The organism is Caballeronia sp. Lep1P3, from assembly GCF_022879595.1.
GTDB lineage: Bacteria > Pseudomonadota > Gammaproteobacteria > Burkholderiales > Burkholderiaceae > Caballeronia.
On sequence record NZ_CP084265.1, the window covers coordinates 3,008,720 to 3,096,937 of the forward strand.

83 protein-coding genes and 1 tRNA gene (1 of these 84 running past the window's edge) are annotated in these 88,218 nt (G+C 60.6%); 45 read left to right on the forward strand and 39 right to left on the reverse strand.

The window, feature by feature from the left end:
- A protein-coding gene (gene mrdA, locus LDZ27_RS14140; RefSeq protein WP_244814682.1) for a penicillin-binding protein 2 crosses the window boundary here: on the forward strand, nt 1-1,464 show its 3' portion. It extends 804 nt beyond the left edge of the window; 1,464 of the gene's 2,268 nt are visible here — the last part of the coding sequence; its start codon lies beyond the left edge, outside the window; the stop codon is at nt 1,462-1,464.
- A gap of 21 nt (nt 1,465-1,485) precedes the next feature.
- Nucleotides 1,486-2,634: a rod shape-determining protein RodA gene (gene rodA, locus LDZ27_RS14145; RefSeq protein WP_244816156.1), complete on the forward strand. Its 1,149-nt coding sequence runs from the start codon at nt 1,486-1,488 to the stop codon at nt 2,632-2,634.
- On the opposite strand, the gene LDZ27_RS14150 is transcribed toward rodA, so the two are convergent.
- The 5 genes from LDZ27_RS14150 to queC (LDZ27_RS14170) form a co-directional block, all read right to left on the reverse strand.
- Complete coding sequence (locus LDZ27_RS14150; protein ID WP_244814683.1) at nt 2,635-3,333, reverse strand: tetratricopeptide repeat protein; 699 nt, start codon at nt 3,331-3,333, stop codon at nt 2,635-2,637.
- Entirely contained in the window at nt 3,330-4,112 is a 783-nt protein-coding gene (locus LDZ27_RS14155) for an HpcH/HpaI aldolase/citrate lyase family protein (protein ID WP_244814684.1), read from the reverse strand. Before LDZ27_RS14155 ends, LDZ27_RS14150 begins: the two co-directional genes overlap by 4 nt.
- Nucleotides 4,113-4,282: 170 nt before the next feature.
- Entirely contained in the window at nt 4,283-4,729 is a 447-nt protein-coding gene (gene queD, locus LDZ27_RS14160) for a 6-carboxytetrahydropterin synthase QueD (protein WP_244814685.1), read from the reverse strand.
- 16 nt (nt 4,730-4,745) lie between these two features.
- Entirely contained in the window at nt 4,746-5,378 is a 633-nt protein-coding gene (gene queE, locus LDZ27_RS14165) for a 7-carboxy-7-deazaguanine synthase (RefSeq protein ID WP_244814686.1), read from the reverse strand.
- A gap of 31 nt (nt 5,379-5,409) precedes the next feature.
- The gene (queC, locus tag LDZ27_RS14170) at nt 5,410-6,144 is read right to left on the reverse strand and encodes a 7-cyano-7-deazaguanine synthase QueC (protein WP_244814687.1); all 735 of its coding nucleotides are present in this window, start codon (nt 6,142-6,144) and stop codon (nt 5,410-5,412) included.
- A 1,029-nt stretch (nt 6,145-7,173) separates the two neighbouring features.
- On the opposite strand from queC (LDZ27_RS14170), the gene LDZ27_RS14175 reads away from it, so the two are divergent.
- On the forward strand, nt 7,174-8,268 hold the full coding sequence (locus LDZ27_RS14175; protein ID WP_244814688.1) for a glycosyl hydrolase: 1,095 nt from the start codon (nt 7,174-7,176) through the stop codon (nt 8,266-8,268).
- A 142-nt stretch (nt 8,269-8,410) separates the two neighbouring features.
- On the opposite strand, the gene LDZ27_RS14180 is transcribed toward LDZ27_RS14175, so the two are convergent.
- Nucleotides 8,411-8,692, reverse strand: a complete 282-nt coding sequence (locus tag LDZ27_RS14180; protein WP_370653325.1) for a hypothetical protein — start codon at nt 8,690-8,692, stop codon at nt 8,411-8,413.
- A 378-nt stretch (nt 8,693-9,070) separates the two neighbouring features.
- Between LDZ27_RS14180 and LDZ27_RS14185 the strand changes: the two genes are divergently transcribed.
- Nucleotides 9,071-9,847: a phytanoyl-CoA dioxygenase family protein gene (locus LDZ27_RS14185; RefSeq protein ID WP_244814690.1), complete on the forward strand. Its 777-nt coding sequence runs from the start codon at nt 9,071-9,073 to the stop codon at nt 9,845-9,847.
- A gap of 18 nt (nt 9,848-9,865) precedes the next feature.
- Here the strand turns inward: LDZ27_RS14185 and LDZ27_RS14190 are convergent, their stop codons facing one another.
- Both LDZ27_RS14190 and LDZ27_RS14195 read right to left on the reverse strand, forming a co-directional pair.
- Complete coding sequence (locus LDZ27_RS14190; RefSeq protein WP_244814691.1) at nt 9,866-10,069, reverse strand: DUF3185 family protein; 204 nt, start codon at nt 10,067-10,069, stop codon at nt 9,866-9,868.
- A 68-nt stretch (nt 10,070-10,137) separates the two neighbouring features.
- Nucleotides 10,138-10,932 (reverse strand): mechanosensitive ion channel family protein, encoded by a 795-nt coding sequence (locus LDZ27_RS14195; protein WP_244814692.1) that lies wholly within the window; start codon nt 10,930-10,932, stop codon nt 10,138-10,140.
- Nucleotides 10,933-11,137: 205 nt separating this feature from the next.
- Between LDZ27_RS14195 and mgrA the strand changes: the two genes are divergently transcribed.
- From mgrA to LDZ27_RS14260, 13 genes are all read left to right on the forward strand, one after another.
- Nucleotides 11,138-12,181, forward strand: a complete 1,044-nt coding sequence (gene mgrA, locus LDZ27_RS14200; protein WP_244814693.1) for an L-glyceraldehyde 3-phosphate reductase — start codon at nt 11,138-11,140, stop codon at nt 12,179-12,181.
- A 424-nt stretch (nt 12,182-12,605) separates the two neighbouring features.
- On the forward strand, nt 12,606-13,376 hold the full coding sequence (locus LDZ27_RS14205; RefSeq protein WP_244814694.1) for a ferredoxin--NADP reductase: 771 nt from the start codon (nt 12,606-12,608) through the stop codon (nt 13,374-13,376).
- 320 nt (nt 13,377-13,696) lie between these two features.
- The gene (locus LDZ27_RS14210; RefSeq protein ID WP_244814695.1) at nt 13,697-14,542 is read left to right on the forward strand and encodes a sensor histidine kinase; all 846 of its coding nucleotides are present in this window, start codon (nt 13,697-13,699) and stop codon (nt 14,540-14,542) included.
- An 8-nt stretch (nt 14,543-14,550) separates the two neighbouring features.
- Complete coding sequence (locus LDZ27_RS14215) at nt 14,551-15,207, forward strand: response regulator transcription factor (protein WP_244814696.1); 657 nt, start codon at nt 14,551-14,553, stop codon at nt 15,205-15,207.
- A 139-nt stretch (nt 15,208-15,346) separates the two neighbouring features.
- Complete coding sequence (locus LDZ27_RS14220; protein WP_244814697.1) at nt 15,347-16,789, forward strand: amino acid permease; 1,443 nt, start codon at nt 15,347-15,349, stop codon at nt 16,787-16,789.
- 225 nt (nt 16,790-17,014) lie between these two features.
- Nucleotides 17,015-17,491, forward strand: coding sequence for a (2Fe-2S)-binding protein (locus LDZ27_RS14225; protein ID WP_244814698.1), 477 nt, complete (start codon nt 17,015-17,017; stop codon nt 17,489-17,491).
- 49 nt (nt 17,492-17,540) lie between these two features.
- Entirely contained in the window at nt 17,541-19,928 is a 2,388-nt protein-coding gene (locus tag LDZ27_RS14230; RefSeq protein ID WP_244814699.1) for a xanthine dehydrogenase family protein molybdopterin-binding subunit, read from the forward strand.
- A 13-nt stretch (nt 19,929-19,941) separates the two neighbouring features.
- Nucleotides 19,942-20,748, forward strand: coding sequence for a xanthine dehydrogenase family protein subunit M (locus LDZ27_RS14235; protein WP_244814700.1), 807 nt, complete (start codon nt 19,942-19,944; stop codon nt 20,746-20,748).
- Nucleotides 20,748-21,647, forward strand: coding sequence for a MoxR family ATPase (locus LDZ27_RS14240; RefSeq protein WP_244814701.1), 900 nt, complete (start codon nt 20,748-20,750; stop codon nt 21,645-21,647). Before LDZ27_RS14235 ends, LDZ27_RS14240 begins: the two co-directional genes overlap by 1 nt.
- A 2-nt stretch (nt 21,648-21,649) precedes the next feature.
- Entirely contained in the window at nt 21,650-22,846 is a 1,197-nt protein-coding gene (locus LDZ27_RS14245) for a VWA domain-containing protein (protein WP_244814702.1), read from the forward strand.
- Nucleotides 22,837-23,388, forward strand: a complete 552-nt coding sequence (locus tag LDZ27_RS14250) for a CoxG family protein (protein WP_244814703.1) — start codon at nt 22,837-22,839, stop codon at nt 23,386-23,388. Before LDZ27_RS14245 ends, LDZ27_RS14250 begins: the two co-directional genes overlap by 10 nt.
- Nucleotides 23,361-24,380, forward strand: a complete 1,020-nt coding sequence (locus LDZ27_RS14255) for an XdhC family protein (RefSeq protein WP_244814704.1) — start codon at nt 23,361-23,363, stop codon at nt 24,378-24,380. The genes LDZ27_RS14250 and LDZ27_RS14255 overlap by 28 nt, the downstream gene beginning before the upstream one ends.
- A 111-nt stretch (nt 24,381-24,491) precedes the next feature.
- The gene (locus LDZ27_RS14260) at nt 24,492-25,694 is read left to right on the forward strand and encodes a PepSY domain-containing protein (protein ID WP_244814705.1); all 1,203 of its coding nucleotides are present in this window, start codon (nt 24,492-24,494) and stop codon (nt 25,692-25,694) included.
- Between the two features lie 19 nt (nt 25,695-25,713).
- Here LDZ27_RS14260 and LDZ27_RS14265 read toward each other — a convergent pair whose 3' ends face one another.
- From LDZ27_RS14265 to LDZ27_RS14275, 3 genes are all read right to left on the reverse strand, one after another.
- Nucleotides 25,714-26,436, reverse strand: a complete 723-nt coding sequence (locus LDZ27_RS14265; RefSeq protein WP_244814706.1) for a PepSY-associated TM helix domain-containing protein — start codon at nt 26,434-26,436, stop codon at nt 25,714-25,716.
- Between the two features lie 168 nt (nt 26,437-26,604).
- A complete protein-coding gene (locus LDZ27_RS14270; RefSeq protein ID WP_244814707.1) occupies nt 26,605-27,645 on the reverse strand; it encodes a serine/threonine protein kinase in 1,041 nt (346 codons plus the stop codon).
- Between the two features lie 40 nt (nt 27,646-27,685).
- Entirely contained in the window at nt 27,686-27,898 is a 213-nt protein-coding gene (locus LDZ27_RS14275; protein ID WP_244814708.1) for a hypothetical protein, read from the reverse strand.
- Nucleotides 27,899-28,222: 324 nt separating this feature from the next.
- Here LDZ27_RS14275 and LDZ27_RS14280 point away from each other — a divergent pair, with 324 nt between their 5' ends.
- Nucleotides 28,223-29,503 carry an MFS transporter gene (locus tag LDZ27_RS14280; RefSeq protein ID WP_244814709.1) on the forward strand — a complete coding sequence of 427 codons (1,281 nt, stop codon included), beginning with the start codon at nt 28,223-28,225 and terminating at the stop codon, nt 29,501-29,503.
- A 210-nt stretch (nt 29,504-29,713) separates the two neighbouring features.
- The gene (locus LDZ27_RS14285; protein ID WP_244814710.1) at nt 29,714-29,896 is read left to right on the forward strand and encodes a hypothetical protein; all 183 of its coding nucleotides are present in this window, start codon (nt 29,714-29,716) and stop codon (nt 29,894-29,896) included.
- A 42-nt stretch (nt 29,897-29,938) separates the two neighbouring features.
- Here LDZ27_RS14285 and LDZ27_RS14290 read toward each other — a convergent pair whose 3' ends face one another.
- Nucleotides 29,939-30,643, reverse strand: coding sequence for a dienelactone hydrolase family protein (locus LDZ27_RS14290; RefSeq protein ID WP_244814711.1), 705 nt, complete (start codon nt 30,641-30,643; stop codon nt 29,939-29,941).
- Nucleotides 30,644-31,223: 580 nt separating this feature from the next.
- Between LDZ27_RS14290 and LDZ27_RS14295 the strand changes: the two genes are divergently transcribed.
- Nucleotides 31,224-32,369 (forward strand): branched-chain amino acid ABC transporter substrate-binding protein, encoded by a 1,146-nt coding sequence (locus LDZ27_RS14295; protein ID WP_244814712.1) that lies wholly within the window; start codon nt 31,224-31,226, stop codon nt 32,367-32,369.
- Nucleotides 32,370-32,417: 48 nt separating this feature from the next.
- Here LDZ27_RS14295 and LDZ27_RS14300 read toward each other — a convergent pair whose 3' ends face one another.
- Nucleotides 32,418-33,641, reverse strand: a complete 1,224-nt coding sequence (locus LDZ27_RS14300; RefSeq protein ID WP_370653326.1) for an MFS transporter — start codon at nt 33,639-33,641, stop codon at nt 32,418-32,420.
- Nucleotides 33,642-34,281: 640 nt separating this feature from the next.
- On the opposite strand from LDZ27_RS14300, the gene LDZ27_RS14305 reads away from it, so the two are divergent.
- Complete coding sequence (locus LDZ27_RS14305; protein ID WP_244814713.1) at nt 34,282-34,584, forward strand: H-NS family nucleoid-associated regulatory protein; 303 nt, start codon at nt 34,282-34,284, stop codon at nt 34,582-34,584.
- Nucleotides 34,585-34,803: 219 nt separating this feature from the next.
- Nucleotides 34,804-35,979, forward strand: coding sequence for a cation diffusion facilitator family transporter (locus LDZ27_RS14310; RefSeq protein ID WP_244814714.1), 1,176 nt, complete (start codon nt 34,804-34,806; stop codon nt 35,977-35,979).
- A gap of 12 nt (nt 35,980-35,991) precedes the next feature.
- Here the strand turns inward: LDZ27_RS14310 and LDZ27_RS14315 are convergent, their stop codons facing one another.
- The 3 genes from LDZ27_RS14315 to LDZ27_RS14325 form a co-directional block, all read right to left on the reverse strand.
- The gene (locus LDZ27_RS14315; protein ID WP_016346759.1) at nt 35,992-36,462 is read right to left on the reverse strand and encodes an Lrp/AsnC family transcriptional regulator; all 471 of its coding nucleotides are present in this window, start codon (nt 36,460-36,462) and stop codon (nt 35,992-35,994) included.
- 83 nt (nt 36,463-36,545) lie between these two features.
- A complete protein-coding gene (locus LDZ27_RS14320; RefSeq protein WP_244814715.1) occupies nt 36,546-37,169 on the reverse strand; it encodes an exonuclease in 624 nt (207 codons plus the stop codon).
- Nucleotides 37,166-37,810: an MBL fold metallo-hydrolase gene (locus tag LDZ27_RS14325; protein ID WP_244814716.1), complete on the reverse strand. Its 645-nt coding sequence runs from the start codon at nt 37,808-37,810 to the stop codon at nt 37,166-37,168. The genes LDZ27_RS14320 and LDZ27_RS14325 overlap by 4 nt, the downstream gene beginning before the upstream one ends.
- A 669-nt stretch (nt 37,811-38,479) precedes the next feature.
- Between LDZ27_RS14325 and LDZ27_RS14330 the strand changes: the two genes are divergently transcribed.
- On the forward strand, nt 38,480-39,082 hold the full coding sequence (locus tag LDZ27_RS14330) for a septal ring lytic transglycosylase RlpA family protein (protein ID WP_244814717.1): 603 nt from the start codon (nt 38,480-38,482) through the stop codon (nt 39,080-39,082).
- Nucleotides 39,083-39,134: 52 nt separating this feature from the next.
- On the opposite strand, the gene rsmI is transcribed toward LDZ27_RS14330, so the two are convergent.
- Entirely contained in the window at nt 39,135-40,019 is an 885-nt protein-coding gene (gene rsmI / locus LDZ27_RS14335) for a 16S rRNA (cytidine(1402)-2'-O)-methyltransferase (protein WP_244814718.1), read from the reverse strand.
- Between the two features lie 25 nt (nt 40,020-40,044).
- Between rsmI and LDZ27_RS14340 the strand changes: the two genes are divergently transcribed.
- The 11 genes from LDZ27_RS14340 to LDZ27_RS14390 all read left to right on the forward strand — a co-directional run bounded on the left by LDZ27_RS14340 (nt 40,045) and on the right by LDZ27_RS14390 (nt 47,935).
- On the forward strand, nt 40,045-40,455 hold the full coding sequence (locus LDZ27_RS14340) for a YraN family protein (RefSeq protein WP_244814719.1): 411 nt from the start codon (nt 40,045-40,047) through the stop codon (nt 40,453-40,455).
- A gap of 131 nt (nt 40,456-40,586) precedes the next feature.
- Entirely contained in the window at nt 40,587-41,174 is a 588-nt protein-coding gene (locus tag LDZ27_RS14345) for a phosphoheptose isomerase (protein ID WP_244814720.1), read from the forward strand.
- Nucleotides 41,175-41,198: 24 nt separating this feature from the next.
- Nucleotides 41,199-42,017 carry a BON domain-containing protein gene (locus LDZ27_RS14350; RefSeq protein WP_244814721.1) on the forward strand — a complete coding sequence of 273 codons (819 nt, stop codon included), beginning with the start codon at nt 41,199-41,201 and terminating at the stop codon, nt 42,015-42,017.
- A 14-nt stretch (nt 42,018-42,031) separates the two neighbouring features.
- Nucleotides 42,032-42,388 (forward strand): c-type cytochrome, encoded by a 357-nt coding sequence (locus tag LDZ27_RS14355; RefSeq protein ID WP_244814722.1) that lies wholly within the window; start codon nt 42,032-42,034, stop codon nt 42,386-42,388.
- Nucleotides 42,389-42,443: 55 nt separating this feature from the next.
- Nucleotides 42,444-42,519: transfer RNA gene (locus tag LDZ27_RS14360), tRNA-Ala, on the forward strand.
- Between the two features lie 174 nt (nt 42,520-42,693).
- Nucleotides 42,694-43,908, forward strand: a complete 1,215-nt coding sequence (locus LDZ27_RS14365) for an integrase arm-type DNA-binding domain-containing protein (protein WP_244814723.1) — start codon at nt 42,694-42,696, stop codon at nt 43,906-43,908.
- Nucleotides 43,909-44,050: 142 nt separating this feature from the next.
- Nucleotides 44,051-45,073: a hypothetical protein gene (locus LDZ27_RS14370; RefSeq protein WP_244814724.1), complete on the forward strand. Its 1,023-nt coding sequence runs from the start codon at nt 44,051-44,053 to the stop codon at nt 45,071-45,073.
- Between the two features lie 199 nt (nt 45,074-45,272).
- Entirely contained in the window at nt 45,273-45,563 is a 291-nt protein-coding gene (locus LDZ27_RS14375) for an AlpA family transcriptional regulator (RefSeq protein WP_244814725.1), read from the forward strand.
- A gap of 79 nt (nt 45,564-45,642) precedes the next feature.
- Nucleotides 45,643-45,837: a hypothetical protein gene (locus LDZ27_RS14380; protein ID WP_244814726.1), complete on the forward strand. Its 195-nt coding sequence runs from the start codon at nt 45,643-45,645 to the stop codon at nt 45,835-45,837.
- 53 nt (nt 45,838-45,890) lie between these two features.
- Nucleotides 45,891-46,247, forward strand: a complete 357-nt coding sequence (locus LDZ27_RS14385; protein WP_244814727.1) for a hypothetical protein — start codon at nt 45,891-45,893, stop codon at nt 46,245-46,247.
- A 239-nt stretch (nt 46,248-46,486) separates the two neighbouring features.
- A complete protein-coding gene (locus LDZ27_RS14390; RefSeq protein ID WP_244814728.1) occupies nt 46,487-47,935 on the forward strand; it encodes a YfjI family protein in 1,449 nt (482 codons plus the stop codon).
- A gap of 748 nt (nt 47,936-48,683) precedes the next feature.
- Here the strand turns inward: LDZ27_RS14390 and LDZ27_RS14395 are convergent.
- A complete protein-coding gene (locus LDZ27_RS14395) occupies nt 48,684-49,406 on the reverse strand; it encodes a MobA/MobL family protein (protein ID WP_244814729.1) in 723 nt (240 codons plus the stop codon).
- 627 nt (nt 49,407-50,033) lie between these two features.
- On the opposite strand from LDZ27_RS14395, the gene LDZ27_RS14400 reads away from it, so the two are divergent.
- Nucleotides 50,034-50,237, forward strand: coding sequence for a hypothetical protein (locus LDZ27_RS14400; RefSeq protein WP_244814730.1), 204 nt, complete (start codon nt 50,034-50,036; stop codon nt 50,235-50,237).
- Nucleotides 50,238-50,747: 510 nt separating this feature from the next.
- On the opposite strand, the gene LDZ27_RS14405 is transcribed toward LDZ27_RS14400, so the two are convergent.
- The 4 genes from LDZ27_RS14405 to LDZ27_RS14420 form a co-directional block, all read right to left on the reverse strand.
- The gene (locus tag LDZ27_RS14405) at nt 50,748-51,704 is read right to left on the reverse strand and encodes a phage capsid protein (protein ID WP_244814731.1); all 957 of its coding nucleotides are present in this window, start codon (nt 51,702-51,704) and stop codon (nt 50,748-50,750) included.
- A gap of 44 nt (nt 51,705-51,748) precedes the next feature.
- Nucleotides 51,749-52,747 (reverse strand): YqaJ viral recombinase family protein, encoded by a 999-nt coding sequence (locus LDZ27_RS14410; RefSeq protein WP_244814732.1) that lies wholly within the window; start codon nt 52,745-52,747, stop codon nt 51,749-51,751.
- Between the two features lie 115 nt (nt 52,748-52,862).
- Nucleotides 52,863-53,837: a DUF932 domain-containing protein gene (locus tag LDZ27_RS14415; protein WP_244814733.1), complete on the reverse strand. Its 975-nt coding sequence runs from the start codon at nt 53,835-53,837 to the stop codon at nt 52,863-52,865.
- A gap of 169 nt (nt 53,838-54,006) precedes the next feature.
- Nucleotides 54,007-54,366, reverse strand: a complete 360-nt coding sequence (locus LDZ27_RS14420) for a hypothetical protein (RefSeq protein ID WP_244814734.1) — start codon at nt 54,364-54,366, stop codon at nt 54,007-54,009.
- A gap of 987 nt (nt 54,367-55,353) precedes the next feature.
- Between LDZ27_RS14420 and LDZ27_RS14425 the strand changes: the two genes are divergently transcribed.
- From LDZ27_RS14425 to LDZ27_RS14450, 6 genes are read left to right on the forward strand one after another with little or no spacing between them, the layout of a single operon-like run.
- Nucleotides 55,354-56,118: a hypothetical protein gene (locus LDZ27_RS14425; protein ID WP_244814735.1), complete on the forward strand. Its 765-nt coding sequence runs from the start codon at nt 55,354-55,356 to the stop codon at nt 56,116-56,118.
- Between the two features lie 7 nt (nt 56,119-56,125).
- Nucleotides 56,126-57,247 carry a DGQHR domain-containing protein DpdB gene (gene dbpB / locus LDZ27_RS14430; RefSeq protein WP_244814736.1) on the forward strand — a complete coding sequence of 374 codons (1,122 nt, stop codon included), beginning with the start codon at nt 56,126-56,128 and terminating at the stop codon, nt 57,245-57,247.
- Nucleotides 57,244-58,539, forward strand: a complete 1,296-nt coding sequence (dpdA, locus tag LDZ27_RS14435; RefSeq protein ID WP_244814737.1) for a tRNA-guanine transglycosylase DpdA — start codon at nt 57,244-57,246, stop codon at nt 58,537-58,539. Before dbpB (LDZ27_RS14430) ends, dpdA begins: the two co-directional genes overlap by 4 nt.
- Nucleotides 58,536-59,612 (forward strand): DGQHR domain-containing protein DpdB, encoded by a 1,077-nt coding sequence (dbpB, locus tag LDZ27_RS14440; protein WP_244814738.1) that lies wholly within the window; start codon nt 58,536-58,538, stop codon nt 59,610-59,612. The genes dpdA and dbpB (LDZ27_RS14440) overlap by 4 nt, the downstream gene beginning before the upstream one ends.
- A gap of 17 nt (nt 59,613-59,629) precedes the next feature.
- Entirely contained in the window at nt 59,630-60,331 is a 702-nt protein-coding gene (gene queC, locus LDZ27_RS14445; RefSeq protein WP_244814739.1) for a 7-cyano-7-deazaguanine synthase QueC, read from the forward strand.
- 23 nt (nt 60,332-60,354) lie between these two features.
- On the forward strand, nt 60,355-60,717 hold the full coding sequence (locus LDZ27_RS14450; protein WP_244814740.1) for a 6-carboxytetrahydropterin synthase: 363 nt from the start codon (nt 60,355-60,357) through the stop codon (nt 60,715-60,717).
- 260 nt (nt 60,718-60,977) lie between these two features.
- Here LDZ27_RS14450 and dpdD read toward each other — a convergent pair whose 3' ends face one another.
- The 11 genes from dpdD to sap1 form a co-directional block, all read right to left on the reverse strand.
- Nucleotides 60,978-63,224, reverse strand: coding sequence for a protein DpdD (gene dpdD, locus LDZ27_RS14455; RefSeq protein ID WP_244814741.1), 2,247 nt, complete (start codon nt 63,222-63,224; stop codon nt 60,978-60,980).
- The gene (gene dpdK, locus LDZ27_RS14460) at nt 63,224-63,757 is read right to left on the reverse strand and encodes a phospholipase D-like domain-containing protein DpdK (RefSeq protein WP_244814742.1); all 534 of its coding nucleotides are present in this window, start codon (nt 63,755-63,757) and stop codon (nt 63,224-63,226) included. Before dpdK ends, dpdD begins: the two co-directional genes overlap by 1 nt.
- Complete coding sequence (gene dpdJ / locus LDZ27_RS14465; protein WP_244814743.1) at nt 63,754-68,316, reverse strand: protein DpdJ; 4,563 nt, start codon at nt 68,314-68,316, stop codon at nt 63,754-63,756. Before dpdJ ends, dpdK begins: the two co-directional genes overlap by 4 nt.
- Nucleotides 68,317-68,326: 10 nt before the next feature.
- Nucleotides 68,327-69,046 carry a hypothetical protein gene (locus LDZ27_RS14470; protein ID WP_244814744.1) on the reverse strand — a complete coding sequence of 240 codons (720 nt, stop codon included), beginning with the start codon at nt 69,044-69,046 and terminating at the stop codon, nt 68,327-68,329.
- Nucleotides 69,037-72,138: a protein DpdH gene (gene dpdH, locus LDZ27_RS14475; protein ID WP_244814745.1), complete on the reverse strand. Its 3,102-nt coding sequence runs from the start codon at nt 72,136-72,138 to the stop codon at nt 69,037-69,039. Before dpdH ends, LDZ27_RS14470 begins: the two co-directional genes overlap by 10 nt.
- On the reverse strand, nt 72,135-73,052 hold the full coding sequence (dpdG, locus tag LDZ27_RS14480; RefSeq protein ID WP_244814746.1) for a protein DpdG: 918 nt from the start codon (nt 73,050-73,052) through the stop codon (nt 72,135-72,137). The genes dpdH and dpdG overlap by 4 nt, the downstream gene beginning before the upstream one ends.
- On the reverse strand, nt 73,049-75,613 hold the full coding sequence (dpdF, locus tag LDZ27_RS14485; protein ID WP_244814747.1) for a protein DpdF: 2,565 nt from the start codon (nt 75,611-75,613) through the stop codon (nt 73,049-73,051). Before dpdF ends, dpdG begins: the two co-directional genes overlap by 4 nt.
- A complete protein-coding gene (gene dpdE, locus LDZ27_RS14490) occupies nt 75,610-78,813 on the reverse strand; it encodes a protein DpdE (RefSeq protein WP_244814748.1) in 3,204 nt (1,067 codons plus the stop codon). Before dpdE ends, dpdF begins: the two co-directional genes overlap by 4 nt.
- Before the next feature lie 605 nt (nt 78,814-79,418).
- The gene (locus LDZ27_RS14495; protein WP_244814749.1) at nt 79,419-79,592 is read right to left on the reverse strand and encodes a hypothetical protein; all 174 of its coding nucleotides are present in this window, start codon (nt 79,590-79,592) and stop codon (nt 79,419-79,421) included.
- 51 nt (nt 79,593-79,643) lie between these two features.
- The gene (locus LDZ27_RS14500) at nt 79,644-80,195 is read right to left on the reverse strand and encodes a YaeQ family protein (RefSeq protein WP_244814750.1); all 552 of its coding nucleotides are present in this window, start codon (nt 80,193-80,195) and stop codon (nt 79,644-79,646) included.
- A 228-nt stretch (nt 80,196-80,423) separates the two neighbouring features.
- Nucleotides 80,424-80,768 carry a surface attachment protein Sap1 gene (sap1, locus tag LDZ27_RS14505; protein ID WP_244814751.1) on the reverse strand — a complete coding sequence of 115 codons (345 nt, stop codon included), beginning with the start codon at nt 80,766-80,768 and terminating at the stop codon, nt 80,424-80,426.
- A 397-nt stretch (nt 80,769-81,165) separates the two neighbouring features.
- On the opposite strand from sap1, the gene LDZ27_RS14510 reads away from it, so the two are divergent.
- Together LDZ27_RS14510 and LDZ27_RS14515 are read left to right on the forward strand one after the other, a co-directional pair.
- Nucleotides 81,166-81,792: a LysE family translocator gene (locus LDZ27_RS14510; protein WP_244814752.1), complete on the forward strand. Its 627-nt coding sequence runs from the start codon at nt 81,166-81,168 to the stop codon at nt 81,790-81,792.
- Nucleotides 81,789-82,259, forward strand: a complete 471-nt coding sequence (locus LDZ27_RS14515; RefSeq protein WP_244814753.1) for an SgcJ/EcaC family oxidoreductase — start codon at nt 81,789-81,791, stop codon at nt 82,257-82,259. The genes LDZ27_RS14510 and LDZ27_RS14515 overlap by 4 nt, the downstream gene beginning before the upstream one ends.
- Nucleotides 82,260-82,262: 3 nt before the next feature.
- Here LDZ27_RS14515 and mnmE read toward each other — a convergent pair whose 3' ends face one another.
- Nucleotides 82,263-83,657: a tRNA uridine-5-carboxymethylaminomethyl(34) synthesis GTPase MnmE gene (gene mnmE, locus LDZ27_RS14520; RefSeq protein WP_244816158.1), complete on the reverse strand. Its 1,395-nt coding sequence runs from the start codon at nt 83,655-83,657 to the stop codon at nt 82,263-82,265.
- Between the two features lie 271 nt (nt 83,658-83,928).
- On the opposite strand from mnmE, the gene LDZ27_RS14525 reads away from it, so the two are divergent.
- Nucleotides 83,929-84,345 (forward strand): transcriptional regulator, encoded by a 417-nt coding sequence (locus tag LDZ27_RS14525; RefSeq protein WP_244814754.1) that lies wholly within the window; start codon nt 83,929-83,931, stop codon nt 84,343-84,345.
- A gap of 129 nt (nt 84,346-84,474) precedes the next feature.
- On the opposite strand, the gene LDZ27_RS14530 is transcribed toward LDZ27_RS14525, so the two are convergent.
- Nucleotides 84,475-84,663: a hypothetical protein gene (locus LDZ27_RS14530; protein ID WP_244814755.1), complete on the reverse strand. Its 189-nt coding sequence runs from the start codon at nt 84,661-84,663 to the stop codon at nt 84,475-84,477.
- A gap of 9 nt (nt 84,664-84,672) precedes the next feature.
- Between LDZ27_RS14530 and LDZ27_RS14535 the strand changes: the two genes are divergently transcribed.
- On the forward strand, nt 84,673-84,978 hold the full coding sequence (locus LDZ27_RS14535) for a hypothetical protein (protein WP_244814756.1): 306 nt from the start codon (nt 84,673-84,675) through the stop codon (nt 84,976-84,978).
- Nucleotides 84,979-85,077: 99 nt separating this feature from the next.
- Here LDZ27_RS14535 and yidC read toward each other — a convergent pair whose 3' ends face one another.
- The 4 genes from yidC to rpmH are packed head-to-tail and all read right to left on the reverse strand — an operon-like array spanning nt 85,078 to nt 87,803.
- Complete coding sequence (gene yidC / locus LDZ27_RS14540; RefSeq protein WP_244814757.1) at nt 85,078-86,745, reverse strand: membrane protein insertase YidC; 1,668 nt, start codon at nt 86,743-86,745, stop codon at nt 85,078-85,080.
- Nucleotides 86,746-86,753: 8 nt separating this feature from the next.
- Nucleotides 86,754-87,101 carry a membrane protein insertion efficiency factor YidD gene (gene yidD / locus LDZ27_RS14545; RefSeq protein WP_244816159.1) on the reverse strand — a complete coding sequence of 116 codons (348 nt, stop codon included), beginning with the start codon at nt 87,099-87,101 and terminating at the stop codon, nt 86,754-86,756.
- A 58-nt stretch (nt 87,102-87,159) separates the two neighbouring features.
- Complete coding sequence (rnpA, locus tag LDZ27_RS14550; protein WP_244814758.1) at nt 87,160-87,636, reverse strand: ribonuclease P protein component; 477 nt, start codon at nt 87,634-87,636, stop codon at nt 87,160-87,162.
- A 32-nt stretch (nt 87,637-87,668) separates the two neighbouring features.
- Nucleotides 87,669-87,803, reverse strand: a complete 135-nt coding sequence (gene rpmH, locus LDZ27_RS14555) for a 50S ribosomal protein L34 (RefSeq protein WP_004198824.1) — start codon at nt 87,801-87,803, stop codon at nt 87,669-87,671.
- Nucleotides 87,804-88,218: the final 415 nt, after the last annotated feature.

The window sequence follows — 88,218 nt, forward strand, 5'->3', positions numbered from 1 at the left end:
GGCTTGCAGCAGGTCGCGGAGCAGGCGTTCGCGGGCAAGCGCGGCGCGCTCGTCGCGATCGAGCCTTCCACCGGCGACGTCCTCGCGTTCGTCTCGGCGCCGAGCTTCGATCCGAATTCCTTCGTCGATGGCATCGACCAGCCGACGTGGGACGCGCTCAACACGTCGCCCGATCATCCGCTTCTGAACCGGCCGCTGCACGGCACGTATCCGCCCGGCTCCACGTACAAGCCGTTCATGGCGCTCGCCGCGCTCACGCTGCACAAGCGCACGCCCGGCTGGGGCTTTCAGGACCCGGGCTACTTCACGTTCGGCGGCCACACGTTCCGCAACGACGTGCGCTCGGGCCAGGGCTGGGTGGACATGAACCGCGCGATCGTCGTCTCGAACGACACGTACTTCTACATGCTCGCGCGCGACCTCGGCGTGAATGCGATGGCGGGCTTCATGAAACCGTGGGGCTTCGGGCAGATCACCGGCATCGACATCGCGGGCGAGGCGCGCGGCATTCTTCCGTCGACGGAATGGAAGCGCAAGGCGTATCGCAAGCCGGAGCAGCAGCGCTGGTACGAAGGCGAAACCATCAGCCTCGGCATCGGCCAGGGCTATAACTCGTTCACGATCCTGCAACTCGCGCACGCCACGGCGACGCTCGCGAACAACGGCATCGTGATGAAGCCGCACCTCGTGCGCGATATCGAAAATCCGATCAGCAAGGCGGTTCGCCCTGTCGTGCGCGATCCGAGCGACAAGATTCCGGTGCGCCAGCAGGACATCGACGTCATCAAGCGCGCGATGGAAGGCGTCGTGACGAACGGCACGGCGGCGAAGGTGTTCGCGGGCGCGCAATATCTGGCGGCGGGCAAGACCGGCACCGCACAGGTTTATTCGCTGCAGGGCGCGAACTACCACGGCCACGCGACGGCGGAACACTTGCGCGACCACGCGCTTTTCATCGCGTTCGCGCCGGCCGAGCAGCCGAAGATCGCGCTTGCGCTGATCGTCGAAAACGGCGGCTGGGGCGCGGAATCCGCCGGCCCGATCGCGCGCAAAGTGCTCGACTATTACCTGATCGACCGCATGAAGCCCGGCGCCGAAGCCGCTGCGGTCGCCGCCGCCGCATCCGCGACGGAAGACGCCGGACTTCCGGTGATCGGCGGCACGCAACCGCCGGCTGCGGTGGCGCTGCCCGCGTCGGTGATAAATCAGTCGCCGGCGTTCTCGCCCTCGGCTGCGTCGAATCGGGACGTCGCGAAGGCGGCGTCGGCGCCTGCGGTGTCGGCATCGGCGGCGCGTGCCGGATCGGCTCCGGCTGCGGCGCTGCCGGCGTCGTCGGCGGCGCCTGCGGCCGGACGCAAGCGCGGCAAGAAGAACGCGCCGACGGAGCCGACGCCCACGATGGTGCGCGGCAATTCCGACGACGGCGTACGAACCTTCGCGCCGACCGGCGGCATCGACGAATAAGGAACCGGCATGCAAGTGCATTTGCAATTCGACAAGCGCGAGTGGATCGACCGCGCCAAGCGGATGTTCGCGGGCTTCGACCGTCCGCTCGCACTCATCGTTTTTCTGCTTCTGTGCGTGGGCATCGTGACGCTCTACAGCGCGAGCCTCGACATGCCGGGCCGCGTGGAAGACCAGTTGCGCAACATCATGCTGACGTTCGCCCTGATGTGGGTGCTCGCCAACATCCCGCCGCAAACCTTGATGCGCTTCGCGGTGCCGCTTTATACCGTGGGCGTCGCGCTGCTCGTCGCGGTCGCGGCGTTCGGCCTCACGCGCAAGGGCGCGAAGCGCTGGCTCAATGTCGGCGTGGTCATTCAGCCGTCCGAGATCATGAAGATCGCGATGCCGCTGATGCTCGCGTGGTACTACCAGAAGCGCGAGAGCAACATTCGCTGGTGGGATTACATCGTCGGCTTCGTGATTCTGATATTCCCCGTCGCCCTCATCGCGAAGCAGCCGGACTTGGGCACGGCGGTGCTCGTCTTCGGCGCGGGCGTGTTCGTCATTTATTTCGCGGGACTGAGCTTCAGGCTGATCGTGCCGGTGCTCGTGGCGGGCGTGATCGTCATTGCGAGCGTGGCCGTGTTTCAGGACCGCATTTGCCAGCCGCAAGTGAACTGGCCGCTGATGCACGATTATCAAAAGCACCGCATCTGCACGCTGCTCGACCCGACTTCCGATCCGCTCGGCAAGGGCTTTCACACGATTCAGGCGGTCATCGCCATCGGCTCGGGCGGCACGCTGGGCAAAGGCTGGCTGAAGGGCACGCAGGCGCACCTCGAATTCATCCCCGAAAAGCACACGGACTTCATCTTCGCCGTGTTCTCAGAGGAATTCGGGCTCGTCGGCGGGCTCGTGCTGCTCTTTCTCTACATGGCGCTGATCGCGCGCGGACTCTATATCGCGGCGAACGGCGCAACCTTCTTCGGGCGATTATTGGCGGGATCGCTCACGCTCGCGTTCTTTACTTACGCGTTCGTCAACATCGGCATGGTGAGCGGGATTCTGCCGGTCGTCGGCGTGCCGTTGCCGTTCATGAGTTACGGCGGCACCGCGCTCACGACGCTCGGCGTCGCGGTCGGGCTCATCATGAGCGTCGCGCGGCAAAAGCGCTTGATGCAGAGCTAGTTACTGCGGCTTCTGCGGATTCTGCTGCTCCAGTTCCGTGCTGAGTTGCAGGTACTTGAGCTTGGCAGCCGGATCGCCCTGCGCGGCGGCCGCCGCGTAATAGGCGCGCGCCACATTGAGATTGCGTTCGACGCCGTCGCCGCCGCGCTCATAGAACGATCCCGCGACGTACTGCGCCGTCATGTCGCCGCCTTGCGCGGCTTTCTTGTACCAGGTGAACGCCTGCATGTTGTCGCGCGCGGTGCCGCGACCATCGAGAAACTGATTCGCAAGGGCAAGTTCCGCCTGAACGTGGCCCTGATTCGCCGCGAGCAGAAACCATCGATGCGCCTCGGCCGGGTCTTTCTCGACGAACTCGCCGTCGTCGTACATCTTGCCGTAGACGTACTGCGCGTGCGTCATGTTCGCGTCGGCGGCGCGGCGCAGCCATTTCTTTCCCTCGGGCACGTCGGCGGCGCCGCCTTCGCCGTTGAGCAGCATCATCGCGTAGTTGAATTCGGCGAGACGGCTGCCCTTTTGCGCGGCGCGACGAAACTCGGAGCGCGCGGCGACGAGATTGCCCGCGTTGTAATCGGCGACGGCGTTCTGCGTCGCGAGGTCGGGCGGCTTCGGCATGGCCTGCGCGTGCGCGCCGCCCGCCGCGAAGAGACCCAGCGCAGCCGATGCCGCCGCCACGCCGCCACGCCATGCGCGTTTCATGCTCGTGCCTCCTGCAACGCCTGCCGCGTCGCCTTCAACAGCCACATCACGTCAGCCGCGATCGACACGAGCTTGATGCCCGCGTCCGCATATTGCCGCGCGCTCGCGACATCCAGCGCAAAGATGCCGCTCGCCTTGCCCGCGCGCTTCGCCGCGTCCGCGATCTTCGCGACGGCGGCATGCACGTCGGGATGCTTCGCGTCGCCGAGATGCCCGAGGCTCGCGGCGAGATCCGCCGGGCCGATGAAGAGACAATCGACGCCCGGCGTCGCGGCGATGTCGTCGACGGCTTCGAGTGCCGCGACGGATTCGATCTGCACGATCGTCGCGACCTGCGCGTTCGCGCCCGACACGTAATCGCGCCGCATGCCGTATGCCGCCGCGCGCACCGCGCCGGCGACGCCGCGCAGGCCGTCGAGTTGCGCTTCGGTGGGATATTGCGTGAGCCGGACGACGCGCGCCGCATCGTCCGCCGACTGCACGTTGGGAAACATCAGCGTGCGCGCGCCGGCATCGAGCACGCGCTTGACGAGCCAGCCCTCGGAAAACGGCACGCGCACGATCGGCTCGGTCGGCAGATGCGCGGCTGCGATCGCGCGAAGCTGTTCGACGACATCGCGGCTATCGTTCGGCGAGTGCTCCATGTCGATGCACAGCCAATCGAAGCCCGCGTGCGCGAGCGCTTCGGCGGCATCGGCGCTGCACAGCGAAAGCCACATGCCGAAGAGCGGGCCCGGTTCCGTGAGACGCTGCTTGAGGGGATTGGTGAAGGTGCTCATCGCGCGGCTCCGTGAGAGCTTGATTCGCGCGACGTTTCGGGAGAAAACGACCGGGTGAATGACGGCATGCTCGCGCTCCGTTTCTCGTCACCCGACTTGGGCGACGCTTCGAGCGATCATACCGTGACGCGCGCGCGGACGTTCGCCGCGCCTCGATGCGTGATTGCTTGTTACGCGTGCTCGACGTCCGCCCAGCAATTCGGCGTTTCGTACAGCCGCACGCGCTGGAGCCTGAGATTGACGCCGTAGTGCGCGTCGTACACGTCCGCGAGAATGCGGAACGCCACCGCCGCCATGTTTTCGACGGTCGGAATGCGGTCGAAGACGACGGTCTTGTGATCCGCCATGGACTGAAGGAATTCGCGCACTTTGACGTCGCCTTCGTAGACGATGAACGCGTGATCCCACTTGTTGACCAGATGCTCCATCGCGAGCGACTTCACGTCGGCGAAGTCCATCACCATGCCGCGATCCGGCGCGCCTTCGGTATCGACGAGATCGCCTTGCAGCGTGATTTCCAGTACGTAGCGATGCCCGTGCAAATTGCGGCACTGGCTGCGGTGATCGGGAATGCGGTGGCCCGCATCGAATTCGAGTTTTCGGGTAATCGTCTGCACGTCGGCTCGACCGTCTTCAGGGAATATTCAGGTATTTGTGCGTCTGCATCGACAGCCGCCACTTGGGATGCCGCTTGCACCAGTCGATCGCGAGCTTCGTGTTGATGTCGCGCGAGGGACCGTCCATCGGCTGGACGAGGAAATACTCGAAGTCGAGCTTTTCGTATTCGGCAAGACGCTGATTGTCTTGCGGCACCACCACTTTCAGCTCGTTGCCCTTGGTGACGACGAGCGGCGCGTCGGCCTTCGGGCTCACGCAGATCCAGTCGATGCTGTCGAGCACGGACATCGATCCATTCGTTTCGATCGCCATTTCGAAGCCGGCTGCGTGCAGCGCGTCGACGAAAGGCTGGTCGATCTGCAGCATCGGCTCGCCGCCGGTGCAGACGACGAACTTGCTCGCCTCGCCATCCGGCCACAGCGACGCGATTTTCGCGACGAGTTCGGCGGGCGTCTTGAATTTGCCGCCATTCTCGCCGTTGGTGCCGACGAAATCGGTGTCGCAGAAACGGCAGATGGCGTCCGCGCGATCTTCCTCGCGGCCCGACCACAGATTGCAGCCGGCAAAACGGCAGAAGACGGCGGGACGCCCGGCGTTCGCGCCTTCGCCCTGCAACGTGTAGAAAATTTCCTTTACCGCATACGTCATGACTGCTCTGTGACTCAGTAGTGTTTCCGATTCAGACCGGTTCGACGGTGACTTGCTCGCCCGCGCGATACGCTTCGTAGCCGCGTTTGCGCAGCTTGCACGCGGGGCACTGGCCGCAGCCGAAGCCCCATTCGTGCAGTTCGGCGCGCTCGCCGACGTAGCACGTATGCGTCTCGATGCGGATCAGATCGACGAGCGTCTCGCCGCCGAGCGTTTCCGCGAGCCGCCAGGTGTCGGCCTTGTCGAGCCACATCAGCGGCGTTTCGAGCGCGTAGCGAGTTTCCATGCCGAGGTTCAACGCGACTTGCAACGCTTTCATGGTGTCGTCGCGGCAATCGGGGTAGCCGGAGAAGTCCGTCTCGCACATGCCGCCGACGAGCACCTTCAGTCCCCGGCGATACGCGAGCGCCGCAGCGACGGTCATGAACAGGAGGTTGCGCCCCGGGACGAACGTGTTCGGCAGGCCATTCGCGGTCGACTGAATCTCGATTTCGCGGGTCATCGCGGTGTCGCTGATCGCGCCGAGCACGGACAGATCGATCATGTGGTCTTCGCCGAGCCGCGCGGCCCATTGCGGAAACTTCTGCGCGATCGCCGCGCGAAAACTGTCGCGGCATTCAAGTTCGACGCGATGCCGCTGGCCGTAGTCGAAGCCGAGCGTCTCGACGGTTTCGTACCGTTCGAGCGCCCATGCAAGGCACGTAGCCGAGTCCTGTCCGCCGGAAAACAGCACGAGGGCGCTGTCCTTCGCGTCTATCCGAGTCACCGTGAAAACTCCGTGTATGAGATTGGCGTCGCGCGCCTGCCCGAACGACCGTCGCGCATAGCGGCGCGATGGCGGCGAAGCGCGAATCCAGTATAGGCCGCCGACTCTTTCACTGACGCGCGCCCTTCTTATGCCTGCGATAGCACGCCCGACGACGACGGGCCTATCGCTTCGATGCGCCACTCGCTGCGTTTGACGCACGAGTTGCCGCGATCGAAATAAAAAAGACTTGCCGGTCCGCGGACGAGGCAAGTCCTTAATTCGATGCGAATTTTAGCATGCTGCACGATTGTTCGCCGAAGGCGCGACGGCGGCGGAAGCGGTTCCGGCTGAGCCGATTTAACCCTCAATCCGGTGTGGCTTTTCCACGCGACAAACCGCCCGCTTTTCAAGGAAGTGCCTTTTCTCGTGATCGACGTACTAACCGGGTGGTTAGGCCTTCGCGTCAGATAGTTACGGGCAGCAATTGAAGTAGTACTGCCGAATTTACCGACGCAGGCTCGAAGACCAAAGTACCGATTTTCAGTAATCCTTGCCGCTCTTACCGCTTCTGAAACACTTGTTACATATGAATTTTTACCTTCTCATCTTACGTATAGTATTCTTGCCTCCGTTGTCGCTGACTTACGGCAAGTATTTCTGAAACAAAGCGACCGCCGCAGCAAAATCAGGAAAATCTGCCGTTTTCAGCGGCGTGTTTCTAGCGCGAAGCAGGTCGCTCGCCCACGGGAGCGGCGGCAATATCGGCAAGTTCTCCCGGTCGATGAAGTTCCCGAGATCGAGGCGAAGATGGGCCGCCGACAGCTCGTCATGACGTCGAGCATTCGCGCAAGCCGTTAGTGTTTATCCGTTCGCATGCCTAACGAATCCCCGACTGAGACTCGGGGACCGCAAAGAATACGCGTTCGCCATTGATACGCCTCGACATGTTCGCGGCGCTCTAACCGGCGCATGCGTTCGCCGACGATTCAACCCATTCTTGAGTACCGCTAAATAATTAATATGAAGAATCCTAGCCAAACTTCTGCCATGATTTCTCGCGCTTTCGCCGCGAAAGCGGGCCTCGCCGCCGCCGCAGTAACCGCCAGCCTGTTGCTCGCCGCCTGTGGCGGCGGCAGCGACACCTTCGACACGGCGTCCGCCGCCGACGCCGCCAGTCGCGATACGACGCCCCAGGCAAGCGACAAGGCCGCGACGACGGCCACGAAGATTTTCTATGGCGCGAACGGCCACAACAACGAAGGCGGCGCCTACGACCTCTCCAGCCCGGCGCTCCAGCTTTCGCAGCTTCAAAGTCTCGGCGTCAAGCTGTATCGCAACGAGGTTTATAGCCAGGCATCGGTGAACAAGCTCGCCGGCATCGCGAAGACGATGGCCGCGGGCGGCGTGACGATCTTCCCCGTCCTGCTCGTCGGATCGAACGGCTTCAACAACGAGTCGGACGCGTACAACGCCGGCTATACGCTCGGCAAGCAAACGGCGACTTCCTATCATTATCCGTACTACGAAGTGTCGAACGAGCTGGGCGCGTCGATGCTCACCGGCAACGTCGACGGCGTCTATCCGCAGCACTTCGACAACGCAAAGTTCCAGAAGGCGCGCGGCGTGATTCGCGGCATGATCGCCGGCATCAAGTCGGTGGATACCACGGGCAAGATCGTCATCGGCGGCGATACGTGGCTGCACTACGCCTTCGACCAGATGCTCTGGAACGGCACGCAGCCCGATGGCTCGACGGGTCATCCGAAGGTGACGTGGGACATCACGGCGTGGCATTGGTATTCGGAGCAAGGCGACATCACGCACGCATGCGGCGGCACCGGTTGCCACGACGTGCTCGGCACGTTGCAGGCATTCGGCAAGCCGATCTGGTTAACGGAATTCGGCGTGCGTCCGTCCTACGGCTCGGACGCGCAGATCGCGTCGTACATGGTCGGCAACAAGATGATGGCGCAGTTCGTCTCGGTGGCCGCGAAGTACAACCTTCAGGCCATCCAGGTCTATCAGCTGTATGACGATCCCGCCGGCGGCGAAGGCAACTACGGCCTCATCAAGAACGATGGCAAGACGCAGAAGGCGGTGTTCACGTCATTCAAGAACTTCGTGGCCGCGAACCCCAAGTAAGCGGCGGATGTCGGGCGGCGCGAGACGAGCGCCGTCCCGAACGCGACACGAGCAAAAGCGGGCAAGTGTGCCGGAAGCGATTCCGGCGACTTGCCCGCTTTTTCTTTGGACGCGAGAACGAAGCTGCGCGCGCGATGCAGCGTCAGCGCACCGCGAATGCGTACCAGCCGGCGCTGCTTGCCGACACGCGACGCGGACGACGGCTCGTCAGCGCAGCCGCCTTCGGCTTGGGCGATGGCGCGCGCAACTGCATCGGACGCCGCAAGAGCGCCTGCAGCGACACATTGCGCGAAATGGCGCGCGCACGCAGATTGAAGACGAAGCCGCGAAACCACGCCCGGATGCCATCCACCGGATGCACTTCTCTGACTTGCTCGGCGAGCGCCTGCGAGCGCGCGGAATGGTGACGCAACGCGCGGATCATGCCGCGCCGGGCGGGCCGCGCGGCGCGCGATGCAGCGCGTCGGAGGCCTGAAGCGATTCGGTGGTTCATGTCGGCGATAAAAGATGTTCGCGTCGGGCGAACTCGGAGGAAGCTCGTCACGGCGCAGTTCAAGCCTTCGATCCGACCTCGGATTCGAAGTTGCACCACATTGTTACATTCAATGTACAGGACCTTCATTACTGCCGTAAGTCCGCGTTTTCCCTGTCGGTTTATACAGTGAACGCTTCATTGGATGCGCGAATCGCCCATGTGCAAATGCCCTTGCTACACGACGGACATACAATGTCCGTATTCGCCCCAATTTCGGGTTATGCGCTGGCTGTATGGCGGATGAAGCGGCGCAAAGGCTCAATGAACATGTCTGAACAAACGTCGCTGAAATCGAAGAAAGATCAGGTGCAGGAACTGCGCGAAACGGGCTTCGTCATCGCGAACGGACTCGTTTCCGACGCACGCTGTGACGCGTTGCGCGAAATCGCCGCGCTTCAACTGGCCGAAGCCGCGCCGCCGGTCGAGTTCGAAGCCGATCTGCAATACCCCGGCGCGCCCGAATCGCGTCACGCGCCGGGCGGACAAACGGTGCGCCGCCTGCTCGACGCCTACGCGCGCCATCCGCTCTTCGCGGAATTCGCGACATCGCCGGAAGTGCGCGGCTGGATGGAACTGTATTTCGGCGAAACGCCGTATCTGTCGCGCGCGCATCACAACTGCGTGATGACGAAGCATCCGGCATACGGCAGCCTGACCGGGTGGCATCGCGACGTACGCTATTGGGCGTTCGAGCGCGACGACCTCGTTTCCGCGTGGGTCGCGCTCGGCGACGAGACCGTGGACAACGGTGCGCTGTGGTTCGTGCCGCGCTCGCACAGACTGGCGTTCACATCGGACCGGTTCGACGCCGCCAAATTCTTCCGCGCCGATTTGCCGGAGAACGCCGCGCTCATCCGCACGGCCGTGTCGCCCGCACTGAAGAAGGGCGATGTCGTGTTCTTTCACTGCAACACGCTGCATTCGGCGGGCAAGAACCTGACCGACCGCGTGAAGTTCTCGCTCGTTTATACATATCGCGGCGCGAGCAATGCCGCGCTGCCGGGCACGCGCTCGGCGTCGAAGCCGGAAATCGCGCTCGTCTGAGCGCCTGGCGCCGAGCATTCAGCGTCTGGACGGCAACGCAAGCCCGATCAGCCCCGCCAGCGACGCGACGATGCCGCCGGCGATCAGCCAGATGGTCTTGTTCGTCGGCGAGCCGGTGAAGAATCGCGATACGTCGTTGCTCAGCGAGTGAAACGACTGTCCGCCGAAGTAAAGCAGCACGACGCCGCCGACAAGCAACGCCACGGAAATCGCTCGGGTCATGAAGGGTCTCGCTCGTTCAGGATACGGCGCGCCAGCTTACAAGGCGCGCCGGGGCGCGTCCAGTCGGCTCACGCCTCGACGGGCACGCGCGTCAGCGGCTGAATCTTGCGCAGCAAATCGGCCTGCACCTGCGCGTGATCGCCCGCGCTCGTCCACACGCCGACGTTGAATTTCACGCCCGTATCGGTGTAATCGGTCACGGCGATCCACGGCGCCGACGCGCCGTCCTGCACGATGCGCGCGTCGCCGGTGACGAGCGCGCGCAGTTCGGCCAGCACGCGCTCCACGTCCTGACCATGCTGCACGAGAAAGTTCAGCACCACGCGACGGCGCTCGTTCGCGCTGTAATTCGTCACCGGATTCGCCCAGATGATGCTGTTTGGCACGAACATGACGATGCCGTCCGCTTTCGTGAGCCGCGTCGTGAAAAGTCCGATCTCGTTGACGGTGCCCGCCGTCACGCCGATGCCCTCGATGTAATCGCCGACGCGAAACGGCCGCAGCAGCAGAAGCATCAGGCCCGCGGCGATGTTCTGCAGCGTGCCTTGCAGCGCGAGCCCGATGGCAAGACCCGCCGCGCCGAGCACGGTCAGGATGCTGGCCGCCGCGATGCCGAACTTGCCGAGCGCCGCGACGATCGCGATCACGCGGATCGCCCACATCGCGAGGCTCGCGAGCACGGGCGTGAGCGTGGCATCGACGTTGGTGCGCGCAAGCGTGCGGCGCAGCGCGTTCGCGACGGCGTTCGAAATCCACCAGCCGACAGCGACGATGAGGATGGCCAGCAAAACGTTGACGCCGTATGTCAGCCCGAGCGTGAGCATGAAATCGTAAGCGGGGCGCAGTTTGTCGATCGAATTCATCCGATGCTCCTTTCTTGAAGATTGTGCGGCGCGCGGGATGCTCCCGCATACCGGGACGGCGCGTGCGCGGCGCTCGTGCCGCCGCCGATTGCTCTACCATTGACGGCTTCGAGCGGACCCGCGAGCGTATCGCAGCGCGCGCGTCCGTCGGCCGTCACGCTTGTCAAAGTTAGTTCAATTCCGCAACCCGCAAAGGAAATCCGTCATGGCTTACGAAGCAGCTTCCGAGCGCTACACGCAGATGCAATACCGCACATGCGGCAAGAGCGGACTCCAATTGCCGGCGTTGTCGCTTGGGCTCTGGCACAACTTCGGCGACACCACGCCCATTTCGACGCAACGTGAAATTCTGCGCACCGCGTTCGATCTCGGCGTCACGCATTTCGATCTCGCGAATAACTACGGGCCGCCGTATGGCAGCGCGGAAACCAACTTCGGCCGTCTTTTCAAGGACGATTTCCGTCCGTATCGCGACGAACTGCTGATCTCCTCGAAAGCCGGCTGGGACATGTGGCCCGGCCCTTACGGCCAGGGCGGCGGATCGCGCAAGTATGTGCTCGCGAGCCTCGACCAGAGCCTGAAGCGCATGGGCCTCGATTACGTCGATATCTTCTACTCGCATCGTTTCGATGCCGACACGCCGCTCGAGGAAACCGCAGGCGCGCTCGCGACCGCCGTGCATTCGGGCAAGGCGCTGTACGTCGGCATTTCGTCGTATTCGGCGGCCAAGACGCGCGAAATGGCGAAGCTGCTGGCCGAGCACAAGGTGCCGCTTTTGATTCATCAGCCGTCGTACAACATGCTCAACCGCTGGATCGAGCACGAACTGCTCGATACGCTCGACGACGTCGGCGCGGGAAGCATCGCCTTCACGCCGCTCGCGCAAGGGCTGCTGACCAGCAAGTACCTGAACGGCGTGCCGCAGGATGCGCGCGTCAACAAGCCGGGCGGCGGATCGCTCAAGCAGGAGCACTTGAACGAGGAAAACCTCGCGCATGTGCGCAAGCTCAACGAACTCGCCGAGCGGCGCGGCCAAAGTCTCGCGCAGATGGCGCTTTCTTGGGCGCTGCGCGGCGGGCGCGTGACGTCGGTGCTGATCGGCGCGAGCCGCGCCGAGCAAGTCGTCGAGAACGTCGGCGCGCTGAAGAACCTCGATTTCACCGCAGAGGAACTCGCGGAAATCGACCAGTACGCGCAGGAAGGCGGCATCAATCTGTGGGAGAAGCCGTCGACGGATCAGCGCATCTGACGGCGGCGGCGGCGCGCCGTTTTTCGCGCGAGTTCGCTCGCGAGAATGGCGCGCGCCTGCCGCCAGAAGGGTATTTCGGGATACGCGCGGCGTCTGTTGTTATCATGCCGAGTCGCGGTTTGCTCGTTGCCGCTCCGCAGCGATCAGCGATCCACGCCGACGCGCGGCGCATTGCCGCCCCGAAACGCCCCTAAACGCTCCGATCGTCCGGGGACGTCCGAGGACGCCGGCTGGCTATCGCGTTAGAATAGCCGATTGCGCTGCGGGCCCGAAAAGCCGGCGCCTGGCGCGCGGGGAGCGCGCTTTCATCGAACGAAATCGCGGACGTCGAGCCAGTCCACGCGTCCTTTCGCGTCGCGCCGAGCGCAGCGCCTCTCCGACGTCAGCCCGTGAGCGTCACCGTTTTCGCCTAGTTCAAGAAGCCATGAGCAACCTCAATTCTCAAACCGTTCTGAGCGTCCATCACTGGACCGACACGCTCTTCAGTTTCACCTGCACGCGCGACGCCTCGTTCCGCTTCGAAAACGGCCAGTTCACGATGGTCGGCCTCGAAGTCGACGGCAAGCCGCTCCTGCGCGCCTACAGTCTCGCGAGCGCGAACTACGAAGAACATCTCGAATTTCTGAGCATCAAGGTGCCGGACGGCCCGCTGACCTCGCGCCTGCAACACCTGAAGGTGGGCGATTCCGTGCTGATCGGCAAGAAGCCGACGGGCACGCTCGTCGCCGACAATCTGCTGCCGGGCAAGACGCTGTGGCTCCTCTCGACTGGCACGGGCCTCGCTCCGTTCATGTCGATCATCAAAGATCCGGACGTCTACGACCGCTACGAGAAGATCGTGCTGACGCATACGTGCCGTTTCGTCGACGAACTCGCGTACAAGGACTTCATCACCGAGCATTTGCCGGCGCACGAGCATATCGGCGAGATCGTGTCGGAGAAGCTGCTCTATTACCCGACTGTGACGCGCGAGGAATTCGCGAATCGCGGGCGCATCACCGATCTCATCGAAACGAAGAAGCTGTTCGCGGATCTCGGCGTCGAGCCTTTCTCGAAGGAAACGGATCGCGTCATGCTCTGCGGCAGCCCGCACATGCTGCGCGACACACGCCAGTTGCTCGACGACATGGGCTTCGACGAAGGCAGCAACAACCATCCGGGGCACTACGTCGTGGAAAAGGCGTTCGTCGGCTGATCGCTGCGCGTTTCGCATCGTCGAAAGCCGGAGCCTCGCGCTCCGGTTTTTTTTCGTCTCGCGCAGCCGCTTTGTTACATGTTCTGTAGGTCTTCTTCCTACGCATTCCCTGCGCCGATGTTCTCAACGGGCATGAACTTCGCGCCCGAAACCGTTGTCGTGCATGGATTCGAAATAATTTTGAGATATGATGCGCTCACGTTGAGACGAAGCGCGATGCGCGTTTCGTCCGCCTTCGATGTTACAGAGTGTAAATTTAGTTACGCCCACTCGTGAGGCTCCGAGGACGTATCTCAAGTTGCGCTCAAAGCGAGGAAAGAATGAACACGTCGGACGTGGTCACGCTCGATGAGCGCGCAACGCCCCGCGCCATGCTGCGCGGCTTCTCTCCTGCGGCGCCGGAAAGCGCTGTGTCGCCGTATTCCGCTCTGATCGACGCCAAACTCGAAGGCGATCGCGAAATTCAACGTCTGCGCGCGCGCGTCCGCGATCTCGCGATGCAGCTTTCCCGCGCCGACGAACGCGCGCGCCGCAGCTTGGCGGACGATCTCCACGACGAAACCGGCGCGATTCTCACCGTCGCGAGCCTCGCGATAGGCCGCGCCGAATTCTCCCTTCCCGCCGATGCGCCCGCCGCTTGCGCCGAAGCGCTTCGCCAGGCGCGCGAATGCCTCGCGGATGTGGCCGAGACGAGCCATCGCCTCGTCGAAGGTTTGCATGCACCGGCGCTCGATTCGGGCCTGAACGCCGCGCTGGAGCATTTCGTCGCGAGCTTTGCGGCGCGATCGGGAATCCGCGTCGATTTATCTTGTTCAGTTGAAAACGCGCTTGACGGCCTTTCCCGTGAAATGGCGCTCGCGCTTTTGCGCGTGACGCAGGAAGCGCTCGGCAACGTCGCGCGCCACGCGCACGCCACGCACGCGACGGTCAACATCACCGCCGATGCCCACGCGCTGACGCTCGTCATCGACGACGACGGCATCGGCATGACGCCTGCCGCGCGGCGCAAGAGCGGGCGCTTCGGGCTGGCCGGCATGCGCGCGCGCTGCGAAGCCTTCGGCGGCACGTTGCGCGTGGCATCGTCGAGGAGCGGCGGGACGTCCGTGCGCGCGCGGCTGCCGTGGAACGCTGCATCGCGCCCCGCGCTGCGCGCCGTCAACGGCTGACTCCGTCCATGACGCTCAAAGTCCTTCTCGCCGACGACCACGCCATCGTGCGCCGTGGCGTCGCGCAATTGCTGCTGGAGCGCGGCGCGGCATCGGAAGTCGATGAAGCCGGAACCGGCGCGCAGGCGCTCACGCTCGCGAGCCAGCGCACGTTCGACGTCGTCCTGCTCGACATTTCCCTGCCGGACACGAACGGCCTCGACGTGCTGAAGCGCCTGAAACGCGATGTGCCGGACCTGCCCGTGCTGATGTTCTCGATGTACCGCGAAGATCAATACGCGGTGCGCGCACTCAAGGCCGGCGCCGCGGGCTATCTATCGAAGACCGCGGACCCCGCGCTGATGATCCGCGCGATCCAGCAGGTCGCGTCGCGCCGCAAGTTCGTCAGCCCCGAGATGGCCGAAGCGCTCGCCACTTACGTCTCGCTCGACGCCGACCACATGCCGCACGAGAAGCTATCCGACCGCGAATTCCAAACGCTTTGCATGCTCGCGTCCGGCAAGCGGCTGACCGATATCGCGCACGCGCTATCGCTGTCGGTCAAGACGGTGAGCGTGTATCGCGCGCGGTTGCTCGACAAAATGAAGCTCGCGAACAACGCCGAACTCACGTTCTATGTGATGAGCAACCGGCTCGTCGATATGAACCCGGCCATCGCCGGTTAGCACGCCATTTATCCTGCCCAAGATAAATCGCGTGCGGCAACGCGTTCGCTGCCCAAATCGTGGGCATTTCCCTCGTCTCCGATAAAATGGCGGGTTTTCCCGCCGCAGGGCGCACGCGCGCCGAAGGAGACTTACCGCAATGTCGTTGTTCCGCAAGAAAAACATCGAGCACATGCTGGCCGGCGCGCACAGCACGTCACTTAAAAAAACGCTGGGCGCGCTCGATCTCACGTTCCTCGGTATTGGCGCAATCATCGGCACGGGGATTTTCGTGCTGACGGGCACGGGCGCGGTTCAGGCCGGCCCCGCGCTCATGATTTCGTTTCTCGTCGCGGCCGTTGCGTGCTGCTTCGCGGCGCTCGCTTACGCTGAATTCTCGTCGACGATTCCGGTCGCCGGCTCCATCTACACCTATTCCTACGCGACGCTCGGCGAACTGGCGGCGTGGATCATCGGCTGGGACCTGATGCTCGAATACGGGCTCGCGACTTCGGCCGTCTCTGTCGGATGGTCGGGCTATCTGCAATCGCTGCTGTCGGGCTTCGGCATCAGCCTGCCGACCGTGCTGAGCGCCGCACCCGGCGCGCTGCCGGGCCACGTCACGTACTTCAACCTGCCCGCTTTCCTCGTGATGATGGTCATTACGTGGCTGCTGTCGATGGGCGTGAAGGAATCCACGCGCATCAACAACATCATGGTGGCGATCAAGGTCACGGTCGTGCTGCTGGTGATCGCGGTCGGCGTGTTCCACGTCAAGCCGGCGAACTGGCATCCGTTCATGCCACGCGGCTGGTCGGGCGTATTCGGCGCGGCAGCCGTGATGTTCTTCGCGTTCATCGGCTTCGATTCGGTCTCGTCCGCCGCCGAGGAAGTGAAGAACCCGAAGCGCGATCTTCCCATTGGCATCATCGCGTCGCTCGCGGTGTGCGCGGTACTGTACGTGGCGGTCGCGGCCGTGGTGACGGGCATCGTGCCGGCGGCGCAGTTCGCGAGCATCTCGCATCCGGTCTCGTATGCGCTGCAAGTGGCGGGACAGAACTGGGTGGCCGGTTTCATCGATCTGGGCGCGGTGCTCGGCATGCTCACCGTGATTCTCGTCATGAGCTACGGCCAGACGCGCATCATCTACGCGATGTCGCGCGACGGTCTGCTCCCCGCGCGGCTCTCGAAGGTGCATCCGCGCTACTCGACGCCGTTCCTCACCACATGGCTCGTCGGCCTCTTCTTCGGGCTGATAGGCGCGCTCGTGCCGCTCAACGTGCTTGCCGAACTCATCAACATCGGCACGCTCGCCGCGTTCTCGATGGTCTCCATCGCCGTGCTGATCCTGCGCCGCACGCATCCGCACCTGCCGCGCGCGTTCCGCTGCCCCGGCGTGCCGGTCGTGCCGGTTCTCGCGGTGGCGTCGTGCCTGTTCCTGATGGTCAATCTTCAGGCGATGACGTGGGTCGCTTTCGTCGTGTGGCTCGTGATCGGCCTCGCGATCTACTTCGTCTACTCGCGCCATCATGCGGTGCTCGGCCGCCCGAGCGTCGCGGCGCAGGGTGCGAAAGCCGCCGAGCGCGAACGCGTGACGCACTGATCGCCAGCCGTCGCACGCGCGAAGCGCCGCCCTCCGGGGCGGCGTTTTTTTTGCCCGATGCGGCGACGGCACGGGCGTGCGCCTAATGGCGACGCCCGCCGATTTGTGCTTTACTCGCCGTACACATAACACCTATTCCCAGCCGGACGCGAAGCGCAGGCAGGTGCAAGACGTGGTGACATGCGTGGCGCGAGGCGGAGGCTGGTTCATCCTTTGGAGACAGTAATGACGCTCAGCATCAGCCTGACGGTCAACGGGAAACCGGTGACCGCGAACGTCGAACCGCATCTTCTGCTCGTCCAGTTTCTCCGCGAACAACTCAGGCTCACCGGTACGCACATCGGCTGCGACACCGCGCAATGCGGCGCCTGCACCGTTCATCTCGACGGCCGCGCGATCAAGTCGTGCAACATCCTCGCCGCGCAGGTCGACGGCATGGAGGTGACGACCATCGAAGGCCTGTCGAAAGACGGCCAGCTTCATCCGATGCAGGCGGCGTTCCGCGAATGCCACGGCCTGCAATGCGGCTTCTGCACGCCCGGCATGGTGATGAGCGCGACCGCGCTCGCAGCCGAATCGCCCGATCTCACCGAAGAAGAAGTGCGCGATCAGCTCGACGGCAATCTGTGCCGCTGCACCGGCTATCACAACATCGTCAAGGCGGTTCTCGAAGGCGCGCAGAACATGAAGGCCGGCGCCTGACGCAATTTCCACTCGGACACGATCTGTCGCGCCTATTACGGAGACCGCGATGAATGCTCCTGAGCAACAGAAACTGATCGGCGCTGGCGTGAAGCGCAAGGAAGACTATCGCTTCCTGACGGGCGCGGGCCAGTACACCGATGACGTCGTTCTTCCGCAGCAAAGCTACGGCGTGTTCCTGCGCTCGCCGCACGCGCACGCGCGCATCCGCGGCATCGACATCGAAGCGGCGAAGGCGTCGCCGGGCGTGATCGCCGTCTTTACCGGCAAGGATCTCGCGAGCGAAAACGTCGGCGGATTGCCGTGCGGCTGGCTCATCCACAGCACGGACGGCTCGCCGATGCACGAGCCGCCGCATCCGGTCATCGCGCACGACAAGGCGCTGCACGTGGGCGATCAGGTCGCGCTCGTCGTTGCGGAATCGCTGAAGGAAGCGAAGGATGCGGTGGAACTCATCGACGTCGATTACGACGTGCTGCCCGCCGTCGTCGATACGGCGAGCGCGGCGTCCGAAGGCCAGCCGCTCGTTCACGACAGCGTGCCGGGCAACGTCTGCTACAACTGGGGCCACGGCGACAAGGCGCGCACCGACGCCGCGTTCGCGCAGGCCGCGCATGTCACGACGCTCGACATCGTGAACCAGCGCCTGATTCCGAACGCCATCGAGCCGCGCGCGGTCAACGCGAGCTATTCGAGGCACGACGACAGCTACACGGTGTACGTCGCGAATCAGAACCCGCACGTCGAGCGTCTGCTGATGGCCGCGTTCGTGCTGTCGCTGCCGGAGTCGAAGCTGCGCGTGATCGCGCCGGATGTCGGCGGCGGCTTCGGCTCGAAGATTTTCCTGTACGCGGAAGACGTGGCGCTCACGTGGGCGTCGAAGAAAGTCGGGCGGCCGATAAAATGGGCGGCCGAGCGTTCCGAAGCGTTCGTCTCCGACGCGCACGGCCGCGACCACGTGACGAAAGCCGAGCTCGCGCTCGACAACGACGGCAAGTTCCTCGCGATGCGCGTCCACACGACGGCCAACATGGGCGCGTATCTGTCGACGTTCGCGTCGTCGGTGCCGACCGTGCTGTACGCGACGCTGCTCGCCGGCCAGTACGCCACGCCCGCGATCTACGCCGAAGTGAAAGCGGTCTTCACGAACACCGTTCCCGTCGATGCCTACCGCGGCGCGGGCCGCCCCGAAGCGACCTACGTGGTCGAACGCCTCGTCGAAACGGCGGCGCGCGAGCTGAACATCGATCCGGTCGAATTGCGCCGCCGCAACTTTATCCGCGAGTTTCCGTATGCGACGCCCGTCGGCCTCACCTACGACACCGGCGACTACGACGCCTGCCTGAACCGCGCGCTCGAACTCGCGGATGTCGCCGGTTTCGCGCAGCGCCGCGCGCAGTCGGAAAAGGAAGGCAAGCTGCGCGGCATCGGCTATTCGTGCTACATCGAGGCGTGCGGGCTCGCGCCGTCGAATGTGGCGGGGGCGCTCGGCGCGCGCGCCGGCCTCTTCGAAGCGGGCGAAGTGCGCGTGCATCCGACCGGCTCGGTCACGGTGTTCACCGGCTCGCACAGCCACGGCCAGGGGCACGAGACGACGTTCGCGCAGGTCGTCGCGGACAGGCTCGGCGTCGCGATCGAGAACGTCGACGTTATTCACGGCGACACCGGACGCATTCCGTTCGGCATGGGCACGTATGGATCGCGCTCGATCTCGGTCGGCGGCTCGGCGATCATGAAGGCGCTCGACAAGGTCGAAGCGAAGGCCAAGAAAATCGCCGCGCATTTGCTGGAGGCATCGGCGGAAGACATCGAGTTCGAGAACGGCGTGTTCCGCGTGGCGGGCACGGACCGCACGAAGAGCTTCGCGGAGGTCTCGCTCGCCGCCTACGTGCCGCACAACTTCCCGCTCGAAACGATGGAACCGGGTCTCAACGAGAACGCGTTCTACGACCCGACCAACTTCACGTATCCGTCGGGCGCGTATGTGTGCGAAGTCGAAGTGGACCGTGACACCGGCGAAACGCGCATCCAGAAGTTCACCGCGGTGGACGACTTCGGCAACGTCATCAATCCGATGATCGTCGAAGGGCAAGTGCACGGCGGCCTCGGGCAAGGCATCGGCCAGGCGATGCTCGAACGCTGCGTGTACGACAAGGAAAACGGCCAGTTGCTCTCCGGCTCGTTCATGGACTACGCGATGCCGCACGCGATCGATCTGCCAAGCTTCACCGTCGAAACCGCGAAAGGCACGCCGTGCACGCACAACCCGCTCGGTGTGAAAGGCTGCGGCGAAGCGGGCGCCATCGGCTCGCCGCCCGCCGTCATCAACGCGATTCTCGACGCGCTCGCGCCGCTCGGCGTCAAGGACTTGCAGATGCCCGCCACGCCGCATCGCGTGTGGACCGCGATGCACGCCGCCGCCCATCCGAACGCCTGACGGAGAACCAGACATGTACTCATTCGACTATCAACGTCCGGAAGACGCGCAGGCGGCGGTCGCGTCCTTGAGCGGCAATGGCGACGCCAAATTTCTCGCGGGCGGCCAGAGCCTTCTGCCGACCATGCGCCTGCGGCTCGCGCAGCCGTCCGCGCTGATCGACGTGACGCGCATCGCGTCGATGAAAACGGTCGCGCTCGATGCGGGCAAGCTGGCCATCGGCGGCGGCATGTGCCACGCGCAGGTCGGCGCGAACGCGGACGTGAAGCGCGCGCTGCCGGGACTCGCGGACCTCGCGAGCCGCATCGGGGACCGGCAGGTGCGCGAGCGCGGCACCATCGGCGGATCGCTCGCCAACGACGATCCCGCCGCGTGCTATCCGTCCGCCGTGCTCGCGCTGAACGCGACCATCGTGACGGACCGCCGCCGCATCGCCGCCGACGACTTTTTCATCGGCATGTACGAGACCGCGCTCGAACCCGACGAACTGATCACGGCCGTCGAGTTTCCGCTCGCCGAGCGCGCGGGCTACGAGAAGTTTCGCAATCCCGCGTCGCATTTCGCGCTCGTCGGCGTGTTCGTCGCGAAGCATGCGGACGGCGTGCGCGTCGGCGTGACGGGCGCGGCGCCTTCCGTTTTCCGGCCGAAGGAATTGGAGGCGGCGTTGTCGAGGGATTTCTCGGTGGCGTCGGCGCGCAGCGTGACGATCTCGCCAGACGGCCTCAACGACGACATGCACGCGAGCGCCGACTATCGCGCGCATCTGATTCCGGTGCTCGCGGGCCGCGCGATCGAACGCGCGCTGTCCTTCGCCGCGTGATGATCGACGAACCCGCTTCCATCGACGAGACGCTCGCGCGCCTGCGCGAGCAGCACTACTTCGCGAGCCGGGAACTGGCGACGGCGCTTTTTCTCGCGCTGAAAATGCAGCGCCCGCTCTTTCTCGAAGGCGAGCCGGGCGTCGGCAAGACCGAGCTTGCGAAGGCGGCGGCGGGGCTGTGCGGGACGACGCTTTTGCGTCTGCAATGCTACGAAGGGCTGGACACCGCGAGCGCGCTGTACGAATGGGACTATCCGCGCCAGATCATGGCGCTGCGGCTCGCGGAAGCATCGGGCGAAACGCCGTCGAACGATTCGCTGTATCGCGGCGAGTTCTTGCTCAAGCGCCCGCTCTTGCAGGCGCTCTTGCCCGATCCCGCGAATGCACACGCGCGCCGCGTGCTTCTGATCGATGAAATCGACCGTGCCGACGAGCCGTTCGAAGCGTTTCTGCTGGAACTGCTGTCGGATTTTCAGGTGTCGATTCCCGAGTACGGCACCGTGCGCGCCGCCCGGGCGCCGCTCGTCGTGATGACGTCGAACCGCACGCGCGAAGTCCACGATGCGTTGAAGCGCCGGTGCCTGTATCAGTGGATCGGCTATCCCGAGCGCGACGTGGAACTGGAGATCGTCGCGGCGCGCGCGCCCGAGACGGGCCGCGCGTTGCAGGCGCGCGCGGTCGCGTTCGTCCACCAGTTGCGCACGATGGACTTGTTCAAGGCGCCGGGCGTGGCGGAAACGATCGACTGGTGCCGCGCGCTCGCGGCGCTGTCGGTGTCGGAACTCGATCCGCAATCGGTGCAGAACACGCTCGGCGTCCTGCTCAAGTACCAGGACGATCTCGCGCGCATGGACGCATCGACGCTCGCGCACTGTCTGTCCGCAGCGGCCGCGACGTGACGATGGAACCGCTCGCGCGCAACGTCGTCCATTTCGTGCGCCTGCTGCGAGGCGCGGGGCTCGGCATGTCGCCGGCGCAAGCGGTCGATGCGCTCGATGCGCTGCGCTTCATCGACATCGCCCGCCGCGACGACGTGCGCGCCGCGCTCGCGTGCCTGCTCGTGCACGCAAGCGACGAGCGCGACATCTTCGATTCCGCGTTCGACCTCTTCTGGCGCGATCCCGACTGGGAAGGCAAGCTGCGCGCGCTTTTGCTGCCGAAGATCAAGAGCGGGGCGCCGCCGCCCAAGCGCAACAACCGTCTCGCCGATGCCCTCGCGACGCGCGCCGCGAGTGAAGAGAAGCCGCATCGCGAGGAAAAGGCCGAGGAAGCGCACGCGCGCATGTCGTTCAGCGCGCAGGAACGCCTGAGCCACCGCGACTTCGACACGCTCACCGCCGACGAGTGGCGCGCGCTGCGGCATCAGATTCGCGCGCATCGGCTGCCGCTTGCGACCGAGCCGACGCGCAGGCTCAAGGCGGCATCGCGCGGCACGCATGCGGACTTGCGCGCGAGCGCGCGGCAAGCCGTGCGCGCGGGCGGCGACTGGACCGTGTGGAAATATCGCGCGGCCGTGGAGCGTCGCCCGCCGCTCGTCCTGCTGCTCGACATCTCCGGTTCGATGAGCGCGTATTCGCGCGCGGTGCTGTATTTCTGTCATGCGCTCTTGCAATCGCGCGAGCGTCTGCAGGTCTTTCTCTTCGGCACGCGCCTCACGAACGCGACGCGCGCACTGCGCAAACGCGATCCCGATGTCGCGATCGCCGCGCTCGGCGCGCAGGTCGCGGACTGGTCGGGCGGCACGCGCATCGGCGCGGCGCTCGCGGAATTCAACCGGCGCTGGGCGCGTCGCGTGCTCGCGGGCCGCGCGACGGTGCTTCTCGTCACCGATGGACTGGACCACGACGCCATCGACGTGCTGGATGCGGAAATGGCGCGGCTCAAGCGATTCGCGCATCGGCTGGTGTGGCTCAATCCGCTGCTCGGATTCGCCGGCTTCACGCCGCGCGCGCGAGGCGTGCGCGCGATCCTGCCGCACGTCGACGCGATGCTCGCGGCTCACAACCTCGACAGCCTCGCCGCTGTCGGCCGGGAACTGGCGGCGCTTTCCACGCGCGGCGCGTCCCGGACGCCTGGAGGACACACCCGATGGAACTGACCGAAACGCATTCCCTGCCGGTGCCGCAGGCGCGCGCGTGGCAAGCGCTCAACGACACGGAGATCCTCAAAGCCTGCATCCCCGGCTGCGACAGCATCGAAGCCGATGGCGAAAATGCCTATGCCGTCGGGATGACTGCCGCCGTCGGCCCGGTCAAGGCACGCTTCAAGGGACGCATGGAACTCACCGAGATCGACGCGCCGCACACGTACACGATCGTCTTCGAAGGACAAGGCGGCGCGGCCGGCTTCAGCAAGGGCAGCGCGAAAGTGAATCTCGAACCGGGCGAAAACGCGGAGACGACCACGCTCACGTACAGCGCGCACGCGCAGGTCGGCGGCAAGCTCGCGCAGATCGGCTCGCGGCTCGTGGATGGCGCAGCGCGTAAGATTGCAGGTGAGTTTTTCAAGCGATTCAGCGCGCGGCTGCAAGGCGGCGACGAATCGCAGCCAGCGCAGAACGTCGCCGCGGACGAAGAAACCGGCGGCGAGAAGGAAGAGAAAGGGAAGAAATCATGGACAGCGTGGATCTCGAAGTCCTGAAACACAGCGCGCAATGGCTCGAAGAGGGCAAGCGCGTGCTGCTCGTCACGGTGGTGAAGACGTGGGGCTCGTCGCCGCGGCCCGAAGGCGCGATGCTCGCGGTGCGCGAAGACGGTCACGTCGTCGGGTCCGTGTCGGGCGGCTGCATCGAGGACGATCTGATCGACCGCGTGCGTCAGCGGGGCATCGAGCAGACGAAGCCGGAAGCGGTGAAGTACGGCATCAGCGCGGAAGAAGCGCATCGCTTCGGCTTGCCGTGCGGTGGCACCATTCAGCTCGTGCTGGAGCCGCTCACGCGCGAGAGCGGCATCGCGCAACTGTGCGCGGCGGTCGAAGGCGGGCGGCTCGTCGCGCGCACGCTCGACATGGCGACGGGCGCCGCGCATCTCGAACCCGCGCAGGCGACAGACGGCGTGCTCTTCGACGATGCTCGGCTCTTGACCATTCACGGTCCGCGTTACCGGATGCTCGTGATCGGCGCGGGGCAGTTGTCGCGTTACCTGTGCAGCATCGCGGTCGGGCTGGACTATCAGGTGACGGTCTGCGACCCGCGCGAAGAGTACACGGACGAGTGGGACGTGCCCGGCACGACCCTCGTCCGCACGATGCCCGACGACACCGTGATGGACATGAAGCTCGACGAGCGTTGCGCGGTCATCGCGCTCACGCACGATCCGAAACTCGACGATCTCGCGTTGATGGAAGCGCTGAAGACGCCCGCGTTCTACGTCGGCGCGCTCGGTTCGCGCCGCAATAACGCGGCGCGGCGCGAGCGTCTCAAGGAATTCGATCTGACCGACGCGGAACTCGCGCGGCTGCACGGACCGGTCGGCATCTACATCGGCAGCCGGACGCCGCCGGAGATCGCGGTATCGATTCTCGCGGAAGTGACGGCGGCCAAGAACGGCGTGTCGCTGCCTGAACTGCTGCAAGTGGAAGGCGCGAAGGCGGCGCGCGAAGTGGCGGGCAGAGCCGAAGTCTGCGGCGTTTGATCGCCGCGCGCCGGGAGGAAGGCGTCGGGCCATATAATAATCGTTCTCATTTGCGCGGCTATCCTCTGGTTCGCGCAAGCCGCCCTTCCACTCCGAACGCAGCCTCACCGAATGACCGGCAAATTCCTGACCGGCGAGACCGGTCGCACCGATGCGCCGAACGCGTCGAACGCCCATCGCCAAAATCGCCGTTCGAGCCAGCGTGCGCTGCGCGCGTGGTCCGTCGCGCATCGCTGGACGAGTCTCGTCTGCACGGCGTTCATGCTGCTGCTCTGTCTGGCCGGCTTGCCGCTCGTCTTCGGCCACGAACTCGATCTTCTGACCGGCGACGCCATCGAAGCGCCGGAACTGCCGGCATCGCAAGCGGATGCCCGCGCACGCTATGACGCTGTGCTGCGCGCCGCGCTCGACGCGCATCCGGGCCACGTCGCGCAATACATGATCTGGGAGCCGGACGCGCCGCTGCTGCCTGTCGTCGTGACCGCGCCGCGCGCCGACACGCCGCCCGACGATACGTCGAGCACGACCGTCGATGCGCGCACCGCGAAGCCGCTCGGCACGCCGCCGGGCAAGGGATCGCTCAAGTTCGTGCTGCTGAAGCTGCACGTCGACATGTTCGCGGGACTCTTCGGCAAGCTCTTTCTCGGCGCGATGGGCGTGGTGTTTCTCGCGGCCATCGTGTCGGGCGTCGTCGTGTATCTGCCGTTCTGGCGCAAGGTCGGGCTCGGGCGCGTCCGGTTCAGCAAAAAGCGGCGCATCGTGTGGCTCGACTGGCATAACGCCATCGGCATGTTGACGCTCGCATGGGCGCTGCTCGTCGGCGCGACAGGTTCGATCAACACACTCGCCGATCTCATGCTCGACGCGTGGCGCAACGATCAGCTCGCGCAGATGCTCGCGCCGTATCGCGGACAGCCGGCGCTGGCGGCGCGTGCATCCGTCGACGATGCGGTGAACGTCGCGCGCGGCGTCGCGCCGGGGATAATTCCGTCGTTCGTCGCCTTCCCCGGCACGCGCTTCAGCAGCCCGCATCACTATGCGGTATGGATGCGCGGCGACGGCATTCTGACGACGCGCATCCTGCGGCCGGTGCTCGTCGACGCCCGCACCGGCGCGCTCACGGACTCGCGCGAATTGCCGTGGTATCTGAAGGTGCTGCTGGGTTCGCAGCCGCTGCATTTCGGCGACTTCGGCGGCATGCCGCTCAAGCTCTTCTGGGCCGCGTTCGATGTGCTGACGGTTGTCGTGCTGGGGAGCGGGTTGTATCTGTGGGCGACGCGGCATAATGCGCGCAAGGGCGGGCGGGCCGGCTGAGAGGCGCGGCCCGCGCGGTTCACATCAATCCGCAAACAATCATCGCAACGAGCGACACGGTCACGATCGCCGCCCCGACCGTGCGGCGCTTATTCAACTCCGTCCACAGCAGCACGCCCGTCAGCGAAAGCAAAATCAGGCTGCCCGCGAGTGTATCGATCAGCAGCACCCAGCCCACGCTCAGTCCGACGCCCTTGTGCAGGTTCGTCATCATCGCGAGGAACGTGTTTTCGGTGCGTTTCACCGACACGAAGTTGTTGCCCACCCAGTATTCCGCCATCACGCTGCCGCCCGGCGATGCGACCATCACCGACCATTGCTCGGGCTGCATCGTGCTCTTGTCGCCCCAGCCGACGGGATGCGCCGGCTCGCGGCGCGTGCGGCCGAGGTTGCCGTCCACCTTCAGTTCCTTCTTGAGCCATACGCCCATGTCGCGCGGCGATTTGAAGCCGCCAGCCGGCAACGCGAGCTGCATTTGCGAGACCTGCGGCTCGCCCGTCGATACGCGCAGCGGCGGCGCGCGATGATTGAGCAGAAAGCCCGTCACGCCGAAAAGCAGCCCCAGCAACGCGCCCCACAAGCCGACCCAGCCATGAACCTTGCGCAGCCATTTGAGGAACGTCGAGCGGCGCGAGCGGTTCTTGCGCACGATCTGCTCGGCGTCGTCGATCAGGCGTCCATGCGGACGGTATTGCGCAGAGCCGCTCGTCGGCTGCGGTTTGAAGGTGTCGGGCGCGTTCAAGCGTCTCTCCGGGATCGGAACGGTTCGTGGGCACAGCCACGCTCCAACCGAATCGCAGATACGACTCGCGGTCAGCGCGGGCAAATGAGAATCGTTATCATTGCACGGCTGCCCGCGAGAGACAATGCTTTACGATCGCCCGACAACGCGCTTCGTTAACAGAAAATTTCAGACGGGCCAGAGCGGGCCTTCCTGCATCGCGCCGACTTGCTCGCGCAATTCGAGGATGCGTTCTTCCCAATAGCGCTGCGTGTTGAACCACGGAAAGGCTGCCGGAAACGCCGGATCGTTCCAGCGGCGCGCGAGCCACGCGGAATAGTGAATCAAGCGCAGCGTGCGCAGCGCTTCGATCAAATGCAGTTCGCGTTCGTCGAAGTCGCAGAAATCCTCGTAGCCGGCAAGCAAATCCCCGAGCGCGCGCGCCGCCTCCGCGCGCCCGCCCGGCAGCAGCAGCCACAAGTCCTGAATGGCGGGTCCCATGCGGCTGTCGTCGAAATCGACGAAATGCGGACCCGCGTCCGTCCACAAGACGTTGCTTGGATGACAGTCGCCGTGCATGCGCAGGCGGCGCACATCGCCGGCACGCTCGAAACAGTGCGCGACACCTTCGAGCGCCATCGACACGACGCGCTCATAGGCCTCGCGCACGTCGTCGGGAAGAAAGCGATGCGTCAGCAGAAAATCGCGCGGTTCGTAGCCGAACGTTTCGATATCGAGCGTCGGGCGCTCGCGATACGGCTCGATTGCGCCGACCGCGTGAATACGCCCGATGAAGCGCCCGAGCCATTCCAGCGTCTCGCGGTTGTCGAGGTCGGGTGCGCGTCCGCCGCGGCGCTCGAAGACCGAGAAGCGGAAGCCGTCGAACTCGTGCAGCGTCGCGCCTTCGAACACGCGCGCCGGGACGGCCGGAATCTCGCGCGCGGCCAGCGTCGCGACGAAAGCATGTTCTTCGAGGATCGCTTCGTTGGACCAGCGCGCCGGCCGGTAGAACTTCGCGATGACCGGCGGCCCGTCCTCGACGCCCACCTGATACACGCGGTTCTCGTAACTGTTGAGCGGCAGCAGGCGGCCATCGGTGCGCGCGCCGGCAGGCAGCAGCACGCGGTCCACCGCGTCGAGCACGCGCTCGGGCGTGAGGCCGGCGAAGGGCGGCGGCGAGGCGTCAGGCGCGGCTGACGCGTCGGCGGAATCGGGATGATGTGAGTTCATTCCGCCATTGTGCCGCGCCGTTGGCCTACCGGCACGCGGCTCAGTGAACGACCGAATTCGCCGGGCGCACGACGTCGCCCGTATCGATCAGGTCTTCGAGAAAGAACGGCTCCGTGTTGAGCAGCTTGGTGACGCCCGGCTCGCCGGCGTACCACGCGACCATGGCCATGTCGCCGAGAATGCGCATGACGATGCCGCGCGCGCCCTGAGGCACGGCAATATGCACGGAACGGACAATCGAACCGATTTGCATGATGATCCCCGTTTCGATGCCGGCTAATGATGAAACGCCGGTCAAGTGTTGCACCAGCACAGGCTTTTTGACGGCTCGTGCACCCGACAATCGCCGCGTTTTATTGCGGCAAGCGCGACAAGCGCGGCTTTCATGAACGATTGTGCTCCCACTTTAGCGTATGCCGACGCGCAAGCGCGATGCCCGTCGGCGGCTTTGTTGCCCTCGACACACGCTCGCGGGTAATTCTGTCCGGCGGCACGGCGAATGCGTCGCCCTATCGGGCGAAACCCTGAGGATCGGCGTATCGTCGTGGGTTTCGCATGTTAAGCGGGGACTTCATTCGTGAACGCATCACCGGCGCCGCAGCGCCCGGATCACCGTGACGACGAGGACGCGCCCGCCGCGCTCGCCGATTCCTATCTCGAACGCGGCTCTCGCGCGTACTGGCGCGCGTCGCTGGCGCTGCTGTTTGCGGGCTACGCCACGTTCTCGCTGCTCTACTGCGTGCAGCCGCTGCTTCCCGAATTCACGAAAACGTTCGGCGTCGCGCCGGCGGTCAGCGCGCTCGCGGTGTCGGTGAGCACGGCGGCGCTCGCGGTCGCCATTTTCATCGCCGGATTCGCGTCCGAAAGCTGGAGCCGCCATCGGCTGATGACGCTTTCGCTGCTTGTCTCGTCGGTCCTCACGGTGATCGCCGCCGTGCTTCCGAACTGGCACGCGCTGCTCATCGTGCGCGCGCTCGAAGGCTTCGCGCTCGGCGGCGTGCCGGCCGTCGCGATGGCGTATCTCGCGGAGGAAGTGCATCCCGAAGGGCTCGGACTGGCGATGGGCCTTTACGTCGGCGGGACGGCTATCGGCGGGATGGCGGGGCGCGTCATCAGCGGCATACTCGCGGATTTCTTCGGCTGGCGCGTGGCGATCGGCGGAATCGGCGTGCTCGGGCTCGTCGCGACGTTCGCGTTCCGCTCGCTGCTGCCGCCTTCGCGACGCTTCAAACCACGGCGCGGCGTCGGGTTTCAGCATCATCGGCGCTCGCTTGCCGGGCATCTGCGGCATCGCGGGTTGCCGTTTCTCTTTCTGACCGGCTTCGTGCTGATGGGCAGCTTCGTCACGCTTTACAACTACGTCGGCTACCGGCTGCTGGGCGCGCCGTTTCGCCTCAACCAGACGCAGATCGGCGCGATCTTCACCGTTTATCTGACGGGCGTGGTCGCGTCGCCGTGGTCCGGCAAGATGGCCGACGCGTTCGGGCGCGGCCGCGTGCTGATCGCGAGCGTGCTCCTGATGATCGCCGGCATCGCGCTGACGCTTTCGATGTCGCTGCCGGTCATCATCGGCGGCATCGCGTGCCTGACCTTCGGCTTCTTCGCGGGGCATTCGGTGGCGAGCGGCTGGGTCGGACGGCTCGCGACGCAAGCCAAGGGACAGGCGGCGGCACTGTATTTGCTCGCGTACTACCTGGGTTCGAGTCTCATCGGGTCGTATGGCGGGCACTTCTGGACCGCGTTCGGCTGGCCGGGCGTGGCGGGCCTGATCGCGGCGCTGCTCGTCGTCGGCGTCGCGGCGGCTGTCTATCTCAATGGCCGCGAGCGGGCGCTGTTGCGTCAGACGAAAGCTCGATGAAATCAGACGAAACTAAGGGTTTTACAGGACACGCTTAATAAAACGCCGCGCGAAGCCTTTTGCCGCAAGGCCTCGCGCCCGGCCGACCGCCGCGCCACGACGCGACGGCGCAACACGCTTTGCCTCGCGGCCTATACTCGGAATCGTCGATGCGCGCGAAAAGCACCGACGCGTTTCGGGCAATAAGAGCAGCACGATGGGAGACGCACCATGACGTATTTCACGATCGGCGACTTCATTCTTGTCATCCCGATGGCGCTTGCGGGCGCGCTGTTTCTCGGGGCCATTCCGTGCGCCACGCACTTCCGGAACAACGTGCTGAGAGCCTTCGGCGCGCTGGTCGGCGTGCTCGTCGCGTTTCTGCTCGTGGAGGGATTGCCCGCGCTGATATGACGACGCGCGGCCTTCGCCGCGCGCCGCCGCTGCGCCCGCTGCTTACAGGTGCTCGCCGAGGAACGTCAGCGTGCGCCCGTGCGCGAGCGCCGACGCGCCGCTGTTATACGACGCGCGGTCGCCGCAGTTGAAGCCGTGGTCAGCGTTCGGATAGACGTAAAGTTCGGCGTCCTTGCGGCCCGCAAAACGCTGGCGCACCGCGTCGACGGCGCCGGCGGGAATGTGGGCGTCGAGTTCGCCGTAGTGGAACTGGATCGGCGCTTTCACCTGATCGGCCTTGTCCAGCTGATTCTGAATGCCGCCGCCGTAGTACGCCACGGCGACATCCACCGTGCCTTGCGCCGCCGCGAGGTACGCGAGGCGCCCGCCGAAGCAATAGCCGATGGCCGCGACGTTTCCGCTCACTTCCGGCAGCGCGCGAAGCGCCTGCGCCGCCGCGCCGACATCCGCAACGGCTGCATCCACATTGGTCTTCTGGAGCAGTTCCATCGCTTTTTCGCGATCCGCGCCTTCGTAGCCGAGTTCGACGCGCGGCTGCGTGCGCCAGAAAACATCGGGCGCCAGCGCGACGTAGCCATCGGCCGCGTATTGGTCAGCGACGCTGCGAATGTGCGCGTTCACGCCGAAAATCTCCTGCAGGATGATGACGGCGGGACCCGTCCCCGCCTTGGGCAGCGCGAGATAGCCCTGAAAGCTGCCGCCATCGGCGGGAATGTCGATCCATCGGGAAGTCACGGTAACGGTCACGTCGATGCTCCTTGCTTGGTTGACTGATAGAACGAGAGGCGAGTGAGTTTGCCAGCTTTCCCTTTCAGTCGCCTGAGCGCGCCCGCTTCCCGGCGGGCGAGCAGGCACGCCGATTGACCGGCAGCCGATTTTTAGAGGCCTATGCCTAAAGGCAAGTGCAATTGAGCTTTAGAAACCGGCTAATGCGATTGAAGGCCGGCGATTATCGGCAGACGCGCGCGGAACCTGAACCGGGCGCGAACCGAACGCGAACCGCGGCCACTCCGATGCCGCCGAAACCCGCATCCACCGGGCGTCTTCGCGGAATCGTCATAGAAAACGCCACCACAAACGCGCGCGGTTCTCAACCCGTGGTTAATCGGTAGTCGCACCAGTATCTTAAAAAACTTCCCTAAATTAATTTGACAACCCTACACTTCTCGCGCGGTGCGGATGGCGGCTGCCACAAACAGCCGGCCGGAAGGACTTGCCAAGTGCGAAACGATGCATCCGGCGTGGTCGTCCACGGGACTGAGCGATCGTGATGAAGACGGGGCACAGGGCGATTACGTTGTTTTTGGGACCGAAACTGGAGACTTACATGAACACCAAGCTTCACAAAGTGTTGCCGATCAGCGCCGCAGCCGTGCTGTTCGCAACGTTGGCAACGTCCGCAGCAGCCGACCAGGTCGTCAAGATCGGTCACGTCGCACCGCTCACCGGCGGTATCGCTCACCTGGGCAAGGACAACGAAAACGGCGCGCGGCTCGCAGTCGAAGAGATCAACGCGAAGGGTCTCACGATCGGCGGCGAAAAAATCACCCTGCAACTGGACCCGCAAGACGATGCAGCCGACCCGCGTACCGCTACGCAAGTCGCGCAGAAGCTCGTCGACGACAAGGTTGTCGCGGTCGTCGGCCACCTGAACTCCGGCACGTCCATCCCGGCATCGAAGATTTATAGCGACGCGGGCATCGTCCAAATTTCGCCGTCCGCGACCAACCCGACCTACACGCAGCAAGGCTTCAAGACGACGTACCGCGTCGTCGCGACCGATGCTCAGCAAGGCCCGGCGCTCGCGAACTATGCGGCCAAGAGCCTGAAGGTGAAGAGCGTCGCGGTCGTCGACGATTCGACCGCCTACGGTCAGGGTCTCGCGAACGAGTTCGAGAAGACCGCCAAGTCGCTTGGCCTGAAGGTGGTGTCGCACGATGCGACCAACGACAAGGCCGTCGACTTCCGCGCGATTCTGACGAAGATCAAGGGCGAGAACCCCGACGCCGTGATGTACGGCGGCATGGACGCGACCGGCGGCCCGTTCGCCAAGCAGGCCAAGCAGCTCGGCCTGCGCGCGAAGGTGCTGGCGGGCGACGGCGTCTGCACGGAAAAGCTGGCCGACCTCGCGGGCGATGCGACCGACAACGTCGTGTGCTCGGAAGCCGGCATGGCGCTCGAGAAGATGGAAGGCGGCCAGGCGTTCGCCGCGAAGTACCAAAAGCGTTTCGGCCAGCCGATCCAGATCTACGCGCCGTTCACGTATGACGCGGTGTATATCATCGTCGACGCGATGAAGCGCGCGAACTCGGTCGATCCGGCCAAGATTCTCGCCGCGATGCCGAACACGGACTACAAGGGCGTGATCGGCCAGACGACCTTCGATTCGAAGGGCGACCTGAAGCACGGCGTGATCTCGCTGTACGACTACAAGAAGGGCAAGAAGACGCTGCTCGACGTCGTGAAGATGTAAGTTCGCGGCAGTCGGTGAAAGGCGCGTGCGTTTCGGCTCACGCGCCTTTTATATTTTCAGGCGCCTGAGAATGCGCGGGCCGATGACAGCGACGACCGCGCAGCACGCCGCGACCACGCACAGGCCGACAGGCAACGTGCTCACCTGAGCGACGCCGCCGATCAGCACCGGCCCGAGCAGTAAGCCGAAGTACGCCAGCCCCGCGACCTGCGCGAGCCCTTCCGCCGCCGTCACGCCATCGACGCGCGCGGCCGCCGCGAAGAGCACCGGCATCATGTTGGCGAGGCCGAGGCCCATCATCGTGAAGCCGGTCATCGCGACCAAAGCGTTCGGCACGAGAAGCGCCATCACCATGCCGACGAACGCCAGCCCCGCGCTGCCGAAGACGAGCTGCGGCGCGCCGAAGCGTGCGCGCACCGCGTCGCCGCCGAAGCGTCCGGCCGCCATGCCGCCCGAGAACGCGGCATACGCGGCGCTCGAGAGCGAAGGCGTTGCCTCGACGACATCGCGCATATAGACGGTGGCCCAGTCGTACATCGCGCCTTCCGCGATCAGCGCGACGAGCGCGAGACCGCCGAGCGCCCATAGCGCGCCCGAGCGCCACCGGTTCGACGACGACGCCTTCGCGTGCGCCTCGTGATGCGGTACGTGCGGCAGCACCGAGGGCATCGACGCGAGCAGCACGACGAGACTCGCGCCCGAAGCGATCGCCAGATGCGCGGCCGGCGCCAGACCGTGCGCGATCAACGCGCCGCCGATCGCCGCGCCCGCCATCCCGCCGATGCTGAACATGCCGTGCAGCGACGACATGATCGGCCGGCCAAGCGCTTCTTCGACGGCACTGGCCTCGGCATTCATCGCGACGTCGAGCGTCGCCATGCCGAAGCCGAAGGCGGCGAGCACGATCAGCAGCAGCCAGAAGTGCGGCACGGCGAGGATCAGCGCGCCGCATACGGTCATCGTGATGCCGCCCGCCATGCAGGCGGTGCGCGTGCCGGCGCGCGCGATCCACGAGCCGGTCGTGAGCATCGCGAAAATGGAGCCGCCCGCCACCGCGAAGAGCGCGAACGACAGCATGCCGGGGCTAAGGCCGAATTTGTCGCGCACGGTCGGGACGTGGACGCCCCATGACGCGTACATCATGCCGGCGATGAAGAAAATGGCCATCGTCGCGTAGCGCGCGCGCTGGCGGGTTGCCTCAGGCAGGCCGCGATGCAATGCGAGCGACGGATTGGACTCGCGGGCGGAGGAAGCGGAAGTCGAGTCGGACACGGGAAGTCGTTGGAAAGAGTGGCGCGGCGCAATGCGCGCGGACGCGAGGCGGACATGATGCCGCGAATCGCGCGAGCTTACGATTCTATCGAACGGCCGAGAGACACGCTCGGCGCGGCTGATTTAACATCGCCGAACGCATTTGCCGTGTGACAGCTGAAATGACGCACGCCGTTTGCTCTTGCCGCATTTTTCCGGCTGACGCAATCGTTTAAGTTCGAAACTGAAGTGTTCCAGGTGACGACTTCAAAGCGGCGTGTCCACGGGGCTATGCGGCGAACTCGCGGCGGACCAATTGCCGCGAGTCGGCGATATTCTGTGCGCCGTCAAATCAAACGCGCAGGGAAGTTGCCATCCGATGAAAATTTACGATCCCGAGGAGACCGCTATTCGCATTTCATGCCATTCCGATGCATCGCGCTTTTCAGCCGTCTATTAGGGACGCGACGCCAACAGTTCGAAAAGAGACGGCAAAGTCGGCAAATGTTACGAACTAAAACAACGCCCGGTTTAATGACAAATGCATCGATGCCGTCATTATCCGTTTTGTGTTAATCTGCGAGCCAGTCCGAGGCTATACTGAAAACCGAAACAGCGGGCGGTCGACTCGCGAAGCCAATACACCACTTAGGGATTGCCCATGCCTTCATACAAGGAACTCCTCGCACAGCGCGAGTCTCTCGAGCGTCAGATCGAAGAAGCCAAGTCGCGCGAATACGCCGAAGTGCTTAATGAGATCAAGCAGAAAATGGCTGATTATGGGATCACGCTTCAAGAATTGGCCGGCGGCCGCAGCGGAAAATCCGCAAAGGCATCGCGCAGCCGTTCCGGCGTGGCGCCGAAATATCGCGACCCGGAAAGCGGCAGCACATGGTCCGGTCGCGGCAAGCCGCCGAAGTGGATTGCGGGTCAGGACCGCGACAACTTCCTTATCGGCAAGTAAGCAGCAGGCATTGAACGCGTCGAAAGAGAAAGCCGCGCCTCGTGCGCGGCTTTTTCGTTTTCCATGTAGTTTGCCGCGTGTTTCCGCGCGGAGCCCGTGTATGCCACGCGCCGGACGCCCCGCAACGCGAATGCGTCGCGTTTTTAAGCCCATGATTCTAAAGGCATAAGCGCTTCTTCGCTGATAAAATACCGATATCGATGATACGAGGCAGATTACATGTCGCCTTCGGTAAACCCCACGTCGGAAAAGCACGACGTCGCCGTGCGTACTACGTGGACGAGTATTGCGCTTAACTGCTGCCTGACTATCGCTCAGCTTGCCGTTGGCTTAATTGCGCATTCTCAGGCGCTGATAGCGGACGGCGTGCATTCGCTCGCCGATATCGTGTCCGATTTCATCGTGCTGATTGCCAACCGAAAGGCGGCCGCGTTGCCGGATGTCGATCACAACTACGGCCATAGCCGCTATGAAACGGTCGCCTCGTTATTCCTCGGCGGATTGCTGATCACGGTCGGCGCGGGAATGTTATGGCGCGCGGGCACGCGCATCGTAAATGTTCACGACATTCCGCCGGTACACGCAAGCGCGCTCGCCGTCGCCATTACCGTGCTCGTTTCAAAGGAAGCGCTTTTCCGCTATATGCTGCGCGCGGCGCAACGCGTGCGATCCGCCATGCTCGTCGCAAATGCATGGCACGCGCGTTCGGACGCGGCTTCGTCGCTTGTGGTGGCGCTGGGGATCGTCGGCAGTATTGCCGGCTTTAGAATCCTCGATCCGATTGCCGCCGCACTCGTCGGATTTATGATCGGCAAGATGGGCTGGAACTTCGCATGGGATGCGCTGCAAGACCTTTCCGACCGCGCGCTGGATGAAGCCACTACCGCCGATTTACGCGGCATTTTGCTGGGCACGCCCGGCGTGCGCGACGTGCACGAACTGCGCACGCGGAAAATGGGCGACCTTGCCATTGTCGATGCTCACATTCTCGTGGATCCGCTGATTTCGGTTTCCGAAGGACATTACATCGCCGAATCGGCGCGGGCGCATATGCTCGCGGATTCGCGCGTGATAGACGCGCTGATTCACGTCGATCCGGAAAGCGACGCAATGAATCCGCTGCCCGGCGATTTCCCGCTGCGCGCGACCGTCATGGAAGCCGTGCGCGCTGCGTTATCCGAACGCGGCTTATCCGTCGAGACGTTGAATCTTCACTATCTGAAGCGTGGATTCGACGTGGAAATCGTTTTGCCGCCCGCGCCGCAGAGCGAGACCGCGCCGCGGCTCGCGACGGTCGATCTGGACGCGCTCAGGCAAACACTCGGCGCGCGGGAAATCCGCGTGACGCAGCAAATGAGGCTCGCCGCGCCGAAGCCGGCGAGCGCTGCCCGCTGACGCCGCCCGCGATCAAAGCGGCAATTGCGTATCGAACTTGATCTCGCGAAGCACGACGCTCGTGCGAACCTGCGCGACCGCCGGAATCTTGAAAATGCGGTCGTGAAGAAACGCGTCATACGCCTTGATGTCCGGCGCGACGATTTTCAGGATGTAGTCGGATTCGCCGGTCGTGCTATAGCACTCGGTCACTTCGGGACAAGTCGCAATCTCGCGCTCGAATTGCTCGACGCCGCCTTCGGTGTGCCGCGTCAAATGAATATGCGCGAGCGCGCAGACATGCAGGCCGAGCTTTTCGCGGTCGAGCAGCGCGGTATAACGCTGGATGACGCCGGACTGCTCCATGTCCTTGATGCGGCGCCAGCAAGGCGTGCTCGAAAGGCCGACCTGATCGGAGATTTCCTGAACGGAGCGGCGGGCGTCCAATTGCAGAAGACGCAGGATTTTTTGTGAGAATGTATCGAGAGTCAACTGCGCCTCCATTCGGTCGCGATCTGACTCTAATGGTAGAGGCGCCGGAAAAGAAGCGCAATGCAACGCGCCCGCAATGAGGTAGTTTCCCTAACTCACTGGCCTGCCGGCGGGGTTTTACCTTCCGTAAGACTTTCCGCCGATGCCGCCGCCGCTTGCGAAGCGCGCAGTTCAGCGAGCATGTTGCAAAAGAGCGCGCCCTGCTCGATGGCATCGTCGAGCGCGACGTGCGTGTGCGGCAGTTCGTCGAACCAGTGCTTCGGCAGACGCGGCTTGATGGCCTTGCGATACGGCAGGCCGGTCATCGCGAACGCGAGCGTCTTGATGTCGAGCGCGGACCACGAAAACGGACAGCGTTCGGCAAAGCGCATCATGTACCAGAACATGTGCGTGAAGTCGAAGCCCGCCGGATACGCGACGAACACCGGCTTGCCCGGCAGCGCCTCCACCCATTCGACGTAGTTGACGAGCGCGACTTCGGGCTTCTGCAAGTCGGTGCGGCACGCGGCCCACGCTTCGGGCTGCGTTTTCCACCACGCGGCCTGCACCGGATGCGGCGCCGCGCCGTCGAGCGTTTCCAGATTCGCGGAGAACGTGGCAATCAACTGCTTGTCGGCAGTGAACGCCGCCGACGCGAAACTCAGCATCGAATGCGGGCCGGGAATCGGGCCGTCGGCTTCGACGTCGGTGCTGACATAGATTTCGGGAATCGCGTTCATGCGGCGACTCCATCGCGCACGAACGGATTGCTCCGGCGCTCCTCGCCAAACGTCGATGCGGGGCCGTGACCGGGAACGAAGGTCACGTCGTCGCCGAGCGGCCAGAGCTTTTCGCGGATGGAGCGAATCAGCTCGGCGTGATTGCCGCGCGGAAAGTCCGTGCGACCGATGGAGCCGGCAAAGAGCACGTCGCCGACGAAAGCCAGGCGATGCTCGCGGCTGAAGAACACCACATGCCCCGGCGTGTGGCCCGGACAGAAATAGACTTCCAGCGATTCATCGCCGAACTGAACGGCGTCACCGTCGTTCAGCCAGCGATCCGAAGTGAACGCCTCCGCGTTTGCGAACCCGAAGCGGTGCGTCTGCGCCGGCAGTTGATCGATCCAGAACGCGTCTTCCTCGTGCGGTCCTTCTATCTGTACACCGTAATGATCCGCGAGCGCCTTCGCGCCGCCGCAGTGGTCGAGATGACCGTGCGTGAGCAGAATTTTTTCGACGTCCACGCCCTGCCGCTCGACTTCCGCGATGATCCGCTCGATGTCGCCGCCAGGATCGACGACAGCGGCGCGCCGCGTGGCTTCGCAAATGACGATGGAACAGTTCTGCTGGAAAGGCGTCACGGGAACGAGAATGACTTTCATATGACCGTCGGAGGAGGCAGGCGGGCCTGTAAAAACGCTCATTGTACCGATGCGTCGGGCATCACTAGGACGCGCGGCGCGGCGACGGCGATCGGCTCAAAATCGGCAATTCTTGCGCCGATAGGCAGAATCAATGACGATTCCCGCAGTGTGCGCGGCCAGACCCTGCTTTTTTTGTATAATGCCAACACTTGTGCATGGATTTGACCATGCCGTCAATAGGCGACTGCTGAAACGCCAGTGCGTTTTTACAATCGCCGTCAGTACGCTGTTAGGGGCCAAAAGCCTCGCAACTGCAACTCAACGCACCTTCTCGTAGGTGCACACGTCTTGTCCAGCCGGGCGCTGCGCGTCCGTTCGATGGCCTTTGCTGCCGTCACGCTGGATGGGGCCTACGCCGCCGTTCCTGCGCCGTCAAGTTGTCGAGGCGCGCACGAACGTCATGTCACGTTCGATGGCGGCATGTGGGGTCTGGTCAGGCTGCCGGGGACAGGTTGCGCCAGACGTGAACGATAACCGGGCGTTTGCGGCAACAGTACGCCGCGTCCGAGCATCAGTCCGCCGTTCGCTCGATCGAACGGCGCGCTGCTTTGCACGGGAAAGCCTTTGGCTGCCTTGCGCGCGCTCATGAGCGCGGCGCGGCGGCCCCTTTACCGTTGGAACACGTCTATGAATGCTCGAATCATTCGACATATCGCAAGCCTGCTAGCCGTTGGCGTCCTGGCCGGTTGCGCCGCGCCGGGGTCCGGTGACGTTGCGTCTTATCATCAGACCGCACCTGCTATCAGCACGGCGGATGCCCGCTCGAACGCGCCGCTCGCATTCGACTCGAAGCTGAGCGCCGTGCCGACGCAGGACGCGAATCGCGGTCAGTCGCTGTCGGACGCGGAGCCGATCACCGCCGGGCCGGATGTCGGCAGCTTCGAACAGAAAGGCAAGGCGTCGTGGTACGGCCGCCTCTTCCACGGCCGCAAGACCGCGAGCGGCGAAAAGTACAACATGAACGCGATGACCGCGGCTCACCGCACGCTTCCGCTCGCGTCGTGGGTGCGCGTGACGAACGAGTCGAATCACAAGACGGTCGTCGTGAAGATCAACGACCGCGGTCCTTACGTGCGCGGCCGGGTGATCGACCTGTCGTATGCGGCGGCTTCCGCGCTCGGCATGAGCGGCGCGGGCACGCAGAAGGTGAAGATCGAAGGATTGACGCAGCAGGAAGCGCGTACGGCGCGCGAGCAGTCGCAATCGCTCGCCGACGACAACGTGAACTGATCGAATTCGTCTTATCCGATGCGAAGCGGGCCGTCATTCGACGGCCCGTTTTTCATTCGTCCCGGTCGCGCTTGGCGAGGCGCAGCGCCCGGTCATAGAGCGCATTGCGCGGCGCGCCCGTCAGCGTCGCGGCAATGCGCGCCGCGCTCTTCACCGACAACTCCTCGAGCAACGTAGAGAGCAGCGCGTCGTGCGCGTCCTCCGCTTCCTCGCGCTCGGGCGCGCCCTGCACGACGAGCACGAACTCGCCGCGCTGACGGTTCGCATCGCCTTCGAGCCAGCTAGGCCCTTCGGCCAGGGTGCAGCGGTGCAGGCTCTCGTGTAACTTCGTCAACTCGCGCGCAATCAGAAGCTGCCGTTCGCCGCCGAACGCCTCGGCGAGCGCGCGCGCGGTTTCGACGATGCGATGCGGCGCCTCGTAGAACACGAGCGCCATCGGATGATCGACCAGCGCGCGAAGCTGCGCGGCGCGTTGTTTCGCCTTCGCCGGCAGGAAGCCGACGAACGTGAAGCCGCTCGCCCACGCGCCCGCTGCGCTGAGCGCCGTGATGACCGCGCTCGCGCCGGGCAGCGGGATCACGGGCAGCCCGGCTTCGCGCACGGCATCGACGAGACGCGCGCCGGGGTCCGAAATGCCGGGCGTGCCCGCATCCGACACGCACGCGACGCGCTCGCCGCTTCGCAGATGTTCGATCACGCGCTCGGCCGCGCTGCGCTCGTTGTGTTCGTGCACGGCGATGGACGGCTTCGAGATGCCATAGCGCGCGAGCAGTTGCGCGGTGTTGCGCGTGTCTTCGGCGGCGATGCGGTCGACCAGGCCGAGCACATGCAGCGCGCGCACGGTGATGTCGGCGGCATTGCCGATGGGCGTTGCGACGACATACAGCGCGCCCGTCGGATAGTGCTGCCCTTCGGCCAATTCGGAGATCTGAAGCATGTGCGCGGGGCGTGCCTGATAAAGGATGTCATTCTGCCACGCGCGCCGCCGCCGATTTGCCGACAACTTTAACGAGGCGCTCATGTCCAAAACGCTCGGCGACGCTTTCGAAACGCGCGCGCTCGAATATCTGCAGCGGCAACGCATGCGCCTCGTCGCGCGCAACGTGCGCTGTCGCGGCGGCGAGATCGATCTCGTCATGCTCGACGATCGCGGCGCGCTGGTGTTCGTCGAAGTGCGCGCGCGCGCGAGCCGCCGCTTCGCCGATGCAGCCGCGAGCATCGGCGCGACAAAACGCGCGCGGCTCGTTCGCGCGGCGCAGCACTATCTCGCGACCTGGCGCGGCGCGCTGCCGGCGTGCCGTTTCGACGTGATCGCGTTCGACGCGGGCCGCATCCGCTGGCTGCCGGACGCGTTTCGCGCCGACGATCCGTAGCGTGCGGTCCGTCACATGACGCATGCGTTAAACTGCGCAAACTCGACGCTGGCGGCTTGCCGCGCAGTGCGCGCCTCGCGTCTCATGTCACACGCAACGAACGCCGCATCGCGGCCGATAAACGAGAGTCGATGTCAGTCGAACGCATTCAACAGCAATTCCGCGACAGCGCCGCGCTCAAACTCGAAGCACTCGACACGCTGGCGGTTCCCATCGCGGCGGCCGTCGACACGCTCTTCAGCGCGCTCGCCAACGGCTCCAAGATTCTCGTGTGCGGCAACGGCGGATCGGCGGCGGAAGCGCAGCGCTTCGCGGCGCTGCTCATCGGCCGGTTCGAGCGCGAACGTCCCGGCTTGCCGGCCATCGCGCTCACCACGGATTCGTCGATCCTCACGGCGATCGGCAACGACTATGCGTTCGAGCAGATTTTCGCGAATCAGGTGCGCGCCCTCGGGCAGGCGGGCGACGTGCTGCTTGCCATCAGCACGTCGGGCAATTCGGTGAACGTGCTCGCCGCCGTGCAGGAAGCGCACGAGCGCGAAATGATCGTCGTCGCGCTGACGGGCCAGGGCGGCGGCGTGATGGCCGAAGTGCTCGCGGATACCGACATCCATATCAGCGTGCCGTCCGAGCGGACTGCGCGCGTCCAGGAAATCCATCTGTTGACCATCCATTGCCTGTGCGACGGCATCGACGCGATGCTGCTGGGCGAAGACTGAATCTCACAAGGGGGAACGGAGTTGATGAAGAACACACGCGTCAAGGCGGCGCTCGCCAATGCCACGCTGACGGTGAGCCTGTTGTCCGGCGTCGCGCTGACGCTTCAGGGCTGCGCGCTCGCGGTCGTCGGTGCGGCTGCGGGCGGCACGCTGATCGCCACGGATCGCCGCACGCTGGGCGCGCAGACGGAAGACCGCGAGATTCAGGTGAAGGCGCTGTCGCGGATCAAGGAGAACGTGCCCGATCAATCGCACGTCAACGTGACCGTGTTCAACCGGCGCGTGCTTCTGACCGGCGAAGTGCCCGACGACGCGTCCAAGCAACGCGCCGAGGCCGTCGTGCGCGACATCAACAATGTGAACAGCATCGTCAACGAATTGGCGGTGCAGCCGGCGAGCACGCTTTCGTCGCGCGCCAACGACTCGTATCTCGAAGGCCGCGTGAAGACCGCGATGGTCGGCGAGAAGGACTTGTCGACGAACTACTACAAGGTCGTGTGCGAGCGGAGCATCGTCTATCTGATGGGCCTCGTCACGCAGGACGAAGGCGCGCATGGCGCGGACGTGGCGGCGCGCGTGCCGGGCGTCGAACAGGTCGTGAAGGTCTATCAGTACATCAAGCCCGAAGAGGCGAAAGCGCTCGCCGACGCCGCCGCAGCGGGCGCAAGCGCGCCGGCCGCGACGACGCCCGCGCCAGCGGAAGCGACGGTCGGCACGGTGCCGGACTCGTCGGTGACGTCGCGTCCGCTGGATCAGCAGTCGCCCGCGCCGGTCACGAACTCGGTCGTGCGTCCGGGTGCTTCTTCGGGTGCTTCTTCTTCGGGTGCTTCTTCGGTCAAGTAATGGGTGTTTGCCAGATGTTCGATGTGAAGTGTGTTGCGGCCGCGTTGTGCGTGTCGTTGTGCGTGTCGTTGTGTGCGACGGCGTTTGCGGCGGATCAGCCGGTTTCGCCGGCGAGTGCAATTGCGATTGCTCGCAGCAACGCGTGCATGGGGTGCCACGCGGTGGATCGCAAGCTCGTGGGACCGTCGTTTCAGCAGGTGGCGCAGAAGTACAAGGGCGATACAGCAGCGCCGTCGAAGCTCGCGAAGAAGGTGAAGGATGGCGGCTCGGGCGTGTGGGGCTCAATTCCGATGCCCTCGCACCCCGGCATGAACGATGGCGATATCAGGACAGTCGTCTCGTGGGTGCTGGCGGGCGCGCCGCAGAAGTGACGCGTCGCGCTGCTTGATTGTATGCGTGGGGCGTGTGGTACAATTTTGTTTCGTTGGGGGGGTAGCTCAGCTGGGAGAGCGTCGCGTTCGCAATGCGAAGGTCGGGAGTTCGATCCTCCTCCTCTCCACCAAAAACATGTCTTACGCTGTACAAGGAAGTCCCGAAACCCGCGTAGCTGCAAGGCTTCGCGGGTTTTTTATTTCCATTGTCATCCAACAGGATTGGTTGACATCCGGGGACACGGGGGGGCACATTCGGGGGCATGACAAGCTGAGCTAAGGCTGATGCCCCCAACGGAGATGAAATGCCCCTTACCGACGTTGAGATTCGCAACGCGCGGCCACGCGAGAAATCCTACCGCCTTGCAGACGGTGCCGGCATGTACCTAGAAGTGGCTCCTGCTGGAGGGAAGTACTGGCGACTTAAGTACCGCTTTGCCGGGAAAGAAAAGCGACTGGCGCTTGGGGTCTATCCAGATATCAGTGCCAAAGAGGCACGCGGCCGGCGAGACGCGGCTCGAAAGCTCCTGGCCGACGGCATTGACCCTGGCGTCGAGCGCAAGGTTCAGAAAGCCGTTGGTCACGAACGTGCTGCAAACAGTTTCGAGGCTGTGGCTCGCGAATGGTTTACCCGACATTCGCCGGGCTGGGCAAAAACCCACGCCGATAAAATAATCGCTCGCCTTGAGAATGACGTATTTCCTTGGCTTGGAAGCAGAGCGATCGCAGAGATCAAGGCACCGGAAGTCTTGTCGGTCTTGCGAAGAGTTGAAGCGCGCGGTGCCCTCGATACCGCACATCGTGTTCATCAAAACTGCGGCCAAGTGTTTCGATACGCCATAGCGACGGGGCGTGCCGAGCGCGACGTAGGCAGCGATTTGCGGGGCGCACTGCCACCAGCAAGGCATACGCACTTCGCGTCCGTTACAGACCCCACAGAGGTTGCTGCACTTCTGCGAGCACTTGACGCCTTCCAGGGAACATTCGTCGTTCAGTGTGCGTTACGCTTGGCGCCTTTGTTGTTTGTGCGGCCGGGGGAACTGCGCACAGCGGAGTGGTCGCAGTTCGATCTCGACAAGGGGCAGTGGCGCTATGCGGTCTCCAAGACCAAAACGGAACACCTTGTGCCGCTTGCCGCTCAGGCTTTGGCAATCTTGCATGAACTGCATGCGCTTACCGGCGCACGGAGATACGTTTTTCCAGGACGGGACGTCAAGAAGCCAATGAGTGGTGCGGCAGTCAACGCGGCCCTGAGGCGGATGGGCTTCGATACCAAAACCGAAATTACCGGACATGGCTTTCGGGCGATGGCGCGCACAATACTTCACGAGCAGCTGCGCTTTCCAAGTGAGGTGATTGAGCATCAGTTGGCGCACAAGGTGCCCGATGCGCTCGGCACAGCCTATAACCGCACGAAGTTTATCGATGACCGAGTATTGATGATGCAGAGGTGGGCCGACTATTTGGATAAGCTCAAGGCCGGGGCGCACGGGGTTCATATTGCAGCAGCGGCTCGCTAAATCTGTGACGTTCACGTGTCCGTTCGAGTCAGATGCGAGGCGCTCCCTGTCCGGCGCGATGAGGGCATGCGGCAGTCGAGACCTGCAGAATAGTAGTCACTTAACTGCAGTCGTTACTAACAACCATCTTGCGGGGGTAAAAGTGCGAGGTCGCGTCAAACTGCGGTCAGATCCTCTGATCGAATATCTGAACTTTTGTCAGGCGATTGCCGAAGCCGTTTGTCCGACCGGGGAGAATGGCCTGGAAGGCATCGAGTGCGTGACCGGAAAGATCGTGACTCGTCACGTTCCGATTCCAGAGTCCGGTGGTATTGCCTCCGGGCCGTTCCGGCATTGCTGGCAGAGCGTGTTGATCTCGGAGGACGGTCGCACACTAAATGAACTTTTGCCGTCTGACCTACCGCATCCTGTTGAAAACGGAGTGCTTGAGCTTCCGCTTCCCGATGCTTCGCCCAGACAGGTTGGTGAGCTGACGCTGCCGTTTAAGTTGAGCGACGCCGATCGACGTGAACTCGCGAAAGTGTTGACGAAACTGCCCCCACTGCGCTACCCGATGGCGGAAGAAGCGACCGCTGCGTTCATGGAGGCCTACTTCAACCTGTCAGATCGACCCATGTGGGTGCCGGACTTGGTGAGCGCGGCGACAATCAATCGGCGCAAGGCGGAACAGGCCACAGCGCTAGAGCGCCATCAAAAGGCACTGAAACGAGCGTTTGAAGCGGGGTGGCTCGTTCCCGTCAATGCTTACCGTGCTCCTGTCGCGATTCTGACGGCCGGTACGCTTATCCCTCGCGCACAGGCGATCGTGTACCTTGAGCAGCATGGTCTTGAGTACGACGTTGAATCATCAGGCGGCATTAACCCGGATGTCGGCGCTGCGGGTGACGACGTATCCCCGAAACCAGCGACACCTGAATCGTCGCGCAACGCTCTGACGAGCCCTGGGTGGACCGGGAAGGTCAGCCCCAGTGAGCGGGCGGCCGCCGCCGTGCAAGTCTACAGGGACCTGAAGCAGGCAGGCGAGAGGAATTACACAATGCAGACCGCATTAAGATTCGGTGTCAGTAAGCGAAGCATTAGCAAGTGGGTCAAGGAAGCCAAAGAGCGCGAGAAACAGCAGAAGACCGAGCGGCTCCCAGCGAGCTTCTTCCCCACCAGTCAGTAGAAATCGTTCCGACTTCATTCCGACCTGCTTCCGGCCTAGACGTTAGCGGCCTCGCCAGCTAAGGGCGCACACAGGCCGACAAATATCGCTTGCCCGGAACTCCCGTTCCGACCGCATTCTCCATCACTCACGGCGCTCGCCGGATCACAGCGGACGAGGACAGACATCCTCGGCGCCATAACCAGTGACGGAGAAACTCATGACCAAGCAACTGCAGGACACCGTTCTGCGCCAACCCAATTCCCCGGGCCGCAGCGGGTCGGCCGACGCCACCTCGATGGCTCGTCAACTCGACAAGGCACTGCGTATCCTGCGTATGAAGCAGTTGATCGAATGCACGAATCTCTCACGCGCGACCCTGTACGTCCTCATGGCGACTGACCCGACGTTCCCTCGCAAGATCAAGCTCACGGCGCGGTCTGTCGGCTTTTTGGAATCGGAAGTTGATGCCTGGATCGTCGCGCGCGCTTTACTGCGCAGCGCGGTTTGAAGGGGGAAGGAGTGATGAACCCCATTGCGCAGATCAGTCCGTCGGCCGACACCGATCCAACTGTCGCAGCCGTCGCGCCATGACTCGCCGCGTCAAGACCGACCTGCTGATGATGTTTGCAACGTTGGGCGCGGCACTGACTACCGCGGCTCCGGTCCGTACTGGCACGCTTTCGGGCGAGCAGCGGGGTGAGTTGCCGAACCGTTGTGTTCCGTGGCCGGCCGAAGTGATCGAGCAGACGTTGAAGCGCCAGGCACCCAGTTTTGAATTCTGAAATCAGCATCGCGGCATCAAGCCGCCGACAAACCAGTACAGGAGTATTTAACGATGAATACCACTGACCAAAACAAAGTCAGTGCACCGGATGACGCGCAACGTCTGATCGAACAGCTCGATGCGTTGCAGCCGGGCAAGCAGCAGCAAAAGACTTTGCAGTTCCAGAAGTTGTATCCGGCAATCGAGCGCGCGTTGGCTCGCGAGGTGCCGCAAAAAGCGATCATCGTCGAATTGGAAAAAATGGGGCTGCATGTCTCGATGGGTGGCTTCCGCTCGTTGCTCGAAGTCGAACGCAAGTTGCGCACCGAAAACGGCAACCGTCTGTGTTGCGAGCACTGCGGCTCGAATCTCCCGCGTGAAGGCGACGACGGCAGCGAGTCATGGTCACATGCGACGTGTAAGCAGTAGGGCGCAACGGTACACGCCAGATCCACGCCGGATGTAATGTGTCGTAGTTGAAGTCAATAGACCGTCGGTAAATTTCATCTAGTAAAATAAGGAATACAAATGAAAAAAATAAAAGATCAAGCATTGTGGAATGCGACCGATGTTTTGCAGTACGCGCTCGTCAAATGCAAGGCAAGGGTATGCGACTTCGTGTCGCGCCTGGTCGCGTACAAATTCGTGACCCGTACACAGGAGGTTGCATGAACTTTGAATCTACACCGCCCCCATACCCGTTTGGTGCCTTTTATCTCATTGTCAAAGAGGCGATGGAAGAAGTCTGGAAAAACACCCAGGCTCCAGATGCTCTGATAGGGATGGAGTTTCTGACCGACATGGCCGTGCCGGTGCAAGGTCTTTACGATGTGCGTTTGCCGACCGGTCAGGTGCGTCCGCTTTCGCTGAATTTACTTGTCGTGGCGGAGTCGGGCGAGCGCAAGACGGGCGTTCACAATCTGGTGGCAAAGCCGCTCTATACCTTCGATGCCGGGCGCATCAAAAAGTACGAGACAGATGTCCATAAGTACGAGTTGGAGAATCGCATTTGGAAGTCAGTCGATGCCGGATTGCGCCATCAGATCACAAAGTTGACGCAAGAGGGGCAACCGATTGAAGATCTGTGCCGCCAATTGTCCGAACTCGCGGCGAACAAGCTAGTGAAACCGCGCGCGCGACGCATCATGCGCCAGAACGCAACCGAACGCGCGATCATGGACGCACTCGAAGGCGATGGAGAGTCGATTGCATTCGTTAGCGACGAAGGCGAAATCATCATCAGGGGCGGCGCGCTCAATCAGATGGGGACGCTCAACAAGGCATGGGATGGTGCGGCGATGCTGATGCTGGACCGCTGCGACGGTGTGAGCGTCGTCGTGTGCAATCCGCGCGTAACTGTGTCGTATATGGTGCAGCATCAGTTGCTCAAGAAACTTCTCGACCGCCGCGGTGACGTTATGCGCGGTTCCGGGCACTGGGCCCGCTATCTCATTGGCTACCCGGCATCGACGCAAGGCACGCGCTACACCCACCATTTGAATATGGAGTGGCGCCACTTGCCGAAATTTCACGAGCGCATGCGCGAATTGCTCGACGAGTTTGGTCGACGCGTTGACGCAGGCGCGATCGAGCGATCGACACTAGAATTCTGCGACGATGCAGTTCCGCGCTGGATCGAAATGACAAACTACACCGAATCAATGCTGCAACCTTGGGGTTATCTGCACGACATGAAGGACTTTGCCTCCAAAGCGCTCGAGATCGCGGCACGGGTGGCGGCACTGCTTCACGTGTTCTCAAAGCAGGAGGGTAAGATCTCGGTCGATACATTGAATCGTGCGATCCAGATCGTTGAATGGCATCTGCACGAGTTCAAGCGGATTTTCTCGCCCACAATAGTTCCACAGGAGCATCGGGACGCTCAGGTGCTTGAGCACTACTTGCTCGTAAATTACTGGTGCCACAAGTACAACTTTGCGCAGAAGAACCTGGTGTTGAAGAACGGTCCGATTCGACCCGCGTCACGACTGGATGCGGCGCTAGAGTGTCTGATCGCGATGGGACGTGTGTGGATCGGCGTCGGATCGAAGCGAGAGCGCTACATCAACCTCAATCGAGGGTACTTCGGCTCGTTGGGCGCCGCGCTAGCATACTAGGCGATCGACGTGGTGTTGTACTGCATGCGATGTTGATGCGATGAGGGGATGGCTCTAGACCGTTCTGCGCATGTCGAAAAGAGGAGGCAAGTTGCCTCCTCTTTTTGTTTTCCAAATCAATGTCGCGCAAGACAGTTAAGTTCATGCGCGAGCGGTAGATGTCAATTCAGGTTGTGACAGGCATGGAGCGATGTCAAAACAGGATCAAGCATTTATTCGGGGTCGAGAATCAAAGACGGACGACATTCATGTCACACGACAGTCCATATCGCGTGAGTGCATGGACGTACCATCGCTGAGGTATTGTTTTGTGACGGCTAGGAGCGCGCTCGCGCCGGCCGATTGGAATCTTTTCCGGCGGCACCACGATCTCGCGTGCGATTCATGCAACTAATCGCACGAATCGCCCAAATCTGAAGGCCACCATGCCGCGTGGTGCGGCATATGGTCATCGATGATAGACCTGGGACCCTATGCCGCTCCGAGTGGCTTGAAGCATACGGCTACGGCGGGAACGAGCCAATTCTCTATTCCATTGCCGGAACTGTTTGACTGACCTGCTCGCTATGCAGTTTGCTCAAGCATAGCTGCGTCGGGCACACTACGGAACGCCGTGTCATCAGACTGCGATCGACTGCATCCGCTTGCATTGCGAGAAACCTTGAGTTGATTAGTTGGTCCCGACGTCTCCGATGGACATCGCCGCGACCTGAGGTGTCTTGATCCGATGCAGGTCGTCATTTCGTCGTCATACCCTCTCGGAGGCTCGGCCTTTACGATGCTTTATGTACTGTGCCTTGTCTTCGCTTGACATATTGCTGATACGCGTCGGGCCGAGATGGCGCTCTGGTGGGCGGTCGATGCCTTGCTGCTTGAGTGTGCGGTGATCAACACGGGTGGTATGGCCATGCCTCTCCAGCGCTGCATTTTGTATCTCGGCGCACCTTCTGCGAATGTCAATGACTTCATCGCGCAACGCGAGCCGGTTTCTGCCGCCGCTATCCTTTCTGCAACCTCCTTGTTCAGGATTCTGCGCGTTGTAGCGGCTGAATGTCTGTTGCGGAGAACGTTCAATACCGTCGTGCATGCGATCGGAGAACATCAGATGCAGATGCGTATTTGAAGCGCCTTCGAGTGCCGAGTTCGGTGCGTGCACCGCAAACTGATACGGCTTGTCGCCAACGAGCGATTCGACGAGATCCTCGACGAGTTCTTCTTGTTGCTTGCGTGTCAGCTCGGCAGGCAGCGCGATTTCGTGCTCGCGGTAGACAGCGCCATTCGCACGCTCATGCCTGTCTCCCGCCCTCCAGAAAGCAGCCGGATTGCCCTGCGCCCACCTTGGCAAGTTGCCGCAGCCAGCGCAGACGAGATCGTCACGTTCACTGTACTTGCCCTGCCGAGTGATGTAGGTAGCGTGGTTTGCAGCACTCCCTTTCTTGCCGCTCTTGATCGTGTGATGAAAGCTTGCCATGATGAGACTACCCTTTCTCATTGATAGATAAAAAAAGCCAGCGAATCATGCTTCGCTAGCCGCTTTTGAGATGGGTAACCAACCTAGTTTTGGTGCTGTTTGGTAGAAAGGTTAAGTGCGCGTCCTTTATCTCCCCCCTATATGCTTAGGTTCTGGATGACTACTACTATAAGAACGCTATCTAACTCGTCTTCCATGAAATGTTAAGCAATGTAACTACTCATCTCATACCATCGGGGATAAGCTAAGAAAATATTCGGATAACCATCACGCTATGAAGACAGTTGGTTCGCAACGACAACAGTATCCAGACGGGAGAAATATGCTTCCATGCAAATTAGTTCAATCTCTAGATGGCAGAAGACGTCAAGGTTTGAACGCAGGAAATAGAGGACTGTCAAATTAATTGAATAGCACCGACCGTGTTTTGATACGGCTATTGCAACGTCACATCTCGATAGCTTTCTCTCGAACCGGCGTCTGCGTCGCGGGCCAGTTTTGTGACTTCTGTTTCCGTCGGTGTGGACTGGCGAATGAACGAGGCTGTGACCGGGCGTGAAGGGGACGTGACCCGAAGCGGTTACGTCGACGACCGGGGTGTGACGACCTCGGGTTGCGGTGGTCTGAGTGCGAGACTTCAAAGCAGGCAGACGATCCTTCGATTACCACGGCAAAGCTGAGGCCCGACAGCAGATCGACGCGACCCACGGTCATCCCGAGTACCACCGCCAGCTTTGCCGTGACTGGATCGACAGTCAGCGCGTCGTGCTGCCCGACCGTGCGGTCGGACGCCGTTTGCTGTTGCCAGGCATCATCAGCTTCGGCATTTAGCGCATCCAGACGTGCGGCCAGCGCGACACGCCGGACCCTGAGTGTCGACAGTCGCGTTCGCAATGCTGAAAGTCAGCGACCGCCAATTGCCTCATCGTGGTGGGTGGCCCGATCGGTCATGATCATCGTCAGACTGCGCCCGATGGGTACGGGATAGGAGACCGCCGGGACTGACGATGCGCGATGTTCTCCGGCATGCTGCTGCGAGAGCACGAAGAACGTCGCGTGACCGAAGCACGCGGTTGCCATACACGCAACCAAGAGCAGACAACCGACGCGACCTACGGACCAGGGGCGAGGTGCGGCACAGGGTGCGGAGCAGGTGAGCACCGACAACCAGCACGATACCGACCGCTACCCAAACAAGCCGCTCCGGTAACTCGCCGCCGCGCTGCCACCCGGCCAGCACGGACATGCAGATCGCCGTCGCGGTTGCGGCGACTGCCAGCGCGAGAGACAGCCATGACTTACTGTCATCCGAGCTCCTGACCGCCTCGCTAGATCTGGAAATCATGCCGCCGTTCCTCCCAGCAGGGCCGCGCGCCTGTCAAGCTTGTCACGCAGCGTCGGTTTCCCCTGTTTCCCGTTTGTCTCCGACGAATCAATGGCGTCCCGTGTCTTCGTCCCGTCGCCGGAACTGCCTTCACTGGTCCCGTCGCAGGATTCAGCCCCGAGATAGAACTCTTCCGCTACAGCAGCGCTTTCCTCGGCACTCTCTTCGAATGCGCCATTAGCGAAGCCTGCACGCGCTGCCGCATCGAGCGCAGCCTGATCGAAGCCGGCCATGCGGCGGCGCCCATCAAGCTCCCGCGCTTGCCCGATGGCTTCTTCTAGATTGCTGCCAGTTCTCACACCCAGATCGACGTAGTAGATCGCCGAACGGTAACTTTGTGTGGTCGACTTCCCACGAAGCTTCAGTTCGAGCGGCAGGCAGGCAAGCAATCCACCCGACACGGCATTGAAATACTGCAACCGTGCCGAGAGCGTGCGGATAGAATTGTACGAAGTCGTGCGGAAGATGAAAGAGCCCAGTTCATCTTCATCGCCGATCGTGACAGTGAGGCGTCCGTAGGGCTTGCACCCACTCACCTCCCCGAACTCGCAGCTTTCGGGCGTCGGACAGCCTAGGGTCGCAATGCCACCGTCCGTAAAGCGCCGGCAGATTTCGCCGTCGCCGACACATACGGGGCGACCGCTTTTACGATCGAACAGACTGTATTCGGCACGCAGGTTTAGATCCGGATCATTGAACAGCATCCTTACCGGAATTGAACGCAGCTTGCCCGGGATTGCCTTTCGCAACATTTCGTTGAGCGGATGCAGTAGCCATCCGCTCGCATTCTGCATCTGACTGGTGAGGGTGAACTGGTCGTCTTTCTCCGGTAGACGTTTGCCGTTGTTTTCGACGATATGGCCGATCGTGATGCGGCCGACAATGGGTGGTGTGATCGCCAGACCTTTGAGCATGGTGATACTCCTAAATTAAAGACGCATTAAGACGAAGGAATGGTTCAGACGGAAACGAGGAAGCGACGTGAGCCCGGTTTCGTGAACCCGTATCGCGTTTCAAATTCCGGATGTTCAGCGAGCAGCCGCTTCAGGTCCACGCTGCTTGAATCTCTGCTGCGTTTGTATGACACTTCGCCGGTTTCGAACAGCGCCCGGGATGCGTCGCCCATCGCCTGCTGAATGGTCTGTTTTAACTTCGCTTCCTGTTGCTCGCGTGCTTCAATTTCGGCGCGCACCGCGACCAGATCAGCGAAAGTTGTAGAGAGCCACCGGTCATCCGTGAAATCAACCGTGCCCGCACGGCCCGGATACAGGCAGCGCAGGGCGCGGTCGGCCGACTCAGAGCCGTCCGCCGGTGGTGGCGTGTCGCTGGTGACGTATTGCCAAAACTGCGCTTCGAGCGGGACGAGCCGGGCAATGAGATCGTCATCGCGTTCGATGCGGTGCACCGCCAGTTGCTGACCACATAGCAGCACGGCTACGTCCGCGGCGCGTTTGCCGGCAACGGCCAACTGGTGCTGCACCTGCAACTGCACATACTCCGGAACGCCGTCGCGCCACAGTCGCGCGCCGAACTCACCTGCCGTCTTGCATTCCAGAATCTGCAGCCCCGGAACGCCAACGATCTCCCGGTCGAGATTGGCTAGCATGAAGGGGATCGTCGCATGCTGAAGGACAGCATTGACCTTGCGTACGCGATTACCAGTCTGCTGCGTATAGGCTGCAGCGACGATGGGCTCGAGTAGCGTTCCCCAGTAGACCGGTTCCGTGATGTCGTGCGGATCCGGTTGCGCGAGTCCGACGTCGCGCCCCGTCTTTTCCAGCCAGAGTTCGAGCGCGCTTTTGTACGGATTCAGACCCACTGCTGCGGCAGCGTCGGATCCGCCGATGCCGGTCCTGCGCACCGCCAGCCAGTCGGCGCGGCTCAGGCTGCGCGTTTCGACCAGACGTAATGCAGAACCTTTCCTGATGGGATTCTCTTCCTGGATGCGTTGCGACATGGTCTTCTCCCAGACGGATAAATAAAAAGCGCCCGGTGAGCCGAAGCTCAACCGGGCACCTTATGACAACAACAGACGAAGGACGGAAAGAAACGATAAAACCAACTGCCACAATTCAGACGACGAGTCTCAGTGCTTCGTCCCACGCCTTTTGTTTGAGCGCCGCACCAGGGCCGAACCACGCTGCGTCGCGCCGATGGTCTTCGCTGCGTGCACGGCGCTGGTAGTCGACATATTCGGTGACGCTGTTGAGGAGTCCCCACGCCGTGCCTGAGGCGGAGGCGAGCGCGGCACCCTTACCGCGTCCAGCGAAGAGATCATGGACGGCCCGGATAGCGCTATCGTTGGTGGTGGCGTTCGGTTTATCCGCAGCACCCGATGCGCTACCGGTTTGATAGGTCAGCACACGCCGGAAATACGCGTCGGCTGAGTCGGCGCTGACCCTGCGTTCTGACAGCGCTTTCATGCGCGCCATGAACCCGTCCCACGACGAGATAGCGATGCCGAGTTGGCGCTTGACCGCCTGCGCATCGAACTGGCTGCGGTGCGGCACCTTGACCGCGCCCGTACTATCACCGAGCGCAATGGCGAGCGTGTTGTTGCAGACCACCCTAACAGAGGTGAACTGAGCCGTCGTCGCGAGCGTGCCGTCGCACGCGGTGGCGAGCAGCAGGTACCCGTTGACCTTGTCATGGCCCTTCAGCGTAGCGCTTTGGCCTGTACGGGCGAGCGCCCACAGCTTCTTGCCGTCCTTGAGAACGCCCGCTGTTTCGAGTTCGAAGCCCCCCACCTCGGTGAGGTCACGATAGAACTCCAGAATTTCGGCGGGCTGGACGACCTGGTAGCGGCTTGAGACAACCGACAGAGGGGCCTTCGTGTCCGAGCGATAAAGCACTTTCTGTTCCGGAAACGCATGGATGGAACCAAGACCAGTGCCACCTGCGACGAAGCGGACCTCAGATTCTTCAATCTTCCAGTTCATCCCGGCCTGTTGCGCCCACACTTCGAGCGACTGGCCAGGAGCAAGTTGGTTACCGAGGCCATGCCACGGGATTTCATTAACATAAGCCATGGTTTGTACGAGGTGCATGGACAACTCCTTCCGAGAAAGACGAGCGCATAAAACCCGGCCGGGGCCGGGCACACTGGCGAACAGTAAAAAGGGGCGAAATACGGAGAAAGGGAATGCCGCGGTCAGCGGTGACCACTTAACGCGTGTGAAATGGGGGCGCCGTGTCAGTTTTGAATCAGATACTTGCCTAGCGTTTACTGAACGTGTGACCGCACCGGCGGCATTGGTAGTTATCAAGGATGTTGTCGTCGATGACTTCGCCCACAGTCGTGCCTGCAGCACAGCCTGCTGCCCCGCCGATTAGTCCACCGATGATGGCTCCGGCGACAAGTCCGAAGGCGGCACCGACAGGGCCGCCAACTAGGCCGACGGTCGCGCCCATCTCTGCGCCTGACATGGCGGCGGTTGCGGTGCCTGCCGCGCCTGCGACCGCGCCGATCGCACCGCCAGCCTTTCGCGCATAGCTTCGAGTTTCAATACATGCTGATTGACAACGAGGACATTCGAGGGGAAGGTGTTCAACAGTAAGAGGGCTATCAGCGGTCATTCGTTTTCCTTGAGGGTGAAGATATGGAGTTAACACTTTTCAAGTGAGCAGCGACTAGCGGCCCATCTCACTTAAGTGATATAGGTTCAAAATAATTTGGATTCCTAATTAAACGGGATATGGCGAGCGAAATGGAGCGCTTTTCTGGGGATGCTGGGAGTTCGCCTGTTCGATTGGGCGCATAGAGAATCCTATTACAGGCCTTCATCCTTGTTGCTGCGGATCGACCCTGTAGGTACCGCACGTCTGACGTTGAACCAGTTGCAAGAGAAAGGCGCGCTTGATGGCTATTGGCGGGGATGTGCCGAGAATTGGTGATTGAAAACTCGAGGCCGCGCATTTCCGGATCGTCCCCTCGCGATCTCACCATCAGAAATTTTCGCCGCTACGATCACACGGGCGCCTTCCGTGGCGGGTGTGTTTCCGGGCATCGACCAAAAGGTCGGATCAGATTCAATTGGAAAGCTATTTGGTCATTCGAGTAGGCGAAGCCTACAAGCAGGCGGATGTGTCGACGCTGCCGCCAACGAGCGTGCGCCGAGACGCCGATCCTCCTACCGGACCACCTGACGACAGATTCCGGGCAGAGCATCATTGAGACGCGTCCGCCATCTCATCGGCGCGACTCCAATCCCGTCTCGGCGCCCCTCTTCCAACTGTCCGACCTCATCCACCGTTGCGCCGGAGCTACACATTCTCTTGAGCAAAACCCTCTTATGTCGCTGGAATTATGGAATCTTTTCTTGATAAGTGCGACACTGTTAAATAATTTAGCGTGTAGTTTCCCGGGAGGACCTTTGGATTGTGGATGCAGTTATTACACGGAATGTGATTGTTGTTACTAACTGCACCAACAGGAAGCGTGTCAGTGGAACTGGCCTCGCCTTTAACGAAGCCGTAACGGGTGGCCCGCTTACATCGGTCGCTGCTCGTTGGGCAAAGGCCGTTCGGAAAGCACGACCTTCGAGGCTGGCGCAGGACGTTTACATGGGGCGCGCCTTCGTTGAGGCCCAGCACGTAGCCGCCAGTCTAGGGGGTACGTTGCACGTCATATCTGCAGGGCTCGGGGTGGTGGATGCCACAGATCCGATTCCGTCGTACGACTTGACCGTCTCCGATGGCAGCAATTCATTGAAACCTCTCCTCCTTCGACTGGGAAAGGAACCGAGCGACTGGTGGTCGGCGTTAACAGCAAAACTCGGACACCAGCGCTCTGTGCATGCGCTACTGGACAGACATGCAGACGCCTTGACGCTCTTCGCATTGCCGGGAAGTTACGTCGCCCTTATCGCTAAGGATCTAGCGTCCTTGACCGATACCCAGGTCAGCAGAATCCGCATCATCACATCTGCTCACGGTCAGGCGTTCGTTCCGGCCAATGCCCGCCACGTCGTTCTACCTTACGACGAACGTCTGGAAGGGTCTCCATTTCCCGGCACGCGAACCGATTTTGCGCAAAGGGCATTGCGCCATTTCGTCGAAGTACTGCATGGGCATCGACTCTCTGCCGAAGAAGCCAGAACGGCTGTGGCGAATGCGATGCATATGTTGAGGAAGCCGGTTATTCCGGTGCGAGAAAAGAAGACCGATGCGGAGATTCTCGCACTGCTGCGCAGGAATTGGCACCGATTTGATGGGGCCTCAACCCGGCTCCTGCGCTATTTGCGAGACGATGCACTAGTGGCGTGTGAACAGGGGCGGTTCCGTGATTTGTGGTTCCGTCTTCGGCAAGAACTCACCACACAGGGCTAACTTCAATATGGCCAAGAAGGAAATTGTTGTACGCGCACTTCGTACGACCCAAGGTGAGGGGCTGGACGTCTATGCTTTTTTCATTCAGGGCTCTGACATCGTGAGAGTCGCCGATATATCGAGGGTGGAACGCGACGAATCGGAAGTACTCAAAGGCTTTCAGCGACCCGAGATTAGAACTCACGTCAAAGGTATCGCCGACTATTTGAACCAGGGTAACGTCCTGTTCCCAAATGCGATCATTCTCGCAATGTCACCGGCGGTTCACTTCTCCGCTGCTCGAGGCACGAAGCCTACCGGCGATCAAGGGATTGCACAGGCTGGCACTTTGACGATCCCGGTGTATGACGAGAGGCAACGAGTCGCCTGGATCGTTGACGGTCAGCAGCGTTCGTTGGCTTTGGCACAAGCAGGGACGAAGAGCATTCCGGTACCTGTTGTCGGCTTTGTCTCCGATAACCTCGAGATCCAGAGGGAACAGTTCATCCTGGTCAACAAGGCACGGCCGCTTCCGACGCGACTGATTAATGAACTTCTGCCGGAGACCCGCAGTATTTTGCTACCTCGTGAGTTGAGCGCGCGCAAGGTGCCGTCCGAGATATGCAACTTGCTCAACCGAGACCCCGAATCACCATTTTACAAGCTGATCAAACGTATTTCGGAAAAGAGCAGCAGCACAAGCATCATCACTGACACTGCCGTAATCGCGATGATTCGTAACAGCATGAGCAATCCGCTAGGTGCACTCGCTCCCTACAAATTGGCTGGTCGAGAAGGCGTTGACGTCGAAGCGATGTATCAAATTTTGCGAACTTACTGGTCGGCCGTACGGGATGTATTCCCGGAAGCGTGGGGTGCTGATCCGCGACGCAGCCGGCTCATGCATTCAGCGGGCATTGAGGCCATGGGCGTACTAATGGACAGGATTTACGCGCGCCTCGCTGGACACGGAGAAGACTACAAAACGGTCCGCAAGGAACTGGAGAAGGTTGCTCCCACCTGTCGCTGGACCAAGGGTACATGGGAAACACTGGGCGTTGCTTGGAACGAGATTCAAAGCACGCCGCGAGACATTAGAAAGCTCCAGGACACGCTAGTCCGAGCCTATACAAGCACGATGAAGCAATGAAATTTCTCTATTCCGATACTCAGGATTACGTTGATCCGGAGTATGACTTTATTACAGATCGAAATGCTCCCGGTCGACGTCGGTACTGGGATGACGTCTATGCGCACGAGCTTATGACTCCGTCACCGTACGACGGCTTACTGGTATCCATGAGCGCAGTTCGGCAAGCGGATGGGGTCGCCAAATCCAAGGTGCGGTATTCAACTGCCGAAGAGCAGAGGATGTTGCGCGACGGCGTGCGTAAGTTCCTGAGATACGGTGGTCCAAAGTTCAAGGACTCAATGGTGCTGGGAGACTGCGGGGCCTTTGCCTACGCTGATAGCGAAACGCCCGCGTATCCGCCTCAAGAAGTGGTGGAATTCTACACGGACGCAGGTTTTACCCATGGGGTGTCGCCTGACCACATCATCTTTGACTGTCTTACGGACAACCCTCCTGCGAGCGAAGTGGCGCCCGGAGTTGTTGAGCGTTTCGACATCACGCTCGCCAATGCCCAGGAGTTCTTGCGCCTTACAGATTCGGAGGGTTACCCCTTCGAGCCTTTGGGTGCTGTACAGGGTTGGTCACCAAAAAGCATGGCCGATGCCGCGGTTCAACTCGAGAAAATGGGATACCGCTATTTGGCGATTGGAGGTCTCGTTCCGTTGAAGGTTGACGTTATTAAGCAGGTTCTACACGCTCTGCGCGACGCCATCAAACCTGAGACGAACATCCACCTCCTCGGGTTTGCTAAGGCGGAGACGATTCATCAGTTCACAACTTTTGGCATCACCAGCTTCGACTCTACGTCCCCGCTTATCCGGGCGTTCAAAGATGCAAAGGCGAATTACTACCTAGAATCGCCCAAAGGTGGGCTTGACTATTACGCGGCGATCCGCATTCCGCAAGCAATCGAAAATCCTCGTTTGATGCAAGGGATAAAACGCGGGATTTTTAGTGCCGAGGATCTGCAACGCCGTGAGGAGAAAGCGTTGACGGCATTGCGCAAGTTCGACAGCGGCAGTGGGAAGGCGAAGGATGCGCTCGATGCTGTTATGGACTATCAGCAGTTCCTCACGCTGGGTGACAAACACTCCATTGAGCAGCACGAAAAGGAACTAAAGAAGATGCGTGTGCTGGTAGAGCGCACGTTGGAAGATGCACCTTGGAAGCGTTGCCGTTGCTCTGTCTGCAGCAAGGCCGGTGTCGAAGTCATCATCTTCCGATCCAGCAACCGGAACAAGCGCCGTGGATTTCACAACCTAGGCGTCTACCACAAACACGTACAGCGTACCTTGGAGAAACATCGGTGAGCATCTATCGATTCAAGGCCATTCGTGCATCACAAGCTCCAGAGCACGATGTATTTACCTTTGCCGCCACGCCCGAACAGATATGGGGTTTCGCCGAGATCGAACGCGTGGGTCGGGAAGAAAACGGGCAACTACGCGGCTTCCAGCGCCATCAGATTGCATCTCACATCAAGGAGATTCGCGACTATTTGCGGCGCGACGATGCACTTCTTCCCAATGCATTGATCGTTGCCTTCATCGGCGGCGTCAAGGTGAAGGATAAGGGAGATGGGGTCGTTGAGATTGAGATCAAATCCGGCGATAAAAAGCCGGGCTTTGTTGTGGACGGCCAGCAGCGACTCAGTGCATTGTCGGGGATCAACAAACCTGGATTTCAGGTTTTTGTGTCTGCGCTTATCTGCAAGGACTACAACGAACTACGTCAGCAGTTTGTGTTGATCAACAACACGCGACCGCTGCCGAAGACGCTGATTTACGAGTTGCTCCCGACGGTTGAAGGGCTGCCGGAACGATTTACCGCGCGCAAGTTTGCTGCGCGCATCGTCGATCGGCTGAATTTCACTCGCGGCTCTTCGTTGCATGGCGAGATCCGTCAGCACACGAACCCCAAAGGGATACTGAGCGATACGGCAATGCAGAAGTTGGTGATGAACTCTGCCTCTGACGGCGCAATTCGTGAATTTATTAAGGATGGTGATTTCGAAACTCGTGCTTATGAGTTCGTTAACGCGTTCTTCGGGGCTGTGGTCAAGGTTTTTGGAAGCGAATGGATCGGCATGAGTCCGAAAACGTCACGGCTGCGTCATGGCGCAGGCATTGTGGCAATGGGTTTCGTTATGGAGTTTCTGTATTCCAGCGAAGGCGCTACGACTCGCGCCGAATTTGAGAGTGGCCTCCGGTTGCTGAAAGAATATACCGCGTGGACAAGCGGCCAGTGGCGCCTTGCACCAAATGACGAGCGTCCTTGGAATGGTATCCAGAACACTCCTAGCGATATCGATTTGCTGACCAACTATCTGGTTCGGTCGATGAAGCGGGCGCTCCGTCAGCCACGACGGGTAGCTAACACCTAGCGATACGAGGTCTACTCATGAAAACTCGCGCAATGGTCCTCTTCTCTGGTGGACAGGACTCGACGACGTGCCTCGCGTGGGCCCTTGACCGCTACGAACATGTCGAGACAATCGGATTTGACTATGGACAACGCCATTCCGTTGAACTTGAGTGCCGACCAAAGGTGCTCTCCAGTCTTCGTGAACAGTTCCCAGACTGGGGAAAAAAACTCGGCGACGACCACATGCTCGATCTTTCAATTCTGGGACAGATCAGCGACACGGCGCTTACTCAAGGCAAGGTCATTGAGATGGAGGAAAGCGGTTTGCCGAACACGTTTGTGCCGGGTAGAAATCTGCTGTTCTTCACGCTTGCGGCCGCTGTAGCTTACAGGCGTAGCCTCCAAGTACTCGTCGGAGGCATGTGTGAGACGGACTATTCCGGTTACCCGGACTGTCGGGACAGCACACTCAAGGCGCTTCAGGTCGCCATTGCTCTGGGCATGGATCAACCGTTGGTCATCGAGACACCACTAATGTGGATCGATAAGGCGCAAACTTGGAAATTGGCGTTCCAGCTGGGTGGCAAAGTCTTTATCGATCTGATTCTTGCAGAAACCCACACTTGTTACGTTGGGGACCACACAACACAGCACCATTGGGGCTATGGATGCGGGAAATGTCCTGCCTGTGAGTTAAGACGGAACGGATACGAATCCTTCTCCAAGGCAGTCGCATAAAGAGCGAGGTCGCTGGATATCAAATGAATTACGAACTAAGTCAGAAATTTTACTTTGAGGCTGCCCACACTCTGCGACGCGAGATTGATGCTGAGGGTAGTCGCCGCATTCACGGGCATACATACCACGCGCAAGTATTTGTTCGAGGCACTCCAGATCCAGTCACCAAGATGATTGTTGACCTAGGTTTCCTTCGCAGGGAAATTGAACGCGTCCGCGATCTTCTTGATCACCGATTTCTTGATGAAATTCCCGAGCTAGGCGCCGCGACAATAGAAAGCCTATGTTCGTTCATTTTTCAAGAAATCTCTGCATCTGTGCCAAGCATCACGAAGGTCCGCGTTGAAAGAGCCGCGAGCGGAGATGCGTGCGACCTATCTGTCTAGTCGTAGTCTCGTCGCGGCGGAAGAAACAATCATGCCTCACAGTCAAGTTGTGGGCCGCGTCACGCACTGAGAGGTTCTCCAGTGAGTGCGCGGGTAACCGATATCATCTGCCATCTCGTTAAGGACCGTTTTCTAACGCAAGGAAATTCGGATGGACAACAGAACCTCGCTGCTTGCCGACGCGTCTTAGTTGCACTCTCACGTGAGAACTGATTCATCTCCTACCGGTTTCTCTGTCCACCACGAGACAGTTGATCACCTTACACCAACCGCGCCAGTTCCTTAAAGATGCTATCGAGAATGCTCGCGCTGCCCTTGCCGACAGGCAGTTGCAACTCGCGGTTGCCCCGAGCCTCCTTTGCGCAGTAATACGCTTGGTGCTTACTGCTTTTCCAGGCGAAGACGAAAATGTCCGCGTTCGAAGCGAGATGGCGCAGGCGGTCCGTCGCCGCATGATCTGCATTGATTTCCACTGTGGCTTGCGGGAGCAACTTGTGAAGTACCTGTTTGGCGCGCTGTCCAGCCGATTCGGTCAGGGTGTAAATGCCAATCAGGCCAGGAAAGCTGCTGAAATCGTCGCGGGCTCCATCGTCGTGATCCGGCGCCGGCAGTGTATCGAGCAAGTCAAGGCAGTCGTAATCCTTTGCTAGCAGGCGCAAAATCAAGCGTTGCGACTCGGTCGCGCGATGCGCATAGGCGCGAACAAGGTCTAGCACTTGCATGAAATACCGCAGTCGCGCCTCTGGAACTGGCGCGGATTGTAGCGCCAAGATTTCCGCAGTATTCAAGGCCCAATCAACGTACGTGGCCGCCCGATTAGTGGCCAAGATTTCGCTGAGGTCTTCGAGCGCCTCGACATACGGTTCCTTGCTTGGCCCGATGCCAACGAGGGCTTGCAGCAATTCTGACGTCAACGCCAACTCGTCTGGGGACGCCGCGTCACTCCACGCGATCATTTTGATTAGCATGCCATATAGCGGAATAAATCCACGAACTGGATGCGCTGGGCGTGCGACAAAGAATTCGACGAGATAGGGGTAAGCATCGCGGAAAATCTGTTCCGATCTTCCTTGAGAATTTCCGATGAGTTGTGCCAGCGTCTCGCAAGGTGTTGCGTCAACGAGGTAATCCTCAATGCTCCACTGCGTAACGCATTGATCTAGTAGCGCGGTCGGCGATGTTTGGGACATGCCCTCTGCAACTGCACGGGCCCACGATACCCAAGAGGCGCGAGCATCGTTCGGCACTGCCGCAAGCTTTGCGACGCGCAACTTTTCGATCCGGCTACGATCGCGCTCCGTCCAGATGAGGCGGACGGAACCGATAAGTCCCAAGACTTTCGCCGTCAATTCGGGATTTTCGAGTTCGACTGCGCAGCGCAGAAGCGCGCTATACGCCCAAGCATGTGGGAGGACGTCCAAGCACAGGTCGACCGCCACCTGATAGTCTTCGTCCGCCAACGCTTGCTTAGCTCGATCGAGTTTCTGTTCCGAGGATGGTGCCGCGGGAGCAGGCTGCGCCGCTTGTTCCCACCAACGCTGCAACAATTCCCTGTCCCGCGTGCTGGCAGGAGAGGCATTCAGGATTGCCTCGCAGCGCACGGGGTTAGGTTCGTCCTGCGACAACTCGAACAGCAAAAACGCCTTGAGCACATTTGGGTGCCGGATGCCCTTGCGCTCTTTGAAGAGCGGGCCGAACGGCTTCGCGATCGCTCGTCTGAACGCCGAGATTACAGTACGGGGGTCTGGCTCATTTTCTACGCCGACTAAGTATTCTTGGTAGAGCGCATCGACGACATCAATGATGGTCTGCGGAGGCAACGCGAGATCCATCACCGCTTTGATCAAGGGGTAGTTGTGCGCGATCTCGTCTTGCCTTCCTAGACCGGCGAGCAAGCGAATGTCGAGGAATTGGCGTTGCTCGGCATTGACACGACCGGTGGCGCAAAGTCCGTCAACCAGGACTCGCGCTTCCTCTTCATTGCCCGCTAAAAGGGCGCGGTCAAAGTCGGCTCGCAATTTGCCGAACGGTTGCTGCGTCCGATCAGGTATGGCTGGGCGCCGCTGTAGAACCGTCAAATAGAGCGATACGGCACTGACGATTTCCATACGCGCATGGTCCGATATCGCCGCAAACCGAAACAAATTGTGGCCGAATCGCTCATGCAAGGCGTCTTCGAGTTCGTCATCGCCATCGTGGACGAGGGTCTGGCCGCGAAAATCACTGTAACTAGGCCCAACTACGCTGGCGAGTTCTTCGGCTAACGCTGCGGCACTGTTGTCGTCGGAAGCTGCGGCATACCAGGTAAGCGGTCCATGCTCCGAGAAGACGGGTAGTATCAATGGCGTTTGTGTTCCATTGGCCACGAAATAATCGATCCATGGTGCAACTTGATCGATCCAGGCCGCAGGTGCTGTCTCGGTAACTATCGCCCCCCAGTGGAGCGCATTGCGTCCAGCGAAGAAACGCGCGAGCCACGCCGCTTCGCTGGCGGGAATGTGATCCATCAATACGTCTCCATGTATCGGCGGAATTCCAGTCGGGTGCGAGCCAGATCTTCTGGGTCCAGCGAAAACTCCACCCACTCGTCATTGATGACCATGCCGTTATAGGTTAGGTTCATAGACCCCATCAACAGACTGTTCGACAACAAAATCCCTTTCGTATGCAACTGATCATGGATCTTGATGGCAGCACGGTCATGGAGCCGCTGTTGTTCAACTAAATCGCGCAGCTTCGTTACGAAGCCGCGATTGCTTTCGTCGCTGCGTGTGACGATTGAGATCGTACTCCCGCGCGTCATTAGTGCGGTCAAGACATCTGCTAGGCGAATCTCACGTCGCCCCCATTCGGGATTTAGCGCGTCGAAGTTTCCAGACCGATTATCGATTAGTACAACGTTGCTGATCCACGGTGAGACGATCCAGATGTCGCCGCCGGCTCGGAGCATTTCCGCGACAAACATGGTTTGCAGCAGTTCCTGCACGGTCACCGCCCCAGTGGTTTGCGTCTTGAATATGCGTCGATACAGATATGTCATTGCAGTGCCTCGATCAGTTCGATATCCGCTTCTAAGGCATCAGCCGACTGTCGTATTCCTTGCAGGCGGGCATAGGCACGCAGGTATCCAGCATCGATCGGATTGGTCACTAGAGCGTTGAGGGCGTCACCGAGCAGCAGGTGCTGCGTCTCGTTGCAGGCAAGCGTCACGAGTCGGCCGGCCGCGAGATGCGCTGCGGTTTGTTCAAGCCAGTCAGAGGCGGTGACGTCTACGCGAACGCGGTCATCGGCGATTGTTTCTGTGACAAGCAGGCGCTCGATCGTCGGCAATTCGCAAAACGCGTTTCGCAATTGCAGCGCCGTTTGTCTCATTTGCTTCCCTCGTCCCCACAATAGACCATTGATCGCGCTGACGCGCCAAGCGCTGCGGTCGGTGCCAATTGCAGCGCTGAATTCGGACACGAGGTGATCGATCTCATTCGACTGACTCAGGAAATAACTCATGACCCGCACATCGATTTCGACGCCGAGGCGCGTCTCTTCACTGTCCCAGCGTGCAAGAACGGACGCGAGATAGTTATCGGTCTGGGGGCCGGCACCTTGGCGCAGGATACGGTTGCCCATTGAGACAATGAAGCCGTGGAAAGGAGAGAATCCGGCCTCGACCAGCGCGGACCGTAGGCGCCACACAAGTTTCGTCATTTCGGCATGGTCACTTGCGGTCCGAAATTCGCGGATCAATTCAGCCACTTGAGCATCTGGTTCTTGCGTTAGCAAACGCAGCAGGCCGGCCATTTGACGGTCGATCAATTCGAACTCACTTGTGCCCAGATTGGCGCGAACCACCGAAAAGAAACGGCGGGGATCTTCGGCGTAGCGCGCCATGATTTGTTCGATCAATCCGCTGCCGCCTGGTGTTTTTTCGGTAAGCCAGATTTCATGAATGTGAGGGTTGAATCCGTGCCCATGGACCGGGTCAACTGCGCCGCGCGACAGATCGACGTTCAAGTCCTCCGTGTCGATGGTCGGGCACAGATCGGTGACGGTCCGCATGATCGCGGCGGCCATCGTAGTGTGGTATACCCCCTGCAACCAAGGTTCCCAATCTTCCTTAATGGGTTCCCAGAGCATGCGACCTGCGATATGTAAGTGGTCAAGTACATCCGGCCGGCGCAGATAGTCGTCAAGCTCTAGACGAAGCTTGTCGGGTGGTGCATCGTGCCCTTCGCCCTGTTGCGCTTCGACAATCTGCGACTGGAACATTGCGTCCAACACCTGCGTTAGAGTGACGTCAGCCGTACCGGCGGCAAGTGCACGGGCGGCACTTTCGAGGCTCACAACCTTGCCCACAGCTACGTACGTAAGCGCTGAAAGATAAATCTGTGCAACCCATTCTCGGGCAAAAGGGCTGGGTAGCATCGTCAAGATCTTGCCGCGCCATGCTTGGTCGGTAAAGCGCGCTAGGCGTAGGGCTTGCCATTTACGCTCAGTACCGCAGCTCTGCCGGGCATAAAGGTCGGCAGGTATGCGTAGTTGGAACAGCACGCCGTCGGCGGCGAAGTTGGCGCCCAACGCAACAGGTCGCTCCCCCAGAGCAAAGGTAACGTTAGCGCGGGTTTTCTCTTGCTCGACCCCAATCTCGGCGGCCGATCCAGTGGCAAAGCGCCTGACTTCGATCGGTGCATGCCGTGAATGAGTGAAGAATCCGACCTGCGCGATGACATCTGGCCAAATGCCGCCTGCTGGCGGCGACAACCAAGTTGGTTCGACCTTGGGTACAAATTGGCTGTGCCAACGCAGTATCGCGTTCGATGAATCCTTGACGGGTTTCGGCGGAGCCTTGGGCGTGATAGACAGTGGTCGATAAACCGGGATCGCCACGCTGTTGTCACCATCCCGGACGAGGTAGTCGCCAAGATGGACATGCTGACCGATCGCAGAAATATCGAGCAGCGTATCGATTTCTTCGCCAATTGGAACGCTCTCCTCCCATGCCGGTGTGGGCGCCAACCAGTAACGCTCCGACTTGTGACGGACCCCATAGCGGCGGCTGACGCGTCCCGGGGCAAATTCCCGTAGCGCCGCGAAGATTGACATAGCGGGTTGTTCAAACGGCTTTGCCCGATCGGCCTGGGATAAGTTGATCGCTACCTCGGCGAGATTGAGATCGGCAAATAGGGAGGCCGGAATGAAATCAGGCAAGGGATTGTTGGCGATTTGATAGTCCTGGCCGGGTTGATTATCGGCACTCCACGACGTCGCCAAGCGTCGCAAGGCTGTTGGCAACACAGTCGTCATCAGCGGCCTCGGATATTCCCACAGCAGCGCGGACACCTCATCTGACGACAATTTCAGGGCGCGTTCAATATAGTCGGCTAGCCGCGAGGTGCCAGCGTCCGTCTGCAGAATCTGCTGCACTTCGCGTCGCAGGCGCGAGCGCCGCTGAGCATTGCCGGTCGGGCCGGACAAGTCGAGCCAGACACTTCCGGAGGGGGCGTCCTGCAGACGTAATCCGAGGTAGTCGATCGTGGCGTAAACCGCTTGCATGCGCATGAGATAGCGGTTTGCCATAGGCAGGGTCCGAACCGGAAGTTCGGGATCGAACAGGAGGTCATACGACTGATACGCCGTACGATCACGGCCGTAATCGGATAGAACCACGGCAGTCCACGGGCGCATTCCGCGAGTGCGGCCAGCTCGTCCCTTGCGCTGCAGGAAACTTGCCATGCCGCGGGGCGCTTTGTGCTGCACCACAGCACCCACTGCGGGGTCGTCGAAACCGACTTCCAATACCGCAGTGGCAACCACCACGTCGGCCGTTGGATCGACGCCGCGGTCTTGGGAGCTGACACGCTTGACGCTGAGTCGCTGCTTCAAATTGCCGTGGAGTTTTTCGCAAACGCGCCAATCCTGTCCATTGACATAGCGGAAGTGCGATGAACTCTGTCTTCTGAGGTAGGCTAATCCTCCGTCAGGCGCATGACGGGTATCGGGATCACCATAGCTGTTACGGCCCTCGGCGCTCAAGAGATCGAAATAGAGGCGGTTGATCACGTCAAGGTTGTCGGTGAAGACAAAGGTCTTCTGCCCGAAGACGCCTGCACTGATCGACTCGGCAAGGTTGCGTGTTTTGGGGTCCAGACAACGTTGCAAGAGCATGGTTGTCTGAATTGTTGTCGACAGCAATGCAGCGCGTGAGACCGGATCGCCGCGGAGAGCCAACTGGTATTCCGCTCCCTCCGGTTCGATTTCGAGTGATTGTGGGGATACCTCCTCGACCAGGTTGGGCCGGCATCCGGTAAGTGCGGCAAAGAACGTCGTTGCCTCGCGCAGCGTTGCCGATAAGCCGACGAATTGCAATGGCTGCTCAAGCAACCGTTGCCAGCGGCGCATCAGGTATGCCACCTGGGCGCCGTGCCGCCCTTCATAGGTGTGGACCTCGTCCAAGAGCACTAATTCTGGCGAACGTGCTGCTTTAGGACCGACACCAAACAGGTGACACGACGTGCTGTCGGATAGGCGCTGATTCAGCATTTCCGTAGTAGTGAACAGTACGTCGGGCGGCCGCTTCTTGAGCGTCTCGCGGGTGAGCGGAAACATCTCTCCGTCTATCTCGAACGAACAGTTCGCGCAGGTGAGTCGTTCGCGTCCGGCGCGCAGGTCTTGATCACGCCACCGAAGTTGACCCTCGCATTTCAAGCAATTGAGCGCGGTACAAACTCGATCGTTGCCAATGCTCGGCCAATCGCATTTCTGGGCCGAGTGCGGCGTGTCACCAAAGTAGGCTCCGACGCGGATCGTAGTTTGCGATCCACTCGGAAGGTCCTGCCGCAGGGCAAGCGCCCGCCGCAATACTTCCCGCAATTGGTCCTTGAGCAATTCCACGCGCGGATACAGCGCGATAGCTTTGACCCATGGCTTGTGGACGCTTTCAGCAAGCAAATGACGGGTGATCGAAGCGAGTGCTGGAAGATAGAATGCGAGCGTTTTGCCGCTGCCGGTCCCTGCGCAAACGATCGTCGCCAACGGGACATTGTTTTCGATCCCCCGGACGATGCGTTCGGCTGCGCGGACCTGGAATCCCGCTAGTTCTAAGGCGTGGCCGCCGGGCGTTAGCAAGGCACGAGTAGCCTGCAATAGCGAGGTACTCGACGTCACGTTGCGGAGGACGGCAAGAGCATCCGCGACCGAACGATTCCGCTTAGGATATCTGCGCTGCCGACGCAAAAAGCGAAAATCGGCGACCAGCGTCGGCGCCCGCTGCCAACCCGCGTCACCGGCATATTTGGGAAATAATTGGCGTAACCGCGAAAGCAGCCTTACAGTCTCGGCCATCCGGGAGCGGTAAGCGGTCGCGCCATTTTCTAGTTCAACCGGGGCGATCCACTGCAGCGCGAGCAATTCATCGACAACCTTGTTGGCGCTGAGAAAATCATCAAAACCATCGTCCAACGCGTCATCGATCTGGGCGTCGATCAGGTCGATTAACTCTGCAGCGCTAAAATAGCCGTCGACGATACCCCAGGCAAGTAGGCGTGCTTCGCGCTGCTCAATTTCATCAAGTATGTTAAGCAGAAAGGTCTCTCGCGCTTTAGTCACGGTAGCTCCATCACGATTTGGCGCGAACGACATAGCTATCGAGCAGGCCACGTTCTTGCAGCCAGGCAATGACATCTGTGGTCACCGACCGCAAACTGGCCCCTGTGCTCGTGGCCGTAGCATCAAAAAAAAGCTTAACAGGCTCAGGCATCTCGTTGGTTTCCACAAACGCGATTTGCGCTAATTCACCGGAACTATAAAGGACATCGCGCAAGGCATCAGGCGTTGGTGGGATTGACTGTCGATAGCGATTAAACCGTGCATAAAATTCTGTATAGCGACCAATCGCCTCCTTGTTGCCAGGAAGTTGCAAAACCAATGTTGAGCGGCGCTGTTCTGGTGAAAGCCCAGCAAACAAGCGAGAGCCAAAATATTGCTTCCAATCCTGACGCTGAATAACGTCGAAAGTTGTCAGCAGATCGTTGAGTTTATCAACCAAATTAGTCCAGCGTTTTCCTTGTTTCAGGGTCGATGATTTTGGTGCCTCAGTGAAGCGTGTTTTGAGTTTGACGATGGCATCGGCGATCACGCGAATATCGGACGGCACCGTCATCGGCACGCCTTCATTTCGCAGCATGACAGCGCGGTCGATGAGTTCGCGCAGTCGAGTTTCCTTTGTGCGCAATTCTTGACCAAGGTTCGCAAGGATCTCCGCTTCTTCGACGCTGTTGCGTGCTGCATCGAGTTGCAAAAGGCGCGCCGTGACATGTTGAGCATCGGCTAAAAGCATGTCTGATCCCCTTGTGTTTCCAGCGATGCTAGATCCGCGGTCAGCATGTCGAATGTGGCGTCGATCTCCTGCGCTTGCGTTACAGGATCAATGTCCCGTGATTGCGATTCCAAAAGTTGCACGTGCTTTTGCGCACTGACTGTGACCCGTCGCGCCTCTCGCACGAAGCGTTGTGCAAGGACAATGGGATTAATATCCAACTGCGCCAAGCGGGAAATTTGCCGGGTTTGATCTTGATCGCCTGCGGTCATCGACGCCTGCAATGTCGAGAGAGACTCCTTCAAAGCGGTCGAGCGAAAATCTTCACATAGCCTCTTAAATGCCGCCAGCGTGCCAAATTCTTCATTACGCCACGCCCCGATGTCAGAGATCTTTTCGGCCATTTCTTTGATAGCGTCGGCTACTTTTTGTTTGTCAAATTCGTCGCCGAGTTCTTCCTTCAAAGTTGAAGCGATACGGAGCGTTTCCTCCAGAGCCTTCTTCGAGCGGGCGAACGTACGATCGTCTTTAGAAATTTCCCTTACAGTTGTCCTTATTTCCTGCGGGAATAGGTCATCTTTTAGAACGTAGTTCACGTCAGGCAGACATTCAAGCAATCGAGCAATATCGACTCCGTAAACGGTGTCTCCCGCACCTTGGAAACAACCGCAATACGACAACACAAGCTGTATCAACTTTGATCGGATAGAAAGTGCATTTTCCTGAAAGATGCGCCAATCCTTGACCGCGGTTGGCGCGAATTCGGCAGGCTTTTCTTTCAGTCTTGCAGTGCCGAATAAAAACGGCGGCAAACTCATCGCCGTGCGGCCGCGCTCGTTTAACCCAGCTAGACGGCTATTGGCGACTAAGGCATATGTAGCAGCAGTGAGGCGATCTTCGATATCCGCCCGAATCAGGCCTCGTGCGGCGGGCAGCAGGCGCGTGACGAGATTGGCTACTCGAGCTAGATCCTCATCTGCTTCTGGATAGTCAGGATTTCGTTTGTTAATCTCATGTAGTCTTAATAGCGCAAACAATTCTCCGCGCAGACGTCCGGTAGGATCGCCGTTGTCTTGGGCTATTTGCAGCGCCTGCTCTGCAATATTTCCTTCTCCCTGTGAATTGGGAATTGAAATGCGATTCGGCGTAAATTGTGATTTTAAGCAGCGTTCGGCATTCCAGTCGACGCGTTCGTTTATCAGGCCAGAGAGAGAATTGCGAATTTTGCTGGCGACACTTTGGGGCATGCGCTCGTTTTTTTGTATCCAACTTTCCAGAATTTCTTGGTACTTCCGTTCTTCCGGCGAGGGGCCTGACGGATCTTTGGATTCGATCGTTACTGTCTGCGCAGCAGGCGAGTCGGTGGTGCTGATTGGCGTCTCTTGAATCAAGTCGACATCAGGTAAAGGCAAATTGAATGCTTTAAATACCCCAGTGGGAATTCGTCCAATTTCCGTCCGAGTTTGGGGGCGATTTCCCCATACACTGATTACCGCAGCATAGCGACGTTTCTGGTCAGCAGGAAAGGGTTTTGCCGTTAGCCATTGCAACACATCAGAGTTGTTTGTGGGCACGTCGAGCCCCGGTGGAGGAAACCGATTTTCGGCAAACGCATCCCGACCGGCCAGCAGGAGGTTTCGCAGGATATGGTCGATAATAAACCTCGGCGTGAACACCAAGGCGTCCCCTTGTCGAAGGGTTACTTCCGCCAGACATGCGATTGCGGATTGCGTAAAGGGAAACAATGGGATGTCGTCGATACTCCCGAAGGCAGTAAGCTCGTCAATTTCTGTGTCGCCGGAATCATGATAGGGAGAAATCCATGAATCCTTTCTCGCCCACAAATGGTTGCGCTGCTCGTAGCGGCGCTTTAGTTCTGTTTCTCCCCAGCGCGCCGCGTTGAGGTACGACGCGACCAGACGACTGGTACGTTGCAGAACCTCTTCATTGTTGCTGAGGTGGCTCTCGACAACCCATTCGCGCTTTGCGCGCGTCGCAATAGTGTCTTTACCTGTTAGATATCCGTCGGTAACGGCGATCACCGAGCGCATTGTTGCGAACTCGCTGACTCCGTCTCGCACTCCCTCCTGAATCAGCACATTTAGCAGAGTTTCTTGAATGCCGGTCAATGCCTTAAAATCTTCGACGAGGATGATGAGTTCACGGCCGTCTTTAAGCAAAAGTCGTCGAATGTCGAGAATGACGTCCTGTAGAGTCATTCCTCCCATGGCCTCGTGCAACTTAAACAACTCTCGCGTAGCTTGGTCGACAACGCGGCCATTCATCAAATCAGCCGCTACGCGTCTGCCGTAACCATCACGAGGTTCAAGTTGTAGACGATAATATTGCCTCGCTGCCAGCGATGCGTGCTTCTCAAGGTCGATGAAGTCCGGCAATACGAAATCGTCCGACGTGAAGTCTTCCCCTTCACCTTGCGTATTTCCCGATTGTCCTGCCATGGCGCGTTGCACGACTTTCGTCAATACTTGCTCGCGGAAATGCGTAACAACTGCGGCATCGCGCAGGAAGGTGGGAAGTTGACGCACATGTGCCAGTCGCTCGCGGAGGACAGGATTGGCGGGGTCATCTCGCAACTGTGTTGTCAATGATCGAGCGAGATCTTTCAACGCAATTTCGAGTTTCGCCTCAAACGTGATGACCGCATCTTGAACGTTTATCTCGGCAAGCGCCTTTTCGAAGTCTTGCTTCACGAGTTCGTAGCGTTCCCCTGACAATGGCTCGAGGATTAGTTCGACGACTCTGCGCAAACTTGCGCTCTTCGGAATTCGGATCACACGATAACGGTCTGCATGGGGTTGCAGCCGAGCTGCCAAGACGCGAACCAGATGTGATTTCCCTACCCCTGATGCCCCGGTAATCGGAACGATATGTGCACCCGTCGGCACATTGGCGGTCGTGAGGTAGTCGTAAAGTTCATCCTCGGTTGTCTGGACTTTGGCAGTTTGTACGCCTGGATCGCTCGACAATTGACGATACGTCAGCGGCGATGGCTGGTGCACCGCTAAGAGCACCGCTTCGTGTACTCCCTCTGCTTCCGGTTTGATACAACGGTTGATTTCGTCTGCGGTAGGCCAGAGATTTAGCAAACTCAATTTGCATCTCCCAGCAAGCGAACATGTGTAAAGCGACCCCAAGTCCGATAGGCCCGCCCCGTCAGAGACAGCGTAGAGCCAGCATCGGCTCTTCTTTCTAAGGCTATTGTTCCGTCTAACTCTAGGCGACGCAGTGCTAACGATAGCGACATTGATAAATGATCGGACGGAACGCGGCGCCAGATGCTTGGCTTCAAGGTCTCTTCGACTTGGCGCCTGTACTCCCCCCTGTCGACGACAGGTATGCGTTCTGCCAGCGCGTCTACAAAGGTGTTCGCCAACGTGGTCGTTTCCTTCGTAAGGACGTGCTCCAACTCAGCACGAACTGCTTCTGTGGGATCTACGAAGAAGTTATTGTCCCCGCCCGTTGCAAAACCAAGATAACGAGCCCAGGCTCGGAAACCCGGCAGGCGATTGCTAAAGTTCATGATGATGAAATATGGGCTAAGGACTTGCGCGCGCTCAACCTGTTCGAGATTGATATTTGGCAATGAGTAGATGTCTTGCGCCAAGGCCCACGAGAGGGCCCGTGTGAAGTCCGCAACGCGTCCCGCGCCTTCTTCCGTTTTCGCAAGGTTTGGCTCCCAGAGCGGCAAACAGTGTTCCGGTCGGAGCATGAGGCGGCGGCATATAGCGGGTAAGCGCTCGGTCCATTCATCGATCGTCTCCCCTCGCTGGCGCTCTGTAGTGATCCGCACGACCCCGTGTTCATTCGAGAAAAGTCCTATTTCTGTCCAACGTCCCAGCGAGGCACGGAGGCGGTTCAACTCTGGTTCCTTTCCAGAATCGTCCGCAGGAGGGGCGCAAACTGATATCAGGTCGTCCTTGGTCAGTGGGCCTTGCTTGGAGAGCGCACGTGCTAGAACGATCATGTGCGCATGTAAGCCGTCACTGGCGAGGTTCGTAATGCTCATTGGCGGATAGTCTCCAATAACTGTTGAAGATTCATGGCATGCGAAGTCATATCGGCCAGCCGACGAAGAGGGTCGTCGGGGTCTGGATAACTGCGCGGCAGCAGAATTAGATGGTGGGGTCGTTGGAGCACTTGAATGCGTTCGAAAACGTCTGGCGCTACTTCGTCCCACAACACAGTAACGCGTGCCAATGGCGAATACGGTTCGTTATCGAGTTCATCGAGACCGCGATGAAGCACCACACCGGAAGGAGAACGACGGTAGAGAAGTTGCCAGTCGCGTTCCTCGCACAGGCTGGATGGAACATCAACTGCGACTTCTTGCACACCACATTCTTGTACCAACCAACCGACAGCCATGATGATCGACTGAATTAGCAATGGAGCGTTAGCATCGTAAAAGATGTAGACAAAGGCAGGATCGATCCAAGTAAAGCGCTGCTTCCAAGCTGTAAAGTCGCTTTCGCAAACGCGCGCAATTGGAATCGGTACCGGCATCCGATAGTCCCGCGCCGCGCAGCTGATAAAGCGATCTTGTTTGCATCCCCCACAGACGTGCGTGACGCTGACCGGCCATTGCGAAGAGCGGATTCGGTATAACTCCGAGAGGATGTCGCCTACCTCTTCGTTGCCCTGTAGCAAACGTCGCATAAGCCCGAGGTTCTTCTGGGCCGCTGCTATTGTCTTCTCACGAGTGCGGACGACGCGCGTCTCCCAGACTTCTGGTAACTGATGGCCGTCATGAAGAATGCGGACGCGTATCTTCGCTTTGATGGCGAGCAGAGATGTACTGAGGTCGTCCCGATCGAGGTCTACTTCGTCGCTCGGTTCTAGATCGAGGGAAATCATTCCTGCACGCGCCATCAGAATAAGCGTGCGCATGTTCCAGTTGACGTTGTACTCGCTGCTGCCGGGTAATCCGCCTCGGACAGCGTCGATGTCTACCAGATATAAGCCTTCTTCAGCGGTCGATTTGCGACTTTGGTACATCGCTCTCCAGCGACTGTAGCCCATTTCTTCGGTGACCAATTTGGGTTGGGACAACCTCTTTGGCATTTCCCAGTCGGTATCATCCCACGCTACCAGACTCACTGAGGGGCGGCCGTCACGGCCGCCCCGACCCACTTCTTGATAGAAGCGGTCGAGCGTTTCAGGGATCGCGGCATGGATGATGGTCCGCACGTCGGCTTTGTCGATGCCAACCCCAAAGGCAGACGTGGCGATGATGCCGTCAAGCCGATCGGCTGCCCACTCGTCTATGATCTCCCGTCGCTTCTGGCCCAGTGTGGTGCCGTCGAAGCACGCGATACGGTGCAAACCGCCCTGAGAGCGCAATACAGAATTCCAAACGCGCACATCTTCGCGCTTGGTAACGTACAAAATAAATGGCCGAGGAGCATGCCGTAAGGCTTCGAGCACGCGCGCATGCTTGTCGGCCGGCGAAGCGGCGCGGTACGTCCAGTATTGAGGCTCAGGCCGTAGATTTACTGCGGCCACCATTTGCACCCGCTCCGCGGGTCCGAAGAGATGGGCTAAGGTTTCGACCGTTTCTTCAGTGAACGTGGCGCTCATTAGGAGCGTCCGAAAACTGTACGGTGCTTGCGAAAGCAAGTTGTTCCTCAAACCGGCCAGCGCTTGGAAAGTCGGCCGGAACTCGTCACCCCATTGCGACACCAGATGCGCTTCGTCAACGACGAGGTAACGTAGCATCCCAGCGTGGGCCGCGTCGGTAACAGCGCTCAGCAGCGACGTATTTAGTGCTTCGGGTGAGGTGAAGAGGATGCGCTGAGTACCATCGCGAATACGACGGCGTATTTCAACTCGCCCCTCTTTGGACAAGTCACCGTGCCAAGACAACGGCCAAGCAACGTGAGTCGGATCGGTTTGCCGAAAATACTTCAGCATGGCGCGCTCTTGGTCGATCGCCAATGCTACTGTGGGAACCACGAACACAGTTAGGTGGCCGGCTTCCTTGTGTACAAGCGCTCCAGCCTGTCCTACAAGACTCTTGCCCGACCCAGTTGGTAAATTTACGAACAGGGTGTCGCCCGGAGGAATTATGAAAGACGCGCGAACCGCCTCGCGCTGCCCAGGGGATGAGTAGTGGCTAAATCCTGTCGCGTCGACGATGAAGGGATCAGCCGGGCAAAGTCCCGGAGTGCGGACAAGGACATCGGAAAATGCACCGTGAAACGCACCGTCGTCCGTGCTATCAAACCAATCTGGCGACCAAGATTGCGCAGTGAGTAAATAGGATTTGCCATCGGTCGCTGCCAATGCGTGCATTCCATGATTCGCCCATGCGCCGGCAGATGGCCAGGATGGATTGGCGGGCACCCGCAATTTAAATTGATAACCCTGTAAAGCGCTTTCGCGCAACAAGCATTGTCGTACCAGCGGCATCAGGTCACCGTGCCACTGTCGATTCGCGGTGGAGGACTGCGCATCGCGCAGAATCTGACAAACTCTATTGAAGATCGGAGTACCGACGTCATGTATCGGAACGTCAGTCGCAGGCCATGCGTTAAATAGCGACTGCAAATCCGCGAAGATGAAACTCATGGAAGACTCGCGATCAAATGTTCGATCACTGAGACCGGTTCGTTGCTCACAAACACTACGCCGGCGACATCGACTTTGATCGTCGGTGCGCGAATTCCGTCGTGCAATGCCGCGTTGATCATCTTCTCCAAACTCAATCGCGCCTGTTCAGCGGCCGCCTCCGCTCCCGTAAGTGACTGTACGCGGGTGGCTAATTGCGCGTATCGACCTTCGTCCTCAATAACTGCCTGTTCAATTGCCCCAAGTTGACGTGCCGTAAGCGTTTCACGTTGCTTCACGAGATCATAGGCACGACCTCGCAAGCGCAGGCAGCGTTGCGACCAATTGGCAAGCAGGTCGGGCGCCCCCTTTCTCAGAGCACGAAAGTGATCAAACTCAAGATTTTTGTCGACATAGCCCTTGCCTCCCTCCTTCGCATAGGGCGGCGCGAGGTATGTCGCGATGTAGTCTTCTGGCAATTCATCGCCATCCTCGTTGAGCCAGATATGCATTACCATTGGTTTAAATAGGGCATCGCCACGGCGTAGCAGCATCGCGTGATCACTTCTCGCCCCGTGTCCCTGATTTGCCAGCAAGGCAGTCGCCTCGTCCAAACGCGCTTCGATCAAAAAGTCGAACCGAAAGCACATTTCCCACTGTAGCGGTGGGAACCCCTCGTGAACCTGGCGCCACATGGCAAAGCTGCGTCCACGATCATCAATTTCGGAAAATGCTTTGACAGCTTCAACGAAGGCGTCGCCGTATCGGAGTAGTTGCGCGCCGCGTTTCACGGCGGTGGCCCGATGCGCGTTGTGCGGATAGGAAAGTGGATGCGAGGACGAACTGCCGAAAGAATCGTAGTCGATCGCGCCCAAAAAATCCGCAAGAAAGCCTGACATTGGAATCAGTGTTGCCCGTCCGTTTTGTTCCGGCGGGCAATATTGAAAGCGGATGGGTACATCAATGCCGTGCTCTGTGGCTGCCTCTGGTACCGGCACGAAAAGCAGGGTATCTGACATCCAGTAAAGCATCGACTGCTTAATTGTTCTCCAATTGTCGTCTATGTCGAGCAAGGCCTCGATATCACTTTCGGAGAGCGGCGCCAATTCATCAAGCGCATCTTGCTGATCGATTAACTTCAATTCAGTGGTGACCAAGCCTTTGGGGCCCTGCAGGCGTGCTAGAAGTTCGGCCATCGCCTCGATTCCACGGAGAAAGAGATTCTCCCGCAACCGACTATCCTCTGCGTCAACGATGTATTGTAGGCTAGATATTGACTGACCGAAGACGTTCCAACCTCGGTCGAGCACATCAAGCCAAGATCGTTGTACGTTGGAATTGGCATCGACTAAAACGTACGACTGCACAGGCATACCAGAACCATATCGGTCCGCTCGCCCAAGTCGTTGTTCGATGCGATTTGGTTGGATCGGCAAGTCAAAATGAACAATGACCTTATTTCCGCCCTGCAGATTGATGCCTTCCTCTGCTTCACGGTCGCAGACGATCACCTTGACGCTGCTGACGGAATTGAAAAGAGTCCAATCGGGTTCCCTATCTCGGTCATCCTCATGCAGTGTCTGATGGCGTACCGCTGAGATATGGTCTCTTCGTAATTGGCGAAAGACGGCGTCGGCCGTCTGGGACGTCGAGCAAAAGACAATGGACTTAGTATTGGATGAAAGTTGCTGTAAGTGATTTGAGAGGGCAGAAATGCGGCGATTTAGCCAGTCGTCATCGTCACAATTGTTCAACAAATCAACGAGATAGTTATCCTCACCCTCAAAGGTCCCTGTGACCGCACTGGGAAGGGTGCGGAGAGCAAGTAGTCGTTCGTTGCATAACTGCGTAAGTGCAGGCAAGCTTTCGAGCAAGGCGGTCACGCATTCCCAATAAAAGAGGGTTAAACGCGCTAGGGCATCAGATTCGACTAGTGAAGCTGTTGCGGCAATTCGCCAAGACTCAAGGATTGCTTCGAGGGGGCGCACTGCTGTGTCGTTCACCGACCAAGGTTGCACGCCCTTGCGCAGTGGCGTGAGTCCACTGATGCGCCGTCGTCGATTGCGCAAGATTCGGCGGTTTAACCGATAGGTTTCCGAGATGTGTGAACGGACCTGCAGAATCGCATCAGCTAATACGGGATCTTCCTCATCAGGAATGCCGATTAAAAGCTCCTTCAGCCTAAGCGTCAAATCCCTTAGGCGTACGTCGTTAGAAAGTTTGGCAAGGAGATCGTCTAGTACTCCGTCAAGGAACAACGCCTGGGACGGTTCGAGCATGGCAACGATTTCTGCGAGCGCCTGGCGGTTCGCGATCTTGTTACGAAACGATTCGTAGTCGTCCAAAGGATAGACCGCAGGCTCCAGCAAGTGCAACATTCGCAGGAATCCATCTTCATTGCGCAAAATGGGAGTGGCTGACATCAACAACAATTGTGACACTTGTCGTGCGGTACGACGGACCAATTCATATACCTGCAGCAGCTGCTCGCTGGCCGCGGGATCGGCGATACGGTGGACTTCATCTATCACCAACATTGTTGCCCCTTCCACTGCATCTACTAACTCACTGTAATCATCGTGGGGCACAACGAAGACGGATATATCTAGAAAATCTCGCAAGCCGAAACGGTGCATCAATTCTTGCCGCCATTGCGACAGCAGTGTCCGCGGCACAACGATCGCAATACGGTGACCGACTGGATCGTCGAGGACAGCTTGGCGAATTACAACCCCAGCCTCGATCGTCTTGCCTAATCCAACTTCGTCAGCCAGCAAATATCGCCGAGAAGGGTCAGTCAATATACGTCGAACTACGTCAACTTGATGCGCCTCGAGTTCAATGGCTGAGGAAAGCAGGGCTGACATGCCTTGCGCACCACCACGTTGGGTTATGTAGGTCTCTTGAAATCGGGCACGTGCTTCAGCATATTGCGGCGTTTCAGTAATTTGCTGTGCAAGAAATAGTACGGGGTCTTCAATGGGCTTTTTCCAGCGGACGAATACATGGTCGTAGGGCACGTACGCGTCATTTTTGTGCGAAAAGCGGATAAAAATTCCCTCGCCATCGTCTTCGAGGACGCGCCCAACACGCCAGCGGTCAGCGGCGCCAGAGACATATACGCGCGTGTTTTTCCCTAATACCTTGGGGACTATCTGACGCGCCTCGACTTCGCGCACGATCCGACCGGCATCGGTTGGTAAATCGAAGTATTCGACCATTCGCTTCGCACCACTTCCGCCGATTATCTTGGCAATCCCGTCGGTTTCGAAGCCCTTTACAACGCAATATCCCGACATTATTTTTATCTACCCCAAAGAGGCGTGATACCCTTTCGTAAAAAGCGGTCATCCACGGGATACGTCGCCCCTGTTCGAGAAACTGCTGGTATCCCGGTCGATGGCCCCGGAAAATTTTCGATGAAGTCCTCGAAGAGGCCCTCATGCGTCATTTTCCATCCCCGTAACATAAATCATCGCACAAAACTGCTCGATTGATGGATTGAGAGTTCGGTGCTTGGGCCTTGCTGCAGGGAGCGCTCATGGGCGCTCGAGACGTTGGATCGCAGTTGGCCCGTGTCCCGGGGGCATGGTGTATCTTTTATGCGACACTGACAGCAGGGGCTGAGTTTGTCTTCGCTCTGTAGCGAGTTCCAATAGCTACATCCTGGATGCCGAAGGCAGGATGTGAGCGCCGGGGGCATTTTTGGGGGCATCTTCCTTTTTGAAATCCCGTTGGTGGTTACTCCTGTTGGGGCTTCGGGATCAGTTGGATAGTCCTCCTCACCACGAATTCAAAAGGGCTTGGCTACGCGCCAAGCCCTTTCTCATTTCAGCACCGCGCTAGAGTGCCCCCACGTCAGGCTCACTGGGAGCGCGCCCGCCGCGCACATCACCGCGAGGCCGACCACATCATCACCCGCCGCGCCGATCTCAGCCGCACGCAAATAGAAACGCGCCATTCGCTGATCAACCTGCTCGCCGTGGCCGCCTTCATCCACCGCCCGATCCAGCAGCCAACATCGCCGAACCGAAAGGGCCGCCCGAGCACCTCAGCCGCCCGCCCCCTTCAGCACATTCCAGCGAATCGCAACTGGATCGCCCGTCGCGCTTCCGAGCGACGCCTCGCCATCCTGAACCGTCAACTGAAGACGCATCGTCCGTTCGGCCAGCTTGCCGAGCGCGTCCGCGACGCCGTCCGCGAGCGACCAGACCTCGACGTTCTGCAGCCGCTCGACCTTCGCCCTCACGCCCTGCCACCAGATATCCGCGGTCCTTCCCGCATACGCGATGATGACCACGCGGTCCGACCGCCCGCTCGCCTTCGCGATGCGTCGTTCATCCGGCTGGCCAGCCTCGATCCACAGTTGAATCCGTCCGGTAAGATCCTTTTGCCACAGGTCGGGCTCGTCGGTGTCGGAGAGTCCCTTGCAGAACTCGAGCCGCTCATCGGCGAAAAGGCCGAATGCCGCGACGCGAACCATCATCCGTTCGTCGGTTTCCGACGGATGTCGCGCGATGGTCAATGAATGATCGCCATAGTAGTGGCGATCCATGTCGGCGATCTGAAGATCGGCCTTGTAAATGGTGGATTTGAGAGCCATGCAGCAGTGAGCGCCGATACTTTCGACCGGCGAATGGGATTGATCGACAGCGGCACGGCGGGACGGCAGAAACGCCGCACATCGGACGCAACGCGAGTCCGGTATTGTGCGGCGAATCGATGCGGAAATGGAAGTGCCGAACGCATGCGAAGCGCCCGCCGGGCGCGGGCACGTTCAGGCGCGAATCGGAGATAGAGCGCGGTTTGGACCGCGCCAACGCGAAGCCGCTTATTGGTCGATGAATCGATCCGCGGTCCACATGCCTTGCGTGTCGTTATTCGCGGCGTTCACGAATTCGACGTCATGCCCGACCACACGCAATACGCGAAAATGCGATTCGACCGGCGTCGATATGCATTCAAAGCCTTCGAAGAATTGCTGCATCTTTTGATGCTCGCCGGCTCTCGCGTGTTCATCGGCTGAATCGAATTTGTCCTTGGATAAGCAGCCGTAGGAATTCGGCCGAAACTTGAACGTTTGTTGAGGCTGAACCACGCTGTCTTGAGCCTGCGCAGCCGAAGCCGCCACCATCAAGGCCGTCACGGCGAAAAGAGCATTGGCGCGTTTCTTCATGAATATAGCCTCCTAGCCAATTACTTCGACATTAGCTATGTATATAAAATGGTTTGCCGCAACGATCATCCTAATGAGAGTTTCTCAACTTGCAAGCACATGATGTGTGCGGTCGCAACAGGACAGAATGTCGCACCGATTTAGGAGGAAAATGACGGGCGTGCTTATCGAACGAATCGCCCGGCGCTTTCGTATTGACGGAAACGGAATACGCTCTCCCGCGCCATTTGCGGAAATACGTTCGCTCAATGGGCGTTTGTGCGCTGCATTATTGAAGGAAACGTGCGCGGCGAACTGTCTGCCAATTTGCGGCTCGCGCCGCAACCTGTCCGAACGGCCTATTGCCTCGCGGCGTCGTTCGTGGATAAATCGACGCATCGATTCCTGGAGACTTCGAATGACGCTTGCTCAATGGCTGCCGTTTGCTATCGCCTCGGCGATCCTCGTCGCGATTCCCGGTCCGACTGTGCTGCTCGTCGTGTCCTACGCGCTCGGTCACGGCCGCAAGTACGCGCTCGCGACGACCGTCGGCGTGGCGCTTGGCGATCTGACAGCGATGACCGCATCGATGCTCGGCCTCGGCGTGCTGCTCGCGGCATCGGCGGAACTGTTCGTGGCCGTGAAATGGGTCGGCGCGGCGTACCTGTTTTATCTCGGCATCAAGCTGTGGCGTGCTCCCGTGGTCGACACGGACGCCGTCAAGCCGAGCGGCGACCTGCGCACGAGCCGCATCATGGCGCACGCCTACGCCGTCACGACGCTCAATCCCAAGAGCATCATTTTCTTCGTCGCGTTCGTGCCGCAATTTGTCGATCCTCACGCGGCGAGCGTCTCCCAAATCGCGATTCTGGAGGCGACGTTTGTCGGGCTCGCAGCGGCTAACGCGTTCGCGTATGCGCTTCTCGCGTCCGGCGCGCGGCGCGCGATCCGCCGGCCGGCCGTCCAGCGGGCAGTGAATCGCACCGGCGGCGCACTTCTGATGGGCGCGGGCGTCTTTGCCGCAGCGTGGAAGAAGGCCGCATGAGCGAACCGGACGACTGGAGCGCGAGCGCGCGGCGCGTTTATTTCGGGCTTCTCGATGACTGGAACCGCCAGGACGCCGCCGCGATGGCTGCGCGCTTCTCAGAGCGCGGCAGCCTCGTCGGATTCGATGGCAGCGCAATCGACGGTCGCGCGTGCATCGAAGCCCATCTTCAACCGATCTTCGCCGCGCATCCCACGCCGCTCTTCGTGGCGAAAGTCCGCGAAGTCAGGCGCCTGGCGTCCGGGCAAACGCTGCTGCTGCGCGCGGTCGCTGGAATGCGACCGCGAGGCGCCAGCGAGTTGGAACAGCGCCTGAACGCGGTTCAGACGCTTGTGCTCGTACTTTGCGATGGGGCGTATCGCATCGAGATGTTTCAGAACACGCCGGCCGCGTTTCACGGGCGGCCAGAGGAGACGGAGAAGCTCACCGCCGAATTGCGCGACGCGGTTGGACCCGGCGCGCCATAGGGCTTATTTTCCGATGCAGAACCGGCTGAAGATCACGCCGAGCAGATCGTCCGACGTGAACTCGCCGGTGATTGCGTTGAAGTTATCCTGCGCGAGCCGCAATTCTTCCGCGAAGAGATCGAGAAGCTGCGACTGCTGGTTCGCGTGGTCCGCGGCGAACGCCAGATGGTCCCGCGCCTCGCGAAGCGCAATCAGGTGCCGTTCGCGCGCCAGATACACGCTCTCGGCGCCCGCGCGCCAGCCGGCAATGCCGAGCAATTCGTCCCGCAGCAGCGAGATGCCGTCGCCGGTCTTGGCCGACAGATTCACTTCGCGGCTGTCGCCATCGTCTTGGCCTGCGCGTACAGCGGCTGGCGCGCCGGCGAGATCGGTCTTGTTGAACACCCGAACCACTGGCACGCCATGCGGGAACCGCGCGGCAATCCCTTCGTCGTCGGGCGTCATTCCTGTCCGCGCGTCGAGCAGATGGAGCACCACATCCGCACGCTCGATCTCGCCCCACGTGCGCTCGATCCCGATGCGCTCCACTTCGTCCTCGGTCTCGCGCAGCCCTGCCGTATCGATGATATGCAGTGGAATGCCTTCCACCTGAATCGTCTGGGCGACCTTGTCGCGCGTGGTTCCGGCGATCGGCGTGACGATCGCGAGCTCCGCACCCGCGAGCGCATTGAGCAACGACGATTTGCCGACGTTCGGCTGTCCCGCGAGCACCACCGACATTCCTTCCCGCAAAAGCGCGCCCTGACTCGCGTCCGCGAGCACCGTTTCAAGCCGCTGACGGATGCGCGTGAGCTTGCCGCGCGCGTCGGCGGCTTCGAGAAAGTCGATCTCTTCTTCGGGGAAGTCGAGCGTCGCTTCAACGAGCATCCGCAGATTGATCACGTCCTCGACGAGCGCGTGAATTTCGCGCGAGAACGCGCCTTCGAGCGAGCGGCCCGCCGACCGCGCAGCCGCCTCGGTGCTGGCCTCGATCAGATCGGCGACGGCCTCCGCCTGGGCGAGATCGAGCTTGTCGTTCAGAAATGCGCGGCGAGTGAATTCGCCCGGTTCCGCGATCCGAAGCCCGAAGCTCCGGCCGACTTCGATCGCCCGTTGCAGAACGAGCTGCAATACGATCGGCCCGCCGTGACCCTGCAACTCCAGCACATGCTCGCCCGTGTATGAATGCGGCGCCGGAAAGTACAGCGCGATGCCGCGATCGAGCGCCTCGCCGTGTCCGTCGACGAACGGCACGTAACTGGCGTGGCGCGGCGCGAGCGGCTCACCGCATAGCGCGCGCATCGCTTGCTCGGCGGCAGCTTCCCCCGCGCGACCGAACGACAGCCGCACGACGCCGATTCCTCCGCGTCCGGGCGCGGTGGCAATTGCGACGATCGGATCGGTGTCGTTGCTCAACATAGTGGAAGCGGCGTAGTGGTGAGGTGCCGGCATTGTATCGCGGGCGTTTCGGGCGGGACCGCTAGGACGATTCTTGCATTATCTTAAAAAAGATACCGCGCCCGTTTAAATCACCGTAACGCCGACGATCCGACGCGCCCGGAAGCGGTCTGATTGCTGCTTTTGGGCAATAACAACCGTTTCGACAAAAAGATAAAAGTGGTCCACTGCGCGACATATCTAGCGCGCTTAGTTGACTATCAGGCAACGATTGGCTTGCACAATCAACCCCATGCCTACATCACAAGAAAAGGCCGATTTCTCCGAACGGCTCAAATTCTCGATGGCGCGCTCTCCCGAGAAGATGCGCGGCGCCACCGATCTCTCGAACAAATTCAATCTTCGATATCAGGGCGAACCGGTTTCGCCGCAGACGGCGCACAAGTGGCTCACCGGCCGTTCCATCCCGACTGCCGACAAACTGCAAACGCTCGCCGAATGGCTGAAGGTCGATCTGCACTGGCTGCATTACGGCCCGCCGCCGACCGGCACTTCACAGACCACGCCCAAGCCGCTCGCGCGCGACGAACGATATCCGGCGACGGAGGAAACGCTGGAACTGGCGTCGAAGATCGAAGCGCTGTCGCCGCATCACCGTTACTTGCTCGAGGAATTGATCGACCAGTTCTACGGCGGATTGAAACGATGAGCACGCACGCGCGTCATGCGACGAAATTTCCCAGTTTTCAGGGATATGGCTATCTTGCGCGGTTGATCGAAAAAACCGTTTGAATCCAGCAGACGCGCGCCAGCAAGCGCACGCCAGCAAGTTTCAGCTTTAAGTCGAAAGCTGAAACTTGGCCACGTCGCACCGGCTGCCCTCGACACTGCTGCCATCAGTACCCGGTCGATACAAACAGCCGTCGCCGCTCGCTTCCGACAGGCGACGCGCGATGAAGCTCCCCGCCTCATCGACGGCATCCCGAATTTCAATCACACGCTGTTTTCGCCGGGCAATGCGCAGCACGTCCACATCATGTGGAGCTACAAGTGCCCGCAACATCCGGTTTCCGAAACGACGATCAAGAACTGGTTTAACGCGGTGTTCCTCCCGCGCAAGAAGCTCTGGCCCGTGGTCGCGAGGCTGCTGAACCGGTCGGGCGACTGGCTAATGGACGGATTCGACGATGCGCCTCTTCCGGTCACAGGGGCGGCTCAGGCGCCGCGTTTTTTTGCTCGGACGATCTCGCCTGAGACACTGCACGGAAAGGTACGAAGCATTCAGGAAGCGATGCGTATTCTCGCCGCGCGAGTCCAGGAACTCGAGGATGCGCTGAGGTAGCCGGACGGGCCGGCCTCTGCCGCGCCTCAAATGAAAACGCCCGGCAATGCCGGGCGTTCGCACATCCAAACCGGAGTCAGACCGAAGCCCGAAACCGCGTCAAGCCATTTTCTTCCGGCCCTTGCCCATCATCCGCGTGATGTAGTACTGCTGCGCGATCGACAGCACGTTGTTCACCACGTAGTACAGCACCAGACCGGCCGGGAAGAAGAAGAACATCACCGAGAACGCGATCGGCATGAACATCATCATCTTCGCTTGCACGGGGTCGGGCGGCGTCGGGTTCAGCCTCGTCTGAAGGAACATGGACACGGCCATCAGCACCGGCAGAATGAAGTACGGGTCCTGTTGCGAAAGATCGTGAATCCAGCCGATCCACGGCGCGCCGCGCATTTCCACCGACGACAGCAGCACCCAATACAGCGAAATAAACACCGGAATCTGGATTACCACCGGCAGACAGCCGCCGAACGGATTCACCTTTTCCGTCTTATAAAGCTCCATCAACTGCGCGTTCATCTTCTGCGGATCGCTCTTGAAGCGTTCGCGAATCTGCTGCATGCGCGGCGTGATTTCCTTCATGCGCGCCATCGACTTGTAGCTCGCCGCCGACAGCGGGAAGAACACGGCCTTGATGAGCAGCGTGAGCAGCACGATCGCCCAGCCCCAGTTGCCGACGAAACCGTGAATCTTTTCGAGCAGCCAGAAAAGCGGCTTGGCGATGATCGTCACCATGCCGTAGTCCTTCACCAGTTCCAGGCCCGGCGCAATGCCTTCGAGCATGCGCTCTTCTTCCGGACCGGCGAAGAGGCGCGCATCGACCGTCACGCTTTGTCCCGGCGCGATCGTCTGCACCGCCTGCTGCACGCCCACGCGATACAGCGTCGGATCGATCTTCTGCACGTAGATGTCGCGATGCACGCCTTCCTTCGGAATCCACGCCGACGCGAAGTAATGCTGCACCATCGCGATCCAGCCGTTGTTCGCGGACGGCTCGAACGTAGCCTTGTTCTTGTCGATGTCGCTGAAATCGATCTTCTGGAAGTGCTTCTGCTCGCTGTAGACCGCCGGCCCGATGAACGTATGCGAGAAGCGCGGCGTCTCGACCGGCGTGTTGTCGCGCACGAGTTCCATATAGAGCTTCGGCGTGACGGGCGTCGTGCCGACGTTCTCGATCTTCGTATCGACGTTGATCACGTAGCTGCCGCGCGTGAACGTGTACGTCTTCACGACCTTCACGCCACCCTTCACCGGCGATTCGAATGCGAGCGTCAGCGTCTTCGCATCGCCCGACAGCGACGTCTGGCCGGGAACCGGCGTGAACACGTCGTTGTGATTCGGGAAGTCGCCGCCGAGCAGGCCCGTGCGCGCGAGATACGTGTGGTTCGCCGTGTGATCGAAGAGCGTGATGTACAGATTCGGCTGCTTGCCGTCACCTTCTTTCAGGAGCGACAGCTTCGACAGCGTGCCGCCGCGCGTGTCGATCTCGCCGGAATACACGTCCGTCGTGAACTTCACGAGTTGCGATGCCGCCGTCGCGGGCGGCGTCGACGTGCCCGGCGCGGCGCCTGCCGGCGCGTTCGTCAGTTCTGACGGCTGCGTGCCGGGCGTGGCCGACCCCGGTGCCGGATTGCTGGCGGTCTTCGCCGGCTGCGTCGCGCTCGGGAAGAACATCGACGGGCGCCCGTGGTCGCGCTGCCAGTTGTCGAACAACATGACAACTGACACGAAGAAGATGACCCATAGGACGGTGCGTTTGATATCCATGCGTTGTCTCAGTGTCGATCGATAAGCGCTTCAGCGCCGTTTAGTGGTGGTTGCTTTTCTCGCGCGGATCGCGCCGCCGCGTCCTGCGATCGGGGACAGTCAGGTCGCGGACCGGGCGTAACGGCGGAACCGGCTCGCGAAGCGGGCGGCGGCACGAGATCGACGCCGCCCGCCGAGAACGGATGGCAGCGGCAAAGCCTCTTTGCGGCCAGATACGTGCCGTGCGCGGCGCCATGATACTGGATTGCCTCGCGCGCGTAGTCGGAACAGGAAGGGTAGAAACGGCACCGGTTGCCAAGCAGCGGACTGATGGCAACCTTGTAGAAGCGCAATAACGCGATGAGTGCCGTTTGCATAAGGTTCGCGCTGCTCGCCTGGTCCACCGTGGGAGACAAACCGGACGCGGCCTGCGCTTCATGACCCCGACGGGCCGGATGAGTCGTCGACGGCGTTCGCGCGAGGCGGCGCCGTCACGGGTTCGGCCGCGCGGCGCGCTGCTTCGCGCACGGCACGGTCGAATAGAACGTCCAGTTCGCCACGGCACAACGCGCGAAGCGGCGGTGAACTTGCGCCCGGCATGGCCTTGCGGTCGATCTTCGCGTGCAGCCGCACGAGGATATCGAAGCCACGCAGCTCCTGGCGGCGCAGACGGAACGCCTCGCGCGCAAGCCGCTTGATCAGGTTGCGCGTCACCGCGCGCGGCGCCTGCTTCTTGCCGATGACGAGCCCGAGCCGCGCTTCGTTGCCCGTCGGCTTTCCGTACAGGACGAAGTGCGGCGAGCGTCGCCAGGGCCGCAAACGAAAAACGGATGAGAACTCATCCGTTTTCAGCAGCCTTGCGGCCTTGGGGAACGCGGCCGGCGCCGGCGAATGAACGATGTCCTGTCTCAAGACTTCTGTGCGGCGCTCGGCAGGCGGCTGCCTTAGATGGCCAGGCGCTTGCGGCCCTTCGCGCGGCGAGCGTTGATGACCTTGCGGCCACCCGCGGTCTTCATGCGAACGCGGAAGCCATGGGTGCGCTTACGGCGCGTCACGGAAGGTTGGTAAGTACGTTTCATGGTGCTCTCACTTGAGTTGATTGACCGCGCGGGCTTGGCTCCAGTGTGGTCACTGCAAGCGCGATGGCCGGAGGTTCAGGAATTCTGTTTTCGCGGAACCCGCTATTTAAACCGTTTTCCTATTGACCGTCAATAGTTTACCGCCTATCGCCGATTCAGCCGGCGCGCGAAAGCCCCGTTCGCCGTGATGATTTGACCCTGTGGATAACTCGCGCGCCCTGCGGGTTTGGCGTTAGAATCTCGCCTTACTCCCAAATATCCGCCCGCTGCTTCGGCCCGTCTTTCGCCCGCAAACCCTTGCCGCGTAAGCCTCCGGAGCATGCCTGCTTGGCTGTGCCGGGACTTGCCGGGCGCGCGTGCGCGCTTGGGCAAGCATGGCCGCAGGTGCGCGCAGCAACCATAACGACCGCATTCG

Excerpts from the sequence above, each read along its gene's own strand:
- LDZ27_RS14150 (WP_244814683.1), bottom strand. The coding sequence starts at position 3,333 with ATGAAACGCGCATGGCGTGGCGGCGTGGCGGCGGCATCGGCTGCGCTG.
- LDZ27_RS14155 (WP_244814684.1), bottom strand. The coding sequence starts at position 4,112 with ATGAGCACCTTCACCAATCCCCTCAAGCAGCGTCTCACGGAACCGGGC.
- queE (WP_244814686.1), bottom strand. The coding sequence starts at position 5,378 with ATGACGTATGCGGTAAAGGAAATTTTCTACACGTTGCAGGGCGAAGGC.
- LDZ27_RS14175 (WP_244814688.1), top strand. The coding sequence starts at position 7,174 with ATGATTTCTCGCGCTTTCGCCGCGAAAGCGGGCCTCGCCGCCGCCGCA.
- LDZ27_RS14180 (WP_370653325.1), bottom strand. The coding sequence starts at position 8,692 with ATGATCCGCGCGTTGCGTCACCATTCCGCGCGCTCGCAGGCGCTCGCC.
- LDZ27_RS14185 (WP_244814690.1), top strand. The coding sequence starts at position 9,071 with ATGTCTGAACAAACGTCGCTGAAATCGAAGAAAGATCAGGTGCAGGAA.
- LDZ27_RS14190 (WP_244814691.1), bottom strand. The coding sequence starts at position 10,069 with ATGACCCGAGCGATTTCCGTGGCGTTGCTTGTCGGCGGCGTCGTGCTG.
- LDZ27_RS14195 (WP_244814692.1), bottom strand. The coding sequence starts at position 10,932 with ATGAATTCGATCGACAAACTGCGCCCCGCTTACGATTTCATGCTCACG.
- mgrA (WP_244814693.1), top strand. The coding sequence starts at position 11,138 with ATGGCTTACGAAGCAGCTTCCGAGCGCTACACGCAGATGCAATACCGC.
- LDZ27_RS14205 (WP_244814694.1), top strand. The coding sequence starts at position 12,606 with ATGAGCAACCTCAATTCTCAAACCGTTCTGAGCGTCCATCACTGGACC.
- LDZ27_RS14210 (WP_244814695.1), top strand. The coding sequence starts at position 13,697 with ATGAACACGTCGGACGTGGTCACGCTCGATGAGCGCGCAACGCCCCGC.
- LDZ27_RS14215 (WP_244814696.1), top strand. The coding sequence starts at position 14,551 with ATGACGCTCAAAGTCCTTCTCGCCGACGACCACGCCATCGTGCGCCGT.
- LDZ27_RS14220 (WP_244814697.1), top strand. The coding sequence starts at position 15,347 with ATGTCGTTGTTCCGCAAGAAAAACATCGAGCACATGCTGGCCGGCGCG.
- LDZ27_RS14225 (WP_244814698.1), top strand. The coding sequence starts at position 17,015 with ATGACGCTCAGCATCAGCCTGACGGTCAACGGGAAACCGGTGACCGCG.
- LDZ27_RS14230 (WP_244814699.1), top strand. The coding sequence starts at position 17,541 with ATGAATGCTCCTGAGCAACAGAAACTGATCGGCGCTGGCGTGAAGCGC.
- LDZ27_RS14235 (WP_244814700.1), top strand. The coding sequence starts at position 19,942 with ATGTACTCATTCGACTATCAACGTCCGGAAGACGCGCAGGCGGCGGTC.
- LDZ27_RS14240 (WP_244814701.1), top strand. The coding sequence starts at position 20,748 with ATGATCGACGAACCCGCTTCCATCGACGAGACGCTCGCGCGCCTGCGC.
- LDZ27_RS14245 (WP_244814702.1), top strand. The coding sequence starts at position 21,650 with ATGGAACCGCTCGCGCGCAACGTCGTCCATTTCGTGCGCCTGCTGCGA.
- LDZ27_RS14250 (WP_244814703.1), top strand. The coding sequence starts at position 22,837 with ATGGAACTGACCGAAACGCATTCCCTGCCGGTGCCGCAGGCGCGCGCG.
- LDZ27_RS14255 (WP_244814704.1), top strand. The coding sequence starts at position 23,361 with ATGGACAGCGTGGATCTCGAAGTCCTGAAACACAGCGCGCAATGGCTC.
- LDZ27_RS14260 (WP_244814705.1), top strand. The coding sequence starts at position 24,492 with ATGACCGGCAAATTCCTGACCGGCGAGACCGGTCGCACCGATGCGCCG.
- LDZ27_RS14270 (WP_244814707.1), bottom strand. The coding sequence starts at position 27,645 with ATGAACTCACATCATCCCGATTCCGCCGACGCGTCAGCCGCGCCTGAC.
- LDZ27_RS14275 (WP_244814708.1), bottom strand. The coding sequence starts at position 27,898 with ATGCAAATCGGTTCGATTGTCCGTTCCGTGCATATTGCCGTGCCTCAG.
- LDZ27_RS14285 (WP_244814710.1), top strand. The coding sequence starts at position 29,714 with ATGACGTATTTCACGATCGGCGACTTCATTCTTGTCATCCCGATGGCG.
- LDZ27_RS14295 (WP_244814712.1), top strand. The coding sequence starts at position 31,224 with ATGAACACCAAGCTTCACAAAGTGTTGCCGATCAGCGCCGCAGCCGTG.
- LDZ27_RS14305 (WP_244814713.1), top strand. The coding sequence starts at position 34,282 with ATGCCTTCATACAAGGAACTCCTCGCACAGCGCGAGTCTCTCGAGCGT.
- LDZ27_RS14310 (WP_244814714.1), top strand. The coding sequence starts at position 34,804 with ATGTCGCCTTCGGTAAACCCCACGTCGGAAAAGCACGACGTCGCCGTG.
- LDZ27_RS14315 (WP_016346759.1), bottom strand. The coding sequence starts at position 36,462 with ATGGAGGCGCAGTTGACTCTCGATACATTCTCACAAAAAATCCTGCGT.
- LDZ27_RS14320 (WP_244814715.1), bottom strand. The coding sequence starts at position 37,169 with ATGAACGCGATTCCCGAAATCTATGTCAGCACCGACGTCGAAGCCGAC.
- LDZ27_RS14325 (WP_244814716.1), bottom strand. The coding sequence starts at position 37,810 with ATGAAAGTCATTCTCGTTCCCGTGACGCCTTTCCAGCAGAACTGTTCC.
- LDZ27_RS14330 (WP_244814717.1), top strand. The coding sequence starts at position 38,480 with ATGAATGCTCGAATCATTCGACATATCGCAAGCCTGCTAGCCGTTGGC.
- rsmI (WP_244814718.1), bottom strand. The coding sequence starts at position 40,019 with ATGCTTCAGATCTCCGAATTGGCCGAAGGGCAGCACTATCCGACGGGC.
- LDZ27_RS14340 (WP_244814719.1), top strand. The coding sequence starts at position 40,045 with ATGTCATTCTGCCACGCGCGCCGCCGCCGATTTGCCGACAACTTTAAC.
- LDZ27_RS14345 (WP_244814720.1), top strand. The coding sequence starts at position 40,587 with ATGTCAGTCGAACGCATTCAACAGCAATTCCGCGACAGCGCCGCGCTC.
- LDZ27_RS14350 (WP_244814721.1), top strand. The coding sequence starts at position 41,199 with ATGAAGAACACACGCGTCAAGGCGGCGCTCGCCAATGCCACGCTGACG.
- LDZ27_RS14355 (WP_244814722.1), top strand. The coding sequence starts at position 42,032 with ATGTTCGATGTGAAGTGTGTTGCGGCCGCGTTGTGCGTGTCGTTGTGC.
- LDZ27_RS14365 (WP_244814723.1), top strand. The coding sequence starts at position 42,694 with ATGCCCCTTACCGACGTTGAGATTCGCAACGCGCGGCCACGCGAGAAA.
- LDZ27_RS14375 (WP_244814725.1), top strand. The coding sequence starts at position 45,273 with ATGACCAAGCAACTGCAGGACACCGTTCTGCGCCAACCCAATTCCCCG.
- LDZ27_RS14380 (WP_244814726.1), top strand. The coding sequence starts at position 45,643 with ATGACTCGCCGCGTCAAGACCGACCTGCTGATGATGTTTGCAACGTTG.
- LDZ27_RS14385 (WP_244814727.1), top strand. The coding sequence starts at position 45,891 with ATGAATACCACTGACCAAAACAAAGTCAGTGCACCGGATGACGCGCAA.
- LDZ27_RS14390 (WP_244814728.1), top strand. The coding sequence starts at position 46,487 with ATGAACTTTGAATCTACACCGCCCCCATACCCGTTTGGTGCCTTTTAT.
- LDZ27_RS14395 (WP_244814729.1), bottom strand. The coding sequence starts at position 49,406 with ATGGCAAGCTTTCATCACACGATCAAGAGCGGCAAGAAAGGGAGTGCT.
- LDZ27_RS14405 (WP_244814731.1), bottom strand. The coding sequence starts at position 51,704 with ATGCTCAAAGGTCTGGCGATCACACCACCCATTGTCGGCCGCATCACG.
- LDZ27_RS14410 (WP_244814732.1), bottom strand. The coding sequence starts at position 52,747 with ATGTCGCAACGCATCCAGGAAGAGAATCCCATCAGGAAAGGTTCTGCA.
- LDZ27_RS14415 (WP_244814733.1), bottom strand. The coding sequence starts at position 53,837 with ATGCACCTCGTACAAACCATGGCTTATGTTAATGAAATCCCGTGGCAT.
- LDZ27_RS14420 (WP_244814734.1), bottom strand. The coding sequence starts at position 54,366 with ATGACCGCTGATAGCCCTCTTACTGTTGAACACCTTCCCCTCGAATGT.
- LDZ27_RS14425 (WP_244814735.1), top strand. The coding sequence starts at position 55,354 with ATGGGGCGCGCCTTCGTTGAGGCCCAGCACGTAGCCGCCAGTCTAGGG.
- dbpB (WP_244814736.1), top strand. The coding sequence starts at position 56,126 with ATGGCCAAGAAGGAAATTGTTGTACGCGCACTTCGTACGACCCAAGGT.
- dpdA (WP_244814737.1), top strand. The coding sequence starts at position 57,244 with ATGAAATTTCTCTATTCCGATACTCAGGATTACGTTGATCCGGAGTAT.
- queC (WP_244814739.1), top strand. The coding sequence starts at position 59,630 with ATGAAAACTCGCGCAATGGTCCTCTTCTCTGGTGGACAGGACTCGACG.
- LDZ27_RS14450 (WP_244814740.1), top strand. The coding sequence starts at position 60,355 with ATGAATTACGAACTAAGTCAGAAATTTTACTTTGAGGCTGCCCACACT.
- dpdD (WP_244814741.1), bottom strand. The coding sequence starts at position 63,224 with ATGGATCACATTCCCGCCAGCGAAGCGGCGTGGCTCGCGCGTTTCTTC.
- dpdK (WP_244814742.1), bottom strand. The coding sequence starts at position 63,757 with ATGACATATCTGTATCGACGCATATTCAAGACGCAAACCACTGGGGCG.
- LDZ27_RS14470 (WP_244814744.1), bottom strand. The coding sequence starts at position 69,046 with ATGCTTTTAGCCGATGCTCAACATGTCACGGCGCGCCTTTTGCAACTC.
- dpdG (WP_244814746.1), bottom strand. The coding sequence starts at position 73,052 with ATGAGCATTACGAACCTCGCCAGTGACGGCTTACATGCGCACATGATC.
- dpdF (WP_244814747.1), bottom strand. The coding sequence starts at position 75,613 with ATGAGTTTCATCTTCGCGGATTTGCAGTCGCTATTTAACGCATGGCCT.
- dpdE (WP_244814748.1), bottom strand. The coding sequence starts at position 78,813 with ATGGTCGAATACTTCGATTTACCAACCGATGCCGGTCGGATCGTGCGC.
- LDZ27_RS14500 (WP_244814750.1), bottom strand. The coding sequence starts at position 80,195 with ATGGCTCTCAAATCCACCATTTACAAGGCCGATCTTCAGATCGCCGAC.
- sap1 (WP_244814751.1), bottom strand. The coding sequence starts at position 80,768 with ATGAAGAAACGCGCCAATGCTCTTTTCGCCGTGACGGCCTTGATGGTG.
- LDZ27_RS14510 (WP_244814752.1), top strand. The coding sequence starts at position 81,166 with ATGACGCTTGCTCAATGGCTGCCGTTTGCTATCGCCTCGGCGATCCTC.
- LDZ27_RS14515 (WP_244814753.1), top strand. The coding sequence starts at position 81,789 with ATGAGCGAACCGGACGACTGGAGCGCGAGCGCGCGGCGCGTTTATTTC.
- mnmE (WP_244816158.1), bottom strand. The coding sequence starts at position 83,657 with ATGTTGAGCAACGACACCGATCCGATCGTCGCAATTGCCACCGCGCCC.
- LDZ27_RS14525 (WP_244814754.1), top strand. The coding sequence starts at position 83,929 with ATGCCTACATCACAAGAAAAGGCCGATTTCTCCGAACGGCTCAAATTC.
- LDZ27_RS14535 (WP_244814756.1), top strand. The coding sequence starts at position 84,673 with ATGTGGAGCTACAAGTGCCCGCAACATCCGGTTTCCGAAACGACGATC.
- yidC (WP_244814757.1), bottom strand. The coding sequence starts at position 86,745 with ATGGATATCAAACGCACCGTCCTATGGGTCATCTTCTTCGTGTCAGTT.
- yidD (WP_244816159.1), bottom strand. The coding sequence starts at position 87,101 with ATGCAAACGGCACTCATCGCGTTATTGCGCTTCTACAAGGTTGCCATC.
- rpmH (WP_004198824.1), bottom strand. The coding sequence starts at position 87,803 with ATGAAACGTACTTACCAACCTTCCGTGACGCGCCGTAAGCGCACCCAT.